Annotated in this window: 82 protein-coding genes, 6 tRNA genes and 1 rRNA gene; 26 read left to right on the top strand and 63 right to left on the bottom strand. The window is 56.8% G+C overall.

Features of this window, described 5'->3' with window-relative positions; all coding sequences use genetic code 11:
- Nucleotides 1-358 precede the first annotated feature (358 nt).
- From hemG to pepQ, 4 genes are read right to left on the bottom strand one after another with little or no spacing between them, the layout of a single operon-like run.
- Nucleotides 359-901, bottom strand: coding sequence for a menaquinone-dependent protoporphyrinogen IX dehydrogenase (gene hemG, locus QQF33_RS10530; protein WP_285157767.1), 543 nt, complete (start codon nucleotides 899-901; stop codon nucleotides 359-361).
- Nucleotides 902-912: 11 nt separating this feature from the next.
- Nucleotides 913-2,364 carry a Trk system potassium transporter TrkH gene (gene trkH, locus QQF33_RS10525; RefSeq protein WP_095283848.1) on the bottom strand — a complete coding sequence of 484 codons (1,452 nt, stop codon included), beginning with the start codon at nucleotides 2,362-2,364 and terminating at the stop codon, nucleotides 913-915.
- 39 nt (nucleotides 2,365-2,403) lie between these two features.
- Entirely contained in the window at nucleotides 2,404-3,018 is a 615-nt protein-coding gene (locus QQF33_RS10520; RefSeq protein WP_285157766.1) for an IMPACT family protein, read from the bottom strand.
- A complete protein-coding gene (gene pepQ, locus QQF33_RS10515; RefSeq protein ID WP_285148789.1) occupies nucleotides 3,018-4,349 on the bottom strand; it encodes a Xaa-Pro dipeptidase in 1,332 nt (443 codons plus the stop codon). The genes QQF33_RS10520 and pepQ overlap by 1 nt, the downstream gene beginning before the upstream one ends.
- Nucleotides 4,350-4,537: 188 nt before the next feature.
- On the opposite strand from pepQ, the gene fadB reads away from it, so the two are divergent.
- The gene (gene fadB / locus QQF33_RS10510; RefSeq protein ID WP_285157765.1) at nucleotides 4,538-6,727 is read left to right on the top strand and encodes a fatty acid oxidation complex subunit alpha FadB; all 2,190 of its coding nucleotides are present in this window, start codon (nucleotides 4,538-4,540) and stop codon (nucleotides 6,725-6,727) included.
- A gap of 9 nt (nucleotides 6,728-6,736) precedes the next feature.
- Nucleotides 6,737-7,900 carry an acetyl-CoA C-acyltransferase FadA gene (gene fadA, locus QQF33_RS10505; protein ID WP_285157764.1) on the top strand — a complete coding sequence of 388 codons (1,164 nt, stop codon included), beginning with the start codon at nucleotides 6,737-6,739 and terminating at the stop codon, nucleotides 7,898-7,900.
- A gap of 131 nt (nucleotides 7,901-8,031) precedes the next feature.
- Here the strand turns inward: fadA and fre are convergent, their stop codons facing one another.
- The gene (gene fre / locus QQF33_RS10500) at nucleotides 8,032-8,733 is read right to left on the bottom strand and encodes an NAD(P)H-flavin reductase (protein WP_282493943.1); all 702 of its coding nucleotides are present in this window, start codon (nucleotides 8,731-8,733) and stop codon (nucleotides 8,032-8,034) included.
- Nucleotides 8,734-8,763: 30 nt separating this feature from the next.
- The gene (ubiD, locus tag QQF33_RS10495; protein WP_285157763.1) at nucleotides 8,764-10,269 is read right to left on the bottom strand and encodes a 4-hydroxy-3-polyprenylbenzoate decarboxylase; all 1,506 of its coding nucleotides are present in this window, start codon (nucleotides 10,267-10,269) and stop codon (nucleotides 8,764-8,766) included.
- A gap of 170 nt (nucleotides 10,270-10,439) precedes the next feature.
- On the opposite strand from ubiD, the gene rfaH reads away from it, so the two are divergent.
- Nucleotides 10,440-10,931: a transcription/translation regulatory transformer protein RfaH gene (gene rfaH / locus QQF33_RS10490; protein WP_282493941.1), complete on the top strand. Its 492-nt coding sequence runs from the start codon at nucleotides 10,440-10,442 to the stop codon at nucleotides 10,929-10,931.
- On the opposite strand, the gene tatD is transcribed toward rfaH, so the two are convergent.
- The 9 genes from tatD to udp all read right to left on the bottom strand — a co-directional run bounded on the left by tatD (nucleotide 10,928) and on the right by udp (nucleotide 18,839).
- Nucleotides 10,928-11,710: a 3'-5' ssDNA/RNA exonuclease TatD gene (gene tatD, locus QQF33_RS10485; RefSeq protein WP_285157762.1), complete on the bottom strand. Its 783-nt coding sequence runs from the start codon at nucleotides 11,708-11,710 to the stop codon at nucleotides 10,928-10,930. The two genes, rfaH and tatD, sit on opposite strands and share 4 nt — an antisense overlap.
- Nucleotides 11,711-11,751: 41 nt before the next feature.
- Entirely contained in the window at nucleotides 11,752-12,522 is a 771-nt protein-coding gene (gene tatC / locus QQF33_RS10480) for a Sec-independent protein translocase subunit TatC (RefSeq protein WP_100778465.1), read from the bottom strand.
- A 2-nt stretch (nucleotides 12,523-12,524) separates the two neighbouring features.
- Nucleotides 12,525-13,070 (bottom strand): Sec-independent protein translocase protein TatB, encoded by a 546-nt coding sequence (tatB, locus tag QQF33_RS10475; RefSeq protein ID WP_285145505.1) that lies wholly within the window; start codon nucleotides 13,068-13,070, stop codon nucleotides 12,525-12,527.
- 3 nt (nucleotides 13,071-13,073) lie between these two features.
- Nucleotides 13,074-13,328, bottom strand: a complete 255-nt coding sequence (tatA, locus tag QQF33_RS10470) for a Sec-independent protein translocase subunit TatA (protein ID WP_282493938.1) — start codon at nucleotides 13,326-13,328, stop codon at nucleotides 13,074-13,076.
- 75 nt (nucleotides 13,329-13,403) lie between these two features.
- Nucleotides 13,404-15,044 (bottom strand): ubiquinone biosynthesis regulatory protein kinase UbiB, encoded by a 1,641-nt coding sequence (gene ubiB, locus QQF33_RS10465; RefSeq protein WP_282493937.1) that lies wholly within the window; start codon nucleotides 15,042-15,044, stop codon nucleotides 13,404-13,406.
- The gene (gene ubiJ, locus QQF33_RS10460; protein WP_282493936.1) at nucleotides 15,041-15,646 is read right to left on the bottom strand and encodes a ubiquinone biosynthesis protein UbiJ; all 606 of its coding nucleotides are present in this window, start codon (nucleotides 15,644-15,646) and stop codon (nucleotides 15,041-15,043) included. Before ubiJ ends, ubiB begins: the two co-directional genes overlap by 4 nt.
- Before the next feature lie 13 nt (nucleotides 15,647-15,659).
- A complete protein-coding gene (gene ubiE, locus QQF33_RS10455; RefSeq protein ID WP_282493935.1) occupies nucleotides 15,660-16,415 on the bottom strand; it encodes a bifunctional demethylmenaquinone methyltransferase/2-methoxy-6-polyprenyl-1,4-benzoquinol methylase UbiE in 756 nt (251 codons plus the stop codon).
- 66 nt (nucleotides 16,416-16,481) lie between these two features.
- On the bottom strand, nucleotides 16,482-17,939 hold the full coding sequence (rmuC, locus tag QQF33_RS10450) for a DNA recombination protein RmuC (RefSeq protein WP_285145506.1): 1,458 nt from the start codon (nucleotides 17,937-17,939) through the stop codon (nucleotides 16,482-16,484).
- A 138-nt stretch (nucleotides 17,940-18,077) separates the two neighbouring features.
- Entirely contained in the window at nucleotides 18,078-18,839 is a 762-nt protein-coding gene (udp, locus tag QQF33_RS10445; protein WP_154128911.1) for a uridine phosphorylase, read from the bottom strand.
- A 251-nt stretch (nucleotides 18,840-19,090) separates the two neighbouring features.
- On the opposite strand from udp, the gene QQF33_RS10440 reads away from it, so the two are divergent.
- The 8 genes from QQF33_RS10440 (at nucleotide 19,091) to QQF33_RS10405 (ending at nucleotide 27,521) form a co-directional block, all read left to right on the top strand.
- Nucleotides 19,091-19,894, top strand: coding sequence for a dienelactone hydrolase family protein (locus QQF33_RS10440; RefSeq protein ID WP_285145507.1), 804 nt, complete (start codon nucleotides 19,091-19,093; stop codon nucleotides 19,892-19,894).
- A gap of 271 nt (nucleotides 19,895-20,165) precedes the next feature.
- Nucleotides 20,166-20,834, top strand: a complete 669-nt coding sequence (locus QQF33_RS10435) for a cysteine hydrolase family protein (RefSeq protein WP_285148763.1) — start codon at nucleotides 20,166-20,168, stop codon at nucleotides 20,832-20,834.
- 116 nt (nucleotides 20,835-20,950) lie between these two features.
- The gene (gene fdrA, locus QQF33_RS10430; RefSeq protein WP_285148764.1) at nucleotides 20,951-22,507 is read left to right on the top strand and encodes an acyl-CoA synthetase FdrA; all 1,557 of its coding nucleotides are present in this window, start codon (nucleotides 20,951-20,953) and stop codon (nucleotides 22,505-22,507) included.
- Nucleotides 22,504-23,925 carry a YlbE family protein gene (locus tag QQF33_RS10425; protein WP_285148765.1) on the top strand — a complete coding sequence of 474 codons (1,422 nt, stop codon included), beginning with the start codon at nucleotides 22,504-22,506 and terminating at the stop codon, nucleotides 23,923-23,925. The genes fdrA and QQF33_RS10425 overlap by 4 nt, the downstream gene beginning before the upstream one ends.
- Nucleotides 23,922-24,881, top strand: a complete 960-nt coding sequence (arcC, locus tag QQF33_RS10420; RefSeq protein WP_285148767.1) for a carbamate kinase — start codon at nucleotides 23,922-23,924, stop codon at nucleotides 24,879-24,881. The genes QQF33_RS10425 and arcC overlap by 4 nt, the downstream gene beginning before the upstream one ends.
- 21 nt (nucleotides 24,882-24,902) lie before the next feature.
- The gene (locus QQF33_RS10415) at nucleotides 24,903-25,292 is read left to right on the top strand and encodes an allophanate hydrolase-related protein (protein WP_285145512.1); all 390 of its coding nucleotides are present in this window, start codon (nucleotides 24,903-24,905) and stop codon (nucleotides 25,290-25,292) included.
- Between the two features lie 24 nt (nucleotides 25,293-25,316).
- Complete coding sequence (locus tag QQF33_RS10410) at nucleotides 25,317-26,537, top strand: cytosine permease (RefSeq protein WP_285148768.1); 1,221 nt, start codon at nucleotides 25,317-25,319, stop codon at nucleotides 26,535-26,537.
- A 78-nt stretch (nucleotides 26,538-26,615) separates the two neighbouring features.
- The gene (locus tag QQF33_RS10405) at nucleotides 26,616-27,521 is read left to right on the top strand and encodes a LysR substrate-binding domain-containing protein (protein WP_285148769.1); all 906 of its coding nucleotides are present in this window, start codon (nucleotides 26,616-26,618) and stop codon (nucleotides 27,519-27,521) included.
- Nucleotides 27,522-27,665: 144 nt separating this feature from the next.
- Here QQF33_RS10405 and metE read toward each other — a convergent pair whose 3' ends face one another.
- Nucleotides 27,666-29,927: a 5-methyltetrahydropteroyltriglutamate--homocysteine S-methyltransferase gene (gene metE / locus QQF33_RS10400; protein ID WP_285148770.1), complete on the bottom strand. Its 2,262-nt coding sequence runs from the start codon at nucleotides 29,925-29,927 to the stop codon at nucleotides 27,666-27,668.
- A 116-nt stretch (nucleotides 29,928-30,043) separates the two neighbouring features.
- Between metE and metR the strand changes: the two genes are divergently transcribed.
- Nucleotides 30,044-30,997, top strand: a complete 954-nt coding sequence (gene metR, locus QQF33_RS10395) for an HTH-type transcriptional regulator MetR (RefSeq protein ID WP_282493928.1) — start codon at nucleotides 30,044-30,046, stop codon at nucleotides 30,995-30,997.
- On the opposite strand, the gene QQF33_RS10390 is transcribed toward metR, so the two are convergent.
- The 3 genes from QQF33_RS10390 to pldB all read right to left on the bottom strand — a co-directional run bounded on the left by QQF33_RS10390 (nucleotide 30,885) and on the right by pldB (nucleotide 33,685).
- Entirely contained in the window at nucleotides 30,885-31,784 is a 900-nt protein-coding gene (locus QQF33_RS10390) for a carboxylate/amino acid/amine transporter (RefSeq protein WP_285148771.1), read from the bottom strand. The two genes, metR and QQF33_RS10390, sit on opposite strands and share 113 nt — an antisense overlap.
- Nucleotides 31,785-31,866: 82 nt before the next feature.
- Nucleotides 31,867-32,667 (bottom strand): sugar/pyridoxal phosphate phosphatase YigL, encoded by an 801-nt coding sequence (gene yigL, locus QQF33_RS10385; RefSeq protein ID WP_282493926.1) that lies wholly within the window; start codon nucleotides 32,665-32,667, stop codon nucleotides 31,867-31,869.
- 25 nt (nucleotides 32,668-32,692) lie between these two features.
- Complete coding sequence (gene pldB, locus QQF33_RS10380) at nucleotides 32,693-33,685, bottom strand: lysophospholipase L2 (protein WP_095283874.1); 993 nt, start codon at nucleotides 33,683-33,685, stop codon at nucleotides 32,693-32,695.
- Nucleotides 33,686-33,794: 109 nt separating this feature from the next.
- Between pldB and rhtB the strand changes: the two genes are divergently transcribed.
- The gene (rhtB, locus tag QQF33_RS10375) at nucleotides 33,795-34,415 is read left to right on the top strand and encodes a homoserine/homoserine lactone efflux protein (RefSeq protein ID WP_112012613.1); all 621 of its coding nucleotides are present in this window, start codon (nucleotides 33,795-33,797) and stop codon (nucleotides 34,413-34,415) included.
- Nucleotides 34,416-34,465: 50 nt separating this feature from the next.
- Here the strand turns inward: rhtB and rhtC are convergent, their stop codons facing one another.
- From rhtC to pldA, 3 genes are all read right to left on the bottom strand, one after another.
- Entirely contained in the window at nucleotides 34,466-35,089 is a 624-nt protein-coding gene (gene rhtC, locus QQF33_RS10370) for a threonine export protein RhtC (RefSeq protein ID WP_095283876.1), read from the bottom strand.
- A 61-nt stretch (nucleotides 35,090-35,150) separates the two neighbouring features.
- Nucleotides 35,151-36,980 (bottom strand): ATP-dependent DNA helicase RecQ, encoded by a 1,830-nt coding sequence (gene recQ / locus QQF33_RS10365; RefSeq protein ID WP_285145518.1) that lies wholly within the window; start codon nucleotides 36,978-36,980, stop codon nucleotides 35,151-35,153.
- A 90-nt stretch (nucleotides 36,981-37,070) separates the two neighbouring features.
- The gene (gene pldA, locus QQF33_RS10360) at nucleotides 37,071-37,940 is read right to left on the bottom strand and encodes a phospholipase A (RefSeq protein WP_282493922.1); all 870 of its coding nucleotides are present in this window, start codon (nucleotides 37,938-37,940) and stop codon (nucleotides 37,071-37,073) included.
- Nucleotides 37,941-38,101: 161 nt separating this feature from the next.
- Between pldA and yigI the strand changes: the two genes are divergently transcribed.
- Both yigI and rarD read left to right on the top strand, forming a co-directional pair.
- Nucleotides 38,102-38,569 (top strand): acyl-CoA thioesterase YigI, encoded by a 468-nt coding sequence (yigI, locus tag QQF33_RS10355; RefSeq protein WP_095283881.1) that lies wholly within the window; start codon nucleotides 38,102-38,104, stop codon nucleotides 38,567-38,569.
- 51 nt (nucleotides 38,570-38,620) lie between these two features.
- On the top strand, nucleotides 38,621-39,517 hold the full coding sequence (rarD, locus tag QQF33_RS10350; RefSeq protein ID WP_282493921.1) for an EamA family transporter RarD: 897 nt from the start codon (nucleotides 38,621-38,623) through the stop codon (nucleotides 39,515-39,517).
- Between the two features lie 84 nt (nucleotides 39,518-39,601).
- On the opposite strand, the gene corA is transcribed toward rarD, so the two are convergent.
- The 8 genes from corA to lptM form a co-directional block, all read right to left on the bottom strand.
- Nucleotides 39,602-40,552, bottom strand: coding sequence for a magnesium/cobalt transporter CorA (gene corA / locus QQF33_RS10345; protein ID WP_285145519.1), 951 nt, complete (start codon nucleotides 40,550-40,552; stop codon nucleotides 39,602-39,604).
- Nucleotides 40,553-40,702: 150 nt separating this feature from the next.
- On the bottom strand, nucleotides 40,703-40,759 hold the full coding sequence (gene ysgD / locus QQF33_RS10340; protein ID WP_212743980.1) for a YsgD/CorL family protein: 57 nt from the start codon (nucleotides 40,757-40,759) through the stop codon (nucleotides 40,703-40,705).
- A gap of 149 nt (nucleotides 40,760-40,908) precedes the next feature.
- Nucleotides 40,909-43,071 carry a DNA helicase II gene (uvrD, locus tag QQF33_RS10335; RefSeq protein ID WP_285157761.1) on the bottom strand — a complete coding sequence of 721 codons (2,163 nt, stop codon included), beginning with the start codon at nucleotides 43,069-43,071 and terminating at the stop codon, nucleotides 40,909-40,911.
- A 40-nt stretch (nucleotides 43,072-43,111) separates the two neighbouring features.
- Nucleotides 43,112-43,828: a 5-amino-6-(5-phospho-D-ribitylamino)uracil phosphatase YigB gene (gene yigB, locus QQF33_RS10330; protein ID WP_282493919.1), complete on the bottom strand. Its 717-nt coding sequence runs from the start codon at nucleotides 43,826-43,828 to the stop codon at nucleotides 43,112-43,114.
- Nucleotides 43,828-44,730: a tyrosine recombinase XerC gene (gene xerC / locus QQF33_RS10325; protein WP_282493918.1), complete on the bottom strand. Its 903-nt coding sequence runs from the start codon at nucleotides 44,728-44,730 to the stop codon at nucleotides 43,828-43,830. The genes yigB and xerC overlap by 1 nt, the downstream gene beginning before the upstream one ends.
- Entirely contained in the window at nucleotides 44,727-45,434 is a 708-nt protein-coding gene (locus QQF33_RS10320; protein ID WP_285145521.1) for a DUF484 domain-containing protein, read from the bottom strand. Before QQF33_RS10320 ends, xerC begins: the two co-directional genes overlap by 4 nt.
- On the bottom strand, nucleotides 45,431-46,255 hold the full coding sequence (dapF, locus tag QQF33_RS10315) for a diaminopimelate epimerase (protein ID WP_095283888.1): 825 nt from the start codon (nucleotides 46,253-46,255) through the stop codon (nucleotides 45,431-45,433). Before dapF ends, QQF33_RS10320 begins: the two co-directional genes overlap by 4 nt.
- A gap of 34 nt (nucleotides 46,256-46,289) precedes the next feature.
- Nucleotides 46,290-46,493: an LPS translocon maturation chaperone LptM gene (lptM, locus tag QQF33_RS10310; protein WP_282493916.1), complete on the bottom strand. Its 204-nt coding sequence runs from the start codon at nucleotides 46,491-46,493 to the stop codon at nucleotides 46,290-46,292.
- Nucleotides 46,494-46,630: 137 nt separating this feature from the next.
- On the opposite strand from lptM, the gene cyaY reads away from it, so the two are divergent.
- The gene (cyaY, locus tag QQF33_RS10305; protein ID WP_285148775.1) at nucleotides 46,631-46,951 is read left to right on the top strand and encodes an iron donor protein CyaY; all 321 of its coding nucleotides are present in this window, start codon (nucleotides 46,631-46,633) and stop codon (nucleotides 46,949-46,951) included.
- A gap of 100 nt (nucleotides 46,952-47,051) precedes the next feature.
- Here cyaY and cyaA read toward each other — a convergent pair whose 3' ends face one another.
- Nucleotides 47,052-49,595, bottom strand: coding sequence for a class I adenylate cyclase (gene cyaA, locus QQF33_RS10300; protein ID WP_282493912.1), 2,544 nt, complete (start codon nucleotides 49,593-49,595; stop codon nucleotides 47,052-47,054).
- Between the two features lie 347 nt (nucleotides 49,596-49,942).
- Between cyaA and hemC the strand changes: the two genes are divergently transcribed.
- From hemC to hemY, 4 genes are read left to right on the top strand one after another with little or no spacing between them, the layout of a single operon-like run.
- Nucleotides 49,943-50,884 carry a hydroxymethylbilane synthase gene (hemC, locus tag QQF33_RS10295; protein WP_285148776.1) on the top strand — a complete coding sequence of 314 codons (942 nt, stop codon included), beginning with the start codon at nucleotides 49,943-49,945 and terminating at the stop codon, nucleotides 50,882-50,884.
- Nucleotides 50,881-51,621 carry a uroporphyrinogen-III synthase gene (gene hemD, locus QQF33_RS10290; RefSeq protein WP_285157760.1) on the top strand — a complete coding sequence of 247 codons (741 nt, stop codon included), beginning with the start codon at nucleotides 50,881-50,883 and terminating at the stop codon, nucleotides 51,619-51,621. The genes hemC and hemD overlap by 4 nt, the downstream gene beginning before the upstream one ends.
- Before the next feature lie 21 nt (nucleotides 51,622-51,642).
- Nucleotides 51,643-52,830 carry a uroporphyrinogen-III C-methyltransferase gene (gene hemX, locus QQF33_RS10285; RefSeq protein ID WP_282493909.1) on the top strand — a complete coding sequence of 396 codons (1,188 nt, stop codon included), beginning with the start codon at nucleotides 51,643-51,645 and terminating at the stop codon, nucleotides 52,828-52,830.
- Between the two features lie 2 nt (nucleotides 52,831-52,832).
- The gene (gene hemY / locus QQF33_RS10280) at nucleotides 52,833-54,026 is read left to right on the top strand and encodes a protoheme IX biogenesis protein HemY (protein ID WP_282493908.1); all 1,194 of its coding nucleotides are present in this window, start codon (nucleotides 52,833-52,835) and stop codon (nucleotides 54,024-54,026) included.
- 569 nt (nucleotides 54,027-54,595) lie between these two features.
- On the opposite strand, the gene QQF33_RS10275 is transcribed toward hemY, so the two are convergent.
- The 19 genes from QQF33_RS10275 to trxA form a co-directional block, all read right to left on the bottom strand.
- Nucleotides 54,596-54,672: transfer RNA gene (locus tag QQF33_RS10275), tRNA-Pro, on the bottom strand.
- A gap of 42 nt (nucleotides 54,673-54,714) precedes the next feature.
- Nucleotides 54,715-54,801, bottom strand: a tRNA-Leu gene (locus QQF33_RS10270).
- Nucleotides 54,802-54,823: 22 nt separating this feature from the next.
- Nucleotides 54,824-54,899: transfer RNA gene (locus QQF33_RS10265), tRNA-His, on the bottom strand.
- Between the two features lie 65 nt (nucleotides 54,900-54,964).
- A tRNA-Arg gene (locus QQF33_RS10260) sits at nucleotides 54,965-55,041 on the bottom strand.
- Nucleotides 55,042-55,146: 105 nt separating this feature from the next.
- Nucleotides 55,147-56,529 carry a bifunctional threonine/serine APC transporter ThrP gene (gene thrP, locus QQF33_RS10255; RefSeq protein ID WP_282493907.1) on the bottom strand — a complete coding sequence of 461 codons (1,383 nt, stop codon included), beginning with the start codon at nucleotides 56,527-56,529 and terminating at the stop codon, nucleotides 55,147-55,149.
- Between the two features lie 194 nt (nucleotides 56,530-56,723).
- Nucleotides 56,724-57,464, bottom strand: a complete 741-nt coding sequence (gene wecG, locus QQF33_RS10250; protein ID WP_282493906.1) for a lipopolysaccharide N-acetylmannosaminouronosyltransferase — start codon at nucleotides 57,462-57,464, stop codon at nucleotides 56,724-56,726.
- Between the two features lie 12 nt (nucleotides 57,465-57,476).
- Nucleotides 57,477-58,826: an ECA oligosaccharide polymerase gene (gene wzyE / locus QQF33_RS10245; RefSeq protein WP_285148780.1), complete on the bottom strand. Its 1,350-nt coding sequence runs from the start codon at nucleotides 58,824-58,826 to the stop codon at nucleotides 57,477-57,479.
- On the bottom strand, nucleotides 58,823-59,902 hold the full coding sequence (locus QQF33_RS10240; protein ID WP_285148781.1) for a TDP-N-acetylfucosamine:lipid II N-acetylfucosaminyltransferase: 1,080 nt from the start codon (nucleotides 59,900-59,902) through the stop codon (nucleotides 58,823-58,825). The genes wzyE and QQF33_RS10240 overlap by 4 nt, the downstream gene beginning before the upstream one ends.
- On the bottom strand, nucleotides 59,899-61,149 hold the full coding sequence (wzxE, locus tag QQF33_RS10235; RefSeq protein WP_285157759.1) for a lipid III flippase WzxE: 1,251 nt from the start codon (nucleotides 61,147-61,149) through the stop codon (nucleotides 59,899-59,901). Before wzxE ends, QQF33_RS10240 begins: the two co-directional genes overlap by 4 nt.
- A 1-nt stretch (nucleotide 61,150) precedes the next feature.
- Nucleotides 61,151-62,281 (bottom strand): dTDP-4-amino-4,6-dideoxygalactose transaminase, encoded by a 1,131-nt coding sequence (gene rffA, locus QQF33_RS10230; RefSeq protein ID WP_285157758.1) that lies wholly within the window; start codon nucleotides 62,279-62,281, stop codon nucleotides 61,151-61,153.
- A 4-nt stretch (nucleotides 62,282-62,285) separates the two neighbouring features.
- Nucleotides 62,286-62,987, bottom strand: a complete 702-nt coding sequence (gene rffC / locus QQF33_RS10225) for a dTDP-4-amino-4,6-dideoxy-D-galactose acyltransferase (protein ID WP_285157757.1) — start codon at nucleotides 62,985-62,987, stop codon at nucleotides 62,286-62,288.
- Nucleotides 62,938-63,819, bottom strand: coding sequence for a glucose-1-phosphate thymidylyltransferase RfbA (gene rfbA / locus QQF33_RS10220; RefSeq protein WP_285148783.1), 882 nt, complete (start codon nucleotides 63,817-63,819; stop codon nucleotides 62,938-62,940). Before rfbA ends, rffC begins: the two co-directional genes overlap by 50 nt.
- 15 nt (nucleotides 63,820-63,834) lie before the next feature.
- A complete protein-coding gene (gene rffG / locus QQF33_RS10215; protein WP_285148784.1) occupies nucleotides 63,835-64,902 on the bottom strand; it encodes a dTDP-glucose 4,6-dehydratase in 1,068 nt (355 codons plus the stop codon).
- Nucleotides 64,899-66,161: a UDP-N-acetyl-D-mannosamine dehydrogenase gene (gene wecC, locus QQF33_RS10210; protein ID WP_285148785.1), complete on the bottom strand. Its 1,263-nt coding sequence runs from the start codon at nucleotides 66,159-66,161 to the stop codon at nucleotides 64,899-64,901. Before wecC ends, rffG begins: the two co-directional genes overlap by 4 nt.
- Entirely contained in the window at nucleotides 66,158-67,288 is a 1,131-nt protein-coding gene (gene wecB, locus QQF33_RS10205) for a non-hydrolyzing UDP-N-acetylglucosamine 2-epimerase (protein ID WP_282493897.1), read from the bottom strand. Before wecB ends, wecC begins: the two co-directional genes overlap by 4 nt.
- 56 nt (nucleotides 67,289-67,344) lie before the next feature.
- Entirely contained in the window at nucleotides 67,345-68,391 is a 1,047-nt protein-coding gene (gene wzzE / locus QQF33_RS10200; RefSeq protein WP_282493896.1) for an ECA polysaccharide chain length modulation protein, read from the bottom strand.
- A 13-nt stretch (nucleotides 68,392-68,404) separates the two neighbouring features.
- Entirely contained in the window at nucleotides 68,405-69,508 is a 1,104-nt protein-coding gene (wecA, locus tag QQF33_RS10195; RefSeq protein WP_282493895.1) for a UDP-N-acetylglucosamine--undecaprenyl-phosphate N-acetylglucosaminephosphotransferase, read from the bottom strand.
- A 240-nt stretch (nucleotides 69,509-69,748) separates the two neighbouring features.
- Complete coding sequence (gene rho / locus QQF33_RS10190) at nucleotides 69,749-71,008, bottom strand: transcription termination factor Rho (RefSeq protein ID WP_061706582.1); 1,260 nt, start codon at nucleotides 71,006-71,008, stop codon at nucleotides 69,749-69,751.
- Nucleotides 71,009-71,339: 331 nt separating this feature from the next.
- The gene (trxA, locus tag QQF33_RS10185; protein ID WP_002437994.1) at nucleotides 71,340-71,669 is read right to left on the bottom strand and encodes a thioredoxin TrxA; all 330 of its coding nucleotides are present in this window, start codon (nucleotides 71,667-71,669) and stop codon (nucleotides 71,340-71,342) included.
- A gap of 144 nt (nucleotides 71,670-71,813) precedes the next feature.
- Between trxA and rhlB the strand changes: the two genes are divergently transcribed.
- Together rhlB and gppA are read left to right on the top strand one after the other, a co-directional pair.
- A complete protein-coding gene (gene rhlB / locus QQF33_RS10180) occupies nucleotides 71,814-73,082 on the top strand; it encodes an ATP-dependent RNA helicase RhlB (protein WP_282493894.1) in 1,269 nt (422 codons plus the stop codon).
- 5 nt (nucleotides 73,083-73,087) lie between these two features.
- Nucleotides 73,088-74,572, top strand: a complete 1,485-nt coding sequence (gppA, locus tag QQF33_RS10175) for a guanosine-5'-triphosphate,3'-diphosphate diphosphatase (protein ID WP_285148787.1) — start codon at nucleotides 73,088-73,090, stop codon at nucleotides 74,570-74,572.
- A gap of 8 nt (nucleotides 74,573-74,580) precedes the next feature.
- Here gppA and rep read toward each other — a convergent pair whose 3' ends face one another.
- Nucleotides 74,581-76,602, bottom strand: coding sequence for a DNA helicase Rep (gene rep, locus QQF33_RS10170; protein WP_285145531.1), 2,022 nt, complete (start codon nucleotides 76,600-76,602; stop codon nucleotides 74,581-74,583).
- 94 nt (nucleotides 76,603-76,696) lie between these two features.
- Between rep and ppiC the strand changes: the two genes are divergently transcribed.
- Nucleotides 76,697-76,978, top strand: coding sequence for a peptidylprolyl isomerase PpiC (gene ppiC, locus QQF33_RS10165; protein WP_015960967.1), 282 nt, complete (start codon nucleotides 76,697-76,699; stop codon nucleotides 76,976-76,978).
- A gap of 186 nt (nucleotides 76,979-77,164) precedes the next feature.
- On the opposite strand, the gene ilvC is transcribed toward ppiC, so the two are convergent.
- Nucleotides 77,165-78,640 (bottom strand): ketol-acid reductoisomerase, encoded by a 1,476-nt coding sequence (gene ilvC, locus QQF33_RS10160; protein ID WP_282493891.1) that lies wholly within the window; start codon nucleotides 78,638-78,640, stop codon nucleotides 77,165-77,167.
- Nucleotides 78,641-78,788: 148 nt separating this feature from the next.
- On the opposite strand from ilvC, the gene ilvY reads away from it, so the two are divergent.
- A complete protein-coding gene (gene ilvY, locus QQF33_RS10155; RefSeq protein WP_282493890.1) occupies nucleotides 78,789-79,679 on the top strand; it encodes an HTH-type transcriptional activator IlvY in 891 nt (296 codons plus the stop codon).
- 57 nt (nucleotides 79,680-79,736) lie between these two features.
- Here ilvY and ilvA read toward each other — a convergent pair whose 3' ends face one another.
- The 7 genes from ilvA to ilvL all read right to left on the bottom strand — a co-directional run bounded on the left by ilvA (nucleotide 79,737) and on the right by ilvL (nucleotide 86,287).
- The gene (gene ilvA, locus QQF33_RS10150) at nucleotides 79,737-81,281 is read right to left on the bottom strand and encodes a threonine ammonia-lyase, biosynthetic (protein WP_282493951.1); all 1,545 of its coding nucleotides are present in this window, start codon (nucleotides 81,279-81,281) and stop codon (nucleotides 79,737-79,739) included.
- Between the two features lie 2 nt (nucleotides 81,282-81,283).
- Nucleotides 81,284-83,134: a dihydroxy-acid dehydratase gene (gene ilvD, locus QQF33_RS10145; RefSeq protein WP_285145532.1), complete on the bottom strand. Its 1,851-nt coding sequence runs from the start codon at nucleotides 83,132-83,134 to the stop codon at nucleotides 81,284-81,286.
- A gap of 60 nt (nucleotides 83,135-83,194) precedes the next feature.
- Nucleotides 83,195-84,124, bottom strand: coding sequence for a branched-chain-amino-acid transaminase (ilvE, locus tag QQF33_RS10140; RefSeq protein WP_285157756.1), 930 nt, complete (start codon nucleotides 84,122-84,124; stop codon nucleotides 83,195-83,197).
- 18 nt (nucleotides 84,125-84,142) lie between these two features.
- Nucleotides 84,143-84,406, bottom strand: coding sequence for an acetolactate synthase 2 small subunit (gene ilvM, locus QQF33_RS10135; RefSeq protein WP_095283916.1), 264 nt, complete (start codon nucleotides 84,404-84,406; stop codon nucleotides 84,143-84,145).
- Complete coding sequence (gene ilvG / locus QQF33_RS10130; protein WP_285145533.1) at nucleotides 84,403-86,049, bottom strand: acetolactate synthase 2 catalytic subunit; 1,647 nt, start codon at nucleotides 86,047-86,049, stop codon at nucleotides 84,403-84,405. Before ilvG ends, ilvM begins: the two co-directional genes overlap by 4 nt.
- The gene (gene ilvX, locus QQF33_RS10125; RefSeq protein ID WP_194514210.1) at nucleotides 86,046-86,102 is read right to left on the bottom strand and encodes a peptide IlvX; all 57 of its coding nucleotides are present in this window, start codon (nucleotides 86,100-86,102) and stop codon (nucleotides 86,046-86,048) included. Before ilvX ends, ilvG begins: the two co-directional genes overlap by 4 nt.
- Before the next feature lie 86 nt (nucleotides 86,103-86,188).
- Nucleotides 86,189-86,287: an ilv operon leader peptide gene (ilvL, locus tag QQF33_RS10120; RefSeq protein WP_023620831.1), complete on the bottom strand. Its 99-nt coding sequence runs from the start codon at nucleotides 86,285-86,287 to the stop codon at nucleotides 86,189-86,191.
- 343 nt (nucleotides 86,288-86,630) lie between these two features.
- On the opposite strand from ilvL, the gene QQF33_RS10115 reads away from it, so the two are divergent.
- Nucleotides 86,631-88,151: a YifB family Mg chelatase-like AAA ATPase gene (locus QQF33_RS10115; protein ID WP_285145534.1), complete on the top strand. Its 1,521-nt coding sequence runs from the start codon at nucleotides 86,631-86,633 to the stop codon at nucleotides 88,149-88,151.
- 31 nt (nucleotides 88,152-88,182) lie between these two features.
- Here the strand turns inward: QQF33_RS10115 and QQF33_RS10110 are convergent, their stop codons facing one another.
- Entirely contained in the window at nucleotides 88,183-88,521 is a 339-nt protein-coding gene (locus QQF33_RS10110) for a DUF413 domain-containing protein (RefSeq protein ID WP_100778408.1), read from the bottom strand.
- A gap of 118 nt (nucleotides 88,522-88,639) precedes the next feature.
- On the opposite strand from QQF33_RS10110, the gene hdfR reads away from it, so the two are divergent.
- Nucleotides 88,640-89,461, top strand: coding sequence for an HTH-type transcriptional regulator HdfR (gene hdfR / locus QQF33_RS10105; protein WP_282493885.1), 822 nt, complete (start codon nucleotides 88,640-88,642; stop codon nucleotides 89,459-89,461).
- A gap of 89 nt (nucleotides 89,462-89,550) precedes the next feature.
- Here hdfR and QQF33_RS10100 read toward each other — a convergent pair.
- The 3 genes from QQF33_RS10100 to rrf all read right to left on the bottom strand — a co-directional run bounded on the left by QQF33_RS10100 (nucleotide 89,551) and on the right by rrf (nucleotide 89,927).
- Nucleotides 89,551-89,626 (bottom strand) — tRNA-Trp (locus tag QQF33_RS10100).
- Nucleotides 89,627-89,679: 53 nt separating this feature from the next.
- Nucleotides 89,680-89,756 (bottom strand) — tRNA-Asp (locus QQF33_RS10095).
- Nucleotides 89,757-89,811: 55 nt separating this feature from the next.
- Nucleotides 89,812-89,927 (bottom strand): 5S ribosomal RNA (gene rrf, locus QQF33_RS10090).
- Nucleotides 89,928-89,930: the final 3 nt, after the last annotated feature.

The raw sequence follows: 89,930 nt of genomic DNA, 5'->3' as shown, positions 1-89,930 counted from the left end.
AACTTCGTAATGAATTACGTATGTTCACTCAGAGACTTTGGTATTCATTTAGCGTCTTGCGACGTTAGAATCCATGTCACTTTGAGTGCCCACACAGATTGTCTGATAAATTGTTAAAGAGCAGTGCCGCTTCGTTTTTCTCAACGGCGCGGGGTGTGCATATTACGCCTTCCCGCTTCAGAGTCAAGCTTTATTTTCGCTTTTCTCTGTCGGTGTTCATCGCTGAACCCCGCTAACCCGGCGGCCTGTAAGCCGTTGTTCCGTGTCAGTGGAGGCGCATTATAGGGAGTTCTTCGGAAGTGACAAGCATAAAATTCAAAAAACTTATCGTTCGCTTATTTTTCAAACTCGACGTTGATTAAACAGGCGAATTGCCGGTTAATTGCGCGATTTCCCGGGCGAAACTGGCCACCTGCGGCCAGTCGGTATACACCACTTCTTTACGCGTATCGGTTTCGCCGCCGGTCATCTTCATAATCAAGCGGATCATAAAGCGGTCATACCAGCTATAACGTGGATAACGCAGCGCCCCCGCAAAGACGGCGCAGAGCTCTGGCTGCCACGGCGAGTTCAGCAGGAACTTGCGCGTATAGCTGTTGGTCTGCGGCGTGCGCTTTTCTGGCTTACGTGCAACGAGGTTCACGGAGTAGAACGCGCCCGGCAGACTCTGTAAGGTGTCGAGGTGCTTTTTCACAAAGCGATCCAGCGCCGGATGGAAATGGCCGTAACGTATAGAGGCACCAATCACCACGCGATCGTAATCCGCCCAGTGGATCTCTTCGGTACGATTGAGATTCACCACGTCAGCGTATATGCCCTGCTCTTTCAACTCAGACGCCAGATAAGAAGCAATCTCGCGCGTCTGACCGTCACGCGTCGAGAATAAAATTAATGTCTTCACCAGATAATTCCTTACTCGCGCCAGAATGTTGGGGTAAACAGTACCAGCAGCGTAAACACCTCAAGACGACCAAACAGCATGTTGGCAATCAGGATCCATTTCGCGACCGGATTCATGCTGGCAAAGTTATCCGCCACCACGCCGAGCCCTGGGCCCAGGTTATTGAGCGTCGCCACCACGGAAGCAAACGCCGAGAAATCATCCACGCCGGTGGCGATAATCGCCAGCATGCTGACGATAAAGACCAACGCATAGGCAGAAAAGAAGCCCCACACCGCTTCAAGGATACGTTCCGGCAGCGCGCGGTTGCCAAGCTTTATGCTGTAAACCGCATTCGGGTGCACCAGACGTTTCAGTTCACGGTTGCCCTGTTTGAACAGGAGCAGAATACGGATGACCTTCAATCCCCCGCCCGTCGACCCCGCACAGCCCCCGATAAAAGCAGAACACAGAAGCAGGACCGGCAGGAACAGCGGCCAGCGGGCGATACTGTCGGTGGTAAAGCCCGCGGTGGTTGCCATCGACACCACCTGGAAGAAGGCCTGGTTAACGGTCGTGACCGCCGAGCTGTAAACATCGTGGAACCACAGCACCAGGGTGCAGATGATCACCAGCGTCAGCTGGACGCCAATAAACATTCTGAATTCCGGGTCACGCCAGTAGACCCTCAGGCTGCGCCCGCTTAATAAAGAGAAGTGCAGGCCGTAGTTACACCCCGAGATCAGCAGGAAGATAGCAATAATGGTGTTGATGGTCGGGCTATCGAAGTAGCCGACGCTGGCGTCGTGAGTCGAGAATCCACCAATCGCAATCGTCGAGAAGCTGTGACCAATCGCATCGAACGCAGGCATCCCGGCAAACCACAGGGCCAGCGCGCAGGCGACGGTCAGTAATACGTAGATAAACCAGAGCGTTTTTGCCGTCTCTGCGATACGCGGGCGCATCTTGTTATCTTTCAGCGGCCCCGGCATTTCCGCGCGATAGAGCTGCATCCCCCCGACGCCCAGTATCGGCAGGATCGCCACGGCCAGCACGATGATCCCCATCCCGCCGAACCACTGCAGCATCTGGCGATAGAAGAGAATAGCGTGCGGCAACGAGTCCAGCCCCACCAGCGTGGTGGCGCCCGTGGTCGTTAACCCGGAGAAAGATTCAAAAAAGGCGTCGGTGACGGTCAGATTCGGCTGCTCCGCGAAGATAAACGGCAGAGCACCCACGCTCCCCAACACGGTCCAGAACAGCACCACAATCAGAAAGCCCTCGCGGGACTTAAGCTCCCCCTTCTCACGGCGGTTAGGCCACCAGAGAATCGAGCCAATCACCAGCGCGGCGAAGAAGGTCTGCGTGAACGCGCGCCCCGCGCCGTCCCGATAGATAAGCGCTACCAGCCCTGGGAGGATCATCGTCCCGGAAAAAAGTATGACCAGCAGTCCAACGATTCGGGTTATGGCACGAAAATGCATCTCTGCCGTTCCTTTGGTATTCAAAAAGTAAGGTGGGGATTATTCTTCAATCGGCAGTAATTGCAACGCACCACGACTAAAATCAGCCAGTTTTGCTGAAAAAGCCGTCAGTTCCGCCTGAGGAAGCGCCACGCGTAATTGGACCGTCGCCTGGTAATCACTCTGCACAATCACGCCGTTAAATTGCTTAAGCAGCGTTTCGATGCCAGATAACTGAGCGTAATCACACAACAAAGTATATTCGGTCAGTGGCGTTTTGCGGACTGTCTTCAGCAGATTAAGCGCCTGCTGCACACCTCCGCCGTAGGCTTTGACCAGCCCACCGGTTCCTAACAGGATGCCGCCGTAGTAGCGAACCACAACCGCGGTGATCTCCCCGACGCCGCTTCCCATCAGCTGAGAAAGCATCGGTTTCCCCGCCGTGCCTGCGGGTTCACCATCATCAGAAAAGCCAAGCTGCTGAGAATCATTCGGCGGACCGGCGACCCACGCCACGCAGTGGTGACGGGCATCGGGGTGCTCCGCGCGAACGGATTCGACAAAAGCCTTCGCCGCCTCCACGCCGTTGGTATGGGCCAACAGCGTGATAAAGCGGCTCTTTTTGATCTCTTCGACGAAGATGACCGGCTCAGCCGGTATCAGCCAGCTATCCATCACGCCAGTTTCTGATCTCGCGTCATGTTCTCGATGCTGTTTTCGTGGATGACCACGTTATCTTCGATACGGATGCCCCCGAACGGTTTCAGCGCTTCAATTTTCTGCCAGTTGAAGTGTTTGCTGAACTGGCCTTCACGCCACGGCTGCAGCAGCGAATCGATGAAGTAAATGCCCGGCTCGATGGTCAGCACCATGCGCGGCTGCAGCACGCGGGTGCAGCGCAGATACGGATATTTCGACGGCGCTGCCAGATGGGTACCGGTATCATCTTGCATAAACCCAGCCACATCGTGCACCTGCAGCCCCAGCGGATGACCAATCCCGTGCGGCATAAATGGCCCGGTGAGATCGTTTTCCACCATCGCCTCTTCGCTGATGTCCGTCACAATCTGGTGCTTACGCAGCAGCTTGGCGATGCGCTGATGGAACTGAATATGGTAATCAACGTAGCTGGTCCCCGCTTTCAGGGTGCTGATAAGCGCCAGTTGCTCGTCATTCACGTCTTTGATCAGATGCGCGAAATCGGTGTCCGCGTTCGCTGCCCAGGTACGGGTCAGATCGGCCGCATAGCCGTTGTACTCAGCGCCTGCATCCAGCAGGAAGCTGCGCATCTCAGCCGGTGCGCGGTGATCCAGTTTGGTGTAGTGCAGCACGGATGCGTGCTCGTTCAACGCCACGATATTGCTGTAAGGCACGTCGGTATCACGATGACCTGTGGCAGTCAGATACGCCTGATTGATATCGAATTCGCTCATCCCGGACAGGAAGGCTTCATGAGCCGCCTGATGACCGTTCACCGCCGTTTTCTGCGCTTCACGCATGCAGGAAAGTTCATAGTCAGTCTTATACGAGCGGTAATAGTGCAGATAATCGATCACCCCTTTCGGGTTGATGTTATCCGCTGGAATCTCCAGACCCAGGGCACGTTCCGGCACCGGACCGATATAGCCGATATTGCCGCGCGCAGCAGGCAGCTGGCTGCCGATTCCGTCGGCTTTTGGCAGGGCAATCACCTCCACTTCTTCGGTCCAGAAGCTGGTCGGCAGCGGTTCAACGTTGTGCCAGTAATCGACCGGCAGATAGAACCACAGTTTCGGCTTGTTCACGCCATCCACCAGCAGCCAGCAGTTCGGCACCTGTGTCACCGGCACCCAGGCTTTAAACTGTGGATTGACCTTGAACGGGTACGGATGGTCGTCCAGGAAGACGTTGACCAGCTCACCGGAGTGAATCAGCAGCGCATCGAGCTTGAAGCGCGCCAGTACATCGCGGGTACGTTCCTGTAACGTAACAATATGATTTTTATAAAGTGAGGCCAGTGAGTCCATCATTCTTCCTTTCTTTATTGAGCTCAAGTCTTCGCATCTTAGCACACCTCGCTTTTACTGCGTGATTTCCACCGAGCGTGATCAATGCAGCAATTATTTAATGAGTGATTTGCATTTTATTAACATAAATTCCACACTCGACTTCATCTGGTATGACCAGATCCAATTGCTGGATTCAGGAGACTGACATGCTCTACAAAGGCGACACCCTGTACGTAGACTGGCTGGAAGATGGCATCGCCGAACTGGTGTTCGATGCCCCCGGCTCAGTCAACAAACTCGACACCGCAACGGTGGCCAGCCTCGGCCACGCGCTGGATGTCCTCGAAAAACAAGCTGATTTGAAAGGGCTGCTGCTGCGTTCCGAGAAAGCGGCCTTTATTGTCGGTGCTGACATCACCGAGTTCCTCTCTCTGTTCCAGGTGCCGGAAGAACAGCTCAGCCAGTGGCTGCATTTTGCCAACAGCGTCTTTAACCGCCTGGAAGATCTTCCTGTCCCGACCATCTCTGCCGTGAACGGCTACGCGCTGGGCGGCGGCTGCGAGTGTGTGCTGGCGACCGACTATCGTCTCGCCACGCCGGATCTGCGTATCGGTCTGCCGGAAACCAAACTCGGCATCATGCCGGGCTTTGGCGGTTCCGTGCGTATGCCACGTATGCTGGGCGCGGACAGCGCACTGGAGATCATCGCTGCGGGTAAAGATGTGGGCGCAGAGCAGGCGCTGAAAATCGGCCTGATCGACGGCGTGGTGAAGGCAGAAAAACTGCGCGACGGGGCCATCGCCATTTTACGTCAGGCAATTAAGGGCGATCTCGACTGGAAAGCCAAACGCCAGCCGAAGCTTGACCCGCTGAAACTCAGCAAAATTGAGGCCACCATGAGCTTCACCATCGCCAAAGGCATGGTGATGCAGACGGCAGGCAAACACTATCCGGCACCGATCACCGCGGTGAAAACCATCGAAGCCGCTGCACGCTTTGGTCGCGAAGAAGCCCTGAAATTAGAAAACCAAAGCTTCGTCCCGCTGGCTCACACCAGCGAAGCGCGCGCGCTGGTCGGCATTTTCCTCAACGACCAGTTCGTGAAAGGGAAAGCCAAACAGCTCACCAAAAATGTGGAAACGCCAAAACACGCGGCGGTTCTCGGCGCAGGCATTATGGGCGGCGGCATCGCCTACCAGTCGGCCTGGAAAGGCGTGCCGGTGGTGATGAAAGATATCAACGAGAAATCCCTGACGCTCGGCATGAACGAAGCGGCCAAGCTGCTCAACAAACAGCTCGAGCGCGGCAAGATTGATGGCCTGAAGCTGGCGGGCGTGATTGCAACTATTCAGCCGACGCTGGACTACAGCGGTTTCGACCGCGTGGACGTGGTCGTTGAAGCGGTCGTCGAAAACCCGAAAGTGAAAAAAGCGGTGCTGGCCGAAACGGAAGAGAAAGTGCGCCCGGATACGGTTCTGGCGTCCAACACCTCGACCATTCCGATCGGCGAGCTGGCAAGCGTGCTGCAGCGCCCGGAAAACTTCTGCGGGATGCACTTCTTTAACCCGGTGCACCGTATGCCGCTGGTTGAAGTGATTCGTGGGGAAAAAACCTCCGATCAAACCATCGCTAAAGTGGTGGCGTGGGCCAGCAAAATGGGCAAAACCCCGATTGTGGTCAACGACTGCCCGGGCTTCTTCGTCAACCGCGTGCTGTTCCCATACTTCGCCGGATTCAGCCAGCTGTTGCGCGACGGCGCGGACTTCCGCAAAGTCGACAAAGTGATGGAAAAAGTGTTCGGCTGGCCGATGGGCCCGGCTTACCTGCTGGACGTGGTCGGCATCGACACCGCGCACCACGCGCAGGCCGTTATGGCCGCTGGTTTCCCGCAGCGTATGCAGAAAGATTATCGTGACGCCATCGACGCGCTGTTCGAGGCGAATCGCTTTGGACAGAAAAACGGTCTGGGCTTCTGGCGCTATAAAGAAGACAGCAAAGGCAAGCCGAAGAAAGAGGACGATGCCGCCGTTGAAGATCTGCTGGCAGGCGTAAGCCAGGCCAAACGTGACTTCAGCGACGAAGAGATCATCGCCCGCATGATGATCCCGATGGTCAACGAAGTGGTGCGTTGTCTGGAAGAAGGCATCATCGCAAGCCCGGCCGAAGCGGATATGGCGCTGGTCTACGGCCTCGGCTTCCCTCCGTTCCACGGCGGCGCGTTCCGCTGGCTGGATACGCTCGGCAGCGCGAAATATCTCGACATGGCGCAACAATACCAGCATCTCGGGGCGTTGTATGAAGTGCCGGAAGGCCTGCGCGCTAAAGCGCGTCATAACGAACCGTACTATCCCCCAGTTGCGCCTGCCCGTCCGGTCGGCGAGCTGAAAACGGCTTAAGGAGTCACAATGGAACAGGTTGTCATTGTCGATGCAATTCGCACCCCGATGGGCCGTTCAAAGGGCGGCGCATTCCGGAATGTGCGCGCGGAAGATCTCTCCGCGCACCTGATGCGTAGCCTGCTGGCGCGTAACCCCGCGTTGGAAGCGGCGGCGCTGGACGATATTTACTGGGGCTGCGTGCAGCAAACCCTGGAGCAGGGCTTTAACATCGCCCGTAACGCCTCGCTGCTGGCTGAAATCCCACACTCCGTTCCGGCAGTTACCGTTAACCGCCTGTGCGGCTCGTCGATGCAGGCGCTGCACGATGCAGCCCGAATGATCATGACCGGCGATGCGCAGGTCTGTATGGTCGGTGGCGTGGAACACATGGGCCATGTGCCGATGAGCCACGGCGTGGACTTCCATCCCGGCATGAGCCGTAACGTGGCGAAAGCCGCCGGTATGATGGGGCTGACCGCCGAAATGCTCTCCCGCATGCACGGCATCAGCCGCGAAATGCAGGACGCCTTCGCCGCGCGTTCCCACGCTCGCGCCTGGGCTGCGACGCAATCCGGTGCGTTTAAAAATGAGATCCTCCCGACCGGCGGCCACGACGCGGACGGCGTGCTGAAACAGTTCTTCTACGACGAAGTGATTCGCCCGGAAACCACTGTCGAAGCGCTGTCCACCCTACGCCCGGCGTTTGACCCGGTGACCGGCACGGTGACGGCAGGTACTTCGTCTGCCCTTTCCGACGGTGCGGCGGCGATGCTGGTGATGAGCGAAAGCCGCGCCCGTGAGTTAGGACTGAAGCCGCGCGCTCGCGTGCGTTCGATGGCAGTCGTCGGATGCGATCCGTCAATCATGGGTTATGGCCCGGTTCCGGCATCAAAACTGGCGCTGAAAAAAGCCGGTCTGACGACCAGCGACATCGACCTGTTTGAGATGAACGAAGCGTTCGCCGCGCAGATCCTGCCGTGCATTAAGGATTTGGGGCTGATGGAGCAGATCGACGAGAAGATCAACCTCAACGGCGGCGCGATCGCCTTGGGTCACCCGCTGGGTTGTTCGGGAGCGCGTATCAGCACCACCCTGATTAACCTGATGGAACGCAAAGACGCCCAGTTTGGTCTGGCGACGATGTGCATCGGGTTGGGTCAGGGGATCGCGACGGTGTTTGAGCGAGTGTGAGCAAGATAACCCAGGACCGATAAGCGAAGCGCCATCGGGCAACAAGCCGGGGGCGCTGCGCTTGCCCGGCCTACAACAGAATGAGTGATTTAGTTGCCGTTTTTCCCGCCTGTCAGGGGCGGGTTTTTTATTTAGATAAACGCAAACGCATCGCCGAACAGGCGGTCTTCACGCGCATCGCGCTCATGGCAGAACAGGTCGCGGGCAATCTTCGCCATTTCAAAACGACCGGCAATATAGATATCGTGCCCGGCCAGCGTACCGTGATCCTGCAACACCGCCGTCAGCACCGTACCTGAACGCCCACGCCATCCCTCTTCCGGCTGCTCAACCACCGGCTCAACGCGCAGATTCGGGTGGGTCACGCTCAGCGCTTCCAGCTCGGACAAGTCGTAGAGATGCTTCTCTTCACGGCCGCCCCAGTAGATGGTGATATCGCGGTTCGGGTTTTGTGAAAGCGCGGTCAGCAGAATAGAGCGCACGTAGGAGAAGCCCGTGCCACCGGCAATCAGAATCAGCGGACGGTCTTCGTCTTCGCGCAGCCAGGCTTCACCGTGCGGGATATCCACGTCGATTTCACGCTCTTTCAGAATGCGGTCCATCACCGCCATGGCATACAAATTAAGCTCTGACGCACCGATATGCAGCTCAATAAATTCCTGCTCTGCTGGCGTAGACGCCATAGAGAAAGGGCGCTTATCACGCTCGTCCATCACTACCATCAAATACTGGCCCGCGCGGAATGAAAACGCCGCCTCCGGAACCAAACGGACGCGATATACGGTGTCGGTGATAGCATCTACCGAGGTCACTTTACAGCTTAAGGTTGTCATTCGCTCTCTCTGTCGGGAAGTCTATAGGGCTTAACGGTCAGTCTCTGGCTTACCGTCATTCAATATGGCCAACTCGTCCCATATCGCGTCAATTCGCGCGGTCACTTCAGGATCTTTTTTAATCGGGCGACCCCATTCACGCTCGGTTTCGCCGGGCCATTTATTGGTGGCATCCAGTCCCATTTTTGAACCAAGCCCAGAAACCGGCGAGGCAAAATCCAGATAATCAATCGGTGTGTTTTCCACTAACACCGTGTCGCGCGCCGGGTCCATCCGCGTAGTGATGGCCCAGATAACGTCATTCCAGTCGCGAGCATTGACGTCGTCATCGCAGACAATAACAAATTTGGTATACATAAACTGGCGCAGGAATGACCACACGCCCATCATCACGCGCTTGGCGTGACCTGCGTACTGTTTCTTGATCGTCACCACCGCCAGGCGATAGGAGCACCCTTCCGGCGGCAGGTAGAAATCGACAATTTCCGGGAACTGCTTCTGCAGAATCGGAACGAACACTTCGTTCAGCGCGACGCCTAATACCGCAGGCTCATCCGGCGGACGGCCGGTATAAGTCGAGTGATAAATCGCATCTTCGCGCTGAGTAATGTGCGTCACGGTAAACACCGGGAAACTATCCACTTCATTGTAGTATCCCGTGTGGTCGCCATACGGCCCTTCCGGTGCCAGCTCGCCCTGTTCGATGTAACCTTCAAGCACGATCTCCGCGCTGGCTGGCACTTCGAGATCGTTGGAAACACACTTCACCACTTCGGTTTTGGTGCCGCGCAGCAGGCCCGCGAAAGCATATTCTGAAAGGGTATCAGGAACCGGCGTCACCGCGCCGAGAATGGTCGCCGGATCGGCACCGAGCGCCACCGAAACCGGGAAGCGTTCGCCCGGATGCGCCGCGCACCACTCCTGGAAATCAAGCGCACCGCCGCGATGCGACAGCCAGCGCATGATCAGTTTGTTTTTGCCAATCAGCTGCTGGCGATAGATACCGAGATTCTGGCGCTCTTTGTGCGGGCCACGGGTGACGGTCAGACCCCAGGTAATCAGCGGCGCGGCGTCTTCTGGCCAGCACTGCATAATCGGGATTTGCGTCAGATCGACGGCGTCACCTTCGAGGATTTTCTGCTGGCACGGCGCACCGCGCAGGCGTTTGGTCGGCATGTTCAACACCTGCTTAAACTGCGGCAGTTTGTCGAACAGATCGCGGAAGCCTTTTGGCGGCTCAGGCTCTTTCAGGAACGCCAGCAGTTTACCGACTTCGCGCAGAGCACTGACATCTTCCTGACCCATTCCCATCGCCACACGCTTAGGCGTGCCGAAGAGGTTGCAGAGCACCGGCATAGAATAGCCTTTTGGATTTTCAAACAGCAGCGCGGGGCCACCGGCACGCAGGGTGCGGTCGGCGATTTCTGTCATTTCCAGATAAGGATCAACAGGGAGCGTAATGCGTTTAAGTTCGCCCTGCTTTTCCAGCAGCGCCAGGAAGTCGCGTAGATCGTGGTATTTCATGCAGTTAGTCATGGCCTCTCGGTAAGCGCTTCATTATACGGCGTTCGTCATCATGACGCTGTAATTTTGTTAAATAAGCGTGAAGTTCTGCCTCAACTTCCCCTTTCGGCCATTATAATCACCTTAGCGATCCCGCCGGGGTTTTGATATGCTTGCGCCGCGAACAAAGGGAAAGAGTGATTATGCAAGCCTGGTATTTACTGTATTGCAAGCGTGGGCAGATTCAGCGCGCGCAAGAACATCTGGAGCGTCAGGCAGTCAATTGTCTGATGCCCGTCATTACGCTTGAAAAAATGCTGCGCGGCAAGCGGACGATGGTCAGTGAACCCCTGTTCCCCAACTACCTTTTCGTTGAGTTCGACCCGGAAGTGATTCACACCACCACCATCAACGCCACGCGCGGCGTGAGCCATTTCGTGCGTTTTGGTTCAAACCCGGCGACCGTGCCTTCGAAGGTGATCCATCAGCTATCCGTCTATCAGCAACCGGAAGATATTACCGATCCTGAAACCCCCTACCCGGGCGATAACGTGGTGATCACCGAGGGCGCGTTTGAAGGGTTTCAGGCGATCTTCGCGGAACCAGACGGCGAAGCGCGTTCCATGCTGCTGCTGAACTTCCTCAACAAGCAGGTGCGTCAGAGCGTCAAAAACACCGAGTTCCGCAAAGTTTAAAACGCGACGCCGAACAGACGGCGTACGTTGTCATCTGTTTGCGCGTCCAGCCATTGCACCTCTTCGCCCCGCCAGTGCGCAATCCGCTCCAGGATATGCCCGAGATAAGCCGGTTCGTTGCGTCGCGACGCAGGTTTGGGGCGCATATCGCGCGGCAGAAGATACGGCGCATCCGTTTCGACTAACAGCCGATCGGCCGGAATGACCGGCAACAGCTCGCGCAGTTCCAGCCCGCGACGCTCGTCGCACACCCAGCCGGTAATGCCCAGATACAACCCGCGATTAAGACAGTCCACAGCCTCCTGACGGGAGCCGGTAAAACAGTGCAGTACCGCGCCAGGGAGTTTATCCAGCCAGGGTTCCAGCAGCGCCAGAAAACGCTCGTGGGCATCGCGACAGTGCATAAACACCGGCATGCCAAGTTCAGCCGCCAGCGCCAGCTGCGCGGTGAAAGCTCGCTCCTGCTCGGCCGGAGTCGAAAAATTGCGGTTGAAGTCGAGACCACATTCGCCGATGGCTACCACTTCTGGCGTTTTCGCCAGCGCATACAGCGTCGCGGCGCTTTCATTAGTCCAGTGGCTGCTGTCGTGAGGATGCACGCCTGCGGTTGACCAGCAGCGTTCGAAGCCTTGCGCCAGCTGCAGCGCTCGCTCGCTCTCCTGCAGATTAGTTCCCGTCAGCAGCAAGCCTTTGACGCCCGCGGCAAACGCGCGCGCCACGACTTCATCACGGTCTTTCGCGAACTGCGAACTGGTCAGATTCAACCCAATATCAAACATGCTCTCTCCCATATGACAACCGCCCTGTCGGGCGGCTGGTTTTACTCTTCTGTCGGATTCTCTGGCTCATCTTCTTCGTCATCCCGCGAGCGACGTTTGCCCACGTAGAAGCGCGAGAAGAACACGCCGACCTCAAACAGGCAGTACATCGGTATCGCCAGCAGGGTTTGCGAGAAGACGTCCGGCGGCGTCAGCAGCATCCCGACCACGAACGCACCGACCAGCATGTACGGGCGCTTTTTACGCAGATCTTCTGGCGTCGTCACGCCCATCCAGCAAAGCAATACAATCGCGACCGGCACTTCGAAGGCCACGCCAAACGCCATGAACAGCGCCATCACAAAGCTGAGATAGCTGGCGATATCCGTCGAGACCTGCACCCCTTCCGGCGCAGTGTGCGTCAGGAAGCCAAAGGCCAGCGGGAAGACGACGAAGTAGGCGAAAGCCATACCGATGTAAAACAGCAGCGAACTGGAGACCAGCAGCGGGATGACCAGCTTGCGCTCATGCTTGTACAGCGCAGGGGCCACAAACGCCCACACCTGGTACAGAATCACCGGCGCAGAGGCGATCAGCGACACCCAGAAGGTCAGCTTGATTGGCGTGAAGAACGGCGACGCCACGTCGGTGGCAATCATGGTCGCGCCGAGCGGCATCTGCTTAATCAGCGGCGCGGAGACCACCTGATAGATGTCGTTGGCGAAATAGACCAGGCATAAGAAAATCAGGAAAACGGCAATAATGCAGTTTAACAGACGCTTACGCAGCTCAATGAGGTGCGTAATAAGTGGTTGAGTATCATCTACTGCCATGTTTACGCTTTATCACTCGACGAGGGGGCGGATTCGGAAACGGGCGCGGCGGCTTTAGCTTCTGCAGCCTTCGGTTTCACCACAGGCTCTGGTGCAGGAGCAGGCTCGGGCTCTTGTGCCGCAGGAGCTTGCGCGGGCGCACTGGCCTGATGCTCGGCATCGGCAGGCGTCACACCTTCATGCTGCGCTTCGTTACCCTTCACTAACGGATTACGAATGGTGTTCGCTTCGTCGCTCGCTTTTTCAGGGTCATTGACGCTGTAGGAGCGCTTCATGGACTCTGCGGCTTCTCGCAGTTCATCCATTGAGGCTTTCAGCTCAGGCGACAGGTTATCCATGCTCGCCTTCTCAACCTTTTTCAGGCTGTCCTGAAACTCCTGGAGCTTGAGTTCCTGCGCCAGTTCATTTTGCACCGTCGTTGCCAGCGAGCGCAGCGCGCGCACCCAGCCTGCGACAGTTTTTACTGCCACCGGCAGACGTTGCGGGCCCAGTACAATCAGGCCAATCACGAACACCAGCAGCAGTTCACCAAAACCAATATCGAACACGACTTACACCTGCTCTTTATCGTGGCGTTTAGCGTCTTCCTTTTTGGCTTCGTCCTGTTTGTCTGCGATGGATTTAGCCGTGAAATCCGCATCCTGGCTGGATTTTTCCTGCTTGTCTTCATCATCGCTGATGGCTTTTTTGAAGCCTTTGATGGACGCGCCAAGGTCGGAACCGATAGAACCGAGCTTTTTAGTGCCGAACAGCAGCACGACGATGACGGCAATGATTAACAATTGCCAGATACTGATACCACCCATACTACATCCTCGATAGATGATGATTAATTAATCAGGTTGCATTATACGTATGCAACCTGGCGATAGCGACGCAATTCAGCGCGTTTTTCTCCAGCCGATCAGCCAGACCACAAGGCCTGCGGCCATCACCCAGGCGGGCATCATCTCCCAGTCCGGACGATTGATCAGCAGCAGCGTGCCGCTCAGCAGCAAGGTTGCGCCTATCCCGAAGAGATAGCGGGATTGTCCCTGACGCACGCGGTTTGACTGAAGCTCGCGGGCGATTTTATCCATGCTGTGCTGAAGGTTCTTGCTCTGACGCAAAGTGTCGTAAACCAGTTCAGGAATCTCTGGCATTTTTTCGATCCAGAACGGCGCTTTCTCTTTGAACGCCCGCACCAGGGAAGGAATACCGACCTGATCTTTGATCCACGACTCAAGGAAAGGTTTCGCCGTCTTCCATAAGTCTAACTGAGGATAGAGCTGGCGGCCTACGCCCTCAACGTAAAGTAGTGTTTTCTGAAGTAAAACTAACTGCGGCTGCACTTCCATATTGAAGCGACGCGCGGTGTTGAAGAGATTCAGCAGCACGTGACCAAATGAGATTTCCGACAGCGGCTTTTCGAAAATCGGCTCGCAAACAGTGCGGATCGCAAACTCGAACTCTTCGACGTTGGTATCCGGCGGAACCCAGCCGGAGTCGACGTGCAGCTCGGCCACCTTGCGGTAATCGCGATTGAAGAAGGCGATGAAGTTCTCCGCCAGGTAGCGCTTATCTTCTTTATTCAGCGAGCCGACAATCCCGCAGTCGATGCCGATATACTTCGGATCTTCCGGGTGTTCGTAGCTAACAAAGATGTTGCCCGGGTGCATGTCCGCATGGAAAAAGCTGTCGCGGAACACCTGGGTGAAGAACACCTGCACGCCGCGTTCGGCCAGCAGTTTCATGTTGGTGCCCTGTTTTTCCAGCGCCACCACATCCGACACGGGAATGCCGTAGATACGTTCCATCACCATCATATTCTGACTGCAGTAGTCGGAATAGACTTCTGGCACATAGAGCATCGGGCTGTTTTCAAAGTTGCGGCGCAGCTGGATGGCGTTGGCCGACTCACGCAGTAAGTTCAGCTCATCGATCAGCGTCTTTTCATATTCGCGTACCACTTCCATCGGACGCAGACGGCGCCCATCCGGCAACAGGCGCGGAACCCAGCGTGCCAGACGGTAAATCAGTTTCATGTCCGCTTTGATGACCGGCAGAATGTCCGGGCGGATCACCTTGATGACGATCTCTTTGCCGTTCTCTTTCAGGCGCGCGGTGTGCACCTGCGCAATGGACGCTGAGGCCAGCGGCGTGATTTCAAAATCATCAAACCAGGTTTCAACCGGAATGCCGCCCATCGCCTCTTCAATCTGCTGTTTGGCGCGCGCACCGTCGAAGGGTGCCACGCGGTCCTGTAACAGCGCCAGCTGATCGGCAATCTGCGGCGGGAAGAGATCGCGGCGGGTGGAGAGCATCTGCCCGAATTTTATCCAGACCGGACCGAGCTCCTGCAATGCCAGGCGTAACCGCTCGCCAAGAGGCTGGCCTTTGTGACGGTTTGGCATCCAGAACAGCATGCGCCGCCCGATTCGCAGCGGCAGCGTGATACGCATTTTGGGGATAAGCTCGTCGAGCCCGTAACTCAAAAAGGTGCGAACGATAAAGTAGAGGCGCCGAATTTCACCAGGCGTCATTTGCCCTCCAGTTTTTCCAGGCGTTTGGTGAACGCGTCAACCGCACGTTCAACGGCAGCAGACTCTTCCGCAAACCACGCCATCTCCAGCGGGCCGGGCGCCATGCGCCACTCTTCGGTCAGTACTTCGGCAACGTAGCGTTGCTGGCGCTGTACGCCCTTACGCAAGAATGACGAGCCGCCGCGCAGAAACTTGCCAATGCCTTCGGCCACGATGTCACCGGTATAAGGAGCCAGTAGCTCCGCCGGATCAAACTCGGCCAGATCGGCCAGCGCGACGAAGTTTTGCACCACCTGAATATCGCCTTCGACTTCCAGCTCACCGCTGCGGATCAGCGCCGTCAGCTGCTGGCGGTCACGCAGTTTGGGCAGGACGCTCATGTGCGTGATGACGGAACAATCCGCCTCGCCTTCCCATTCGCCCACCACGTCGAGCTGGCGCTCGCTGAACACCAGCACCAGCGGCGTGGAGAACTCTTTTAAGACGACACGCAGCACCTTGCCGTTCAGCCGCTGACGCGCCGTTTTCAGCGCAGGCGAGCGGTACAGGAAACTATTCAGGACATTCTCGATGCCCGCGGTGACTAACGGTTTAAAAGGCATAATTTGCCTCCACTCAGAACTTGTAGCCGCGATGCAGCGCGACAACACCCGCCGTCAGGTTGAAGTACTCCACGTTTTCAAACTCGGCGTCCTGCATCATGGCTTTCAGGGTGTCCTGATCCGGGTGCATACGGATAGATTCCGCCAGATAGCGATAGCTTTCTGCGTCATTGGCCACCATTTCGCCAATGCGCGGCAGAATATGGAACGAGTAGGCGTCGTAGGCTTTGCTCAGCGGTTCGATAATCGGTTTGGAGAACTCCAGCACCAGCAGACGTCCACCCGGTTTCAGCACACGGTACATGGAACGCAGGGCTTTCTCTTTTTCGGTCACGTTACGCAGACCGAAAGAGATGGTGATGCAGTCAAAGGTGTTATCCGGGAACGGCAGGGCTTCGGCGTTAGCCTGAACGTATTCCACGTTACCCACTACGCCGATGTTGCGCAGTTTTTCACGCCCCATTTTCAGCATGGAGTCGTTGATATCCGCCAGCACCACGCGGCCGGTTTCACCGACCATACGGGAGAATTTAGCCGTCAGATCGCCGGTACCCCCCGCAAGATCCAGAACGGTTTGACCACGGCGAACACCGCTACAGTCGATAGTGAAACGCTTCCACAAGCGATGAATGCCGAATGACATCAGGTCATTCATGACATCGTACTTCGACGCCACGGAATGGAATACGTGGGCCACCATGTCAGCTTTCTGCTCTTTGGCGACAGTCTGGAAGCCAAAGTGCGTTGTTTCTTGTGAATCTTCAACCATCTCAGTGCCTGCTAATCAGTCAAATGTTCGTGAAGTGTATCAGATTGGACGCGATTGCCCTACGATTCAACCACCCTGAAAGAATCGTTCTGACGCCGTTTCGGGCGCCGCTTGCGCGGCTAAATCATTGTCATCACAGTCCATATTTTGTTCATCGACGCCTTCGCGCAGACGGTATTCTTCATCCTGCGCCGTGGCCTGTTCCGCCAGTTCCGGATTAATCTCGCGCTTCACCTCCACGCCCAGCGTGCGGAAGGCCTCGGCCTGCGAAAGCAAATTACCGCGCCCGGAAGCGAGTTTTTTCATTGCCTGGCGATAGTTATCCTGCGCGCGATCCAGGCTTTGCCCTACAGAGGACATATCGTCGACAAACAGGCGCATTTTGTCGTACAGCTTGCTGGCGCGGTCAGCGATCTGCTGCGCGTTGCGGCTCTGATGTTCGTAACGCCACAGGTTGGCAATAGTACGCAGCGCCACCAGTAGCGTGGTCGGGCTAACCAGCATAATGTTGTTTTTCAGCGCCTCGGTAATCAGCTCCGGCTGCCTGTCGAGGGCCAGCAGGAACGCCGGTTCGACGGGGATAAACATCAGCACATAGTCCAGCGAACGCAGACCGGGCAGTTGCTGGTAATCCTTGCGGCCCAGCATGCGGATGTGGTTTCGCACCGAGGCGATGTGCTCCTGCAGCGCGGATTCACGGGTGAAATCGTCTTCGGCATTGAAGTAACGCTCGTAGGCGACCAGCGTCATTTTGGCGTCAATCACCACGTCTTTGCCCTGCGGCAGCCGCACGATCACATCGGGCTGCATGCGCGAACGGGTATCGGTTTCGATGCTGACCTGGGTTTGATATTCATAGCCTTCACGCAGGCCGGACGCTTCCAGCACGCGGGTCAACACCACTTCTCCCCAGTTGCCCTGAGTTTTGTTGTCACCCTTCAGCGCCCGCGTCAGGTTAACCGCCTCCTGCGCCATTTGCGCATTCAGCTGCTGGAGATTACGGATTTCGTGGGCCAGCGTGTGGCGCTCGCGCGCTTCCATACCAAAGCTGTCCTGCACCTGTTTGCGAAAACCGTCGAGCTGTTCGCGCAGGGGGGTCAGCAGGCCGTTCAGACTCTGGCGGTTTTGTTCGTCGACGCGGCGGTTGCTCTGCTCGAATATGCGGTTGGCGAGGTTTTCGAACTGCTCGCTGAGGCGCTGTTCGCTGTTGATCATCTGGCGGATTTTGTCTTCCGCATGCAGTTGGGTAGATTCCAGACGGGTGGTGACTTCGCGGAGATCCGCTTCGAGGGAGGTGTTGATGTCGCGCAGGTTGCGCAGTTCGTTGTTGAGCAGCTCACACTCATCGCGCCAGTGGGCGCTCTGGGCCAGCTGCTGTTTCGTCGCGCTCAGCTCCGCGACCATCTCTTCGCGGTCAATCAGCTGTTCCGCTTTATGCTGCGCATGTTGGTAGCCTGAAATCAGCCAGCCAATGGCCAGCCCCGCCAACGCTATCGCCGCATAAATGATGATTGAGATATCCACACCGCCTCCTGCATCAAACCGTTACCGCACAAAATAGAATTGTGCTGTATAAACGTCCAGTTTAAAAGGGTTTTCCTGCGAGGCGCTACGCAAAAAGAAAAGGCCGAACGCGTCGGCCTTATACAGAATGCAGTGTGATTAGATCAGGCGGCGAGCCGCTTCAACCACGATTTTCACCGCGTGGCTTTCGGTCTGCTTCATGGTTTCAGCGTTCGGGATCTCTTGCTGAGTACGGTTGACGATCACGCCCGCCACCATGCCCGCACGCAGACCCTGGCTTGCGCACATGGTCAGCAGCGTTGCCGATTCCATCTCATAGTTCATGACGCCCATTGACTGCCACTCTTCCATGGAGCCTTTGAAACGGCTGACTACACGACCAGAGAAGGTGTCGTAGCGCTCCTGGCCAGGGTAGAAGGTGTCAGAAGAGGCGGTCACGCCGATGTGGGTGGTTGCACCGATAGATTTAGCCGCTTCAACCAGCGCTGTCGTACATTCGAAGTCCGCAACCGCCGGGAATTCCATTGGCGCGAAGTGCAGGCTTGCCCCATCCAGACGCACAGACGCGGTGGTCACCAGAACGTCACCGACGTTGATGTGCGGCTGAATCGCACCGGTCGTACCGATACGCAGGAAAGTACGAATGCCCAGCTGCGCCAGCTCTTCCACAGCAATAGAGGTAGACGGGCCGCCGATACCGGTCGAGCACACGATAACCGCTTTGCCGTCCAGCTCTGCACGCCAGGTGGTGAATTCACGATGCGCTGCCAGCTTGACCGGCTTATCCATCAGCGCGGCGATCTTTTCCACACGCTCAGGATCGCCCGGGACGATAGCCAGCGTAGCCCCTTGTAGATCGTTTTTAGTGAGGCCGAGATGAAAAACATCAGACTTAGACATAGGTGACTCCTCTGTGGGTCGGTGTGTCAGAAGAAGTAAAACGGTACTTTACAGAAGCACCAGGCTTAATTTCGTGACACACCTCACCATGAATGAAAATGGTTGCAGTTAATTTCCATAAAATAGTGATTTACATCACATTAACAAGTTATATCGTTCAGCGCTGCACAAAAGATAGCCCGTTTCGGGCACTGTGAGTTGTTAACTTGAGGTCTATATTTACTTTTGCGCTAACAGGTACGGAGAATACCATGACACAAAAGACCCATTTTGCACCTGCTGCAGCCCCTCACGCCGCGACCATCGTCTCCACCTCAGAAGAAGCCATTTCCGCAGGCGAAACCTCGATCCCCACGCAGGGTGAGAACATGCCCGCCTACCACGCTCGCCCGAAAGAGGCGGACGGTCCGCTGCCAATCGTGATTGTGGTGCAGGAGATTTTTGGCGTTCACGAACACATTCGCGATATTTGCCGCCGTCTGGCGCTGGAAGGTTATCTGGCCGTCGCACCAGAGCTCTATTTCCGCCAGGGCGACCCCAACGACTACAGCGATATCCCGACCCTTTTCAGTAATCTGGTCAGCAAAGTGCCGGATGCACAGGTGCTGGCCGATCTGGACCACGTCGCCAGTTGGGCCGCGCGCAACGGCGGCGATCCGCATCGTCTGCTGGTCACCGGTTTTTGCTGGGGCGGGCGCATCAGCTGGCTGTATGCCGCCCACAATCCGCAGCTGAAGGCTGCCGTGGCCTGGTATGGCAAACTGGTCGGTGAGAAAACGCTGAATTCGCCGAAGCATCCGGTGGATATCGCCACCGATCTCAACGCGCCGGTGCTGGGGCTGTACGGCGGGCAGGATACCGGGATCACCCTGGAGAGCGTGGACACCATGCGCCAGGCACTCCGCGCCGCCAATGCGAAAGCCGAGATCGTGGTCTATCCCGACGCGGGCCACGCCTTTAACGCCGACTATCGCCCGAGCTATCACGAAGAGTCCGCCAAAGACGGCTGGCAGAGAATGCTGGCGTGGTTCAGGCAGTATGGCGTCAAAAAGTGATTATCTGGCCCTGGTACACACCGGGGCCAAATTAAGTGTATCTGATCACAGACTTGCGACAATTTTTTTCATGGAAACCACCTCACGCATCAACTTTTTTGTTGCTGGCTCCAATGTTATGACTCCCCTCACACTCCCCCTGCGCTGCACTCGTCTGATACAAAAAATTCGTTGCTGTGCGTAAAACTATTTTCCTGTTTAACCCTACTTTTCTCCTGGATACTCAGTACCAGACCAAATGAATCGTCATTCTGCGAACAGGAGATTTACCATGACGCAACACGAGTTTCATGCCCAACCTTTTGCGCTGCCTTTTGATCCGCAAACTACGGCGCTGGTGATGATTGATATGCAGCGCGACTTTGTCGAAGCCGGTGGTTTTGGCGAAGCGCTGGGCAACGATGTTTCGCTGGTTCGAACGGCGATTGGACCCTGCAAAAAATTGCTAGCGGCAGCCCGCGACCGGGGCGTGCTGGTGATCCATACCCGTGAAGGCCATCGCGCCGATCTGAGCGATTGTCCGGCGGCGAAACTGACGCGCGGCGGTAAAACCTTTATTGGCGAACCCGGTCCGATGGGCCGCATTCTGGTTCGCGGCGAAGCGGGACACGATATTATCCCTGAGCTTTACCCCGTTGCCGGTGAACCGGTCATCGACAAGCCCGGCAAAGGCGCGTTCTATCAGACCGACCTGCATCTGATTTTGCAAAACCACGGTATCAAAACCCTGATCGTCTGCGGCGTCACCACCGAAGTGTGCGTCACCACAACCGTGCGTGAAGCCAACGACCGCGGCTACGAGTGCATCATTCCCGAAGATTGCGTCGGCTCCTACTTCCCTGAATTCCAGAAATACGCGCTGGAGATGATCAAAGCCCAGGGGGCGATTTTCGGCTGGGTCAGCGATGCCAGCGCCATCATCGAAGGGCTGAAAGGCTAACTTACCGCTCAACACTTTCGCACCACCGTTAATTTTCCGTAGCGCCCGATAACCCGCTATGCGGGTTTCTGCTGCCGTCATACGGCCATCGGGCCGCAACCACCAGGCATAACGCTATGAATGTTAAGCACAAGATTTTTAAAAACCTCTATCAAGACTCCGTCTCACTGATGCAGATCTCCGCGCGCATCAGTAAATTGCCGGGGATCCAAAACGCGTCAGTGGTGATGGGAACCCCCACCAACCTCGACCAGATCCGCGATGCCGGAATGGGCGACGATCTGCCCGCCGGTCCTAACGACCTGATTATCGCGGTGATGGGCGAGGAAGCCGCCTGCACAGAGGCGCTCACGCTCGCAGAAGAACGACTGAACAGCAAGCCGGACGAAGGTCAGGCCGATACCAAAGCCCCGGATGTGGTGAGCATGGAGATGGCGCTGGAGCAAGTGCCGGACGCGAATCTGGCGCTGATCTCCGTCCCTGGCGACTACGCCGCAGCCGAAGCCATTAAAGCGCTGAACCTCGGCATGAACGTGATGATGTTCAGCGATAACGTCAGCGTTGAGCAGGAAAAAGCGATCAAAATCCTCGCCCGGGAACGCAACCGCATCGTGATGGGGCCAGACTGCGGAACGGCGATTATCAACGGGATCCCTTTAGGCTTCGCCAACGTCGTGAAACGCGGCGAAATTGGCGTGGTTGCCGCGTCGGGTACGGGTTTGCAGGAAGTGACCTGCCGTATCGATCAGCTCGGGGCAGGGATTTCCCAGGCGCTGGGCACCGGCGGGCACGATCTGAGCGAGCACATCGGCGGAATTTCTATGCTGTTCGGCCTGCAGGCGCTGGCTGAGGACGAGTCGACCCGCGTCATTGTGCTGATCTCCAAGCCCCCTTCACAGGCGGTTGCCGAGCGCATTCTTGAGCTGGCGCAGTCCGCCGGGAAACCGGTAGTGGTGAATTTCCTCGGCGCAGATCCACAAACGGTGAACCGCCCGAACGTCACCGCCGCCACCACGCTGGCGGGTACCGCAGATCTCGCCGTCGCACTGCTCAACAACCAGCCGCTGCCAGAGACGCATCTCGAATCCTCGCAGGCGGAACTCGCCATGCTGCAACAGTTCAGCCTGCACCTGTCCGCCAGCCACCAGCTTATTCGCGGCGTTTTTGCAGGCGGGACGTTCTGCTATGAAGCCCAGCTGATCTGCCAGCAAAACGGCTTTACCGCCTCGTCAAACACGCCGGTGTCAGGCAATCACAAACTGGCAGATATCTGGCAGAGCAGCGGCCATACGCTGATCGACATGGGCGACGATGATTTCACGCGCGGTAAGCCGCACCCGATGATCGACCCTACCCTGCGCAACCAACGTCTGATCGCCGAGATTAAGGATCCGCACACCGCCGTGGTGTTGTTCGATTTGGTGCTGGGCTACGGCGCATCGGAGGCTCCGGCTACCGAACTCCTTGAGCAACTGGCTCATATCGATAAACAACATGCGCCCGTTCTGATTGCCCACGTCTGCGGCACAGAAAGTGACCCTCAACAACGTAGCCGTCAAATCAGCGCTCTGCGCGAGGCGGGCGTGATCATCGCCAGCAGCAATGCTCAGGCCGCCTTTTGGGCAAGCCAGGTGGCGCAGATTCAGATGCAAAAGAAGGAAATCAGCGAATGAACACCCTATTTACCCAACCGCTGAAAGTGGTCAACGCCGGGCTTCAGAGCTTCGCCAGTAATATTCAAAAAGTGGGTGGTGACGTGACGGCGCTCAGCTGGCAGCCGCCCGCTCAGGGCGATGTCGCCGCAGGGTTAGATCTCGCCGCGTTGCTGTGCCATCCGCGGGTTGAGCAGGCGAATCAGATCGCCATGGAACGTTATCTCAACGCTCAACCGGCTCTTGTCGACGTGATGTTCGCCCACGAAGCAATCCCCGCCATGGCCGAGCGGAAGCTGATTCTGCACTCTGGTCCGCCGATTAGTTGGGAGAACATGTGCGGCCCGGTGAAAGGGGCAATTGTCGGCGCGATGCTGTTTGAAGGCTGGGCCACCAGCCACGAGCAGGCCGAGTGTCTGATTCTGGCGGGCGATATCAGCCTGGAACCCTGCCACCACTACCACGCCGTCGGCCCGATGGCGGGGATCATCAGCCCGTCGATGCCGCTGTGGGTGATTGAGAACAAAACCAACGGCCAGCGGGCTTTCAGTAATTTCAACGAAGGGCTGGGCAAGGTGCTGCGCTTCGGGGCCAATAACGACGAAGTGCTCAATCGCCTGAGCTGGATGCGCGACGAGCTGGCCCCGGCGCTAAAAGCCGCCGTCCACCAACTGGGCGAGCTGGAGCTGAAACCGCTGATGGCGCAGGCGCTGCACATGGGTGATGAGGTTCACAACCGCAACGCCGCGGCGACCGGGCTGCTGATTAAACGTCTGCTGCCCGCCCTGCTGAGCTGCAATCTGCCCCTCGACAATGTGCAACGCGTGGTCGCCTTTATCACCGGCAACGACCACTTCTTCCTCAACCTGTCGATGGCCGCCTGTAAAGCGATGATGGATGCCGCCGCCAACGTACCGTTCAGCTCGATGGTGACGGTGATGGCACGCAACGGCGTGAACTTCGGGATCCGTCTGTCGGGCACGGGTGACCAGTGGTTCCAGGCCCCGGCTAACGCCGTCGAAGGGTTGTTCTTCCCAGGCTACGGCGTGAATGACGCCGCCGCCGATCTGGGCGACAGCGCGATCACTGAAACCGCAGGCGTCGGCGGGTTTGCGATGGCCTCCTCTCCGGCGATTGTGAAATTCGTCGGCGGTACACCGGCTGACGCCACCAATAACAGCCGCCGCATGCAGGCTATCACCCTGGGCGGGAATCCGGCCTTTACCCTGCCCGCACTGAATTTCGCGCCCACCGCCGCCGGGATTGATGCCCGCAAAGTGGCCGACCGCGGCATTCTGCCGGTGATCAACACCGGGATCGCCCATAAACAGGCGGGCGTCGGCCAGATAGGGGCTGGCATCACCACCGCGCCGATGACCTGCTTCGTCGAGGCGATTAGGGTCCTGGCGAAAGAAGTTCAGAACGGAGATAAAGCATGAGTAAGCCTCTGGCTGTGGTCGCCGTCGGCGGCAACGCGCTGATCCAGGACGATCGCCGCAACAGCATTCCCGATCAATATGCCGCGGTGATGGAGAGCGTCACGCACATCACCGACATGGTAGAAGCAGGCTGGGATCTGGTTCTCACCCACGGTAACGGCCCGCAGGTGGGCTTTATCCTGCGCCGCTCCGAGCTGGCAAGCGGTGAAGTTTCGCCGGTGCCACTGGATTACGCCGTCGGCGATACCCAGGGCGCAATCGGCTACATGTTCCAGAAAGCGCTGCACAACGAACTGGCGCGCCGCGGCATTCACAAACCGGTGGTGACGCTGGTCACCCAGACCCTGGTGAGCCAGCACGATGACGCCTTTTCCAACCCGAGCAAACCCATCGGCGCTTTTCTGGATGAAGCCACAGCGCTGGAACGACAGCAGCAGCTGGGCTGGACGCTGATGGAGGACGCCGGACGCGGCTGGCGGCGCACGGTGCCGTCTCCGGCGCCGCTGGAGATCATCGAGCGCGACACCATCGCGCAGCTGGTCCGCCAGGGTTACATCGTCATCGCCTGCGGCGGCGGCGGGATCCCGGTGATCCGCGATGAACATCAGCAGCTGACAGGCGTGGAAGCGGTCATCGACAAAGATCTCGCCTCCGCCCTGCTCGCCAGCCAGCTGGGGGCCGATCTGCTGGTCATCCCGACCGGCGTGGAGAAAGTGGCGATCAATTTTGGCACTCCAGAGCAGCAATGGCTGGATTCACTCGACACCGCTGAAGCGCGAACACTTTTACAGGCAGGCCAGTTTGGCGTGGGCAGTATGCAGCCGAAGGTCGAGGCAATTCTCGATTTCGTGACCGCCAGCCAGCAGCAGGGCAAACAGGCCAGCGGCCTGATCACCAGCCCACAGGCTATCAAAGCGGCGCTGGCCCATCAGAACGGCACCTGGATTACCCCTTAAAATTTACCGGAGAAAATGATGATGAAAACCACCCTGCTGGCCGTCAATGGCACCCTGATGCGCGGCCTCGAACTGAACAAGAATATGCAAAAAGCGGGCGGCGTCTTCGTGCGCGAAGACCGTACCGACGCCCATTACCGTCTGTGGAGTATTCAGGATCGCCATCCGGGTATGATCCGCGTGGCAACGGGCGGCACTCACGTTGAGCTGGAGATCTGGGAGCTGCCGCTGGCGAGTTTCGCTGACCTGCTGATGAGCGAACCCGCCGGGCTGGCCATCGGGAAAGTGAAGCTCGAAGACGGCAGCGAAGTGCTGGGCGTGCTGGCGGAAAACTGGCTGACCGAAGGGCAACGGGAAATCACCGAACTGGGAAGCTGGCGCAAGTACACCGGGCATTTCCATATCGCGTAACGCGCGTTTCAGAGGGAATAAGATATGCGTAAAGCAGAAGAAAACAGCAATACCGCCTCCGGGTTACGCATTGCCATGATTTTGCTGGGCATTGCCGTGACGCCGGTCCTGCTGTCGTCCTCAAGCCTCGGCAACCAGCTCTCCAGCAGCAGCCTGATGAGCGTGCTGCTGTTAGGCGGGCTGATTCTGGCGATCCTTTCCGCCATCACCATCAGCGTCGGCGAAAAAGCGCGTCTGCCGACCTACGGGATTGTGAAGTATGCCTTTGGCGAAAAAGGGGCGATTGCGATCAACATCCTGATGGCGATTAGCCTTTTCGGCTGGATCTCGGTCACGGCCAATATGTTCGGCCACTCGGTACATGATGTGCTGGCCCAGCACGGGCTGGAGCTGCCTGTGCCGCTGCTGGTCGCGGCGGGCTGCGTGATTTTCGTCGCCTCCACCGCCTTTGGTTTTGCCGTGCTGGGGAAAGTGGCGCAGGTGGCGGTGCCCGTTATTGCGCTGGTGCTGTGTTATATCCTCTATGTGGCGACGCACAGCGCCGTGGCCGCACCTGCCGCGGTCAACAGCATGAACACCGGCGTGGCGGTCTCTACCGTGGTCGGGACGATTATCGTGTTGGTCGCCACACTGCCCGATTTCGGCAGCTTTGTGCATAACCGCAAACACGCGCTGATTGCCGCGGGCGTGACGTTCCTTGTCGCCTACCCGCTGCTGTACTGGGCAGGCGCGACGCCGGGTGCGATCAGTGGGAAGGGTTCGCTGTTGGGGGCCATGGCGGTGTTTGGCGCGGTGCTTCCCGCTGCCCTGCTGCTGATTTTCGCCTGCATCACCGGTAACGCCGGGAACATGTTCCAGGGAACATTAGTGGTTTCCACGCTGCTGACCCGCTTCCCGAAATGGCAGATTACCGTGGCGCTGGGCGTGCTTTCGGCCATCGTCGGCAGTCTGGATATCATGGCGTGGTTTATTCCGTTCCTGCTGTTCCTCGGGATCGCCACCCCGCCGGTGGCCGGGATTTATATCGCCGACTTTTTCCTTTATCGCCGCAACGGCTATCAGGAATCGGTGCTGACGCAAGAACCTCAGGTCAAAGTGCTGACGTTTATCGCGTGGATTGCGGGCGCGGCGGTCGGGTTTATGACGGTAAAAGGCCTGTTCACCCTGACCACCATTCCGTCTGTGGATTCGATTGTTGTGGCCTGCGTCGCTTACGCATTACTGAGTCGGATAGGTCGCAGCTAGTTCCTGAGTATAATTGGCATCATCTTCACGGCTGAATCGGTCACCGGTTCAGCCGCACTTTGCCGACCAGGAATGCTTATGTTTATCTCTGACGAAACTCTCCGCGTGATTCATCTGGTCGCCAGATACCAGAGCATCACCTCCGCCGCGGAACAGCTCAACAAAGTGCCCTCCGCCATCAGCTATACCATCAAGAAAGCCGAAGAGGCGCTGGGCGCGGATCTTTTCATTCGTAAAGGTCGCTACATTGAGCTGACTCCCGCGGGCTCGTATTTCATCGAACACAGTAAAACAATTCTGACCGATATGGACGCGCTGCGGCGCAACACCGTGCTGGTGCACGACGGCATTGAGCGTGAGCTCACGATCGCCGCCAATAACATTATCCCACCGGCGGTTCTGGCCGCGTTTATTGCCGATTTCGAGCGCCAGTTTACCTCCACCACCCTGACGGTGAGCCTTGAGGTGTACAACGGCTGCTGGGATGCGCTCTACAGCCGACGCGCCGATCTGGTGGTGGGCGCGCCGCATGCGGTGCCGAGTACGGAGGGGATCATCAGCGAGCCGATTGGTCAGATGGAGTGGGATTTTGTCGTCAGCCCGCAGCATCCGCTCGCCGGGGCGCGCCATCCGCTGGAAAACACCGAGCTGCGCCAGTATTCCGCCATCTGTATTCGCGATACCTCCGTCAACTTTACGCCGCTCCATGCGTGGCTACTGGAAGGACAAAAGCCGCTGTTCGTCCCGGATTTTGCGATGGCGATTGCGCTGATTGAGCAGAATGTGGGGATCGGCTACATCCCGCATCATCTGGCATTGCCGCTGTTAAATAGCGGGACGTTGTTGAAAAAACCGATGCGCGAACATAAGCATGCGACCAAGCTATTTCTGGCCGCGCGTTCAGACGGGATGGGGAAGGTGTGTCGCTGGTGTATGGATTATTTCCAGCAGCCGGAGACGCGAGCACGGTTGAGCGGGGGATAGTTTGTTGCCGGGTGGCGGCCTACAGGTTGGTTTTGTAGGCCCGGTAAGCGCAGCGCCACCGGGCGGAATACCGCACGAACATCAACATTGAGCCGGGTGGCGGCTTCGCCTTACCCGGCCTACAAGTGCTGCCTCGTCGCTGGGTTACGCCTGACGCAGGTTCTGCGCGGCTTTCACCATGTTCGCCAGCGCGGCGCGAGTCTCAGGCCAGCCGCGGGTTTTCAGGCCGCAGTCCGGGTTAACCCACAGACGCTCCGCCGGAATACGCTGGGCGGCTTTCTGCAGCAGGGCTTCAATCCATTCCACGCTTGGCACGTTCGGGGAGTGAATGTCGTACACGCCCGGCCCGATTTCGTTCGGGTAGTCGAACTCTTCGAACGACTCCAGAAGTTCCATATCTGAACGCGAGGTTTCGATGGTGATCACGTCCGCATCCAGCGCGGCGATGGAGTCCATGATGTCGTTAAATTCGCAGTAACACATGTGGGTGTGGATCTGCGTGTCGTTCTTTGCCACCGCCGCGTTGATGCGGAAGGCTTCCACGCCCCACTCCAGGTACGCCGCCCAGTCGCTGCGACGCAGCGGCAGACCTTCGCGCAGCGCCGGTTCGTCAATCTGGATGATGCCAATCCCGGCCGCTTCCAGATCCGCCACTTCATCGCGCAGCGCCAGAGCAATCTGCTTGGCGATGGTTTCGCGGGTCACGTCTTCGCGCGGGAAGGACCAGCAGAGAATGGTCACGGGACCCGTCAGCATGCCTTTCACCGGTTTGTCGGTCAGAGATTGAGCGTACTTCGCCCACTCGACGGTGATCGCTTCCGGGCGGCTGACGTCGCCGATGACGACCGGTGGTTTCACGCAGCGGGAGCCGTAGCTCTGCACCCAGCCGTTCTGGGTGAAGACGAATCCGTCCAGGTGCTCGCCGAAGTATTCCACCATGTCGTTACGCTCAGCTTCACCGTGGACCAGCACGTCCAGACCCAGACGCTCCTGCTCAACAATCGCCTGCTTGATGTGTTCCGCGATGCCGGTGCGGTAGTTGTTGGCGTCGAGATTGCCTTTTTTGAAGTCCAGGCGCAGGCCGCGGATTTCAGTGGTCTGCGGGAAGGAACCGATGGTCGTCGTCGGCCAGGCCGGCAGATTGAAGCGCGCACGCTGAGCTTCTGCACGCACTTCGTAGGCGTTTTCACGCTGGCTGTCTTTGGCGGTGATCGCCGCCAGACGTTTTTCCACCGCCGCGTTGTGAACGCGAGTCGAGTGACGGCGCGCCTGAATCGGAGCGCTCCATTCGGTAATCGCCGCCGTGTCGCCGCTGTTCAGCGCATCGCGCAGCAGCGCCAGCTCTTCACATTTCTGCAGGGCGAAGGCAAACCAGCTCTTCACTTCCGCATCCAGACGCGTTTCAACGCTCAGGTCGATCGGGCTGTGCAGCAGGGAGCAAGACGACGCCACCCACAGGTCACGTTTGCCGACGATGTCTTTAATCTGCGCGTATTTCTCGGTGAGATCGGCGCGCCAGACGTTACGACCGTTCACCAGACCGGCAGAGAGCAACCAGTCAGACGGCAGACGCTGGTGAATTTCCGCCACGTCATCTTTGCCGTGAACCAGGTCCACGTGCAGACCCTGGACCGGCAGCGCGGTAATGGTGTCGAGGTTCGGCGTGACGCCTTCGAAATAGGTAGTCAGCAGCAGTTTGACCTGGCCTGCCAGCGCGTCGTACGCCGGTTTGAAGGCATCCAGCCATTCCTGCGGCAGCTCCAGCACCAGCGCTGGTTCGTCGATTTGCACCCACTCGACGCCGCGTTTAGCCAGCTCAGCCAGCACCTGTTGGTAGACCGGCAGAATGTCGTTCAGCAGGCTCAGGCGGTCAAACTGTTCGCCTTTCACTTTGCCCAGCCACAGGTAGGTCACCGGGCCGAGCAGCACAGGTTTGATTTTATGGCCCAGCGCCAGGGCTTCGTCCACTTCATCCAGGATCTGGGTCCAGGTCAGTTTGAACTGCTGGCCCTTCACAAACTCCGGCACCATGTAGTGATAGTTGGTGTTAAACCATTTGGTCATTTCCGCGGCGGCGGCGGGCTCACCGGTCGGTGCGCGGCCACGGCCCAGACGGAACAGGGTGTCGATATCTACCGATCCATCGTTGTTCTGATGACGAGCCGGCACGTTGCCGAGCAGCAGGCTGGTGGTCAGAACATGGTCGTACCAGGCGAAATCGCCCACCGGCAGCAGATCCACACCTGCCTGTTTTTGCTGATCCCAGTGGCGAGCGCGCAGTTCACGCCCCACCGCCAGCAGTTCGTCACGCGTGGCGTTGCCCGCCCAGTAGCTTTCTTGTGCTTTTTTCAGCTCGCGGCGCAGGCCAACGCGAGGGAAACCGAGGGTGTGGTTAATAATTGTCATGTCGCTGCCTCTTATGGAATTCGTTATTTAGCCGTCCAGATGTTTACACATCTATAATTGGCAGGTACTGTATATTCCTCAAGCGCAAAATGTTCATGGCGAAGTGAAGGACTTTCATGATCGAGATAAAACACCTGAAAACGCTACAAGCGTTGCGGAACTGCGGTTCGCTCGCAGCGGCTGCGGCCACGCTGCATCAAACACAATCCGCCCTGTCACACCAGTTCAGCGATCTGGAACAACGCCTTGGCTTCCGTCTGTTCGTGCGTAAGAGCCAGCCGCTGCGCTTTACGCCGCAGGGCGAGATTTTGCTGCAGCTGGCGAATCAGGTGCTGCCGCAGATCGCCAGCGCGCTACAATCCTGCAATGAACCGCAGCAGACGCGGCTGCGCATTGCCATTGAGTGTCACAGCTGTATTCAGTGGCTAACGCCCGCCCTGGAAAATTTCCGCCAGAACTGGCCGCAGGTGGAAATGGACTTTAAATCGGGCGTGACCTTTGACCCGCAGCCCTCCCTCCAGCAGGGCGAGCTGGATCTGGTCCTGACCTCCGATATTCTGCCGCGCAGCGGTCTGCACTATTCGCCGATGTTTGATTATGAGGTGCGCCTGGTGCTGGCCCCGGATCATCCGTTAGCGCTGAAAACCCGCGTCACGCCGGAAGATCTGGCGACCGAAACCCTGCTGATTTATCCGGTGCAGCGCAGTCGTCTGGATATCTGGCGTCATTTCCTGCAACCGGCAGGCATCAGCCCGAACCTGAAGAGCGTCGATAACACCCTGCTGTTGATACAGATGGTGGCGGCGAAAATGGGGATCGCGGCGCTGCCGCACTGGGTGGTGGAGAGTTTTGAACGCCAGGGTCTGGTGGTGACCAAAACCCTGGGCGAGGGACTGTGGAGCCGACTTTACGCCGCAGTGCGCGATGGCGAGCAGCGTCAGCCGGTGACGGAAGCCTTTATTCGCTCAGCGCGGAATCACGCTTGCGACCACCTGCCGTTTGTTCGGAGCGCGGAGCGACCCAATGGCGATGCACCCATAGCGAAGCCAGGATCACCGTCCCCCCAATAATAAAGCTTGGCCAGTGCGGTTGTTCCTGCCAGATCGCCAGGTTTACCAGCAGCCCTGCGGGCACGTGAACGTTGTTCATGATGCCCAGCGTCCCGGCGTCCACCTGCGTGGCACCGTAGTTCCACATAAAGTAGCCCAGCCCTGATGCGACCACACCCAGCCAGACAAGCACGCTCCACTGCAGCGTGGTGGTCGGCAGTTTTTGCGGATTGCCGAGCATAAACCACGCCACCACCGCGACGATGAACGCCCCCATGTAGAACCAGGCGAAGGCGTTGTGCTGCGGCATCGGGTGGATCTCCATCAGGCGTTTGTAGCCCACCATCCCAATGGCAAAGCTGATGTTCGCCAGCTGGACAAACATCAGGCCGGTCCAGAAGTGATCGCTCACTTTTTCGTAGCGAATAATCGCCGCTCCGGCCACCGCCAGCAGCGCGCTCAGCACGTAGCCCCAGCGCAGGCGGCGTTTGCTCAATAGGTCATAGATCAGGGTGATATAGAGCGGCGTCAGCACCGTAAACAGCAGGAACTCCGAGACCGACAGATAGACATACGCGCGGAAACTGAACAGGTACATGATGCCGAGCTGCATCGCGCCCACCAGCATGTACAGCAGAATGGTTTTGAGCGTTTGTCCGCGCAGGCGCAGAAACGGCAGGAACACCAGCGCCGCCAGCCCGACGCGCATCAGCACCGAGAAGTAGCTGTCGACGTGTCCGGCAAGGTATTCACCGATCAGGCTGAACGAGAAGGCCCACAGAATAGTGGTGATAATGAGTAGCGCCACAATGCATGTCTCTCAGAAAGAAGGACTGGCATTGTAGCGAACTCTTCAGTTGACAACTGAGCAATAAACAATCAAATGAAGATTATTCAAGGAACAGCTTGCGCAGGTAGTTCGGCACGGCGTTGTCGGCGTTGGTGCCGATCACTTCCAGCTCCGGATGCATGTCTTTCAGACGCTGGTGCGCATTTTCCATGATGCAGCCTTTCCCGGCCATCGACAGCATTTCCGCGTCGTTCATGCCGTCGCCAAAGGCGATGCAATCTTTCAGCTCGTAGCCCATGCGTTTCGCGACCGCTTCCAGCGCGTGGCCTTTCGACACGCCGCCCGCCATCACTTCCAGACAGGTCAGAGTGGAGAAGCTGACGTTGACGCGATCGCCCCAGCGCGCGTTAATCGCCTGCTCCAGCGGGAGCAATTCTTCGTGGCTTTCGCAGGTGAAGAACACTTTGCTGATCCCTTCTGGCTCAAGTAAACCTGGCTCGTACAGGGTGTAGTTGAACACCGCTTCCTTGAAGAAACGCATCTCATCCGGGCGATGACGGTTCATAAACCAGTCGTCGTTGCGGTAGACGTTAGTGACGATCTTCGGGTTGCTATGCACCACGCCAAACAGGTCGGCGGCGATGTCGCGGTCGAGGTTATGGGTGAAGATCAGGTTGCCGTCGGTGTCGTGTACGCGCGCACCGTTGGAGGTGATCATGTACGCTTTAATGTCCAGATTATCGCGGATCTGCCCCACATCCACGTGGTGGCGGCCCGTCGCGAAAACGAAGTTCACGCCACGAGCAGTCAGGAGTTTTAAGGTTTCTTTCGCGTAAGGCGACAGGGTGTGATCGGGGGAAAGCAGCGTGCCATCTAAATCAGATGCGACAACCTGGTACATAGGAAAATTTAACCTCAATAGGAAATCAGTTATGCCTGTCGAAAAACTCGACGATGGCGTTGAGCGCGACTGAGCGCATGGTGTCCTTTTCAAAAAGGATCTCATGGTACGCGCCCTTTATGACCAGCGGTTTTTCCCCTTCACAGGGATGTCCGGCGGCGGCGCGCAATTCACAAAAACGGTCGTGCATGCGGTTATCCACCACACGCTCTTCTTCGGCCTGAATCAGAAGCGTCGGCGTCGCATCTTTATTGACACCCGCGAGCGCTGATTCACCCGCGCGGATGCCCTCACGCACCCAGTGGTACGTTGGCCCACCGACGCGCAGACGCGGCTCATCGGCGTAAAAGCGCAGGTTGCGGCGATAGCGCTGTCGGCTGTGCGTCAGCACGTTCATGGCAAACGGCAGGGCGCGCCAGCGACCGGTACCGATCGCGTAGCCTTCACGAATGCGCTGATGGCCCTCAGCCCAGTCGAGAATATGGCGCACCATCCAGTCCGGGAAGCGCATCACGATGCCAAACATCGGCGCGGTAAGCGCAATGGCATCGCACTGATGCGGGTGACGTTGTAAAAACAGCGTCGCAATTGCCCCGCCCATCGAGTGCGCCAGAATGTAGCGTTTGCGCCACGGACCGGGCTGCACTTCCTGCTCCCAGAACGCAGCGAGATCGTCGACATAATCGCTGAAATTCACCACATGCCCACGGTGCGTGTCCGATAACAACCGCCCGGAGCGCCCTTGCCCACGATGGTCGATTATCAACACATCAAAACCAAGATGGAAAAGGTCGTAAGCCAGTTCAGCGTATTTGACGTAACTTTCGATTCGACCGGGACAGACAACGATCACACGGTCGTTTTTGACATCCCGAAAACGCACAAAGCGCACCGGAACATTATCCACGCCGGTAATTTCGGCCTCTTCGCGCTGACGCCAGAAATCGGTCAGCGGCCCCATGGAGAAAGCAGCAAATGCGTTCTCGCGTGTTTCCCAGTCCTTTTTCTGCTGAAACATCGGGTTTCCACCCCTGTAAGCCAAGGAATATCGTTTTTTCAGGACGCATCGCACAACGACGCGACAATAGCGTATTGTGGCATAAAAATAGACGATTCGGGAGTTTCAAATGACCTTCGAGTGGTGGTTCGCTTACCTGCTGACATCCATCATCCTGAGCCTTTCCCCTGGCTCCGGCGCGATCAATACCATGACCACGTCCATTAACCACGGCTATCGCGGCGCGGCTGCGTCCATTGCCGGACTACAGACCGGGCTGGGGATTCATATTGTGCTGGTGGGGATTGGGCTCGGTACGCTGTTCTCGCGTTCAGTGCTGGCGTTTGAGGTGCTGAAATGGGCGGGCGCGGCGTATCTGATTTGGCTGGGAATCCAGCAGTGGCGCGCGGCGGGCTCAATCGACCTGAATACCCTCGCCCACACGCAGACGCGCGGTCGTCTGTTCAAGCGCGCGGTGTTCGTGAACCTGACCAACCCGAAAAGCATCGTGTTTCTCGCCGCCCTCTTCCCGCAGTTCATCGTCCCGCATCAGCCCCAGGTGATGCAGTACGTGGTGCTGGGTGCCACGACCATTATTGTCGATATCATCGTGATGATTGGTTACGCGACGCTGGCGCAGCGGATTGCGGCGTGGATTAAGGGGCCTAAGCAGATGAAGGCGTTGAATAAAGTGTTTGGGTCGTTGTTTATGCTGGTGGGGGCGTTATTGGCTTCGGCGAGGCATGCCTGAATGAGAAAAGCCGGATGGCGGTGCACGCACCTTATCCGGCCTACGAAAACTTAGCGCGAAATAATCAGGTGAATCCCAAACCCTGCAAACAGCGCACCGGCAAAACCGTCGATCCACTTCGCCAGACGCTGATAGCCGCGACGCATGGACGGTAAGGCGAACAGGCTCGCCACCACGGTGAACCACGCGAAGGTTTCGACGACGATCAGCAGGAAAATACCCCAGCGCGCGCCTGCGCCGACGTCGTCACCGACGAACAGAGAAAACACCGAGCCGAAATAGATAATCGCTTTGGGGTTGGCAAGGTTGGTCAGTAATCCGCGCACAAAGCTGCGACCGCCGGTGGCCAGCTCCACTTTCGGCTCTGGCGCAGCAACGCCCTCTTCTTTCTTCAGCGCACCGCGCAGCATCTGGTAGCCCATCCAGCACAGATACAGGCCGCCGCCGACCATAATGATGTTATGCAGCCAGGCCATTTTCGCGAGGATCAGGTTCAGGCCGAGCAGCGCCACGGCAGCCCAGACCATTACGCCCATGGTAATCCCGAGCACGCCCATCATCGCCTCTTTACGGGAGCGGCTGACGGCGGTCTGCGAAACGAAGAAAAAGTCAGGGCCAGGGCTCATCAGCGCAACGATGTGCACCAACGCCACAGTGAGGAATAGCATCAACATAATTAACTCGCGGGAGAATAGTTCAGTGAGTCACCATCCTGGCACTTTTTAGCCGGGCTGACTACTCCTCATCGTCACCATCCGCATGAGAGCGGATCAGCGCCATGAACTCTTTGCCGAAGCGCTCGAGTTTGCGCGTCCCGACGCCGTTAACGCTGAGCATTTCACCGGCGCTGAGCGGCATCTGCTCGGCCATTTCAATCAGCGTCGCATCGTTAAACACCACATACGGCGGGATGTTCTCTTCGTCGGCGATCGCCTTACGCAGCTTGCGCAGTTTGGCAAACAGCTTGCGGTCGTAGTTGCCGCCGTAGGATTTTTGCGCCACGCGTGGTTTCAGGGCAATGACGCGCGGAACCGCGAGCTGGAGTTCTAACTCGCCGCGCAGCACCGGGCGCGCCGCTTCTGTGAGCTGGAGCGCAGAGTGCTGGGCAATGTTTTGCGTGGCAAAGCCGAGATGAATCAGCTGGCGGATAATGCTCACCCAGTGCTCGTGGCTCTGTTCGCGACCAATGCCATAGACCGGCAGCTTGTCGTGGCCCATCTCGCGGATACGTTGGTTATTCGCCCCGCGCAGCACTTCCACCACGTAGCCCATACCAAAGCGCTGGTTCACGCGGTAAATGGTTGAGAGCGCCTTACGCGCGTCCATCAGGCCATCGTACTGCTTCGGCGGATCGAGGCAAACATCGCAGTTGCCGCACGGCTCCTGACGCCCCTCACCAAAATAGTTAAGCAGCACCAGACGACGACAGGTTTGCGCTTCGGCAAACGCGCCCATCGCATTGAGCTTGTGACGTTCGATATCCAGCAGCTGACCCTGCGGTTTTTCTTCCAGACAGCGGCGCAGCCACGCCATATCCGCCGGATCGTAAAACAGCATCGCTTCCGCAGGCAGACCGTCGCGCCCGGCGCGGCCCGTCTCCTGATAGTAAGATTCGATATTACGCGGGATGTCGAAATGCACCACGAAGCGCACGTTCGGCTTGTTGATCCCCATCCCGAAGGCGACGGTGGCGACCACGATTTGCAGGTCGTCGCGCTGGAATTTCTCCTGCACATCGGCGCGGATGTGGTTTTCTAAACCGGCGTGATAGGCCGCGGCGCTAAAGCCACGGTTTTGCAGACGCGCGGCGGTGTCTTCCACCTTCGCGCGGCTGTTGCAGTAGATGATGCCGGATTTGCCGCGCTGCTCCTGCACGTAGCGCAGAAGCTGGTCCGTCGGCTTGAATTTTTCCATCAGCATGTAGCGGATGTTAGGGCGGTCGAAGCTGCTGACCTGAATGAACGGATCGTTCAGCCCGAGCAGACGCACGATATCCAGACGCGTAGTGTCATCCGCCGTGGCGGTGAGCGCCATAAACGGCAGCGCCGGGAATCGCTGACGCAGTTGGCCGAGCGCGGCGTATTCCGGACGGAAATCGTGTCCCCACTGGGAGATACAGTGCGCTTCGTCGACCGCCAGCAGCACCGGGTTCCAGTGCGCTAAATGATCGAGGAAGTTATCCAGCATCAGGCGTTCAGGGGCGATGTACAGCAGACGAATCTGCCCGGTACGGCAGCCCGCCATTACTTCCTGCTGCTGTTCGCGGGTCTGGGTGGAGTTGATACAGGCAGCGGCAACGCCGTTCGCCAGCAGCTGATCCACCTGGTCTTTCATCAGGGAAATGAGCGGCGATACGACGACCGTGAGGCCGTCCAGCACCAGCGCGGGCACCTGATAGCAGAGCGATTTCCCGCCGCCAGTCGGCATGACCACCAGACAGTCACGGCCTTCCAGCACGGTTTCAATGATGGTTTCCTGGCCAGGGCGGAACTGCTGATAGCCAAAGGTTTCCTGCAAAACCTGTTTAGCCAGCGATTCCTGATTCATTACTTCCGCCTGCGCCACGTTAACCCCATTTGCCAGATACAAAACAGGCGCTATTTTCAGCGCCTGAGAGAGAAACTTCAACGTTTAACGCAAAAACATTCGAGCAGGCTAGAAAAGATCGTTCAGCATCACGCCCACGCCGACGCGCGTTTGATTAAAGTTGTAGTCGATCAGCGACTCGCCGTAACCGCTGTACACCTGCGTATAGATACGCACGTGTTTGGTCATCGGGTAGCTTAAGCCCAGCTCTGCGCCGCCGTAGCCGGTATTCCAGTTGTACTGACCTTTGGCGCTCAGCACCGCGTCGCCCAGCTGATAGCCGATTTTGAGCTGATAGTAGCCCATGTATTTGGTGATATCCGGGTTGTCATCCGTATCGCCAATCACATACCACGGCTTCACTTCCACCATCCAGTTGCCGTTTTGCGCCATCAGGCGGGTGTAGAGACGGTTCCAGCTGCGGGAAGTCGGGTCGGAACGCCCGTTGGAGTCGTGGTTGAAGCCAAACTCCACGTCGCGCAGCGTCCAGCCCGCGAATTCGTCGTCGGTCGCAAAGCCAAGGAACAGCTGCGGCTCATAGTTGGTTTCACGGAACGGAGAGGATTCGCCGCTGTTGGAGAGCTGCCACCAGGATTTCTGCGTGTAAGAACCGCCCAGAACCGAGTTCGGCCCCAGAATGCCGCGCCAGAACGGGAACGCCAGGCTGAGCTGGAATTTCACTTCGTCTTTGCGCGCATTATCGGACCAGTTGTAGGAGCTGATCGCTTCTTTGTTCAGATCGCTGGTCTGGGTGTAGATCACATAGTTGGTGTCGTACGGGTAGAGCGTGAACGGATTGTCATGCTCCTGAAGCAGGTTAGCGATAATGCTGCCGCGCACGGCGGGTTTATCGTGTACCTCTTTGAGCGTCGCTTCCTGCGCAAATGCTGTGAGGGGCAGCGCAACCGCCGCCAGTAACCAACCCAGATACATCCGCATCGGTGGTGTTCTCCTGCAAATTAGAAATTATGTGAATAGTTATGTGCGACACATTCTACCTATTTCTCAATTAACTTCCCCTCCTCGTTTCTGAAAGTGGAAATCCTTATCCTTGAAGCATAAAATCAACATTTTGTTAACAACGAAGGATGCGACTGTTCATGTCAGCCACGCTTACCGCTGAAGAAGCTTTGAAACTGGTGGGGGAGATTTTTGTCTACCACATGCCCTTTAACCGCGCGCTGGGGCTGGAGCTGGAGCGTTACGAGAAGGGCTTCGCGCAGCTGAGTTTTAATAATCAGCCGATGATGGTCGGAAACTGGGCGCAAAGCATTTTGCACGGCGGGGTGATCGCCTCGGCGCTGGACGTCGCCGCCGGGCTGGTCTGCGTGGGCAGTACGCTGGCGCGTCATGACACCATCAATGAAGATGAGCTGCGTCAGCGCTTATCAAGGATGGGCACCATCGATCTGCGCGTGGACTATCTGCGTCCGGGCCGCGGAAATCGTTTTACCGCCACCAGCAGCCTGCTGCGCGCGGGCAATAAGGTGGCCGTCGCTCGCGTCGAATTGCATAACGAAGAGCAGGTTTACATCGCCAGCGCAACCGCCACTTATATGGTGGGTTGAGACGGTTTAATCGGGTAAAATGAATTTACTTTCTTGTAACGGATTATCCCGATGGATGCTAAACAGACGCGGCAGGGCGTTTTACTCGCCCTTGCCGCTTATTTTATTTGGGGTATCGCGCCCGCGTACTTCAAGCTGATCTACTTTGTCCCGGCTGACGAAATCCTGACCCACCGCGTGATCTGGTCGTTTTTCTTTATGATCGCGTTGATGAGCGTGAGCCGTCAGTGGTCAGGCGTGAAAACGCTGCTGCAAACCCCGAAGAAAATATTCCTGCTGGCGCTGTCGGCGGTGCTGATCGGCGGCAACTGGCTGCTGTTCATCTGGGCGGTGAATAACCACCACATGCTGGAAGCGAGTCTGGGGTACTTCATTAACCCGCTGGTGAATATCGTGCTGGGGATGCTGTTCCTTGGCGAACGCTTCCGCCGGATGCAGTGGGTGGCGGTACTACTTGCGCTCTGCGGCGTGCTGGTTCAGCTGTGGACCTTTGGCTCGCTGCCGATTATCGCCCTGGGACTGGCGTTTAGCTTCGCGTTTTATGGTCTGGTGCGTAAGAAAATCGCCGTGGAAGCACAAACCGGGATGCTGTTTGAAACCCTGTGGCTGCTGCCGCTGGCCGCGATTTACCTGTTCGGCATTGCCGACAGTAGCACCAGCCATATGGGCAATAACCCGTGGTCGCTGAACCTGATGCTGATTGCCGCGGGCGTGGTCACGACCATTCCGCTGCTGTGCTTCACCGGGGCCGCCACGCGCCTGCGTCTGTCGACGCTCGGCTTCTTCCAGTACATCGGCCCGACGCTGATGTTCCTGCTGGCGGTGGTGTTCTACGGCGAAGTGCCGGGGGCGGATAAGATGGTGACCTTCGCGTTCATCTGGGTCGCGCTGGCGGTGTTTGTTGCTGATGCGATTTATACCCAGCGTAGGGTGCGGAAAGGGTTGTAGTGGTTTTTTGCCGGATGGCGGCTTCGCCTTATCCGGCCTACAAAAACCGTAGGGCGGGTAAGCGCAGCGCCACCCGCCAGATTTTCAAAGCCAGTTACGGCGTTTGAAATAGAGATACGGCGCCAGCCCGGCGAGGATCATAAAGATAATCGCGCCTGGGTAGCCGAAGCTCCAGCGCAGTTCCGGCATAAATTCGAAGTTCATCCCGTAGCTCGACGCCACCAGCGTCGGCGGCAGGAACACCACGGATACCACCGAGAAGATCTTGATGATGCGGTTCTGCTCGATGTTGATAAAGCCCATCGCCGCCTGCATCAGGAAGTTCACCTTCTGGAACAGGGATTCGTTGTGCGGCAGCAGGGATTCGATATCGCGCAGGATCTCACGCGCCTGCTCCAGCTGACCGCCCGGCAAACGCGCTTTACGCACCAGGAAGTTCAGCGCACGCTGGGTATCCATCAGGCACAAACGCACTTTCCAGCCGATATCTTCCTGCTCCGCCAGCGTAGAGAGCGCTTCATCGTACTCATCGCCCTGATGGCCTTCCATGATCACGCGGCTCAGCTTTTCCAGATCGCTGTAGATGTTTTCGATTTCGTCCGCCAGCTGTTCGATTTTGGTTTCGAACAGATCGAGCAGCAGCTCGTAGGCGTTGCCGTCGACCATTGCCTGGCTGCGGGCACGCATACGATAGAGACGAAACGCAGGCAGTTCGCGCTCGCGCAGGGTGAACAGGCGGCCATCGCGAATGGTAAACGCGACGGTGGAGTTACCGGCGTGGTCTTCCGCATCTTCAAAAAAGAAGAAGGAGTGGATATGCAGGCCGTCTTCGTCTTCAAAGAAACGCGCGGAGGCCTCGATGTCTTCCAGTTCCGGGCGGGTTGCCAGGCTTTGCCCGAGCTCTGACTGTACGCGAAGGCGTTCATCGTCGTCCGGCTCGACCAGATCCACCCATACGGCATCAATGAGGGGCTGTGACTCTTCAGCTTCAAGCCGAATCAGTCGGTTTTTTTCCAGTTGAAATGCGCTCAACATGACCGGGACTCCCAATGCAAAAAATATCGGACAGTTCGGTGGGCACACAGAAACAATATGGGTTTCAGACCATTAAAAGCCTGACTCAGCGCGACGGGAATTATACAGGTCGCTGACAACCACTAAGGCCATCAGCAAGAGGAGATAGCCTTAGGAGTTGTTCCTGGATGACAGGGAATTGAGCCAGTATCTACTGGGTGTGTCCAAGGCGAATGTCCTCTTAGCGTAATCGTGCGCGCATGTTACGCCAGCAATAACTGCGGCGTCAACACGCAACGGGACGCTGAAGGGCAATAAATAGCCTTACGCTTATAAGGCTAGCAGATTATTACAAAATAATGATATTTTTCTGAACGTTACACTGCTTCCAGCTTCGCGTAGGCCGCGACCAGCCATTTGATCCCCTGGCCCTGGAACGCCACCTGCAGGCGGCTGTGCTCGCCGCTGCCTTCCAGATTGACGATAGTGCCTTCGCCAAATTTTGAGTGGCGAACGCGCTGGCCCAGCTTGTAGCCGGTATCGTTTTCCGAGATGGGCGTGCCCATCCGCTGATGGTTCACCGGACGGCTGATGCTGGCGCGTAGACGTACCTCTTCCACGCACTCTTCCGGCAGCTCGCCAATGAAGCGTGACGGACGGTGATACACCTCTTTGCCGTACAGGCGGCGGGTTTCCGCGTAGGTCAGGGTCAGCTTTTGCATCGCACGGGTGACGCCGACGTAGGCCAGGCGACGCTCTTCTTCCAGACGCCCGCCTTCATCGAGCGACATCTGGCTCGGGAACATCCCCTCTTCCATCCCGACGATAAACACCTGCGGGAACTCCAGCCCTTTCGCCGAGTGCAGCGTCATCAGCTGCACCGCATCCTGCCAGGTATCCGCCTGCCCTTCGCCTGCTTCCAGCGCCGCGTGGGAGAGGAATGCCTGCAGCGGCATCAGATCTTCGTCTTCTTCGTTGTAGCTGAACTGGCGCGTTGCCGTCACCAGTTCCTCTAAGTTCTCAATTCGTGTCTGGCCTTTTTCGCCTTTTTCCTGCTCGTACATCATCCGCAGACCGGAATCTTTCACCACCCGGTCGGTCTGCACGTGCAGCGGCATGTCGGCCGTTTCCTGCGCCAGAGCGTCAATCAGTTCCATAAAGCGCTGTAACGCGCTCGCGGCGCGTCCTGCCAGCGCTTTTTCCTGCAACAGCTCACGGCACGCCTGCCACAGCGTCAGCTGGCGGTCACGGGAAGCCTGACGCACCACGTCGAGGGTGCGATCGCCGATGCCGCGCGTTGGCGTGTTCACGACGCGCTCAAAGGCCGCGTCGTCGTTGCGGTTGGCAATCAGGCGCAGATACGAGAGCGCATCTTTGATCTCCTGGCGTTCGAAGAAGCGCATCCCGCCATAAATGCGGTACGGCATGCTGACCTGTAACAGCGCCTCTTCCAGCACGCGCGACTGGGCGTTGCTGCGATAAAGAATGGCGCACTGCTCCAGCGCTCCGCCGTTCTCCTGCCAGGTTTTAATGCGGTTCACCACAAAACGGGCTTCGTCCAGTTCGTTGAACGCGCAATAAATGGAAATCGGTTCGCCGTCGACGCCGTCGGTCCACAGCTTTTTGCCCAGACGCCCGTTGTTGTTCTCAATCAGGGCGTTGGCGGCGCTGAGGATGTTGCTGGTCGAACGGTAGTTCTGTTCCAGACGGATGGTTTCGGCACCGGGGAAGTCGTTGAGGAAGCGCTGGATGTTTTCCACCTGCGCACCGCGCCAGCCGTAGATCGACTGGTCATCATCGCCGACGATCATCACTTTGCCGGTGTCGCCCGCCAGCAGGCGGATCCACGCGTACTGAATGTTGTTGGTATCCTGGAATTCGTCCACCAGGATATTGGTGAAGCGTTCGCGATAGTGCTGAAGAATATGCGGTTTATTGAGCCACAGCTCGTGGGCGCGCAGCAGCAGTTCGGCGAAATCCACCAGCCCGGCGCGATCGCAGGCTTCCTGGTAGGCCTGATAAACCTTCTGCCAGGTTTGCTCCACCGGATTGCCGAAGCTCTGAATATGGTGCGGGCGTAACCCTTCGTCTTTCTGGCCGTTGATGTACCACATCGCCTGACGCGGCGGCCACTGCTTCTCGTCGAGGTTCATCGCCTTGATGAGGCGCTTGAGCAGACGCAGCTGGTCTTCGCTGTCGAGGATCTGGAAATCCTGCGGCAGATTGGCGTCCATGTGATGCGCGCGCAGCAGACGGTGCGCCAGCCCGTGGAAAGTCCCGACCCACATGCCGCCCTGACTGGTGCCCATCAGCTGGGCGATACGGTGGCGCATCTCCGCCGCCGCTTTGTTGGTGAAGGTCACGGCCATGATGGAATACGGCGAGCAGTTTTCTACGCTCTGCAGCCACGCGATGCGATGCACCAGAACACGTGTCTTACCACTGCCCGCTCCAGCCAGCACCAGCATATTGGTCCGCGTCGCGGCAACCGCGTCACGCTGTTTGTCATTAAGGCTGTCGAGAAGGTAAGAAACGTCCATTGGCACCAAAACCTGGTTATTTATACAATACTGCTGGTGATTATATCAGCGTGGTCAGGGATGCCAACCGCGAAATTTCGACGTGCGGCAACAGGCGGCTGTCGGCGGTCTGCATCAGGTCGGCATTTTCCGGTTTGATCCAGCAGGCCTGCATCCCGCAGCGGATCGCACCCGCCACGTCGGTGGTCAGGTCATCGCCCACGTGCAAAATCTCGCCGAGCGGCAGGCTGAGTTTTTCCGCGGCCAGGTGATACATATCGTTAAACGGCTTCGCACGCCCGTGCGGACCGGCGCGCAGGACGAACTCGAAATAGTCGCCGAGACCAAACAGTTCCGGCTGCGCGTTGCCATTGGTGATCGCCACCAGCGGCCATTTTTTAGCCAGCAATGCCAGGGTGTCGTGGGTTTCCTGCGGCACGTCGATGCGGCTGCGCCATTTGGCAAAGTTCGCCATCGAGGCCTCTGCGCCAAGCGCCGCCTCTTGCGCGCTCAGCCCGGCGTTCAGCATCGCCTGCTCAACGGCACGACGTCGCCACTCGGTCACGTCGTGGTAGATCTCCGGTTCGGTTTCACGCAATAACTGGCGCAGGCGCTGGAAATCTTTGTTTTGCAGCGTCTTTAAAGAGGGATGGTAGTTTTGCACAAACGCCAGCGCTTCCTGCTCGGTTCGCAGGATCACCTCGCGGTTGTCGTAAAGGGTGTCATCAAGGTCAAACGTCAGGGCAGAGATCTGACCCAGTGGGCGGTAAAAACGCATTATTTCCCCCGTTTTGCGCGTGGATGCGCCGAGTCATACACCGATGCAAGGTGTTGAAAATCAAGATGGGTATAGATTTGGGTGGTCGATAAATTGGCGTGGCCTAACAGCTCCTGCACGCCGCGCAGATCGCCGCTGGACTCCAGCATATGGGTCGCAAAGGAGTGGCGCAGTTTATGCGGGTGAACGTGGCTGTTCAGCCCCTGCTTGATGCCCCATTCGGCAAAACGCTTCTGTACGTTTCGCGCGGATATACGTTTCCCGAGCTTCGAGAGAAACAGCGCGTTCTCTTCCGCGCCAAACAGGCCGCGCAAATCCAGCCAGTGTTCAATCCACGCCACCGCATTGCGGCCAATGGGTAAACGGCGTTCTTTGCTGCCTTTCCCCATCACCCACACTTCGCCGGTATCGAGATCGAGATGTTTAAGATCCAAACCCACCAGCTCAGAAAGACGCAATCCCGCGCCGTACATCACTTCGAGCATGGCGCGATCGCGCACCGCCAGCGGATCGTTAAGATCGATATCCAGCAGACGATTCACATCATCGACGTCGATATTTTTTGGCAGATGACGCGGGGCTTTCGGGGTGGAGATGCCTTTCGCCGGATTGGCTTTGAGTTCACCCTGGCTCACCAGCCAGTCGAAGAAACTGCGCAGGGCAGAAAGACGTAACGCGAGGCTCGCCGGGCCTAAGCCTTTGCGGCGGCTGCGCACCACAAACCCGCGTACGGTGGCCGCGTCACAGTGTTGCCAGCTCTTCAGGCCGATCTCGTCGGCAATCTGCATGATGGCATCAAGCTGACGCTGGTAGTTCAGCAGCGTGATAGGGCTCAGCTGGCGTTCAACGCCCAGATAGCGCAGGAAACGCGCTACCAGAGGCGCAAGCAGGGAATCCGTCATACGCGCTCAATCCAGCGCTCCAGCAGCTCAGGGAGCATCAGGGCGATTTCCTGCAGCAGATGCGTGCCTTGTCCCTGCTCGTAATGATGCGCGTCGCGGCTGGTGAATAACATCACGCCCAGATCGCCTTCGCGCCCCATCAGGGACATGGCCACTGAACCGATAGCTTTGGCCTCAGGCAGTACCACCAACAGTTCCGGTCCGTTCAGCGGGCCGAGATAGTGATGTTCATGCCCAAGACGCTGAATACGCAGCGGTTCAAACGCCTGACGGCTTATCGCCAGATGGGTGAAACCGGAGGGTGCGCCGATGCGCCAGCGATCGGGGAACAGGCGAATCGTCGCACCTGCCAGGCCAAGCTCGCGCGCCCAGCGATGAAAACGGCTGAGGAACTCTTCCAGACTGTGCGCCGACGCCAGCCGCGCCTGCAGATGCAGCAGACGATAAAACAGACTTTCGTTGTTGCTGGCCTGTTCCATCAGCAGGGTCATGTTCTCTTCCAGCTGATCAATGTGCTTGCGCGAGCGCGCCATGTGCCATTCGACCAGCGAGACGGTGTCGCGCACCGGATGCGGCACGCGCATCTGTTCGACCACGCGTGCATTGCGGATAAAAAACTCAGGATTGCGCAGCAGATAATCCACAACCGTCCTGTCATCCAGTTCCGTTATGAGCTCCTGCAGTTCTTCCCCTGGTTGTTTCATAGATGGATAAACCCGTCGTATACGTGTGCCGCCGGGCCAGTCATATACAGTGGATGACCCGGACCTTTCCAGGCGATATCAAGACGACCGCCCGGCAATTCCACGCGAACCTCTTCTGCCAGTAACCCTTGCGAGATGCCGACAGCCACAGCCGCGCACGCGCCGCTGCCACAGGCACGCGTTTCGCCCGCGCCGCGCTCGTACACGCGCAGGCGGATGTGTTCGCGTTTCACCACCTGCATGAAACCAATATTGGCGCGTTCCGGGAAGCGTTCGTGGCTTTCCATTATCGGGCCTAAGGTTTCGACGGCGGCGATATCCACATCATCAACCTGAATCACGCAGTGAGGATTGCCCATCGAGACAACGCCGCACAATACTGTCTGCTCGGCCGCCCGCATAATATAGGTCTTTTCCGCTTTGATAGCGCGGAAGGGAACCGCCGATGGCTCGAAGTTAGGCTCACCCATGTTGACGCGCACCAGCTCGTCGTCGGTGACGCTAAGCACCATGCGGCCATTGGCCGTGCTGACACGAATATCGCGCTTGTTGGTCAGCCCTTTCAGGCGCACGAAGCGCGCAAAGCAGCGCGCACCGTTGCCGCACTGAGACACTTCGCTACCGTCGGCATTAAAGATGCGGTAGTGAAAATCGAGATCGGGATCGTAGGGCGGTTCGACCACCAGCAGCTGATCAAACCCCACTCCCAGATGCCTGTCCGCCAGGCGACGAATCAGCTCAGGGGAAAAAAAGACATTCTGCGTTACCGCGTCGACGACCATAAAATCGTTGCCAAGGCCATGCATTTTAGAGAACTGCATCATTTACTCCATTGCGCGGTTGAACAACTGATTGTCAGAAGTTGACCTGGCTTGGGCCACCGTTGTCGCCGCGATCGTTGCTCACCGGTGTCGATGACTCTATCTGGCTTGGCACGGGTTTGGTTGGCGGCGGAGCGGTTTTATCTGCCGGCGGGAAGTACAACGGCCCTTTCAGACCACAGCCAGTCAGACTAAACAAAGTGATGAGAACGGCAAGCGTTCGAAAAACGTTTTTCATTATAGGTTGCCCGTAAGTTCATGCTTTCTGTTTCTATCATCGCAGGAGAAGGCACAAAAGCAAGAGTTAGCCGCTTTCCTGCAACGGGAATTATTTAGCGTTATACTGCCGCCATCACGAAAAACAGGAACAAAACCATGAATGACAGTGAATTCCATCGCCTGGCAGATACCCTGTGGCAGACCATTGAAGAGCGTCTGGACGACTGGGATGGCGACAGCGATATCGATTGTGAGATCAACGGCGGCGTGCTGACGCTGAGCTTCGATAACGGCAGCAAGATTATTATTAACCGCCAGGAGCCGCTGCACCAGGTGTGGCTGGCGACAAAACAGGGCGGCTACCATTTTGATCTGAAAGGTGACGAGTGGATTTGCGACCGCAGCGGCGAAGCGTTCTGGGATTTGCTGGAGCAGGCTGCTACTGCGCAGGCGGGTGAGGAAGTGAGTTTCCGCTAAGTCTGTTGCCCGGTGGCGCTGCGCTTACCGGGCCTACGTTCGAGTCGTTGTAGGCCAGAAACGTAGGCCGGATAAGCAAAGCGCATCCGGCAATCGCGCCTCAGGAGAAATACTGCTGCAACAGCGGCTGATTGGCGTCCTCATTCATCGGCACCGGAGCAATTGTTTGGGTGCGGAACGGGATCACCTGCGCGCGGCCATCAACTTTCACAATCTGATAGAACTGCGGCAGGTTGAAGTTGATGAAGCTTGAGCCGTAGGTAAAGCGATCGTGTGAGGACGAATAGAAGCGGCTGACGTCGCGCACCAGCTCCTCTTTGCTGCCTTCGCAGTGGTGATACACCTCAGCGCGGTTGGTCTCATCCAGAATATAAATATTAAACCCGGATTCATCCCCCGCCTCTTCGAAGAAGAACTGAATAATCCCTTCGCTGGCAAAGCCATCCACCACCTGCGGCAGTTTGACGTGGTTGGTTTCCACCTGCACGGACAGGCCATGCAGCTTGTTGTGGGAAATCGCGCCGTAAAACTCAATCGCGTTTTCCAGCTTCTGCACCGACACGTTCAGACGTTCAAAGAACAGACCCCAGGTCTGGCCGGAGACGCGGAGCGCTTTGAAGCGTCCGGTTTCCTGACGCGTGCTGGACAGGCGCAGTTCGATGCATTCGGACACCAGCTGCTGCACGCGGGTGCGAATCAGACCGCGCAGATGCTGGCTGTAGCAGAACACTTCCACGCTATCCGGCGGTGCGGCGTCCTGGTGCATTTTGCCGAGAATGGTTTTCAGGGCTTCGATCATCGCCTGCTCGCCGTTGAAATGCAGAGTACGCACTTCGTTCCACGAGTTGCGATACAGCAGGTCAACGCTGCCCACCAGGCAGTTTTGCTGCTCGCCAAAGCTAAAGACATCCAGCTTGCGGAAATCAAAATGGACCACCTGATTGCGGAAGGCCGCCGTCGGGTCGTATTCCAGGTTGACGATAATCGCCAGATGGCGAATTTCACACGGGCTGTAGAGCGCTTTTGGCGTCGGCGCGGGCAGACGCAGCGGGAAGTGGTGCGACACATCGGCGACCATTTCCTGCAATTTGGCGAGATCGACGACGTCGTTGCCTTTGATAAACAGGCGGGTACGCGACGTCAACAGGCCGTTAAACCAGGCCCAGGCCACCAGCTTGTTCAGATAGCGGTTATATTCCAGCGGCTGATGGCTGATGATCGAATCCATGCTTGGCGCACGGTTGTACAGATACCAGCCGGTGCGGTTGGCGCGGCCTGGCGGAACATAGATAAAGGTCAGGTTCGGTTCTGACAGGTCAGGCGAAATCTGCGGGTTCACCAGCGTGACTTTGCCCGGCAGCGCTTCGAACGCGGCGTACAGTTTACGGGTCAAGACACCGATATCCTGCGGGCTGGCGGAGACGCTGAGGTTATTACGGCGGGCGAAGCGAATCAGGTTGCGGTAGCTCTGCATCATCGCATCGAGCAGTTCGTTGTGCGCTTCACGCACCTGATCGATTTTCCAGTTGGCGCGGTTATCGAGCATGGACAGACGCTCTTCGTCCCATCCCCACTCTTTGACTAACTGACTGACCACTTCACGACGCCAGCCAACGCATGCGCGTTCGCGGCTGAGTTTTTCACAGACTTTGAGATAGAAACATCGACGCACCAGGTCGAGACGCGTGGTGTCATCAATGGCTTTCAGGTATTCGGTGACGCGTTCGAGCATCATGCAGTAAGCATCGAGGCCGAAGGAAACGATCTCCCCGTCGTGCAGACGCTGTTTGATATCTTTTGCCAGCAGGCGTGGCGTCGGGTATTCCCAGGAGTAGGCTTCGAGCAGCAGGGTTTTCAGCACCGCTTTGTACGGTGAATCGATACTTTTATAGAGCTGCCACAGGCTCGCGCCAAAATACTCTTCGGCGGACAGGGAGCTTAAACCGCCCAAATCCAGCCATTCGTTTGGCGTCAGTACGCCCTGAGAATAGAGCGACATGACGTAGTCGTCGTAATGCTCTTCTTCTTCGCACGGCACCATATTCCACAGAATACGCTTCCCGGCGAGACGCACGGCGCTACGGTAAAATTCGTCGAGCAGCAAAATGTGCTGCGTGGAGCCGCAGTCTTCACCGCCGAGACTGCCACTTTCGTTATGGCGGAAACGGTTCTCATCGATCAGGAAGAAGCTCACTTCCACGCCGAGCGATGCCGCCCAGCTTTCCAGCAGGCTGCATTTACGCTGCAGCAGCTGACGCTCGTCGTTATCGAGCCAGGATTGATGGCAGACCCAGATATCCAGGTCAGAAGAGCAGCTTTGTCCTACGGACGAGGTACTCCCCATGGTGTAGACGCCGGTAATCGGCAGCTCACCTTTCGGGGATTCTTGCGGCGGCATACCGCGGTAGAGTTCCAGCTCGCTCAGATAGTGCTGCTGGGTTTCATCAGGCGTGAAAATACATATGCCCTGGGGAACGTTACCATCAAGGTAACCCGGCATCAGCGGATGGTGATAGTGCAGTAATGTTGGCAGCAGACTGTAAACCTGTTGGAAAGCAGGTCCCATGGCAGCAAGCGCACGATCCACGCGCAATTGATTTATGGCATCCAGTCTCTGTTTCAGAGTCTCAATATAGAGGTACAAGACATATCGCCTGATGTTGCCGGACGTAGCAATCGTTCAAAAGAGCGAATGATTACGAGCCCGCAGTATTTCAAAAAAGAACCGTTACCCTTTTTTGTCTCTCACTTTATGGTGGTAGCGACGAAAAAATGGTCTAAAACGTGATCAATTTAACACCTTGCCGATTGACCGTAAAGAAAGATGCGCTACATACAAGTGTAGCACCGTTCTGTGCGTGTAAATTCCTTAATACGGCAGCGGGTGTCCTGCGCACCGCCTTGTCCCTCACCCCTTCATCGACCGTAAAACTGACATCCCAGAGTCAACAATGTTAGGATGGTCAGCGATTGATAATGACGGTAACAAGCATGTTAGACAATGTTTTGAGAATTGCCACACGCCAAAGCCCCCTTGCGCTCTGGCAGGCACAATATGTTAAGCAGCGCCTCGAAGCCTGCCATTCAGGGCTGCGTGTCGAACTGGTTCCGATGGTGACGCGCGGGGATGTGATCCTTGATACCCCTCTCGCGAAAGTGGGCGGAAAAGGCCTGTTTGTCAAAGAGCTGGAAGTTGCACTGCTTGAGAATCGCGCCGATATCGCCGTCCATTCCATGAAAGATGTTCCGGTCGAATTCCCTGAGGGATTGGGCCTGGTGACGATTTGTGAGCGCGAAGATCCGCGCGATGCGTTTGTCTCCAACCACTACGCCTCCCTTGATGATTTACCTCTCGGGAGCGTGGTTGGCACGTCAAGTTTACGCCGTCAGTGTCAGCTGGCTGAACGCCGCCCGGATCTGGTGATTCGCTCCCTGCGCGGTAACGTCGGTACGCGTCTCGGTAAACTGGACAACGGCGATTACGACGCCATTATTCTGGCGGTTGCGGGCCTGAAGCGTCTGGGGCTGGAATCTCGTGTGCGTGTCGCCCTTCCGCCTGAGCTTTCCCTTCCGGCTGTCGGTCAGGGCGCGGTAGGAATTGAGTGTCGTCTTGATGACGAGCGCACCCGCAGTCTGCTTGCCCCGCTCAATCACGACGAGACCGCGATTCGCGTTCAGGCAGAGCGCGCGATGAATACCCGTCTGGAAGGCGGCTGTCAGGTGCCGATTGGCAGCTATGCTGAATTAACCGACGGTGAACTCTGGCTGCGTGCGCTGGTTGGCGCGCCGGACGGTTCACAGATGGTGCGCGGTGAACGCCGCGGCCCGGCAGCAGACGCCGAAGCGCTCGGCATTTCTCTGGCCGAAGAGCTGCTGAATAACGGCGCACGTGAGATCCTGGCAGACGTCTACAATGGAGAGCCACCAGCATGAGTATTCTCGTCACCCGCCCTTCTCCCGCAGGAGAGCAGTTAGTGAGCCGTCTGCGCGCACTGGGGCAGGTGGCATGGAGTTTTCCGCTGATTGAGTTCTCCCCGGGTCGGCAGCTCTCTGCGCTCGCCGACCATCTTCATGCCCTGAAGGAAGGCGATTTGGTTTTCGCCTTATCGCAACACGCCGTGGAATTTGCTCACGCCCAACTGCAGCAAGAGAAGCAAAGCTGGCCGACTGTGCCACGCTATTTCGCCATTGGACGCACCACAGCCCTGGCCCTGCATGCGGTCAGCGGAATTGACGTTCAATACCCGTTAGATCGGGAAATCAGCGAAATCTTGCTACAATTACCTGAATTACAAACTGTTGCAGGCAAGCGCGCGCTGATCCTTCGCGGGAACGGTGGTCGTGAATTACTGGGTGAAACCTTAAGCGCCCGTGGGGCTGACGTGACCTTCTGCGAATGCTACCAGCGCTGTGCCAAATATTATGACGGTGCAGAGGAAGCGATGCGCTGGCACACGCGCGGCGTGGATACGGTGGTCATCACCAGCGGCGAAATGCTCCAGCAGCTCTGGTCGCTGATTCCGCAATGGTATCGTGAAAACTGGTTACTCAGCTGTCGACTTCTGGTCGTCAGCGAGCGTCTGGCGAACCTCGCCCGGGAACTGGGCTGGCAAGATATTCGGATCGCTGATAACGCCGACAACGATGCGCTGCTGCGCGCATTACAATAACTCTCATAATGGGAAGCCATAATGACGGAACAAGAAAAATCCTCCGCCGTGGTTGAAGAGACCAGGGAGACTGTGGCCACCCCGCCGCAGCCAGAGAAGACTGAACAGATTGTTGAGAAAAAAAACGGCAGCAATAAAACCAGCCTCGCGTTGAGCGCGATCGCTATCGCCATTGCGCTGGCGGCCGGTGTCGGCTTGTACGGTCTGGTGAAAAAGCAGGCCACTAACCAGACGATGACCAGCGATGCGCTGGTGAATCAAATTACTGCCCTGCAAAAAGCGCAGGAGACGCAGAAAACCGAACTGGAAGGCGTCATTAAGCAGCAATCTACGCAGCTGGCCGAAGCCCATTCCCGTCAGGAAGAGCTGACCAAACAGCTCGGCGAAGTGCAGCAGAAAGTGGCGACCATTTCCGGGACCGATGCCAAAACCTGGCTGCTCTCTCAGGCCGATTTCCTGGTCAAACTGGCTGGGCGTAAGCTGTGGAGCGATCAGGATGTCACCACTGCCGCCGCGCTGCTGAAAAGCGCCGACGCCAGCCTGGCCGATATGAACGACCCAAGCCTGATCGTCGCCCGTCGCGCGATTACCGAAGACATCGCCAGCCTCGGCGCGGTTTCGCAGGTGGATTACGACGGCATTATCCTCAAGGTTAATCAGCTGGCGAACTCGATTGATAACCTGCGTCTCGCGGATAACAACGACGACGACTCCCCGATGGATTCCGACGGCACCGAGCTGTCGAGCTCCCTGAGCGAGTGGCGCATCAACCTGCAGAAAAGCTGGCAGAACTTCATGGACAGCTTTATAACCGTCCGCCGCCGCGATGAAACCGCCGTTCCGCTGTTAGCGCCAAATCAGGATGTCTATCTGCGCGAGAATATTCGCTCCCGTCTGCTGGTCGCCGCGCAGGCGGTACCGCGTCATCAGGAAGAGACCTACAAACAGGCGCTGGATAATGTTTCGACGTGGGTGCGTGCTTACTACGACACCAGCGATGCCACCACCACCGCGTTCCTGGACGATGTTGATAAGCTCAGTCAGCAGAACATCACCATGAACGTCCCGGACAAACTGGAAAGCCAGCCGATTCTGGAAAAACTGATGCAAACCCGCGTGCGCAACCTGCTGGCTCAGCCAGGCGTGGCCGCACAGCCGGATGCAGCAGCCCCTGCGCCTGCCCCTGAAAGCGCACCTCAAGGAGAGTGATCATGTTAAAAGTCTTATTACTCTTCTTATTGCTGATCGCCGGGATCGTGCTGGGTCCGCTGATTGCGGGTCACCAGGGCTATGTCCTGATCCAGACCGATAACTACAACATCGAAACCAGCGTCACGGGTCTGGTGATCATCTTGATCCTGACCATGGTGGTGCTGTTTGCGATCGAATGGATCCTGCGCCGCATCTTCCGTACCGGGGCGCACACCCGCGGCTGGTTCGTCGGGCGCAAACGCCGTCGCGCGCGCAAACAGACCGAACAGGCGCTGCTCAAACTGGCGGAAGGCGATTATCAGCAGGTTGAAAAGCTGATGTCGAAAAATGCCGATCACGCCGAGCAGCCGGTGGTGAACTATCTGTTAGCCGCCGAAGCCGCCCAGCAGCGCGGGGATGAAGCGCGCGCGAATCAGCATCTTGAGCGCGCGTCGGAGCTGTCATCGAACGATCAGATCCCGGTGGAAATTACCCGCGTGCGCATTCAGCTGGCGCGTAACGAGAATCACGCTGCGCGTCATGGCGTTGACCGTCTGCTGGAGATCACCCCGCGTCATCCGGAAGTGCTGCGTCTGGCCGAGCAGGCTTATATCCGCACCGGCGCATGGGGTTCACTGCTGGATATCATTCCGTCGATGGCGAAAGCCGACGTGGGCGATGACGAACATCGCGATGCGCTGCAGCGTCAGGCGTGGATTGGTCTGATGGATCAGGCACGAGCCGATCTGGGCAGCGACGGTCTGAAAACCTGGTGGAAAAACCAGAGCCGCAAAACGCGTCAGCAGGTTCCGCTGCAGGTGGCAATGGCCGAGCATCTCATCGAATGTGACGATCATGACACGGCGCAGGAGATCATCCTTGATGGCCTGAAACGTCAGTATGATGACCGTCTGGTGATGGTGATCCCACGTCTTCGGACCAACAATCCTGAGCAGATGGAAAAAATGCTGCGCCAGCAGATCAAAACCGTGGGCGACCGCCCGCTGCTGTGGAGCACGCTGGGCCAGTCGCTGATGAAGCACGGCGAATGGCAGGAGGCGAGCCTCGCCTTCCGCGCAGCGCTGAAACAGCGCCCGGACGCGTTTGATTATGCCTGGCTGGCTGACACGCTGGACAAGCAGCACAAGCCGGAAGAAGCCGCAGCAATGCGTCGCGACGGCCTACTGTTAACCTTGCAGAATAACGGTCAGTAAACTCAAGCACCGCGCATCAGGAGGCCTCAGGGCCTCCTTTTTTATGGCCGCTATTTCGGGAATCGCCCATAAAAAAACGCCTGCTATAAAAGCAGGCGTTAAACAGGTCTGTTTGACAACATATGTGGTGCTTCACTCAACGTTATGTCCATGGTGTTTGATGAGGCCGAAGCGACATCTGTCTGTGGACGATAAGCACCTTAAATGGCTCTGCGTCATTCCTGAGTTTATGAGGCACGAAGGCGAACATAAGAGATGGAATGAGCATCTACACGTATATTATTGCACGTAACGTGCCAGGGTTACAGAAAGAAGTTTTACATTTCGCAACATGATAAGAAAAAAGGAGTTTTTCTTTTGATGTGGTATTCGGAGCAGCAGAAAAAGCGTCAAAACTGGCGCAAGTGTCTCCTGAGAGCGACACAAATACCAATAAAGAAAAATAGTGAAATAAAACAGGGAATTAGCTGTCTCTGAATCGCGACAAAGAGGGATGGCGTTGTCGGGAAATGACAACAGAGGCATAAACCGCAGAAAACAAAAAACCCCGCCGAAGCGGGGTTCAAAATTGGTCGGCGAGAGAGGATTCGAACCTCCGACCCACTGGTCCCAAACCAGTTGCGCTACCAAGCTGCGCTACTCGCCGATGTACTGCTTTTTTGAATTTTTAGTTCAATTCTTTAAGTCGTGGTGCGAGGGGGGGGACTTGAACCCCCACGTCCGTTAAGACACTAACACCTGAAGCTAGCGCGTCTACCAATTCCGCCACCGTCGCAATGTCACAACTTATCAAATAATGGGGTGGCTAATGGGATTCGAACCCACGACAACTGGAATCACAATCCAGGGCTCTACCAACTGAGCTATAGCCACCACTACTTATTCTTTCACGCGGTATGTACTACTACCACCGCAGCTCGAACGCCAGACTACTTAATTGGCGCGCCCGACAGGATTCGAACCTGAGACCTCTGCCTCCGGAGGGCAGCGCTCTATCCAGCTGAGCTACGGGCGCTTAGCGCCGTTGCGGGGCTGGATATTACGGAGGTCTCGGTCTGCTGTCTAGTGCTTTTTCGAAAAAAATGCGCGTTTGGTTACGCTTTGTGCATTTTGTCGCTTATTACTCCACTTTCTGGATTTCAGCGTGGCGGCTGAGGCCAAAAAGCTTATAGCCAATCGACACGGCGGCCATAAAGATAATCCCGACAAACAGCGACATGCGGGTGTCTTCATTGAAGTACATTCCGATCAGGACGCAAATCAGGAACGCCATCGTCGCATAGTTCGCCCATGGGAACAAAATGGAGCGGAACGGGTGGCTGGCAATCGCCTCTTTGTGCGCCTGACGGAAGCGCAGCTGGCTTATCAGAATCACAAACCACGGCACCATGCCCGGCAGTACGCTGGCGCTGTAGACGTAAACGAACACGCGCTGCGGATTCGGGATGATGTAGTTCAGGCAGGATCCAATCAGCAGAATGACGATAGAGACCGTCACACCCGCCACAGGCACACCAGCGCGGGAGACTTTACCCATTGCCGCCGGCAGCTGACGGTTTTTCGCCAGCGCGTAGAGCATACGGCCACAGCTGTACATGCCACTGTTACAGCCCGACAGCGCCGCCGTCAGCACCACGAAGTTAATAATCCCAGCCGCCGCGGTAATCCCAATTTTAGCGAAGGTCAGCACGAACGGGCTGCCGGTGGTGCCAATCTGGTTCCACGGGAAGATGGTGACGATAACGAAAATCGCACCCACGTAGAAAATCAGGATGCGCCACAGGACTTTGCCCACCGCGCTACGCAGGGTGACCTGCGGGTTTTTTGCTTCACCGGCAGTGATGCCGATCAGCTCCACGCCCTGATAGGACGCCACCACGATACAGAGCGCCGTCAGGAAGCCCTTCCAGCCGCCGGCAAAGAAGCCGCCGTGCTCGGTCAGGTTGCCAAAGCCAATCGACTGCCCGCCGTTGCCGAAGCCAAAGAAGATCACGCCAAGGCCAACCACAATCATCACGATAATGGTGGTGACTTTGATCATCGCAAACCAGAACTCAATTTCCCCGTACAGTCGCACGGCCGCCAGGTTCGCGAGCGCCACCAGCCCCACGGCGATGAGCGCGGGTATCCACTGCGCCATTTCCGGGAACCAGAACTGGACGTAGACCCCAATCGCGGTGATCTCCGATATCCCCACCGCCATCCACATAAACCAGTACGACCAGGCCGTGAGATAGCCAAAGAACGGGCTCATGTATTTGTGCGCGTAAACGGCGAATGAACCGGCGACCGGCTCAAGGAACAGCATTTCGCCCATCGAGCGCATGATGAAGAAGACGAACAGCCCGGCGACGATATACGCCAGCAGTACAGACGGGCCAGCCCATTTGAGCGTGCTGGCGGAGCCCATAAACAGGCCAACGCCGATAGTGCCGCCCAGCGCTATCAATTCTATGTGACGAGCTTCCAGCCCACGCTGAAGCTCAGGTTTTTTCTCTGCCATAAATCCTCGGTTGTGTTTGCTGTTGCCCGGCTTTTGCCGGTTATTATTTTTGGGTACTGAAATACGGGGAGGAATGGTTTCTTAAATCCTGCCAAATGGCAAACGAAGCATTAAAAAAATGAACGTATTGCACAGAAACGCAGCAGTTTTGCAGGTGGGTTGCAGCGCGAATAGCACATCGCGCTACATTTTGATTACATTTTGCCGGTGTAGTGCCAGGCGAGATAGCGCAGGAGTTTGATCTGTCGTTTGATGCGGCTCGGCTGGGACAGGAGACGATACAGCCACTCCAGGCCTAAGTTCTGCCACACTTTTGGCGCACGCTTCACATGGCCAGTAAAGACGTCGTAGGTGCCGCCAACGCCCATATACAGCGCATTCGGACAAACCAGACGGCAGTCGCGCATCAGGATTTCCTGGCGCGGTGAGCCCATCGCCACGGTCACGATTTTCGCCCCGCTGTCGCGGATGCGCTCAAACAGCGCCTGCCTGTCTTCCGGTTTGAAGTAGCCGTCCTGACTGCCCACGATGTTAACATTCCACTGCGCGCGGAGCTTTTGCTCCGTCTGCGCCAGCACATCGGGTTTGCCGCCGATCAGGAACACTGGCGTGCCATCCTGCCCTGCTCGCGCCATCAGCTCTTCCCACAGATCGGCCCCCGCGACGCGCGAAACCTGCGCCTGCGGGAACTTCTTGCGGATCGAACGGACGACGCTGATGCCGTCGGCGTATTTAAACTCGGCGGCTTCAATCAGGCTTTTCACTTCGGCGTTATCTTCAACGGCCAGCATTTTTTCAGCGTTAATCGCCACCAGCGTACCGGATTTGATCTGCCCGTCAGCGCAGAGATAATCCAGCGCGTGCTGCATATCGCGCCAGCCAATCAGTTTCAGTCCGCGCAGGGTATACACTGGCGCAGAGGTATTGTCAGTCATGATTATCCTTACTCAGACCTGGGAAAGTGTTCGGGTTGTGCGCGTCAGGCGACGGTGAATCAGGCCCGCGCTGTCAAACAGCCAGTACAGCAGTTTCGCCAGTAGCAGGCAGAGACCGAAGACCACCATGAAAAAGACCACGCGCGAGACAAATGAATCCAGCCCCTCACGCGCCAGCACGATCATATTGAAAATGGCACCAAAACAGAAACTGTGCAAAATCGCCGCCTTGTAGCGGTTGGTCTCTTCATTCCCGCGCACATACAGCCAGTCGAACCATTTGATGATAAGCCCTACAGCCACGGCGCCCGGCAGGATAAACCATACGCCGCCCATCACCACCAGCGAACCAATCAGCGTCGGGGAGATCGCAAGGCCAGAGTGGTTATTCAGCACTTCCCAGGTGAAGTAATTCGCCGTGTTCAGCACCACGCCTGGCCGGTCTGGCCATAGCCATGTCGGGATAAAGACGTAGAAATCACGCACGATGGGAGCCAGCCCCTGGAAGTCGATTTTGTCGTAGTTTTGCAGGAGCAGCGCCAGGTTTTCCCACGGCGAGAAGGTGTCGCGGGTGAGGTACAGGAAGGTGTAAAACGCCTCGTCACCGCTCACATCCATACCGTAGCGTTTGAGCGCCAGCCAGAACATGCCGACGATGCCAAACACCCCTGCGGCCACCAGCATCCACAGGGAAATCCAGCCGCGGATGATGCCGATGAACAGAAAAATAGCGAAGGCAATGATGATGTTGGCGCGCGTTCCGCCCACAATCATGTAGGTCAACAGACCAAACGCCACCGTGCTCACCAGGAAGAACAGCCAGGCTTTGCTGTCCTGGCGCAGGAAGTAGATGACCAGCATTGCCGGGATGAAGAAATAGAAGAAACGCTTAAGTGCCACGCCGGAGACTTCGGCGGAAAATATCTGGCTGTACGAATGCAGCTTGAACAGCAAAAAGCCGTTATGCATGAAGAAAATACCGACGCTGACCAGGGCGATAATCATCAGCATCACCCAGGTCAGATGCGTTTCCACCCGGTTCATGGTGAACAGCGGGCGGCGCGGCGCGTGGTTCGCCGGGCGTAAGCGCGTTTTGTAGGTGACGTAATACACGGCATAGAAACAGGTGGCGGACAGCAGCGCCTGCATCAGAATTTCCGGCGGCGCGACGCTGACGTCAAAGCGGAAGACAAGAATGCTGGTCAGCGGGAATCCGAAGAAGAAGGTCAGCAGAAACAGCAGCGAGAAGAAGACGTTGAAGTTAAAACGCACGCGGCGGAACTCAAACCAGGTGAGCGTGGCGATAAACAGCGAGGCCAGAAGCCAGATCACCAACAGGCCGCTAAATTGCAACTGGCTCATGCCTTCTCTCCTGCAGCAATCCGCAGCGCCTGATGCCAGGGCGTGAGGAAATTCGGGCTGAAAAAGTCGATGGCATTTTTATCCACCAACGCCAGCTGGCGCTGTGCTTCACGCACCACGTCGTCATTCAGTTCGTCCGTGGTGAACAGCACCGGAATGTGCTGTTCCGCCATATCCTGCCAGAACGGATTTTCGCGGTTCAGCACGCACGGCACTCCGGCCTGAATCAGCAGACACAGCGTACCAATCCCCTGCTGACGGGCAAAAATGAAGTACCCGAGATCGCATTTTCGCAGCAGAGCCAGGTAATCATCAAACTCCAGCTTATCGCTGAGGATCTGCAGATTCTCCGGGCTAAACAGCGCCAGTCCACTTTGACGCACCTCTGAAATGTACGCGTCATTATTTGCAGGATAGCCCATCGGCACGATCACGTTCACCGTATCGCCAAACTGCTGATGGACGGCTTTGAGCGCCGCGATGTGTTCGTTGCTTCGATCGCCGGAGTTACCCACCAGAATAGTCAGCTTGCCTTCGCGCTGCGCCTCGTTCGCCATATTGTTCAGCGCCGGGTCCATGCGGGTCGGGAAATAGAGTAATTCGCCGCGCACGGTGGGGTACAGCTGCGCAAAATAGTTCAGGTCACCCCGCGTCGCAAACACGCAGCCGACGCGGCCCTGAGCCATGCGGCGCACAGGATAGAACAGGCGGAATTTCCAGCCGCGGGAGACTTCATACAGATCCGCGCCCCAGATATGCCAGTTAAACTGCGCGGGCTTGATGCCGCCTTTCAGCAGCGCCAGCCACAGGCCGGTATTAAACTGGCCGTGGAAGAAGAAACGCTGCTCGCGATTTGCTTTGGCTTTGGCGATCACCGCGTTTGCCAGCGCGGATTTGTCCGGCCAGAAACTTATCGACAGCGCAGGACAGGCGGCACTCAGCCCATTATCCTGGCCTGCAACCATAAACTCGCGCGCGTCGGCGCTGCCGGTCGCCAGCGAGTCATTAAAAAACTGTAATACTGTGCGGTTGTGGTGCGGAATATCCGAACCCAACACGTGAATCAGTGCAGTCATGCGCGTCTACGCCAAAGTAAAAATACGCCGCAACAGGCAGCGAAATAGACAATGTAAGTGGCCATGTAGGCCTGAGCTGCGCCCAGCGCGCCATGCGTTGGGATCAGCCAGTGAGAGAACGCGGTCAGCAGCGTGAACTGGCTGATCTCCGCCAGGATATAGAGTCGCAGAGAAGCTTTGGCAATCACCAGATAGCCGAAAACGTAAGCACCCACTTTCAGTACATCACCCACCAGCTGCCAGGCGAACAGGTCGCGCATCGCGGTAAATTTCGCGGAGAACAGCAGCCAGATAGCGACGTCACGCAGCAGCCAGACGGTCAGACTCGCGGCGGCCACGGCAGGCAGCACGAAGCGCAGGGAGCGGCCGATTTCGCGGGTGATGTCCTGACGGGAGGTCAGGCGCGACAGCGTCGGCAGCAGGTAGACGCTAAACGAGGCGGTGATGAACTGGAGATAAGCGTCAGAAATACTGCTCACCCCCTGCCAAATCCCTACTTCATCCCAGCTGTAATGCGCCGCCAGCAGGTTTCGCATCATCACATAGGCCACGGGAAGCGTGACGGAGGTGATCAACGCCATCAGGGTGAATTTCCCCAACTGCCCGGCCAGCATTTTGTCCCACTGCGGTTTGAGATAGCTCAGCGGAATGGTGCGTCTGCGCATCAGCATAAACGCGGCAGGAATAACCACCAGCGCAGGAACCAGCGCCAGACCAAGCAGCGCGCCTTCGTAGCCGCCGAGACGATAGCAGACGTAATAGGCGATGACGCCGATCAGGCTCCCCAGAATCAGCGCCAGCGCGTTTCCGGCGGCGTCGCGGAAGCCTTTCATCAGCGCTAACAGCAGGTTAGTCCAGGCGATCCCCATCTGCACCAGCGCCACCAGACGCACCAGCCCCTGGTAATGGGTATTGCCAAACAGCCCCTGACTGATAGGCGCGGCCGCCAGTAAAAAGACAATGGCCAGCAGAGTGGAGAATCCGAGGACCATCGCCGAGGAAGTCCCGACCACCCTGCGCAGCGCCGCCGCATCGTCGTGATGCTGCGCCACGTATTTGGTGACACCGTTGAAGATTCCGGCCCCGGCGAGAACGCCGAGCACGGTCACAAGCTGGCGGAAGTTTCCGGCCTGTCCGACACCGGACGGGCCAAAGGAGACCGCCAGCAGTTTAACCACCAGCAGCCCTGCGCCAATCTTGACGAGCGTGGACGCGGCGGTCCACACCGATGCTTTCGCCAGAGACATATCAGCGGAAGTAGCTCAGAAGGGTATTAATCACCGTGCGCTGATTGACCGGCGCGAGGTTGTAGAACAGCGGCAGACGAAGCAAACGCTCACTTTCTTTGGTGGTGTAGCGATCTTCACCGACAAACTGACCGAAGGCTTCACCCGCCGGGCTGGAGTGCAGCGGGATGTAATGGAATACCGCCATGATCTCCGCCTCTTTCAGGTAGGCGATCAGGTTGCTGCGGTCATCGTTGTCGCGCAGTTTGATGTAAAACATGTGCGCGTTGTGAACGCAGTCTGCCGGAATGGTCGGCAGCTCGATGCGCCCTTGCTGCGCCAGCGGTGCGAAGGCATCGTAATAGGTCTGCCACAGGGACAGACGTTGCTGATTGATGCGCTCGGCAGCTTCAAGCTGCGCCCAGAGATAGGCGGCCTGCAGATCGGCCATCAGATAGCTGGAGCCGATATCGCGCCAGGTGTATTTATCGACCTGCCCGCGGAAGAACTGGCTGCGGTTAGTGCCTTTCTCGCGGATCACTTCGGCGCGTTCCACCAGCGCACGGTCGTTGATCAACGTCGCGCCACCTTCACCGCCCGCGGTGTAGTTTTTGGTTTCGTGGAAGCTAAAGCAGCCGATATGGCCGATCGTACCCAGCGCGCGGCCTTTGTAGGTGGACATCACACCCTGCGCGGCATCTTCCACCACGAACAGGTTGTGCTTTTTGGCGATGGCCATGATGGTGTCCATCTCGCACGCTACGCCCGCGTAGTGAACCGGCACAATCGCCCGCGTTTTGTCGGTGATCGCCGCTTCAATCAGGGTTTCATTGATGTTCATGGTATCCGGTCGGACATCAACAAAGATAATTTTCGCGCCACGCAGAACGAACGCGTTCGCCGTCGAAACAAAGGTGTAGCTCGGCATGATGACTTCGTCACCCGGCTTGATGTCCAGCAGCAGCGCGGCCATCTCGAGGGACGCCGTGCAGGACGGCGTCAGCAGCACTTTGGCGCTGTGAAAACGCTGCTCCATCCACTGCTGACAGCGACGAGTAAACCCGCCGTCGCCGCAGAGTTTGCCGCTGCCCATGGCAGACTGCATGTAATCGAGTTCAGTGCCCACAACGGGAGGCGCGTTAAATGGAATCATCTTGTCACCTGTATAGCCAGTAAGCGGTCGCATCAATGTTGCCACCGCTTGCAATGTAACGTTTAAGCGCGGCGGTGTTGCCCAGTTGGGTCGCCACCCGCAATGTTGATACCTGACGCTGCGCGGCCGAGTGAAGCGCCGCCTGCATCAGTTTGTCACCCATCCCGCGACCGGCGAGCAGGCCGATACGCGCTTCGCTCTCACTCAGCTGGCGCAGAGAGACAAATGCCTCAATCTCGCCGCTGCTGGCGCGGAAAACCAGGCACTCATGGTCGAAGGTGCCTTTAACGGCGTTTTCAATCCACTGCGCGTAAAACCGACCGCTGGCGTCGGGCGCATACCAGGGCGCACGAAAGCGGCTCTGGGCAAAAGCCAGGGCTGCCATCTGGCGCAGCGCGGGGATATCCCGCTCCGTTGCCACTTCAGCTTCTGTCGGGGCGTGCTGGGTGACGGCGATGGTCAGATCGACTTCGCCTTCTACCAGCTGAAATCCCAGCTTTTGCAGGGCATCCAGCCAGTCGGCACGTCCCGCCGGGATTTTGGCCTGTACGCACTGCCACGGCGTGAAATCCGTCGTCGTCAGTGCCGGCGCATCGTCGCGAAAGCGCACCACCGCCGAGGAGAGACCAAAAAAATCGGTCTCCCAGGTGAGCGGTTCAATACTGGCGTGGACGGGCACGAAGTAGCTCCAGCAGATACTGGCCATAGCCAGTTTTAGAGAGTCGGCTGGCGGCGCGTTTCACGCCTTCGTCGTCCAGCCAGCCATTGCGCCAGGCGATCTCTTCCAGGCAGGCAATTTTAAATCCTTGACGTTTTTCGACGGTCTGTACGAACGTACTGGCTTCAATCAGGCTGTCGTGAGTACCGGTATCAAGCCAGGCAAAGCCACGGCCCAGCAATTCGACGGTCAGCTTTCCATCCTCCAGATACATCTGGTTAATGGAGGTGATCTCGAGTTCGCCGCGTTCAGAAGGTTTCACCCGTTTCGCATAATCGACCACGTTGCTGTCGTAGAAATAGAGCCCCGTGACGGCCCAGTTCGATTTAGGGTCTTTGGGTTTTTCTTCCAGACTGATGGCGCGGAAATTATCGTCAAACTCCACCACCCCAAAACGTTCCGGGTCCATGACCTGGTAACCGAACACCGTCGCGCCTTCAGTACGTGCCGCGACATGACGCAGTTTAGGGCTAAACCCCTGACCAAAGAAGATATTATCGCCAAGCACCAGACAGGAAAGCTCGCCGTTTAAAAACGCTTCGCCAATGATAAAAGCCTGAGCCAGACCGTCCGGGCTCGGCTGCTCGGCGTAACTCAGTTCAATGCCAAACTCTGAACCATCACCCAGAAGACGCTGATAGGAGGCTTTATCTTCCGGCGTCGTGATGATCAGAATCTCGCGAATACCTGCCAGCATAAGCACTGAAAGCGGATAGTAAATCATGGGCTTATCGTAAATCGGCAGAAGCTGTTTCGACACGCCTCTTGTGATCGGATGCAGTCGCGTACCGGATCCACCCGCCAGAACAATACCTTTCATCAGATTTCTCCTGCGTTATCCCTGTAGACCCAGTCGCTCGCCCTGATAGCTCCCATCCTGAACCTGTTTCCACCAGGTCTCGTTTGCGAGATACCACTCCACCGTTTTACGAATACCGCTCTCAAAGGTTTCTTGCGGTGTCCAGCCCAGTTCGCGCTCAATCTTCGATGCATCAATCGCATAACGAAGATCGTGCCCGGGGCGATCGGCGACGTAAGTAATCAAATCACGATAATGGTTCACGCCTGCAGGTTTTGCCGGAACCAGCTCCTCCAGCAGATCGCAGATCGTCGTCACCACATCCAGATTTTTGCGTTCGTTATGACCGCCGATGTTATAGGTTTCGCCAGGTTTACCCTGCGTAGCCACCAGATACAGCGCTCTGGCATGGTCTTCCACGTACAGCCAGTCGCGAATTTGCTGCCCATTGCCATAAACAGGCAGGGCCTTTCCGGCGACGGCGTTAAGGATGATCAGCGGAATGAGCTTTTCCGGGAAATGGTACGGACCATAATTGTTGGAACAGTTGGTCACCAGAGCGGGCAGTCCGTAGGTTCTCTGCCATGCGCGCACCAAATGATCGCTACTGGCTTTCGAAGCAGAGTAAGGGCTGCTAGGCGCATAAGGCGTTGTTTCTGTGAAGTAATCATCGGTCGAATGCAGGTCGCCGTACACTTCGTCCGTCGAGATGTGATGGAATCGGAACTGGGCTTTTTTATCGCCAGATAGGCCCGCCCAGAATTCACGGGCACTCTCGAGCAGCGTGTAGGTGCCAACGATGTTGGTCTCGATAAACACTGCAGGGCCGTCGATGGAGCGGTCTACGTGGCTTTCAGCGGCCAGATGCATGACGGCGTCTGGCTGGTATGTCGCGAATATCCTTTTTAGGGCGTCGCGATCGCAAATATCCACCTGCTCAAACGCAAAGCGCAAATCATCCGCGACCGGGGCCAGAGAGGCCAGGTTGCCGGCATAGGTCAATTTGTCCACCACCACGACGGAGTCCGCGGTGTTTTGGATAATGTGGCGGACAACCGCAGAGCCGATAAACCCTGCGCCGCCGGTAATCAGGATCCGTTTCAACGCCACACCCCTTTGGTATCAACGATAAACTTCTGCTGCACCGCGTCGCCGCTGATGGCTTTAAACTCTTTGTGATCCACCAGCAGGACCAGCACATCGGCCGTTTTCAGAGCGTCATCGAGCGTGGCGAGCTGACAGTGCCCCGCCAGTTTCTTCGGCAGGGTATGAATGTTCGGCTCAACGACCAGCGTTTCGCCCGTGTGCCAGGTGGCAATCATCTCGGCGATGCCCATCGCCGGGCTTTCGCGCAGATCGTCGATGTTCGGTTTAAACGCCAGACCAAAGCAGGCAATTTTGACTTCGCTGGCGCGCTTGCCGCTTTCGGCGAGGCAATCCGCCACCGTAGCTTTCACCTGGTTCATGACCCAGTGCGGTTTGCCGTCGTTCACTTCGCGGGCGGTGCGGATCAGACGCGCCTGATCGGGGTTTTGCGCCACGATGAACCACGGGTCTACGGCGATACAGTGCCCGCCGACGCCTGGGCCTGGCTGGAGAATGTTGACGCGCGGATGGCGGTTCGCCAGGCGGATCAGTTCCCAGACATTAATCCCCTGGTCTGCGCAAATCAGCGACAGTTCGTTGGCGAAAGCGATGTTCACGTCGCGGAAGCTATTTTCGGTCAGCTTGCACATTTCCGCCGTGCGTGAGTTAGTGACCACACACTCGCCTTCGAGGAAGATGTTGTAGAGTTCGCTGGCGCGCGCAGAACAGACCGGCGTCATGCCGCCAATCACGCGGTCGTTTTTAATCAGCTCAACCATCACCTGGCCCGGCAGAACGCGCTCCGGGCAATAGGCGATATTGATATCAGCCTGCTCGCCCGCCTGCTGCGGGAAGGTCAAATCAGGGCGGGCTTCGGCCAGCCACTGCGCCATCTGCTCGGTCGCCCCGACAGGAGAGGTCGACTCCAGAATTACCAGTGCGCCTTTCTTCAGCACCGGCGCGATGGATTTGGCCGCCGCTTCGACATACACCATATCCGGCTCATGCTCGCCTTTAAACGGCGTTGGCACGGCAATCAGATAGGCATCCGCCTCGACAGGCTTAGTGCTGGCTTTCAGGAAACCGCCTTCGACGGCGGTTTTGACCACTTTGTCGAGATCCGGCTCCACGATATGAATTTCACCACGGTTAATGGTATCTACCGCATGCTGGTTGATATCCACCCCGATAACCTGCTTTTGACGTGAAGCAAAGGCGGCCGCAGTCGGCAGTCCAATGTAGCCAAGACCAATGACAGAGATGGTAGAAAAACTCATAGCGTTACCCGATTATGTTTAAGTGCATGCAAAATACGGCTGCAGGCCTGCCCGTCGCCATAAGGGTTATGGGCGTGGCTCATCGCCTGGTACTCTTTTTCATCGTGCAGCAGGCGTGTGACCTCTGCCACCAGATGTTTGGTGTCGGTTCCCACCAGGCGCACCGTTCCGGCTTTGATCGCCTCCGGGCGCTCGGTGGTTTCGCGCATCACCAGCACCGGTTTACCCAGTGAAGGGGCCTCTTCCTGAATACCGCCGGAATCCGTCAGGATCAGCCAGGCGTGGTTCATCAGCCAGACGAACGGCAGGTAGTCCTGCGGCTCAATCAGGATCACGTTCTCGATATGACCCAGAATACGATTGACCGGCTCGCTGACGTTGGGGTTGAGGTGGACCGGATAGACGATCTGCACGTCCGGGTTTTGCGCGGCGATTTCCGCCAGCGCATGGCAAATTTGCTCAAACCCGCGGCCAAAGCTCTCGCGGCGGTGGCCCGTCACCAGAATCATCTTTTTGCCCGCGGTAAGGAACGGATAGCGCACCGCCAGTTCTTCCCGCAGGTCGTCGCTCGCCATCACGCGATCGCGCACCCAAATCAGGGCATCAATCACCGTGTTGCCGGTGACGAAAATTTTGTCGTCGCGAATGTTTTCGCGCAGCAGGTTCTGCCGGGAGTTTTCGGTTGGCGCGAAGTGATACATCGCCAGATGGCCGGTGAGCGTGCGGTTGGCCTCTTCAGGCCATGGGGAATAGAGGTCGCCAGTGCGTAAACCGGCTTCAACGTGCCCGACCGGAATGCGCTGATAGAACGCGGCCAGACTGGTAGCGATAGTGGTGGTGGTATCGCCGTGAACCAGAACCACGTCTGGTTTAAAAGATTCCAGAATAGGTTTTAACCCTTCCAGAATGCGACAGGTAATTTCGGTCAATCCCTGTCCCGGTTTCATAATATTAAGATCGTAATCCGGAACAATGGAAAAGAGATTTAAAACCTGATCAAGCATCTCCCGATGCTGCGCGGTGACGCAAACTTTCGCCTCAAACCAGGGATCATTTGCCAGCGCATGGACCAGCGGCGCCATCTTGATGGCTTCCGGCCTTGTGCCAAATACGGTAAGTACTTTCACATCGATTCTCTTCGATTAGGTGATGAAGGCCGGAGCCTTCATCGTAGACGGCGTTCTTAATTTGTGCGACGACGTGTTAACGCCACGCCTGCGCCCGTCAGTGCGCCCACAATCCCCCACATAATCATCAGGAATGCGCGACGCGGACTATCGCGTTTTACAGGTTCTTCAGGCGTTCGCAAATAACGATAGGTCTGAAAACGCGGATCCAGTGTTGGACCCACATTCAGGGTGTTAAGCATGGCGCGGTTCTGGTCGTAGTCGAGATCGAAATCTGGCCCGACGGCCTGCAGGTTTTCAAGACGCGCCTGCAGCATCGGGCGGCCCAGCAGGAACATTTCGGAATCCGGCAGCTCGTCGGCCGGTACGTCCGTTTCGCTGCGGGAGATATTGCGCTGCTCGGCGATTTTCAGCGCCTGTTCAATATTATGGACGCGGCGGGAGAAAATGGCTTTTGCCACCTCTTCCTGACGTTTAACCTGCGCCTTCATTTGAATGGTGCGCGCGGCCCATGCGCCTTTCAGCTCATCATTTAGATGGCTCGCAGCACGCTGGCTGGCGAAGGCGACATACTGGCGAAGCAGATTGTTCGCGTCCGGCGCGGTTTCAGCAATCAGCTTAACGTTGTCGTTGATGTTGCGCAGCACATCGCCTGGCGTGAACTGGATGTTGTTGATCAGGTCATCCAGCAGGGCGGCATCGGCTTTACTGTTACCGACCATGCGTTGTTTGTAGTAGTCCGTCTGGGACCAGAAGTCGCGGCGAGTATCCCAGGACGCCAGCTGCATGATGAACTCTTTGTAGGATTCATCCATTACAGAGGGCTGGTCCGAAGAGGCCAGATTGGCTTTGATGTCGAGGTTACGCAGGAACTGCTGCTGCGAATAGAAACCGCCCAACATGTTTACCGTTGGTCGATCGGTGATCGCGGTTGCGCTCCACTCTTGTTTCGCAAAAAAGGTGTACGCCAGCGCCAGCAGCGCGAACCCCAGTGCGATTCCTGCAATCCACAGCTTGCCCGCCCATAAAACACGAAACAAACCACGAATATCCAGCTCGTTCTCAGTTACCACTGATTTCGTTCCCGCCAACGGTTGAGTCATCACAGTCCCGTTTTTACTTAGTTAATGTTGGATTTTTACCACTGTTTCTACGCATCCGGCGTTTTACACGTTTAATGAAGCGCGCGACTTTCCATGCGCGTTTAATGCAATAGCCGTACATGAAGAATGCTAGCAAGAATAATACCAACATTACCCATTCAGGAATAAAGTGCGCATATTCTGCGGCTACCCCAATGCCAGCCAGCAGCGCGGCGGCGAGGGTGATCAGCACAAATGCCTGACGTGAAGTAAAACCTGCGCGCATGATCAGGTGATGAATATGCTGGCGGTCCGGTGAGAAAGGACTCATACCCTTGCGCAGACGACGATACATGATTGCCACCATGTCCATCAGCGGAATAGCGATGATCCACAGCGCGGTGACCGGGCTGATAGGGTGCGTTTTGCCCTGAGTCGTTTCCAGCAGGATCCAGATGACCGTGAAACCAATCAGCGTACTGCCTGCATCGCCCATAAAGACTTTATAGCGACGCCCCAGCACACCGAGGTTAAGCAGGATATAAGGCAGGATGGCCGCAATCATGGCGAAACACCACATTGACAGGCTGTACTGACCATCAAACCATAAAATGATACCGATAGCGGCGAAGGAGACAGACGACAGGCCACCCAGCAGACCGTCAATCCCATCAACCATGTTGAAGGCGTTGATGGCAGCCCAAACAGCAAACAGCGTCAGGAAGAAACCGAACGGACCGAGAACCATCTCCCAGGTGCCAAAGATATAACCGAGGCTGCTCAGATAGAGCTTACCGACCACCATCATGATGATGCCGATCGCGGCCTGAACCGAAGCACGGAATTTTACGCTGATATCGAAGCGGTCATCGAGCGCGCCCACCAGCACCAGAACACCCGCACAGGCCAGATAGAGTGCAGCGTGAGGGATATAATAATCTGCGATTCCAAAGGTAAAGCAAATGCCCGCGTAAACGGAGATTCCCCCAACCAGCGGGATCAGGCCCTGATGGCGTTTACGATAATTGGGTTTATCCACTAACCCGACTCTTTTTGCCACCTTACGCGCAATGAACAAAAAACAGGTTGTGAATAAAAAAATACTGATTAGCTCAGTAACCGCAGTGAGTAGATTCACAATTCATGCTCTCAACAAATGTTAATCCTGGAAGTATAACTACGAAGCCATAGCTCCCGAAGGAATAAAGCCAGCCTCTTACAACTCCCTTTGTATGTTTTTCAATCAATTACTTTTTGACGTTACAAACATTCTAATTGTCGCACTGGTCGGTCAAAAATGGGAGTCTGCGGTTATAGCGTATAGTCCAAAAAAAGAAAACGCCACGTAAAAACGTGGCGTTAGCTGGGTTTATTTGTATTACGAGCGTTTCATCATGTCGAAGAATTCGTCGTTTGTCTTAGTCATAGCCAGCTTATTGATGAGGAATTCCATTGCGTCGATTTCGCCCATTGGGTGAATGATTTTGCGCAGGATCCACATTTTCTGCAGCTCTTCCTGGGTGGTGAGCAGCTCTTCTTTACGGGTACCGGAACGGTTGTAGTCGATTGCCGGGAAGACGCGCTTCTCTGCAATTTTACGAGAGAGGTGCAGTTCCATGTTACCTGTACCTTTAAACTCTTCGTAAATCACTTCGTCCATTTTGGAGCCGGTATCGATCAGCGCTGTTGCGATGATGGTCAGGCTTCCGCCCTCTTCGACGTTACGTGCAGCACCGAAGAAACGTTTTGGACGATGCAGGGCGTTCGCATCCACACCACCGGTCAGCACTTTACCGGAAGCCGGAACGACGGTGTTGTACGCACGCGCCAGACGAGTGATGGAGTCGAGCAGGATGATAACGTCTTTCTTGTGTTCAACCAGACGCTTCGCTTTCTCGATAACCATTTCAGCAACCTGAACGTGGCGAGAGGCTGGCTCATCAAAGGTAGAAGCAACCACTTCACCTTTAACCAGACGCTGCATCTCGGTCACTTCCTCTGGACGCTCATCGATCAGCAGAACCATCAGTACGCAGTCTGGGTGGTTGTAAGCAATGCTCTGTGCGATGTTCTGCAGCAGCATGGTTTTACCCGCTTTCGGCGGTGCCACAATCAGACCACGCTGGCCACGACCAATCGGAGAAGCCAGATCCAGAACGCGAGCGGTGAGGTCTTCGGTAGAACCGTTACCACGCTCCATGCGCAGACGCGAGTTCGCGTGCAGCGGCGTTAAGTTTTCGAACAGGATCTTGTTGCGCGAGTTTTCAGGTTTATCGTAGTTAACTTCGTTAACTTTCAACAGCGCAAAGTAGCGTTCACCCTCTTTCGGAGGACGAATCTTACCTGAAATGGTATCACCTGTGCGGAGGTTGAAACGGCGGATTTGGCTAGGGGAAACGTAGATGTCATCAGGACCGGCGAGGTAGGAGCTGTCTGCAGAACGGAGGAAACCAAATCCGTCTTGCAATATCTCCAGGACACCGTCGCCAAAGATATCTTCGCCACTCTTTGCGTGCTGCTTCAGGATGGCAAAAATAATGTCCTGCTTGCGCATACGAGCCTGGTTTTCCAGCCCCATATTTTCGCCGAGAGTGATCAGCTCAGAAACCGGCGTATTCTTTAATTCGGTAAGATTCATAATGGTGTGGGTTCTTAAACTCGGGGTGATACTCGAACTTAATGTTGTGAATGGTATGGCAGGGTCATCCATGCCTGTTAGCGGCCATCAACTCATGTCTGTTCGCTGTCTGGTCAAAGAGAAAGCACAGAACTGAAACGACAAGACGGATTGAGTGACAAGCCCGGAATCTATCTACCTCTCGCATCGTTCATTTAACAATGGGAAGTATCGGGTAAAACCAGAACGACAAGGTAGTGTGTAAATCGAAGTCATAGGTAACTTAGCACGACTAAAGCCGGGCGTCCAGAGATCCACAGAATTTCGGAATCCAGACGCCGGCCGAGAAACCTTACGCCAGATTAGCGTCCAGGAACTCTTTCAGCTGACCTTTGGACAGTGCGCCCACTTTGGTTGCAGCCACTTCGCCGTTTTTGAACAGCAGAAGGGTTGGGATGCCACGGATGCCGTATTTTGGCGCGGTGCCCGGGTTCTGGTCGATGTTCAGCTTGGCAATGGTCAGTTTGCCCTGATATTCGTCAGCGATTTCATCCAGAATCGGGGCGATCATTTTGCAAGGACCACACCATTCAGCCCAGAAATCGACGAGGATCAGCCCGTCAGCTTTAAGTACGTCCGTGTCAAAACTGTCGTCAGTCAGGTGAATAATTTTATCGCTCATATATAACTCCACAGGAATAAGCCTGGCGTGTTGGTGTAGGATTAATCAACGACGTGTTGATGTAGCATTAACCAACTAAAGGTTGACTTTATTTCACCGGATACGCTTTCGTAAAGCAATAGTAAGCTGATATTCTACCACACTATGAGCAAAACACATTTAACAGAACAGAAGTTTTCCGACTTCGCCCTGCACGCAAAAGTTATCGAAGCCCTTGAAAATAAAGGCTTTCATAACTGCACGCCCATTCAAGCCCTCGCCCTGCCGCTCACGCTGGCCGGTCGCGATGTTGCAGGGCAGGCGCAAACCGGTACTGGCAAAACGATGGCGTTTTTGACGTCAACGTTTCATTATTTACTTTCTCATCCAGCAATTGCTGACCGAAAAGTTAACCAACCGCGTGCGCTGATCATGGCTCCAACGCGAGAACTTGCGGTGCAGATCCATGCCGACGCGGAACCTCTGGCACAGACCACTGGCCTGAAATTAGGCCTGGCTTATGGCGGCGACGGCTACGATAAACAGCTGAAAGTGCTGGAAAGCGGCGTTGATATTCTGATCGGTACCACCGGTCGTCTGATCGACTACGCAAAACAAAACCACATTAACCTCGGTGCAATCCAGGTTGTGGTCCTCGACGAAGCCGATCGTATGTACGATCTGGGCTTTATCAAAGATATCCGCTGGCTGTTCCGTCGTATGCCACCGACCACGCAGCGCCTGAACATGCTGTTCTCTGCCACCCTCTCCTACCGCGTCCGTGAACTGGCGTTCGAACAGATGAACAACGCCGAATACGTGGAAGTCGAGCCGGAGCAGAAAACGGGCCATCGTATTAAAGAAGAGCTCTTCTATCCGTCTAACGAAGAGAAGATGCGTCTGCTGCAAACGCTGATCGAAGAAGAGTGGCCAGATCGCGCCATTATCTTTGCCAACACCAAGCATCGCTGCGAAGACATCTGGGGCCATTTGGCGGCAGACGGACATCGCGTTGGCCTGCTGACCGGTGACGTGGCACAGAAAAAACGTCTGCGTATTCTTGAAGAATTTACCCGTGGTGACCTCGATATCCTGGTCGCTACCGACGTGGCTGCGCGCGGTCTGCACATTCCTGCCGTCACACACGTCTTTAACTACGATCTGCCTGACGATTGTGAAGACTACGTTCACCGTATCGGCCGTACCGGTCGTGCTGGCGCAAGCGGTCACTCCATCAGCCTGGCCTGTGAAGAGTACGCTCTGAACCTGACGGCGATCGAAACCTATATCGGCCACTCTATTCCGCAGAGCAAATACAATCCCGATGCGCTGTTGAGTGAACTGCCACCGGCGAAGCGCCTCACTCGCGCCCGCTCCGGCAATGGCCCACGCCGCACCGGCGGAGCACCACGTAACCGTCGTCGTTCAGGTTAATTACTATGCTCAGTTCCACCTCGCTTTATGCAGCTATTGATTTAGGTTCGAATAGTTTTCATATGCTGGTTGTACGCGAGGTGGCGGGGAGCATTCAGACCCTGACGCGCATCAAGCGCAAGGTCCGCCTCGCGGCGGGCCTGAGCAGCGATAATCATCTCTCTCCTGAAGCGATGGAACGCGGCTGGCAATGCCTGCGTCTGTTTGCTGAACGTCTGCAGGATATTCCGCACAATCAAATCCGCGTTGTGGCTACCGCCACGCTGCGACTGGCCGTGAACTCCGTCGATTTTATCGCGAAAGCGCAGGAAATCCTCGGCTGCCCGGTGCAGGTCATCAGCGGTGAAGAAGAAGCGCGTCTGATTTATCAGGGTGTCGCCCACACCACCGGTGGCGACGATCGTCGTCTGGTGGTGGACATTGGCGGCGCCAGCACCGAGCTGGTCACGGGCACCGGTTCGCAGGCGACGTCACTGTTCAGCCTGTCGATGGGATGTGTGACCTGGCTCGAGCGCTACTTTACCGATCGTAATCTTGCCCAGGAGAACTTCGACGAGGCCGAAAAAGCCGCGCGCGAAGTGCTGCGTCCGGTGATGGATGAACTGCGTTATCACGGCTGGAAAGTGTGTGTCGGCGCGTCGGGTACGGTTCAGGCTCTGCAAGAGATCATGATGGCGCAGGGCATGGATGAGCGGATTACGCTGGCCAAACTGCAGCAGCTGAAACAGCGCGCCATTCAGTGCGGTCGTCTGGAAGAGCTGGAAATTGAAGGTTTGACGCTCGAGCGCGCGCTGGTGTTCCCGAGCGGTCTGGCAATTCTGATCGCCATCTTCACCGAATTAGATATTCAATGTATGACCCTGGCCGGCGGCGCACTGCGCGAAGGACTGGTCTACGGCATGCTGCATCTGGCGGTGGAACAAGACATTCGCAGCCGCACGCTGCGCAATGTTCAGCGCCGTTTTATTGTTGATACGGAGCAGGCACAGCGCGTGGCCCAACTGGCCTCCAGCTTTGCAGACCAGGTGGCGACCACCTGGGCGCTTGAACCTCTGAGCCGTGATCTCTTACTGAGTGCCTGCGCACTGCATGAAATTGGTCTGAGCATTGATTTCAAACAGGCACCGGTTCACGCCGCGTATCTGGTGCGGAATCTGGATCTGCCGGGTTTCACTCCGGCGCAGAAAAAGCTGCTGGCGACATTGCTACTGAACCAGACCAACACCGTCGATCTCTCGTCTTTGCATCAGCAAAATGCCGTCCCGCCGCGGGTTGCCGAACATCTCTGTCGACTGCTGCGTCTGGCGATTCTGTTCGCCAGCCGTCGCCGCGCCGACTTATTGCCTGCTATCACCCTCTCCGCGAATGGCGAAAACCTGACGCTCACGCTGCCGGATAACTGGCTGGATCGTCACCCGCTTGGGGCTGAGATGATTGAGCAGGAATGCCAGTGGCAGAGCTACGTCCACTGGGATCTGGAAGTGAAATAGCGCCGCCGTTACTTCTCTTTGGCTTTCGCCAGCATGGCGCGAATGTTCGCCACGTTGGCTTGCCCTTTGTGCATCCTTTCTTCAGCCGTAATCACCTTACGCTCTTGCTCCCAAATCAGATCGTCCTGCGGCAGTTCCAGCAGGAAGCGGCTCGGTTCCGGGCGTACCATTTCGCCATACTGACGGCGCTCTTTGCACAGCGTAAAGGTCAGCTCTTTTTGCGCACGGGTAATGCCCACGTAAGCCAGACGTCGTTCTTCATCGACGTTGTCCTCATCAATGCTGCTCTGATGCGGCAATAATCCCTCTTCCATTCCCACCAGATAAACATACGGGAATTCAAGGCCTTTGGACGCGTGCAGGGTCATCAGCTGAACCTGATCCGCTTCCTCTTCGCTCTCGCCGCGCTCCATCATGTCGCGCAGGGTAAAGCGGGTGACGACCTGCGTCAGGGTCATCGGTTCGTCGATTTCGGAGCCTTCCAGCATTTCGGTCATCCACGTAAACAGCTGGTTGACGTTTTTCATGCGCATTTCGGCCGCTTTTGGGCTGGCGGACGTTTCGTACAGCCAGGATTCGTAATCGACGCCGTGGATGAGATCGCGTACGGCGGCGATCGGCTCGCGCTCGGCGAGGCGCTGGATCTCTCCCAGCCACTGGGTAAAGCGCGTCAGCGACTCGTAGCCGCGCCCGGTGAGCGTCGTGCTCAGCCCCATATCGAAGCTGGCGGTGAACATACTTTTATTTCGGGTCATCGCCCATTCACCCAGCTTTTGCAGCGTCGCCGGGCCGATTTCACGCTTCGGCGTGTTGACGATGCGCAAGAACGCGCTGTCGTCGTCCGGGTTGGTCAGCACACGCAGATAGGCGAGTAAGTCTTTGATCTCAGGGCGGGAGAAGAACGAGGTCCCGCCGGAGATTTTGTAAGGGATGCGGTTTTGCATCAGCATCTTTTCAAAGACGCGCGACTGGTGGTTCCCGCGATAGAGGATGGCGTAGTCCTTGTACTCGGTTTTATTGACGAAGTGATGGGCAATCAGCTCGCCTGCCACGCGCTCGGCCTCGTGCTCTTCATTGTTGGCACTGAGGACTTTCAGCTCGGTGCCATACCCCAGCTCGGAGAAGAGACGTTTTTCGAAGACGTGTGGGTTGTTGGCGATCAGAATGTTAGCCGCTTTCAGAATGCGCCCTGACGAGCGGTAGTTTTGCTCGAGCTTGACCACCTGCAGCGCGGGAAAATCTTTGCTCAGCAGGACCAGGTTTTGCGGACGTGCCCCGCGCCAGGAGTAAATCGACTGGTCGTCGTCGCCCACCACGGTAAAGCGCGCGCGTTGCCCCACCAGCAGTTTCACCAGTTCATACTGGCTGGTGTTGGTGTCCTGATATTCATCCACCAGCAGATAGCGGATCTTGTTCTGCCAGCGCTCGCGCACCTCTTCATTGCGCTGGAGCAGCAGCGTCGGCAGCAGGATCAGGTCGTCAAAATCGAGAACGTTACAGGCTTTGAGGTGGTCGTCATACAGGCTGTAACAGTGGGCGAAGATCCGATCGCGCTCACCTTTGGCGCTCGCCGCAGCCTGCGCCGGCGTCATCAGATCGTTTTTCCAGTTGGAGATCGTCGAGATCAACTGCTGCAGGATGGTTTTGTCTTCTTCGAGCCGCCCTTCGGTCAGCTCTTTCAGGAGTGCGACCTGATCCGTATCGTCGAAGAGGGAGAAATTAGACTTCATCCCCAGCGCGGCGTATTCGCGCTTAATGATGTCCAGCCCCAGCGTGTGGAAGGTGGAGATCATCAGCCCGCGCGCCTCTTTGCGCCCGAGCGTCTGCCCGACACGCTCTTTCATCTCGCGCGCCGCCTTGTTGGTGAAGGTCACCGCCGCGATATGGCGCGCCTGATAGCCACAGCCGCGGATCAGATGGGCGATTTTATTGGTGATCACGCGCGTCTTTCCGGAACCCGCACCCGCCAGCACCAGGCAAGGTCCGGTGACGAATTCGACGGCTTGTTGTTGTCCGGGGTTTAAACGCATAAGAAGTTCACTCAATGAAGGTCGGGAGGAGATAAAAAGGAAAAACGCGTGTGGTAGTATAGCGAGCCTAATCCATACCACTCAAGGCACGATCATGGCAAAAACAGCAGCAGCACTGCATATTCTTGTTAAAGAAGAGAAACTGGCACTGGATCTTCTGGAGCAGATCAAAAACGGCGCGGACTTCGAGAAACTGGCGAAAAAACACTCTACCTGCCCGTCAGGCAAAAAAGGCGGCCACTTAGGTGAATTCCGTCAGGGCCAGATGGTTCCGGCGTTTGATAAAGTGGTGTTCTCCTGCCCGGTGCTGGAGCCAACCGGCCCACTGCACACTCAGTTCGGTTATCACATCATTAAAGTGCTGTACCGGAATTAACAGCAAAGCCTTCTCATAGAGAAGGCTTTTTATGTTTGCACCCTCTCCCGTGGGAGAGGGCTGGGGTGAGGGCATCAGGCCGCACCTCCCCGCAAAACAAAAAGCCCGGTGGCGGCTTCGCCTTACCGGGCCTACGAACGGAAGATGTGTAGGTCGGGTAAGCGTAAGCGCCACCCGACTTTTTTATTATCCTGCTACAGCAATACGCTTCATATCTTTCATGTATCCGCGCAGCGTGTGGCCCACGCTCTCAATCGCATGGCTACGAATCGCTTCGTTCACGTCGCGCAGCTGTGCGTTATCAACCGTGCCTTCGGCAATCGCTTTACCCAGATCGCCTGCCTGCAGGGTGGTCATGAACTCTTTCAGCAGCGGTACGCAAGCGTAAGAGAACAGGTAGTTGCCGTATTCTGCGGTATCAGAGATTACCACGTTCATTTCATACAGACGCTTACGGGCGATGGTGTTCGCGATCAGCGGCAGCTCGTGCAGTGATTCGTAGTAAGCCGATTCTTCGATGATGCCGGAGTCGACCATGGTTTCGAACGCAAGCTCAACGCCCGCTTTCACCATCGCGATCATCAGAACGCCTTTATCGAAGTACTCCTGCTCGCTGATTTTACCGTCGAACTGAGCGGCGGTTTCGAACGCGGTTTTACCGGTCTCTTCACGCCAGGTCAGCAGTTTCTTATCGTCGTTCGCCCAGTCAGCCATCATGCCGGAGGAGAATTCACCGGAGATGATGTCGTCCATGTGTTTCTGGAACAGCGGCGCCATGATCTCTTTCAGCTGTTCGGACAGCGCATAAGCACGCAGTTTTGCTGGGTTGGACAGACGGTCCATCATCAGCGTAATTCCGCCCTGCTTCAGCGCTTCGGTGATGGTTTCCCAGCCGAACTGAATCAGTTTTTCTGCGTAAGAAGGGTCAGTACCCTCTTCCACCAGCTTGTCGAAGCACAGCAGAGAACCGGCCTGCAGCATACCGCACAGGATAGTCTGCTCGCCCATCAGGTCAGATTTCACTTCTGCTACGAAGGAAGACTCCAGCACGCCCGCACGGTGACCGCCGGTTGCCGCAGCCCAGGCTTTGGCAATCGCCATGCCTTCGCCTTTCGGATCGTTTTCCGGGTGAACGGCGATCAGGGTCGGTACGCCGAAACCACGTTTGTACTCTTCACGCACTTCGGTGCCTGGGCACTTCGGCGCAACCATCACCACGGTGATGTCTTTACGGATCTGCTCGCCCACTTCAACGATGTTAAAACCGTGAGAGTAGCCCAGCGCCGCGCCGTCTTTCATCAGCGGCTGAACGGAGCGCACAACGTCGGAGTGCTGTTTGTCTGGGGTCAGGTTAACCACCAGATCCGCCTGTGGGATCAGCTCTTCGTAGGTACCCACTTTGAAGCCGTTTTCGGTCGCTTTACGCCAGGAAGCGCGCTTCTCAGCAATTGCTTCTTTACGCAGGGCGTAGGAGATATCCAGACCGGAGTCACGCATGTTCAGGCCCTGGTTCAGACCCTGTGCGCCACAGCCGACGATGACCACTTTTTTACCCTGAAGGTAGCTCGCGCCATCGGCGAATTCATCGCGCGCCATAAAGCGGCATTTGCCCAGCTGTGCCAGCTGCTGACGCAGATTCAGTGTATTGAAGTAGTTAGCCATGGTGAACTCCGTGATGTTGTGTTGCTTGTTGTTCTGGTCGCTTATGCGAGTATGGACTTACTATATGACAGGAATTTTATTGCGGAAATTGATATATTCACAACGTCACGTTGCAATTTCTGCAACGTAAAAACGTGGAGTGTGGTCTGTGGATTTACGCGATCTCAAAACCTTTCTGCATCTGGCGGAAAGCCGTCACTTTGGCCGTAGCGCGCGGGCCATGCACGTCAGCCCCTCCACGCTTTCCCGGCAGATCCAGCGCCTGGAAGAGGATCTCGGTCAGGCCCTGTTTGTGCGCGATAACCGCACCGTGACGCTCACCGAAGCGGGCGAAGAGCTGCGATCGTTTGCCCAGCAGACGTTGCTCCAGTATCAGCGGCTGCGGCACACCATCGATCAGCAGGGGCCCTCCCTCTCCGGCGAGCTGCATATTTTCTGCTCCGTGACGGCCGCCTATAGCCACTTGCCGCCGATTCTGGACCGGTTTCGCGCCGAGCACCCGTCGGTAGAAATCAAGCTCACCACGGGGGACGCCGCTGATGCGATGGAGAAAGTGGTAACGGGCGAAGCCGATCTGGCGATTGCAGGCAAACCCGAAACGCTGCCCGGCGCAGTCGCATTTTCGATGCTGGAGAATCTGGCGGTGGTGTTAATCGCCCCGGCGCTGCCGTGTCCGGTGCGTAATCAGGTATCGGTCGATCATCCCGACTGGTCAACGGTGCCGTTTATCATGGCCGATCAGGGGCCGGTGCGCCGTCGTATCGAGCTGTGGTTCCGTCGGCAAAAAATCAGCAATCCCTCGATCTATGCGACGGTGGGCGGGCATGAAGCCATGGTGTCGATGGTCGCCCTGGGGTGTGGCGTGGCGTTGCTGCCGGAAGTGGTGCTGGAAAATAGCCCGGAGCCGGTGCGCAATCGCGTGATGATTTTAGAGCGTAGCGATGAGAAGACGCCGTTTGAGCTCGGCGTGTGCGCACAAAAAAAGCGGCTGCATGAGCCGCTTATTGATGCGTTTTGGCAGATTTTGCCGAACCATTAAACCCATACCGGACGCATTGTAGGCCCGATAAGCGCAGCGCCATCGGGCATTTGGACGTTAGCCCGCCAGGAAGAACCTGAACGCCGGGTTATGAGTTTCGTCATGGCAATCGTAGCCCAGCTCGTTCAGCCGGGTTTCGAAATCCGGTTCATGCTCACCCAGTTCGAACGCCGCCAGCACGCGCCCGTAATCGGTGCCGTGGCTGCGATAGTGGAACAGCGAAATGTTCCAGTGGGTGCCCAGCGTGTGCAGGAACTTGAGCAAAGCCCCCGGTGATTCCGGAAACTCAAAGCTGAACAGACGCTCCCGCAACGGCTTCGACGGACGCCCGCCGACCATATAGCGCACGTGCAGTTTCGCCATCTCGTCATCGGAGAGATCCACCACGCTGTAGCCGCCCTCATTCAGCAGGTGAAGGATCTCTTTGCGCTCCTCGAGCCCACGGCTCAGCCGCACACCGACAAAAATGCAGGCATCTTTGGCATCGGCAAAGCGATAGTTAAATTCGGTCACTGAGCGCCCGCCGAGCAGCTGGCAGAATTTCAGGAAGCTGCCCTTCTCTTCAGGGATCGTCACCGCCAGCAGGGCTTCGCGTTGCTCACCCAGTTCGCAGCGTTCGGACACGTAACGCAGGCCGTGGAAATTGACGTTCGCGCCAGAGAGCACATGCGCCAGGCGTTCCCCGCGGATGTTGTGCTGAGCGATATATTTTTTCATCCCCGCCAGCGCCAGCGCGCCAGACGGTTCTGCCACCGCGCGGACATCCTCGAACAGATCTTTCATCGCCGCGCAGATCGCATCGCTGTCGACGGTGATGATGTCGTCGAGATACTCCTGGCACACGCGGAACGTCTCATCGCCGATACGTTTCACCGCCACGCCTTCAGCAAATAATCCCACGCGCGGCAGATCCACCGGATGACCGGCGTCCAGCGCCGCTTTCAGGCAGGCGGAATCTTCCGCTTCCACCGCAATCACTTTGATCTGCGGCATCAGTTGTTTAATGAGCACCGCGACACCCGCTGCCAGACCGCCACCGCCGACCGGGACAAACACGCGATCGAGGTGGGCATCCTGCTGCAGCAGTTCCAGCGCCAGCGTACCTTGCCCGGCAATCACCATCGGGTGATCGAAAGGTGGCACCCAGGTAAAGCCCTGCTGCTGCGCCAGTTCGATGGCGCGCGCTTTGGCTTCATCAAAATTGGCCCCGTGGAGCAGGACCTCGCCGCCGAAGCCGCGTACCGCGTCGACTTTGATATCAGCAGTCGCGACCGGCATCACGATCAGCGCTTTCAGCCCTAAACGTGCGGCAGAAAACGCCACGCCCTGGGCGTGATTCCCCGCCGATGCGGTGATAACCCCGCGCGCTTTTTGCTCTTCGGTTAACCCGGCCATCATCGCGTAGGCGCCGCGGAGCTTAAAGCTGTGGACCGGCTGGCGGTCTTCGCGCTTCACCAGAATCACGTTATCGAGACGGGACGACAGCTTGTCCATTTTCTGCAGCGGCGTGACCTGCACCGCCTCGTAGACCGGCGCGCGTAGCACCGCTCTGAGATATTCCGCCCCCTCAGGGGCGGCGGATAAGGGTTGTGATTCGGCCATCATTAGCCCCCAAGTTTGGATTTATCGCGCACCGCGCCTTTGTCCGCACTGGTGGCAAGGGTGGCGTAGGCGCGCAGGGCGAAGGAGACTTCGCGCTGGCGATCTTTTGGCGTCCAGGCTTTATCGCCCCGGGCTTCCTGAGCTTCACGGCGTGCAGCAATTTCCTGCTCGCTCAGCTGCAGCTGAATGCCGCGATTTGGAATGTCGATCGCAATCATGTCGCCGTCTTCGATGATGGCAATGTTGCCGCCGCTCGCCGCTTCCGGAGAGACGTGACCGATGGAGAGACCGGACGTACCGCCGGAGAATCGACCGTCGGTGATCAGCGCGCAGGCTTTGCCGAGACCCATGGATTTCAGGAAGGTGGTCGGATAGAGCATCTCCTGCATGCCTGGCCCGCCTTTTGGCCCTTCGTAGCGGATAACCACAACATCGCCCGCGACCACTTTACCGCCCAGAATGGCTTCCACCGCCGCGTCCTGGCTTTCATACACTTTTGCAGGACCGGTGAATTTCAGAATGCTGTCGTCCACGCCTGCCGTTTTGACGATGCAGCCGTTTTCCGCAAAGTTGCCGTACAGCACGGCCAGACCGCCGTCTTTGCTGTAGGCATTCTCCAGAGAGCGGATACAACCTTCGGCGCGATCGTCATCCAGGGTGTCCCAGCGACAATCCTGCGAGAAGGCCTGGGTGGTGCGGATGCCTGCCGGGCCGGCGCGGAACATCTTTTTCACCGCTTCGTCTTTGGTCAGCATCACGTCGTACTGGTCCAGCGTTTGCGGCAGCGTCAGGCCGAGAATGTTTTTCACGTCACGATTCAACAGGCCGGCGCGCTCCAGCTCGCCGAGAATGCCCAGCACACCACCGGCACGGTGAACGTCTTCCATGTGGTATTTCTGGGTACTTGGCGCGACTTTACACAGCTGTGGCACCTTGCGGGAGAGCTTGTCGATGTCACTCATGGTGAAATCAATTTCAGCTTCCTGCGCTGCGGCCAGCAGGTGCAGAACGGTGTTGGTGGATCCGCCCATGGCGATATCCAGGGTCATGGCATTTTCGAACGCCGCTTTGTTGGCGATATTGCGCGGCAGCGCGCTGACGTCGTCTTGCTCGTAATAACGTTTGGTCAGCTCAACGATGCGCGTACCGGCATTGAGGAACAGCTGTTTGCGGTCAGCGTGAGTCGCCAGCAGCGAGCCGTTGCCCGGCTGTGAAAGACCCAGCGCTTCGGTCAGACAGTTCATGGAGTTGGCGGTGAACATCCCGGAACAGGAGCCGCAGGTCGGACAGGCAGAACGTTCAACCTGATCGCTCTGCTCGTCGGAGACTTTCGGGTCCGCGCCCTGAATCATCGCGTCGACCAGGTCGAGTTTGATGATTTTGTCGGAGAGCTTGGTTTTACCGGCTTCCATCGGGCCGCCAGAGACGAAGATCACCGGAATGTTCAGGCGCAGGGAGGCCATCAGCATCCCCGGGGTGATTTTGTCGCAGTTGGAGATGCAGACCATCGCATCGGCGCAGTGGGCGTTCACCATGTACTCGACCGAATCGGCGATCAGCTCGCGCGACGGCAGTGAATAGAGCATGCCCCCGTGGCCCATCGCGATACCGTCATCGACAGCGATGGTATTGAACTCTTTCGCCACGCCGCCTGCGGCTTCGATTTGCTCGGCGACCAGTTTACCCAGATCGCGCAGGTGAACGTGACCCGGCACAAACTGGGTGAAGGAGTTAACCACGGCGATAATCGGCTTACCGAAGTCAGCGTCGGTCATCCCGGTTGCGCGCCACAGCGCGCGGGCACCGGCCATATTGCGGCCATGGGTGGTGGTGGCGGAACGATACTTAGGCATGCTTTATTTACTCCCGTCTATCTAATAAATGGGACGGTGCGTGCCGTCCCAAAATTATGCTTATGAATTAACTTGATCCAACCAGCCCCATTTATCTTCCGTTTCACCGGTGAAGAGGCCAAAGAATGCATCCTGAATACGTTTGGTGACCGGGCCACGACGACCTTCGCCCACCTGAATACCGTCTACGCTGCGAACCGGCGTGATTTCTGCCGCGGTACCGGACATGAAGACTTCATCGGCCAGGTACAGAGATTCGCGGGACAGCACCTGCTCGCGCACTTCGATACCCAGATCTTTCGCCAGCTTAATGATCGCATCACGGGTGATGCCCGGCAGCGCGGAAGAGGTAAATGGCGGGGTGAACAGAATGCCGTCTTTCACTTCGAACAGGTTCTCACCGGCACCTTCAGAGATATAGCCGTTGACGTCCAGAGCGATACCTTCCTGATAACCGTGGCGGCGCGCTTCGCTACCGACCAACAGGGAAGAGAGGTAGTTACCGCCCGCTTTGGCTGCGGTTGGGATGGTGTTTGGCGCAACGCGATTCCAGGATGAAACCATTGCGTCGATCCCCTGCTCCAGCGCTTCTGCACCCAGATAAGCACCCCACGGGAACGCGGCAATGATGACGTCAGTGGTGTAACCGGCTGGCGGGTTCACGCCCATGCCCACATCACCCACGAAGACCAGCGGACGAATATAGGCGCTGGTCAGATTGTTTTTGCGCAGCACGGCGCGGCACGCTTCCATCAGCTCATCAACGCTTTGAGAAACCGGGAAACGATAGATTTTGGCTGAGTCATGCAGACGCTGCATGTGTTCGCGATGGCGGAACACCACTGGTCCTTTGTGAGAATCGTAGCAACGGACACCTTCAAACACAGAGGTACCGTAATGCAGGGCGTGGGACATCACGTGTACCGTGGCATCTTCCCAACGAACCATCTCACCGTTGAACCAAATGTAATCAGCTTTCTTCGTCGTCATGTTTTCTTCCTGTCACGCTCAAGCGCGGATTTGTTGTGATGTGGTTGTGCTCTGGCAGATGGCCACGTGGGCGACATCAACCAGTTTACTTAACTGGCTAAACAGTAAGTCGACCGACCGTGGGCTGGCAACGGTCAATTCGATATTTATGTTCTGGGCATCGGTGGCGGTTTCCATATTCATGGCGCAGATCTGAAAGCCACGGTGACGGACCACGCGTAAGACGCGTTCTAATGTTTCGGGATTGAAGCGGGCCTGAACGGCGACCTGATGTTGCATCATGATAATTTCTCCATCATTTGTGCGTTACTGGCGCCAGGTGGCACCAACGGCCAGACATTCTCAAGCTCGTCGATTGAGACATGAAGCAGGTATGGTCCTTCGCTGGACAGCATGGTGTCGAGTGCCGCTTCAACCTGGTCTTTACGGGTGATGTGCTGGCCAGGGATGCCGAAGGCGCTGGCCAGTACGAGGAAATCGGGGTTATCCGTGAGGGTGGTTTCGCTGTAGCGCTCCTGGAAAAACAGCTGCTGCCACTGGCGAACCATTCCCAAACGCTGGTTATCCAGCAACAAGATTTTCAGCGGCAGCTGCTTGCGTTTGACCGTGCCCAGCTCCTGCACGTTCATCATGAACGAGCCATCACCGGACACGCAGATGACCGTATCATTCGGGCGCGCAACCTGAGCGCCTACGGCTGCTGGCAGGCCGAAGCCCATGGTTCCCAATCCGCTGGAGGTGATGAAGTTTTCCGGGCGGGTATAGGTCATATGCTGGGCCGACCACATCTGGTGCTGGCCGACGTCGGTGGTGACGACAGAGTCTGCCGGTTTGCGATCTGACAGCTGTTTTAACAGCAGCGGGGCATAGATGGCCTCGCCAGGATGATCGTAACGCCAGGCGTTTTCCACACGCATCTGCGCGGTGTGCTGGCGCCAGCTGTCGACGGACAATGGCTGTTGCAGCGCCGGTAACAGGGCGTTCAGATCGCCCTGCAGCGCGACGTGCGCCTGACGCAGTTTGTTCATTTCGGCCGGGTCGATATCCATATGGATCACTTTGGCATGCGGTGCGAAGGTATTCAGCTTGCCCGTCACGCGGTCGTCAAAACGCGCGCCAACGGCAATCAGCAGGTCACACTCTTGCACCGCCAGGTTGGCGGCTTTGGTGCCGTGCATCCCCAGCATGCCGAGGTAGTTCGGATCATTGGCATCAACCGCACCCAGGCCCTTCAGCGTACAGGTGGAGGGTATTTGGGTGACGGCGATAAATTCGCGCAGCGCCGGAACCGCCTGCGCCATGCCCACTCCGCCGCCCACGTAAAGCATCGGCTGTTGCGCCTGAGCCAGCATCTGGCGGGCTTCTTCAACGGCTTCGTGCGGGAAAGAGTCATCGCTTTCAACGGTGGAGAAATGCGGCTCTAAATCGCCGATCGCCAGCTGAATGTCTTTTGGGATATCAATCAGAACCGGGCCAGGACGGCCTGAGTTTGCCACCTGGAAGGCTTCTGCCATGACGCGCGGCAGCTCTTCCAGCGACTGCACCAGGAAGCTATGTTTGGTGCAGGCCAGGGACAAACCGAGAACGTCCACTTCCTGAAACGCATCGGTACCGATGAACGGCGAGGCGACCTGCCCGGTAATCGCGACCACAGGGACAGAATCCAGCAGCGCATCGGCCAGGCCGGTGATCAGGTTAGTCGCACCCGGTCCGGACGTCGCCATGCACACGCCGGTTTTACCGGTGGCGCGCGCAAAACCAATCGCCGCCATGGCCGCACCCTGCTCGTGTCGACACAACAGGTGCTCCACGCCGCCGTCATACAGCGCATCGTAGATCGGCATGATTGCGCCACCCGGATAGCCGAAGACCGTTTCGACCCCCTGTGCTCGCAACGCATGTACTACCCATTGTGCCCCGTTCATAGTGAGTTCCCCGTCATAAATCTGGAGAAACAGAATTTTGTGCTAGTTGTCATATTCTGCTCCTCGTTTAAGTTTTTAGGTCATAAAAAAACCCCCGGACCTTTCGGTGCGGGGGTCTTAGTTCGTTAAGGCTTGTTTTTTAAGCCTTTCCTCGTCCAAGTGCAGCCCCGCACGGTGGGATAATAATCACCACCACGCTAATCACGACCAGGCTAATCACTAGTAGAAGGGCTGTCATTTTGAGTTCTTTTGGCATCTTGTTCGAAGGAATACCTAAAGAGTTATCACAGACATCGAATTAAACACAAGAAAAATTTATGACCCGATTCCTTAGGCTGCGAATACTTTCTCAAAAAATGTTTGTTTTATATGAGAAAAACAGGAAATGAATATTTTTCATTTTTTGTCAGCCGCCGATGGCCGCAAAAACTTCGCTTTTTGTCTTTTTGCGAGCGGGATCCAGCCAGAAAGTAACCATTTCCTCATTGCATCAAAATGCAGGAACATGCCTCGTAATAGCGCGATTTGTCGCTAAAAAACGAAGAAATGAACTGGCATAGTGACCTCCAAAGGAGACACCTATGTCACTGTCAGTTGTTTATACTCGCGCCGCTTTAGGGGTGCAGGCACCACTTATTTCCGTTGAGGTCCATCTGAGCAATGGGCTGCCCGGCTTAACGCTCGTTGGACTGCCTGAAACCACGGTGAAGGAGGCTCGGGATCGCGTGCGAAGTGCGATCATCAACAGCGGTTATACCTTCCCCGCTAAGAAGATCACCATTAATCTTGCGCCTGCCGATCTGCCGAAAGAAGGCGGGCGATATGATTTACCTATCGCCCTGGCGCTCCTCACCGCCTCTGAGCAGCTTAACGCGCCCAATTTGAGCAGGTATGAGTTTGTGGGCGAACTGGCGCTTACAGGCGCGTTAAGAGGCGTTCCCGGTGCAATATCTGGCGCGCTGGCAGCGTTAAAGGCTGGAAGACAAATTGTTGTTGCCGCTGAAAATGCCTCAGAAGTTAGCCTAATCGAAGAGAAGGGCTGCCTGATTGCCGTGCATTTACAGGAGGTCTGCGCCTTTCTGGAAGGCCGCCATGAGCTGGCTGAGCCAGAGGAGAATCGCATCGTTCCACCGGAGCACACCGAAGACCTGAGCGATATCATCGGCCAGGAGCAGGGAAAGCGGGCATTAGAGATCACCGCGGCGGGCGGGCATAACCTATTGCTAATAGGACCACCGGGGACGGGGAAAACGATGCTGGCCAGCCGGCTGAACGGTTTGCTACCGCCGTTGAGCAACCATGAGGCGCTGGAGAGTGCGGCAATCATCAGTCTGACGAATTCCACGTCATTACAGCAACACTGGCGCAGAAGGCCGTTCCGTTCGCCTCACCACAGTGCTTCACTTACCGCGATGGTGGGCGGCGGCTCGATTCCTGAACCCGGTGAGATCTCCCTCGCCCATCACGGCATTTTGTTTCTGGATGAGTTACCTGAGTTCGAGAGACGCGTGCTGGATGCGTTGCGAGAACCGATTGAGTCCGGGCAGATCCATATTTCCCGTACTCGCGCCAAGATCAGCTATCCGGCTCAGTTTCAGCTCATCGCTGCAATGAATCCAAGCCCTTCAGGCCATTATCAGGGTAATCACAACCGGAGCACGCCCGAGCAGACACTTCGCTATCTGGGGAGGCTGTCAGGGCCCTTTCTCGACCGTTTTGATCTCTCACTGGAAATCCCATTGCCGCCGCCGGGTGTGCTCAGCCAGACAAATGTGACTGGCGAGAGCAGCCGCATTGTACGGGACAGGGTGATTCACGCGCAGGAACGGCAGTATTTACGCCAGGACAAACTCAATGCGCGTCTCGATAACGCTCAGATCCGTCAGTTTTGCCACCTGGCAGAGAGTGATTCTCGCTGGCTGGAAGAGACGCTGACGCGGTTTGGGCTCTCAGTACGTGCCTGGCAACGGTTATTGAAGGTGGCGCGCACTATCGCTGATTTAGAGGGGGATGATGATATACAGCGGCGGCACCTGCAGGAGGCGTTGAGTTACCGCGCAATAGATCGATTGCTGCTGCATCTGCAAAAGATGCTGGCGTAAAAAAGGGGCCGTAGCCCCTTTTCACATCATATCAATCGTCAGATTCGGTGTAGTCTTCTGCACCTTCCATCTGCGGCTTACCGCCGGAGAGAGTATGGAAACGCTTTGGTCGCTTGATGCGAGCCATGTATTTGATCCATACGCGTTCTGCTTCAGATTCTGGCTCACGCTCACCACGGCAAACGGCAACAAACAGTTTTTCGTCTTCAGTTGCAGGCTCACGTTTCCCCAGATCCAGCTCGTTAAAGGCATAACCATGGCGCTCAAGCAGTTGCGCCTCTTTGATGGTGAAATCGCCATGACGAGAGAACCCGCGCGGATAATTTTTATTGTCGAAAAAACGATTAGTTGTCGTAAAGCTTTCCGCCATCCTACACGCTCCTAATTCTTTGGCCGAGCTATTTATGGCGCGGAGTATTAGTTACGCTTGACAGAGCGTCAAACAAAACATTTAAATCATAACGACAAATAATTTTGCGGAGAAAGATGTGGATACGGAATTGCTAAAAACTTTCCTCGAAGTGAGTAGAACGCGTCACTTTGGGCGAGCAGCGGAAGCACTTTACCTGACTCAGTCGGCGGTGAGTTTTCGTATTCGTCAGCTGGAAAATCAACTCGGTGTGAATCTTTTTACCCGCCATCGCAACAACATCCGGTTAACGGCGGCCGGAGAGAAGCTCTTACCCTACGCCGAAACGCTGATGAATACCTGGCAGGCTGCGCGAAAAGAGGTGGCGCATACGTCCAGATACAATGAGTTTTCCATCGGGGCAAGTGCGTCTTTGTGGGAGTGCATGTTGAGCCAGTGGCTCACGCGGCTGTATAAATCTCACGATAATCTACAATTTGAGGCCCGGATCGCGCAGCGGCAGTCCCTGGTGAAACAGCTTCACGAGCGTCAGTTGGATCTCCTGATCACCACAGAAGCGCCCAAGATGGATGAATTTAGCAGCCAGATCCTGGGGCAGTTTAGTCTTTCGCTCTATGCGTCTGAACCCTCAATGATGAAAGCGGATCTCAGTTATCTGAGACTCGAGTGGGGACCCGATTTCCAGCAGCATGAAGCCGGTTTGATCGCCGCCGATGATGTCCCTACGCTGACAACCAGCTCAGCTGAAATTGCCTGTCAGCAATTAGCCCTTCTGAAAGGTTGCACCTGGTTACCCACTCGCTGGGCAGATGAGAAACCGGGCCTGCATACTGTCGCTGATTCAACCACGCTTATCAGGCCACTTTATGCCATCTGGCTTCAGAACAGCGATAAACATGCTCAAATTAAAGATCTATTGAAAATCAATGTAATGGATTAGTTCAAAACGCTTGCAGGGACGCAAGAAAGAAGGGAAGTTTGAGGTTTTTGAAGCAAAAAAAATCCTTTGCCGAAGCAAAGGATTCTATATGGCAGGGGCGGAGAGACTCGAACTCGCGACACCCGGTTTTGGAGACCGGTGCTCTACCAACTGAGCTACGCCCCTAAATCTTCTTGCTATTAAGCCTGCTACGTAAGCAGGCTTAATATCTTAATAAGTGGCGGAACGGACGGGACTCGAACCCGCGACCCCCTGCGTGACAGGCAGGTATTCTAACCGACTGAACTACCGCTCCACCGAAGACTTCTGTAACTACCGGATTGATGCACCGGTTTACTACTTAATTTGATGCCTGGCAGTTCCCTACTCTCACATGGGGAGACCCCACACTACCATCGGCGCTACGGCGTTTCACTTCTGAGTTCGGCATGGGGTCAGGTGGGACCACCGCGCTAAAGCCGCCAGGCAA

It is taken from the genome of Lelliottia wanjuensis, from assembly GCF_030238365.1.
Lineage (GTDB): Bacteria > Pseudomonadota > Gammaproteobacteria > Enterobacterales > Enterobacteriaceae > Enterobacter > Enterobacter wanjuensis.
This window is presented reverse-complemented; position numbering and strand designations above follow the sequence as displayed.

Coding starts and splice junctions, on each gene's coding strand:
- trkH (WP_095283848.1), bottom strand. CDS start 2,364: ATGCATTTTCGTGCCATAACCCGAATCGTTGGACTGCTGGTCATACTT.
- QQF33_RS10520 (WP_285157766.1), bottom strand. CDS start 3,018: ATGGATAGCTGGCTGATACCGGCTGAGCCGGTCATCTTCGTCGAAGAG.
- pepQ (WP_285148789.1), bottom strand. CDS start 4,349: ATGGACTCACTGGCCTCACTTTATAAAAATCATATTGTTACGTTACAG.
- fadB (WP_285157765.1), top strand. CDS start 4,538: ATGCTCTACAAAGGCGACACCCTGTACGTAGACTGGCTGGAAGATGGC.
- fadA (WP_285157764.1), top strand. CDS start 6,737: ATGGAACAGGTTGTCATTGTCGATGCAATTCGCACCCCGATGGGCCGT.
- fre (WP_282493943.1), bottom strand. CDS start 8,733: ATGACAACCTTAAGCTGTAAAGTGACCTCGGTAGATGCTATCACCGAC.
- ubiD (WP_285157763.1), bottom strand. CDS start 10,269: ATGACTAACTGCATGAAATACCACGATCTACGCGACTTCCTGGCGCTG.
- rfaH (WP_282493941.1), top strand. CDS start 10,440: ATGCAAGCCTGGTATTTACTGTATTGCAAGCGTGGGCAGATTCAGCGC.
- tatD (WP_285157762.1), bottom strand. CDS start 11,710: ATGTTTGATATTGGGTTGAATCTGACCAGTTCGCAGTTCGCGAAAGAC.
- tatC (WP_100778465.1), bottom strand. CDS start 12,522: ATGGCAGTAGATGATACTCAACCACTTATTACGCACCTCATTGAGCTG.
- tatA (WP_282493938.1), bottom strand. CDS start 13,328: ATGGGTGGTATCAGTATCTGGCAATTGTTAATCATTGCCGTCATCGTC.
- ubiB (WP_282493937.1), bottom strand. CDS start 15,044: ATGACGCCTGGTGAAATTCGGCGCCTCTACTTTATCGTTCGCACCTTT.
- ubiJ (WP_282493936.1), bottom strand. CDS start 15,646: ATGCCTTTTAAACCGTTAGTCACCGCGGGCATCGAGAATGTCCTGAAT.
- ubiE (WP_282493935.1), bottom strand. CDS start 16,415: ATGGTTGAAGATTCACAAGAAACAACGCACTTTGGCTTCCAGACTGTC.
- udp (WP_154128911.1), bottom strand. CDS start 18,839: ATGTCTAAGTCTGATGTTTTTCATCTCGGCCTCACTAAAAACGATCTA.
- QQF33_RS10440 (WP_285145507.1), top strand. CDS start 19,091: ATGACACAAAAGACCCATTTTGCACCTGCTGCAGCCCCTCACGCCGCG.
- QQF33_RS10435 (WP_285148763.1), top strand. CDS start 20,166: ATGACGCAACACGAGTTTCATGCCCAACCTTTTGCGCTGCCTTTTGAT.
- fdrA (WP_285148764.1), top strand. CDS start 20,951: ATGAATGTTAAGCACAAGATTTTTAAAAACCTCTATCAAGACTCCGTC.
- QQF33_RS10425 (WP_285148765.1), top strand. CDS start 22,504: ATGAACACCCTATTTACCCAACCGCTGAAAGTGGTCAACGCCGGGCTT.
- arcC (WP_285148767.1), top strand. CDS start 23,922: ATGAGTAAGCCTCTGGCTGTGGTCGCCGTCGGCGGCAACGCGCTGATC.
- QQF33_RS10415 (WP_285145512.1), top strand. CDS start 24,903: ATGAAAACCACCCTGCTGGCCGTCAATGGCACCCTGATGCGCGGCCTC.
- QQF33_RS10410 (WP_285148768.1), top strand. CDS start 25,317: ATGCGTAAAGCAGAAGAAAACAGCAATACCGCCTCCGGGTTACGCATT.
- QQF33_RS10405 (WP_285148769.1), top strand. CDS start 26,616: ATGTTTATCTCTGACGAAACTCTCCGCGTGATTCATCTGGTCGCCAGA.
- metE (WP_285148770.1), bottom strand. CDS start 29,927: ATGACAATTATTAACCACACCCTCGGTTTCCCTCGCGTTGGCCTGCGC.
- metR (WP_282493928.1), top strand. CDS start 30,044: ATGATCGAGATAAAACACCTGAAAACGCTACAAGCGTTGCGGAACTGC.
- yigL (WP_282493926.1), bottom strand. CDS start 32,667: ATGTACCAGGTTGTCGCATCTGATTTAGATGGCACGCTGCTTTCCCCC.
- pldB (WP_095283874.1), bottom strand. CDS start 33,685: ATGTTTCAGCAGAAAAAGGACTGGGAAACACGCGAGAACGCATTTGCT.
- rhtB (WP_112012613.1), top strand. CDS start 33,795: ATGACCTTCGAGTGGTGGTTCGCTTACCTGCTGACATCCATCATCCTG.
- rhtC (WP_095283876.1), bottom strand. CDS start 35,089: ATGTTGATGCTATTCCTCACTGTGGCGTTGGTGCACATCGTTGCGCTG.
- pldA (WP_282493922.1), bottom strand. CDS start 37,940: ATGCGGATGTATCTGGGTTGGTTACTGGCGGCGGTTGCGCTGCCCCTC.
- yigI (WP_095283881.1), top strand. CDS start 38,102: ATGTCAGCCACGCTTACCGCTGAAGAAGCTTTGAAACTGGTGGGGGAG.
- rarD (WP_282493921.1), top strand. CDS start 38,621: ATGGATGCTAAACAGACGCGGCAGGGCGTTTTACTCGCCCTTGCCGCT.
- corA (WP_285145519.1), bottom strand. CDS start 40,552: ATGTTGAGCGCATTTCAACTGGAAAAAAACCGACTGATTCGGCTTGAA.
- uvrD (WP_285157761.1), bottom strand. CDS start 43,071: ATGGACGTTTCTTACCTTCTCGACAGCCTTAATGACAAACAGCGTGAC.
- yigB (WP_282493919.1), bottom strand. CDS start 43,828: ATGCGTTTTTACCGCCCACTGGGTCAGATCTCTGCCCTGACGTTTGAC.
- xerC (WP_282493918.1), bottom strand. CDS start 44,730: ATGACGGATTCCCTGCTTGCGCCTCTGGTAGCGCGTTTCCTGCGCTAT.
- QQF33_RS10320 (WP_285145521.1), bottom strand. CDS start 45,434: ATGAAACAACCAGGGGAAGAACTGCAGGAGCTCATAACGGAACTGGAT.
- dapF (WP_095283888.1), bottom strand. CDS start 46,255: ATGCAGTTCTCTAAAATGCATGGCCTTGGCAACGATTTTATGGTCGTC.
- lptM (WP_282493916.1), bottom strand. CDS start 46,493: ATGAAAAACGTTTTTCGAACGCTTGCCGTTCTCATCACTTTGTTTAGT.
- cyaY (WP_285148775.1), top strand. CDS start 46,631: ATGAATGACAGTGAATTCCATCGCCTGGCAGATACCCTGTGGCAGACC.
- hemC (WP_285148776.1), top strand. CDS start 49,943: ATGTTAGACAATGTTTTGAGAATTGCCACACGCCAAAGCCCCCTTGCG.
- hemD (WP_285157760.1), top strand. CDS start 50,881: ATGAGTATTCTCGTCACCCGCCCTTCTCCCGCAGGAGAGCAGTTAGTG.
- hemX (WP_282493909.1), top strand. CDS start 51,643: ATGACGGAACAAGAAAAATCCTCCGCCGTGGTTGAAGAGACCAGGGAG.
- hemY (WP_282493908.1), top strand. CDS start 52,833: ATGTTAAAAGTCTTATTACTCTTCTTATTGCTGATCGCCGGGATCGTG.
- thrP (WP_282493907.1), bottom strand. CDS start 56,529: ATGGCAGAGAAAAAACCTGAGCTTCAGCGTGGGCTGGAAGCTCGTCAC.
- wecG (WP_282493906.1), bottom strand. CDS start 57,464: ATGACTGACAATACCTCTGCGCCAGTGTATACCCTGCGCGGACTGAAA.
- wzyE (WP_285148780.1), bottom strand. CDS start 58,826: ATGAGCCAGTTGCAATTTAGCGGCCTGTTGGTGATCTGGCTTCTGGCC.
- QQF33_RS10240 (WP_285148781.1), bottom strand. CDS start 59,902: ATGACTGCACTGATTCACGTGTTGGGTTCGGATATTCCGCACCACAAC.
- wzxE (WP_285157759.1), bottom strand. CDS start 61,149: ATGTCTCTGGCGAAAGCATCGGTGTGGACCGCCGCGTCCACGCTCGTC.
- rffA (WP_285157758.1), bottom strand. CDS start 62,281: ATGATTCCATTTAACGCGCCTCCCGTTGTGGGCACTGAACTCGATTAC.
- rffC (WP_285157757.1), bottom strand. CDS start 62,987: ATGGCCAGTATCTGCTGGAGCTACTTCGTGCCCGTCCACGCCAGTATT.
- rfbA (WP_285148783.1), bottom strand. CDS start 63,819: ATGAAAGGTATTGTTCTGGCGGGTGGATCCGGTACGCGACTGCATCCG.
- wecC (WP_285148785.1), bottom strand. CDS start 66,161: ATGAGTTTTTCTACCATCTCTGTCATTGGTCTTGGCTACATTGGACTG.
- wzzE (WP_282493896.1), bottom strand. CDS start 68,391: ATGACTCAACCGTTGGCGGGAACGAAATCAGTGGTAACTGAGAACGAG.
- rho (WP_061706582.1), bottom strand. CDS start 71,008: ATGAATCTTACCGAATTAAAGAATACGCCGGTTTCTGAGCTGATCACT.
- trxA (WP_002437994.1), bottom strand. CDS start 71,669: ATGAGCGATAAAATTATTCACCTGACTGACGACAGTTTTGACACGGAC.
- rhlB (WP_282493894.1), top strand. CDS start 71,814: ATGAGCAAAACACATTTAACAGAACAGAAGTTTTCCGACTTCGCCCTG.
- gppA (WP_285148787.1), top strand. CDS start 73,088: ATGCTCAGTTCCACCTCGCTTTATGCAGCTATTGATTTAGGTTCGAAT.
- rep (WP_285145531.1), bottom strand. CDS start 76,602: ATGCGTTTAAACCCCGGACAACAACAAGCCGTCGAATTCGTCACCGGA.
- ppiC (WP_015960967.1), top strand. CDS start 76,697: ATGGCAAAAACAGCAGCAGCACTGCATATTCTTGTTAAAGAAGAGAAA.
- ilvC (WP_282493891.1), bottom strand. CDS start 78,640: ATGGCTAACTACTTCAATACACTGAATCTGCGTCAGCAGCTGGCACAG.
- ilvA (WP_282493951.1), bottom strand. CDS start 81,281: ATGGCCGAATCACAACCCTTATCCGCCGCCCCTGAGGGGGCGGAATAT.
- ilvD (WP_285145532.1), bottom strand. CDS start 83,134: ATGCCTAAGTATCGTTCCGCCACCACCACCCATGGCCGCAATATGGCC.
- ilvE (WP_285157756.1), bottom strand. CDS start 84,124: ATGACGACGAAGAAAGCTGATTACATTTGGTTCAACGGTGAGATGGTT.
- ilvM (WP_095283916.1), bottom strand. CDS start 84,406: ATGATGCAACATCAGGTCGCCGTTCAGGCCCGCTTCAATCCCGAAACA.
- ilvG (WP_285145533.1), bottom strand. CDS start 86,049: ATGAACGGGGCACAATGGGTAGTACATGCGTTGCGAGCACAGGGGGTC.
- ilvL (WP_023620831.1), bottom strand. CDS start 86,287: ATGACAGCCCTTCTACTAGTGATTAGCCTGGTCGTGATTAGCGTGGTG.
- QQF33_RS10115 (WP_285145534.1), top strand. CDS start 86,631: ATGTCACTGTCAGTTGTTTATACTCGCGCCGCTTTAGGGGTGCAGGCA.
- QQF33_RS10110 (WP_100778408.1), bottom strand. CDS start 88,521: ATGGCGGAAAGCTTTACGACAACTAATCGTTTTTTCGACAATAAAAAT.